This window comes from Pseudomonas sp. NPDC077451, assembly GCF_044543345.1.
GTDB lineage: Bacteria > Pseudomonadota > Gammaproteobacteria > Pseudomonadales > Pseudomonadaceae > Stutzerimonas.
In genome coordinates this window covers 1-111,528 of the sequence record NZ_JBITVX010000009.1, presented here as the reverse complement: position 1 = coordinate 111,528, position 111,528 = coordinate 1, and the positions used below count along the sequence as shown (strand labels likewise).

General features: G+C 56.1%; 110 protein-coding genes and 11 pseudogenes (1 of these 121 only partly in view). 64 read left to right on the top strand and 57 right to left on the bottom strand.

Translation table 11 applies throughout. From position 1 onward, the window contains the following. On the top strand, positions 1-4 hold the 3' portion of the coding sequence (locus tag ACIGHL_RS15490; RefSeq protein ID WP_011914410.1) for a tyrosine-type recombinase/integrase. The gene continues 1,016 nt to the left of window position 1, outside the view; only the last 4 of its 1,020 coding nucleotides appear in the window; its start codon lies off the left edge, out of view; the stop codon is at positions 2-4. Beyond that, positions 1-2,166 carry a site-specific integrase gene (locus ACIGHL_RS15485; protein WP_011914409.1) on the top strand — a complete coding sequence of 722 codons (2,166 nt, stop codon included), beginning with the start codon at positions 1-3 and terminating at the stop codon, positions 2,164-2,166. The genes ACIGHL_RS15490 and ACIGHL_RS15485 overlap by 4 nt, the downstream gene beginning before the upstream one ends. 144 nt (positions 2,167-2,310) lie before the next feature. Here ACIGHL_RS15485 and ACIGHL_RS15480 read toward each other — a convergent pair whose 3' ends face one another. Together ACIGHL_RS15480 and ACIGHL_RS15475 are read right to left on the bottom strand one after the other, a co-directional pair. Next, the gene (locus tag ACIGHL_RS15480) at positions 2,311-2,814 is read right to left on the bottom strand and encodes a chlorite dismutase family protein (protein ID WP_011914408.1); all 504 of its coding nucleotides are present in this window, start codon (positions 2,812-2,814) and stop codon (positions 2,311-2,313) included. Between the two features lie 83 nt (positions 2,815-2,897). Further along, entirely contained in the window at positions 2,898-3,260 is a 363-nt protein-coding gene (locus ACIGHL_RS15475; RefSeq protein ID WP_071534424.1) for a cupin domain-containing protein, read from the bottom strand. A 506-nt stretch (positions 3,261-3,766) separates the two neighbouring features. On the opposite strand from ACIGHL_RS15475, the pseudogene ACIGHL_RS15470 reads away from it, so the two are divergent. The 3 genes and pseudogenes from ACIGHL_RS15470 to ACIGHL_RS15460 form a co-directional block, all read left to right on the top strand. Then, positions 3,767-4,819 (top strand): annotated as a pseudogene (locus ACIGHL_RS15470) (DinB/UmuC family translesion DNA polymerase); the annotation flags it as partial. A 290-nt stretch (positions 4,820-5,109) separates the two neighbouring features. Beyond that, a complete protein-coding gene (locus ACIGHL_RS15465; RefSeq protein ID WP_228208721.1) occupies positions 5,110-5,256 on the top strand; it encodes a hypothetical protein in 147 nt (48 codons plus the stop codon). A 46-nt stretch (positions 5,257-5,302) separates the two neighbouring features. Further along, positions 5,303-5,974: a helix-turn-helix domain-containing protein gene (locus ACIGHL_RS15460; RefSeq protein ID WP_228208722.1), complete on the top strand. Its 672-nt coding sequence runs from the start codon at positions 5,303-5,305 to the stop codon at positions 5,972-5,974. A 601-nt stretch (positions 5,975-6,575) separates the two neighbouring features. Here ACIGHL_RS15460 and acuI read toward each other — a convergent pair. The 6 genes from acuI to ACIGHL_RS15430 all read right to left on the bottom strand — a co-directional run bounded on the left by acuI (position 6,576) and on the right by ACIGHL_RS15430 (position 12,212). Then, on the bottom strand, positions 6,576-7,562 hold the full coding sequence (gene acuI, locus ACIGHL_RS15455) for an acrylyl-CoA reductase (NADPH) (protein ID WP_499176675.1): 987 nt from the start codon (positions 7,560-7,562) through the stop codon (positions 6,576-6,578). A 47-nt stretch (positions 7,563-7,609) separates the two neighbouring features. Next, a complete protein-coding gene (gene acuR, locus ACIGHL_RS15450) occupies positions 7,610-8,242 on the bottom strand; it encodes an acrylate utilization transcriptional regulator AcuR (RefSeq protein ID WP_078465107.1) in 633 nt (210 codons plus the stop codon). Between the two features lie 340 nt (positions 8,243-8,582). Further along, positions 8,583-9,602 (bottom strand): zinc-binding alcohol dehydrogenase family protein, encoded by a 1,020-nt coding sequence (locus tag ACIGHL_RS15445; RefSeq protein WP_003288728.1) that lies wholly within the window; start codon positions 9,600-9,602, stop codon positions 8,583-8,585. Positions 9,603-9,612: 10 nt separating this feature from the next. Continuing rightward, positions 9,613-9,906, bottom strand: coding sequence for a putative quinol monooxygenase (locus ACIGHL_RS15440; protein WP_033999984.1), 294 nt, complete (start codon positions 9,904-9,906; stop codon positions 9,613-9,615). 98 nt (positions 9,907-10,004) lie between these two features. Continuing rightward, entirely contained in the window at positions 10,005-10,994 is a 990-nt protein-coding gene (locus ACIGHL_RS15435) for a zinc-dependent alcohol dehydrogenase family protein (RefSeq protein ID WP_033999986.1), read from the bottom strand. 126 nt (positions 10,995-11,120) lie between these two features. Beyond that, the gene (locus tag ACIGHL_RS15430) at positions 11,121-12,212 is read right to left on the bottom strand and encodes an NADH:flavin oxidoreductase/NADH oxidase (RefSeq protein ID WP_013983157.1); all 1,092 of its coding nucleotides are present in this window, start codon (positions 12,210-12,212) and stop codon (positions 11,121-11,123) included. 83 nt (positions 12,213-12,295) lie between these two features. Here ACIGHL_RS15430 and ACIGHL_RS15425 point away from each other — a divergent pair, with 83 nt between their 5' ends. The 5 genes and pseudogenes from ACIGHL_RS15425 to ACIGHL_RS15405 all read left to right on the top strand — a co-directional run. Further along, complete coding sequence (locus tag ACIGHL_RS15425) at positions 12,296-12,598, top strand: ArsR/SmtB family transcription factor (protein ID WP_025297873.1); 303 nt, start codon at positions 12,296-12,298, stop codon at positions 12,596-12,598. Between the two features lie 130 nt (positions 12,599-12,728). Further along, a pseudogene (locus tag ACIGHL_RS15420) lies at positions 12,729-12,935 on the top strand (DUF4113 domain-containing protein); the annotation flags it as partial. Positions 12,936-13,146: 211 nt separating this feature from the next. Beyond that, positions 13,147-13,608 (top strand): hypothetical protein, encoded by a 462-nt coding sequence (locus tag ACIGHL_RS15415; RefSeq protein WP_032904189.1) that lies wholly within the window; start codon positions 13,147-13,149, stop codon positions 13,606-13,608. Between the two features lie 35 nt (positions 13,609-13,643). Then, the gene (locus ACIGHL_RS15410; RefSeq protein WP_032904188.1) at positions 13,644-14,051 is read left to right on the top strand and encodes a hypothetical protein; all 408 of its coding nucleotides are present in this window, start codon (positions 13,644-13,646) and stop codon (positions 14,049-14,051) included. A 286-nt stretch (positions 14,052-14,337) separates the two neighbouring features. Continuing rightward, positions 14,338-14,658: pseudogene (locus ACIGHL_RS15405) on the top strand (recombinase family protein); the annotation flags it as partial. Here the strand turns inward: ACIGHL_RS15405 and ACIGHL_RS15400 are convergent. Continuing rightward, a pseudogene (locus tag ACIGHL_RS15400) lies at positions 14,652-15,292 on the bottom strand (transposase); the annotation flags it as partial. The pseudogenes ACIGHL_RS15405 and ACIGHL_RS15400 overlap by 7 nt on opposite strands. Before the next feature lie 262 nt (positions 15,293-15,554). Between ACIGHL_RS15400 and ACIGHL_RS15395 the strand changes: the two are divergent. Beyond that, positions 15,555-16,694: a glutathione-independent formaldehyde dehydrogenase gene (locus ACIGHL_RS15395; RefSeq protein ID WP_033999988.1), complete on the top strand. Its 1,140-nt coding sequence runs from the start codon at positions 15,555-15,557 to the stop codon at positions 16,692-16,694. Continuing rightward, positions 16,661-17,377, top strand: coding sequence for a transposase (locus ACIGHL_RS15390; protein ID WP_196740286.1), 717 nt, complete (start codon positions 16,661-16,663; stop codon positions 17,375-17,377). The genes ACIGHL_RS15395 and ACIGHL_RS15390 overlap by 34 nt, the downstream gene beginning before the upstream one ends. 100 nt (positions 17,378-17,477) lie before the next feature. Here the strand turns inward: ACIGHL_RS15390 and ACIGHL_RS15385 are convergent, their stop codons facing one another. Then, the gene (locus ACIGHL_RS15385) at positions 17,478-17,783 is read right to left on the bottom strand and encodes an EthD domain-containing protein (RefSeq protein ID WP_033999990.1); all 306 of its coding nucleotides are present in this window, start codon (positions 17,781-17,783) and stop codon (positions 17,478-17,480) included. A 648-nt stretch (positions 17,784-18,431) separates the two neighbouring features. Between ACIGHL_RS15385 and ACIGHL_RS15380 the strand changes: the two genes are divergently transcribed. The 5 genes and pseudogenes from ACIGHL_RS15380 to mobH form a co-directional block, all read left to right on the top strand. Continuing rightward, positions 18,432-19,556, top strand: coding sequence for an alkene reductase (locus ACIGHL_RS15380; protein ID WP_034000002.1), 1,125 nt, complete (start codon positions 18,432-18,434; stop codon positions 19,554-19,556). A gap of 66 nt (positions 19,557-19,622) precedes the next feature. Continuing rightward, a complete protein-coding gene (locus ACIGHL_RS15375) occupies positions 19,623-20,606 on the top strand; it encodes an LLM class oxidoreductase (RefSeq protein WP_003291626.1) in 984 nt (327 codons plus the stop codon). Positions 20,607-20,744: 138 nt separating this feature from the next. Further along, the gene (locus ACIGHL_RS15370; protein ID WP_012464920.1) at positions 20,745-21,050 is read left to right on the top strand and encodes an ArsR/SmtB family transcription factor; all 306 of its coding nucleotides are present in this window, start codon (positions 20,745-20,747) and stop codon (positions 21,048-21,050) included. Positions 21,051-21,317: 267 nt separating this feature from the next. Then, positions 21,318-21,651 (top strand): annotated as a pseudogene (locus ACIGHL_RS15365) (IS66 family transposase); the annotation flags it as partial. Beyond that, a pseudogene (mobH, locus tag ACIGHL_RS15360) lies at positions 21,649-23,097 on the top strand (MobH family relaxase); the annotation flags it as partial. The pseudogenes ACIGHL_RS15365 and mobH, both read left to right, overlap by 3 nt. A gap of 79 nt (positions 23,098-23,176) precedes the next feature. On the opposite strand, the gene ACIGHL_RS15355 reads toward mobH, so the two are convergent. The 3 genes from ACIGHL_RS15355 to ACIGHL_RS15345 all read right to left on the bottom strand — a co-directional run bounded on the left by ACIGHL_RS15355 (position 23,177) and on the right by ACIGHL_RS15345 (position 29,082). After that, positions 23,177-25,828, bottom strand: a complete 2,652-nt coding sequence (locus ACIGHL_RS15355; protein ID WP_499176678.1) for an excinuclease ABC subunit UvrA — start codon at positions 25,826-25,828, stop codon at positions 23,177-23,179. Positions 25,829-25,853: 25 nt separating this feature from the next. Then, positions 25,854-27,719 (bottom strand): Na+/H+ antiporter NhaA, encoded by a 1,866-nt coding sequence (gene nhaA, locus ACIGHL_RS15350; protein ID WP_296827998.1) that lies wholly within the window; start codon positions 27,717-27,719, stop codon positions 25,854-25,856. Between the two features lie 373 nt (positions 27,720-28,092). Continuing rightward, entirely contained in the window at positions 28,093-29,082 is a 990-nt protein-coding gene (locus ACIGHL_RS15345) for a zinc-dependent alcohol dehydrogenase family protein (RefSeq protein ID WP_042927614.1), read from the bottom strand. 140 nt (positions 29,083-29,222) lie between these two features. Between ACIGHL_RS15345 and ACIGHL_RS15340 the strand changes: the two genes are divergently transcribed. Continuing rightward, positions 29,223-30,119: a LysR family transcriptional regulator gene (locus ACIGHL_RS15340; protein ID WP_499176681.1), complete on the top strand. Its 897-nt coding sequence runs from the start codon at positions 29,223-29,225 to the stop codon at positions 30,117-30,119. Positions 30,120-30,295: 176 nt separating this feature from the next. Further along, positions 30,296-30,493, top strand: coding sequence for a hypothetical protein (locus ACIGHL_RS15335; protein WP_499176683.1), 198 nt, complete (start codon positions 30,296-30,298; stop codon positions 30,491-30,493). A gap of 620 nt (positions 30,494-31,113) precedes the next feature. Here ACIGHL_RS15335 and ACIGHL_RS15330 read toward each other — a convergent pair. Then, positions 31,114-31,416, bottom strand: coding sequence for a putative quinol monooxygenase (locus ACIGHL_RS15330; protein ID WP_007182542.1), 303 nt, complete (start codon positions 31,414-31,416; stop codon positions 31,114-31,116). A gap of 63 nt (positions 31,417-31,479) precedes the next feature. Between ACIGHL_RS15330 and ACIGHL_RS15325 the strand changes: the two are divergent. From ACIGHL_RS15325 to ACIGHL_RS15315, 3 genes and pseudogenes are all read left to right on the top strand, one after another. Beyond that, a pseudogene (locus ACIGHL_RS15325) lies at positions 31,480-32,061 on the top strand (DJ-1/PfpI family protein); the annotation flags it as partial. A 123-nt stretch (positions 32,062-32,184) separates the two neighbouring features. Beyond that, on the top strand, positions 32,185-32,493 hold the full coding sequence (locus ACIGHL_RS15320) for a helix-turn-helix domain-containing protein (RefSeq protein ID WP_371935787.1): 309 nt from the start codon (positions 32,185-32,187) through the stop codon (positions 32,491-32,493). 204 nt (positions 32,494-32,697) lie between these two features. Then, positions 32,698-32,892: pseudogene (locus tag ACIGHL_RS15315) on the top strand (transposase); the annotation flags it as partial. A gap of 103 nt (positions 32,893-32,995) precedes the next feature. Here ACIGHL_RS15315 and ACIGHL_RS15310 read toward each other — a convergent pair. The 5 genes from ACIGHL_RS15310 to ACIGHL_RS15290 form a co-directional block, all read right to left on the bottom strand. Continuing rightward, complete coding sequence (locus ACIGHL_RS15310; protein WP_042927609.1) at positions 32,996-34,330, bottom strand: DUF3422 family protein; 1,335 nt, start codon at positions 34,328-34,330, stop codon at positions 32,996-32,998. Between the two features lie 185 nt (positions 34,331-34,515). Next, positions 34,516-34,914 (bottom strand): VOC family protein, encoded by a 399-nt coding sequence (locus tag ACIGHL_RS15305; protein WP_003291554.1) that lies wholly within the window; start codon positions 34,912-34,914, stop codon positions 34,516-34,518. Positions 34,915-34,957: 43 nt separating this feature from the next. Further along, the gene (locus ACIGHL_RS15300) at positions 34,958-36,067 is read right to left on the bottom strand and encodes an S-(hydroxymethyl)glutathione dehydrogenase/class III alcohol dehydrogenase (protein WP_003291553.1); all 1,110 of its coding nucleotides are present in this window, start codon (positions 36,065-36,067) and stop codon (positions 34,958-34,960) included. 59 nt (positions 36,068-36,126) lie between these two features. Continuing rightward, a complete protein-coding gene (locus tag ACIGHL_RS15295) occupies positions 36,127-36,291 on the bottom strand; it encodes a metal-sensing transcriptional repressor (RefSeq protein WP_231098875.1) in 165 nt (54 codons plus the stop codon). Positions 36,292-36,411: 120 nt separating this feature from the next. Next, the gene (locus ACIGHL_RS15290; RefSeq protein WP_031633346.1) at positions 36,412-37,155 is read right to left on the bottom strand and encodes an SDR family oxidoreductase; all 744 of its coding nucleotides are present in this window, start codon (positions 37,153-37,155) and stop codon (positions 36,412-36,414) included. Positions 37,156-37,301: 146 nt separating this feature from the next. Between ACIGHL_RS15290 and ACIGHL_RS15285 the strand changes: the two genes are divergently transcribed. Continuing rightward, a complete protein-coding gene (locus ACIGHL_RS15285; protein WP_169918103.1) occupies positions 37,302-38,216 on the top strand; it encodes a LysR family transcriptional regulator in 915 nt (304 codons plus the stop codon). Positions 38,217-38,443: 227 nt separating this feature from the next. On the opposite strand, the gene ACIGHL_RS15280 is transcribed toward ACIGHL_RS15285, so the two are convergent. Genes ACIGHL_RS15280 through ACIGHL_RS15270 form a run of 3 tightly spaced genes read right to left on the bottom strand, consistent with a single transcriptional unit; the run spans position 38,444 to position 41,622 of the window. Then, a complete protein-coding gene (locus ACIGHL_RS15280) occupies positions 38,444-39,415 on the bottom strand; it encodes an ExeA family protein (RefSeq protein ID WP_020303030.1) in 972 nt (323 codons plus the stop codon). After that, entirely contained in the window at positions 39,405-41,042 is a 1,638-nt protein-coding gene (locus ACIGHL_RS15275) for a DDE-type integrase/transposase/recombinase (protein WP_218125441.1), read from the bottom strand. The genes ACIGHL_RS15280 and ACIGHL_RS15275 overlap by 11 nt, the downstream gene beginning before the upstream one ends. Before the next feature lie 4 nt (positions 41,043-41,046). Further along, on the bottom strand, positions 41,047-41,622 hold the full coding sequence (locus ACIGHL_RS15270; RefSeq protein ID WP_032905003.1) for a recombinase family protein: 576 nt from the start codon (positions 41,620-41,622) through the stop codon (positions 41,047-41,049). 219 nt (positions 41,623-41,841) lie between these two features. Here ACIGHL_RS15270 and ACIGHL_RS15265 point away from each other — a divergent pair, with 219 nt between their 5' ends. The 3 genes from ACIGHL_RS15265 (at position 41,842) to ACIGHL_RS15255 (ending at position 42,874) form a co-directional block, all read left to right on the top strand. Then, positions 41,842-42,105, top strand: coding sequence for a type II toxin-antitoxin system RelB/DinJ family antitoxin (locus tag ACIGHL_RS15265; protein ID WP_020303033.1), 264 nt, complete (start codon positions 41,842-41,844; stop codon positions 42,103-42,105). After that, positions 42,092-42,373 (top strand): type II toxin-antitoxin system YafQ family toxin, encoded by a 282-nt coding sequence (locus ACIGHL_RS15260; RefSeq protein ID WP_011282522.1) that lies wholly within the window; start codon positions 42,092-42,094, stop codon positions 42,371-42,373. The genes ACIGHL_RS15265 and ACIGHL_RS15260 overlap by 14 nt, the downstream gene beginning before the upstream one ends. A gap of 225 nt (positions 42,374-42,598) precedes the next feature. Further along, a complete protein-coding gene (locus tag ACIGHL_RS15255) occupies positions 42,599-42,874 on the top strand; it encodes a hypothetical protein (protein ID WP_020301383.1) in 276 nt (91 codons plus the stop codon). Positions 42,875-42,929: 55 nt separating this feature from the next. Here the strand turns inward: ACIGHL_RS15255 and ACIGHL_RS15250 are convergent, their stop codons facing one another. The 12 genes and pseudogenes from ACIGHL_RS15250 to ACIGHL_RS15195 form a co-directional block, all read right to left on the bottom strand. Further along, on the bottom strand, positions 42,930-44,555 hold the full coding sequence (locus tag ACIGHL_RS15250) for a methyl-accepting chemotaxis protein (protein ID WP_020301382.1): 1,626 nt from the start codon (positions 44,553-44,555) through the stop codon (positions 42,930-42,932). A gap of 1,014 nt (positions 44,556-45,569) precedes the next feature. After that, positions 45,570-46,442 (bottom strand): annotated as a pseudogene (locus ACIGHL_RS15245) (transposase); the annotation flags it as partial. Further along, the gene (locus ACIGHL_RS15240; RefSeq protein ID WP_212626168.1) at positions 46,439-47,293 is read right to left on the bottom strand and encodes a TnsA endonuclease N-terminal domain-containing protein; all 855 of its coding nucleotides are present in this window, start codon (positions 47,291-47,293) and stop codon (positions 46,439-46,441) included. The pseudogene ACIGHL_RS15245 and the gene ACIGHL_RS15240, both read right to left, overlap by 4 nt. Before the next feature lie 303 nt (positions 47,294-47,596). Continuing rightward, positions 47,597-47,875 (bottom strand): hypothetical protein, encoded by a 279-nt coding sequence (locus ACIGHL_RS15235; RefSeq protein WP_312937572.1) that lies wholly within the window; start codon positions 47,873-47,875, stop codon positions 47,597-47,599. 335 nt (positions 47,876-48,210) lie between these two features. Then, positions 48,211-48,459 carry a hypothetical protein gene (locus tag ACIGHL_RS15230; protein ID WP_483475365.1) on the bottom strand — a complete coding sequence of 83 codons (249 nt, stop codon included), beginning with the start codon at positions 48,457-48,459 and terminating at the stop codon, positions 48,211-48,213. Between the two features lie 79 nt (positions 48,460-48,538). Then, on the bottom strand, positions 48,539-48,982 hold the full coding sequence (locus ACIGHL_RS15225) for a hypothetical protein (protein WP_499176502.1): 444 nt from the start codon (positions 48,980-48,982) through the stop codon (positions 48,539-48,541). 87 nt (positions 48,983-49,069) lie between these two features. Beyond that, positions 49,070-49,489, bottom strand: a complete 420-nt coding sequence (locus tag ACIGHL_RS15220; protein WP_499176504.1) for a hypothetical protein — start codon at positions 49,487-49,489, stop codon at positions 49,070-49,072. 39 nt (positions 49,490-49,528) lie between these two features. Beyond that, positions 49,529-49,789: a hypothetical protein gene (locus tag ACIGHL_RS15215; RefSeq protein ID WP_499176506.1), complete on the bottom strand. Its 261-nt coding sequence runs from the start codon at positions 49,787-49,789 to the stop codon at positions 49,529-49,531. Positions 49,790-50,079: 290 nt separating this feature from the next. Further along, positions 50,080-55,086 carry a helicase-like domain-containing protein gene (locus tag ACIGHL_RS15210; RefSeq protein ID WP_312937499.1) on the bottom strand — a complete coding sequence of 1,669 codons (5,007 nt, stop codon included), beginning with the start codon at positions 55,084-55,086 and terminating at the stop codon, positions 50,080-50,082. A gap of 95 nt (positions 55,087-55,181) precedes the next feature. Beyond that, a complete protein-coding gene (locus ACIGHL_RS15205) occupies positions 55,182-55,487 on the bottom strand; it encodes a hypothetical protein (RefSeq protein ID WP_499176508.1) in 306 nt (101 codons plus the stop codon). Between the two features lie 282 nt (positions 55,488-55,769). Further along, a complete protein-coding gene (locus ACIGHL_RS15200; protein ID WP_312937501.1) occupies positions 55,770-56,000 on the bottom strand; it encodes a hypothetical protein in 231 nt (76 codons plus the stop codon). Positions 56,001-56,267: 267 nt separating this feature from the next. Continuing rightward, positions 56,268-56,450: a TrfB-related DNA-binding protein gene (locus ACIGHL_RS15195; protein ID WP_500137055.1), complete on the bottom strand. Its 183-nt coding sequence runs from the start codon at positions 56,448-56,450 to the stop codon at positions 56,268-56,270. 882 nt (positions 56,451-57,332) lie between these two features. Here ACIGHL_RS15195 and ACIGHL_RS15190 point away from each other — a divergent pair. Further along, positions 57,333-57,614: a hypothetical protein gene (locus ACIGHL_RS15190; RefSeq protein ID WP_312937503.1), complete on the top strand. Its 282-nt coding sequence runs from the start codon at positions 57,333-57,335 to the stop codon at positions 57,612-57,614. After that, positions 57,611-58,513 carry an ATPase gene (locus ACIGHL_RS15185; protein WP_312937504.1) on the top strand — a complete coding sequence of 301 codons (903 nt, stop codon included), beginning with the start codon at positions 57,611-57,613 and terminating at the stop codon, positions 58,511-58,513. Before ACIGHL_RS15190 ends, ACIGHL_RS15185 begins: the two co-directional genes overlap by 4 nt. Before the next feature lie 282 nt (positions 58,514-58,795). Here ACIGHL_RS15185 and ACIGHL_RS15180 read toward each other — a convergent pair whose 3' ends face one another. Further along, positions 58,796-59,185, bottom strand: coding sequence for a hypothetical protein (locus ACIGHL_RS15180; RefSeq protein ID WP_499176512.1), 390 nt, complete (start codon positions 59,183-59,185; stop codon positions 58,796-58,798). A gap of 7 nt (positions 59,186-59,192) precedes the next feature. Then, positions 59,193-59,567 (bottom strand): hypothetical protein, encoded by a 375-nt coding sequence (locus ACIGHL_RS15175; protein WP_499176513.1) that lies wholly within the window; start codon positions 59,565-59,567, stop codon positions 59,193-59,195. A gap of 126 nt (positions 59,568-59,693) precedes the next feature. On the opposite strand from ACIGHL_RS15175, the gene ACIGHL_RS15170 reads away from it, so the two are divergent. From ACIGHL_RS15170 to ACIGHL_RS15135, 8 genes are read left to right on the top strand one after another with little or no spacing between them, the layout of a single operon-like run. Next, positions 59,694-60,092, top strand: coding sequence for a lytic transglycosylase domain-containing protein (locus ACIGHL_RS15170; RefSeq protein ID WP_312937507.1), 399 nt, complete (start codon positions 59,694-59,696; stop codon positions 60,090-60,092). Between the two features lie 7 nt (positions 60,093-60,099). Then, the gene (locus ACIGHL_RS15165; RefSeq protein ID WP_312937508.1) at positions 60,100-61,212 is read left to right on the top strand and encodes a secretion/conjugation apparatus DotM-related subunit; all 1,113 of its coding nucleotides are present in this window, start codon (positions 60,100-60,102) and stop codon (positions 61,210-61,212) included. A 19-nt stretch (positions 61,213-61,231) separates the two neighbouring features. Next, positions 61,232-62,194, top strand: a complete 963-nt coding sequence (locus ACIGHL_RS15160; protein WP_312937509.1) for a DsbC family protein — start codon at positions 61,232-61,234, stop codon at positions 62,192-62,194. Positions 62,195-62,203: 9 nt separating this feature from the next. Continuing rightward, a complete protein-coding gene (dnaG, locus tag ACIGHL_RS15155) occupies positions 62,204-63,505 on the top strand; it encodes a DNA primase (RefSeq protein ID WP_499176517.1) in 1,302 nt (433 codons plus the stop codon). Next, on the top strand, positions 63,489-65,705 hold the full coding sequence (locus tag ACIGHL_RS15150; protein WP_312937511.1) for a hypothetical protein: 2,217 nt from the start codon (positions 63,489-63,491) through the stop codon (positions 65,703-65,705). The genes dnaG and ACIGHL_RS15150 overlap by 17 nt, the downstream gene beginning before the upstream one ends. 8 nt (positions 65,706-65,713) lie before the next feature. Beyond that, positions 65,714-67,090 (top strand): helicase HerA domain-containing protein, encoded by a 1,377-nt coding sequence (locus ACIGHL_RS15145; protein WP_499176519.1) that lies wholly within the window; start codon positions 65,714-65,716, stop codon positions 67,088-67,090. A gap of 56 nt (positions 67,091-67,146) precedes the next feature. After that, positions 67,147-67,800 carry an SOS response-associated peptidase gene (locus tag ACIGHL_RS15140; protein WP_499176521.1) on the top strand — a complete coding sequence of 218 codons (654 nt, stop codon included), beginning with the start codon at positions 67,147-67,149 and terminating at the stop codon, positions 67,798-67,800. A 38-nt stretch (positions 67,801-67,838) separates the two neighbouring features. After that, positions 67,839-68,321, top strand: coding sequence for a hypothetical protein (locus tag ACIGHL_RS15135; protein ID WP_499176523.1), 483 nt, complete (start codon positions 67,839-67,841; stop codon positions 68,319-68,321). A 74-nt stretch (positions 68,322-68,395) separates the two neighbouring features. Here ACIGHL_RS15135 and ACIGHL_RS15130 read toward each other — a convergent pair whose 3' ends face one another. Both ACIGHL_RS15130 and ACIGHL_RS15125 read right to left on the bottom strand, forming a co-directional pair. Next, positions 68,396-69,073, bottom strand: a complete 678-nt coding sequence (locus ACIGHL_RS15130; protein ID WP_499176525.1) for a hypothetical protein — start codon at positions 69,071-69,073, stop codon at positions 68,396-68,398. Next, positions 69,066-69,449 carry a hypothetical protein gene (locus ACIGHL_RS15125; protein ID WP_312937516.1) on the bottom strand — a complete coding sequence of 128 codons (384 nt, stop codon included), beginning with the start codon at positions 69,447-69,449 and terminating at the stop codon, positions 69,066-69,068. Before ACIGHL_RS15125 ends, ACIGHL_RS15130 begins: the two co-directional genes overlap by 8 nt. Positions 69,450-69,798: 349 nt before the next feature. Between ACIGHL_RS15125 and ACIGHL_RS15120 the strand changes: the two genes are divergently transcribed. Genes ACIGHL_RS15120 through ACIGHL_RS15110 form a run of 3 tightly spaced genes read left to right on the top strand, consistent with a single transcriptional unit; the run spans position 69,799 to position 72,503 of the window. Then, entirely contained in the window at positions 69,799-71,607 is a 1,809-nt protein-coding gene (locus tag ACIGHL_RS15120) for an LPD7 domain-containing protein (protein WP_312937517.1), read from the top strand. Positions 71,608-71,645: 38 nt separating this feature from the next. Further along, complete coding sequence (locus ACIGHL_RS15115) at positions 71,646-72,182, top strand: hypothetical protein (protein WP_312937518.1); 537 nt, start codon at positions 71,646-71,648, stop codon at positions 72,180-72,182. Between the two features lie 36 nt (positions 72,183-72,218). Next, positions 72,219-72,503: a hypothetical protein gene (locus tag ACIGHL_RS15110; protein WP_312937519.1), complete on the top strand. Its 285-nt coding sequence runs from the start codon at positions 72,219-72,221 to the stop codon at positions 72,501-72,503. Positions 72,504-72,536: 33 nt separating this feature from the next. On the opposite strand, the gene icmT is transcribed toward ACIGHL_RS15110, so the two are convergent. The 6 genes from icmT to mobA all read right to left on the bottom strand — a co-directional run bounded on the left by icmT (position 72,537) and on the right by mobA (position 77,971). After that, the gene (gene icmT / locus ACIGHL_RS15105; protein WP_312937520.1) at positions 72,537-72,806 is read right to left on the bottom strand and encodes an IcmT/TraK family protein; all 270 of its coding nucleotides are present in this window, start codon (positions 72,804-72,806) and stop codon (positions 72,537-72,539) included. Then, complete coding sequence (gene traJ / locus ACIGHL_RS15100) at positions 72,803-73,972, bottom strand: plasmid transfer ATPase TraJ (protein ID WP_499176528.1); 1,170 nt, start codon at positions 73,970-73,972, stop codon at positions 72,803-72,805. The genes icmT and traJ overlap by 4 nt, the downstream gene beginning before the upstream one ends. Further along, on the bottom strand, positions 73,969-74,838 hold the full coding sequence (locus ACIGHL_RS15095) for a type IV secretory system conjugative DNA transfer family protein (protein ID WP_499176531.1): 870 nt from the start codon (positions 74,836-74,838) through the stop codon (positions 73,969-73,971). Before ACIGHL_RS15095 ends, traJ begins: the two co-directional genes overlap by 4 nt. Positions 74,839-74,848: 10 nt before the next feature. Beyond that, positions 74,849-75,307 carry a DotD/TraH family lipoprotein gene (locus ACIGHL_RS15090; RefSeq protein ID WP_499176533.1) on the bottom strand — a complete coding sequence of 153 codons (459 nt, stop codon included), beginning with the start codon at positions 75,305-75,307 and terminating at the stop codon, positions 74,849-74,851. Between the two features lie 74 nt (positions 75,308-75,381). Beyond that, positions 75,382-77,667: a TraI/MobA(P) family conjugative relaxase gene (gene traI, locus ACIGHL_RS15085; protein ID WP_499176535.1), complete on the bottom strand. Its 2,286-nt coding sequence runs from the start codon at positions 77,665-77,667 to the stop codon at positions 75,382-75,384. A gap of 1 nt (position 77,668) precedes the next feature. Further along, entirely contained in the window at positions 77,669-77,971 is a 303-nt protein-coding gene (mobA, locus tag ACIGHL_RS15080) for a plasmid mobilization protein MobA (RefSeq protein ID WP_499176537.1), read from the bottom strand. 310 nt (positions 77,972-78,281) lie between these two features. Between mobA and ACIGHL_RS15075 the strand changes: the two genes are divergently transcribed. Genes ACIGHL_RS15075 through ACIGHL_RS15065 form a run of 3 tightly spaced genes read left to right on the top strand, consistent with a single transcriptional unit; the run spans position 78,282 to position 80,133 of the window. Then, positions 78,282-78,791 (top strand): hypothetical protein, encoded by a 510-nt coding sequence (locus tag ACIGHL_RS15075; RefSeq protein WP_499176539.1) that lies wholly within the window; start codon positions 78,282-78,284, stop codon positions 78,789-78,791. Positions 78,792-78,800: 9 nt separating this feature from the next. Then, positions 78,801-79,484: a nucleotide-binding protein gene (locus tag ACIGHL_RS15070; RefSeq protein WP_499176541.1), complete on the top strand. Its 684-nt coding sequence runs from the start codon at positions 78,801-78,803 to the stop codon at positions 79,482-79,484. Next, complete coding sequence (locus ACIGHL_RS15065) at positions 79,477-80,133, top strand: hypothetical protein (RefSeq protein WP_499176543.1); 657 nt, start codon at positions 79,477-79,479, stop codon at positions 80,131-80,133. The genes ACIGHL_RS15070 and ACIGHL_RS15065 overlap by 8 nt, the downstream gene beginning before the upstream one ends. A 379-nt stretch (positions 80,134-80,512) precedes the next feature. Here ACIGHL_RS15065 and ACIGHL_RS15060 read toward each other — a convergent pair whose 3' ends face one another. From ACIGHL_RS15060 to ACIGHL_RS15040, 5 genes are all read right to left on the bottom strand, one after another. Further along, the gene (locus ACIGHL_RS15060) at positions 80,513-80,884 is read right to left on the bottom strand and encodes a hypothetical protein (protein ID WP_499176545.1); all 372 of its coding nucleotides are present in this window, start codon (positions 80,882-80,884) and stop codon (positions 80,513-80,515) included. A gap of 90 nt (positions 80,885-80,974) precedes the next feature. Then, positions 80,975-81,193: a hypothetical protein gene (locus ACIGHL_RS15055; protein ID WP_499176547.1), complete on the bottom strand. Its 219-nt coding sequence runs from the start codon at positions 81,191-81,193 to the stop codon at positions 80,975-80,977. Between the two features lie 216 nt (positions 81,194-81,409). After that, the gene (locus tag ACIGHL_RS15050; RefSeq protein ID WP_499176549.1) at positions 81,410-81,694 is read right to left on the bottom strand and encodes a TrfB-related DNA-binding protein; all 285 of its coding nucleotides are present in this window, start codon (positions 81,692-81,694) and stop codon (positions 81,410-81,412) included. A gap of 43 nt (positions 81,695-81,737) precedes the next feature. Next, positions 81,738-82,166 (bottom strand): hypothetical protein, encoded by a 429-nt coding sequence (locus ACIGHL_RS15045; RefSeq protein ID WP_499176551.1) that lies wholly within the window; start codon positions 82,164-82,166, stop codon positions 81,738-81,740. Between the two features lie 207 nt (positions 82,167-82,373). Then, positions 82,374-83,474, bottom strand: coding sequence for a DNA cytosine methyltransferase (locus ACIGHL_RS15040; RefSeq protein WP_499176553.1), 1,101 nt, complete (start codon positions 83,472-83,474; stop codon positions 82,374-82,376). A gap of 276 nt (positions 83,475-83,750) precedes the next feature. Here ACIGHL_RS15040 and radC point away from each other — a divergent pair, with 276 nt between their 5' ends. Further along, complete coding sequence (gene radC / locus ACIGHL_RS15035; protein WP_499176555.1) at positions 83,751-84,197, top strand: RadC family protein; 447 nt, start codon at positions 83,751-83,753, stop codon at positions 84,195-84,197. 50 nt (positions 84,198-84,247) lie between these two features. Beyond that, entirely contained in the window at positions 84,248-84,532 is a 285-nt protein-coding gene (locus ACIGHL_RS15030; RefSeq protein WP_499176557.1) for a helix-turn-helix domain-containing protein, read from the top strand. 484 nt (positions 84,533-85,016) lie between these two features. On the opposite strand, the gene ACIGHL_RS15025 is transcribed toward ACIGHL_RS15030, so the two are convergent. From ACIGHL_RS15025 to ACIGHL_RS15005, 5 genes are all read right to left on the bottom strand, one after another. Beyond that, positions 85,017-85,322: a hypothetical protein gene (locus ACIGHL_RS15025; protein WP_312937535.1), complete on the bottom strand. Its 306-nt coding sequence runs from the start codon at positions 85,320-85,322 to the stop codon at positions 85,017-85,019. After that, positions 85,319-85,957 (bottom strand): AAA family ATPase, encoded by a 639-nt coding sequence (locus ACIGHL_RS15020; protein WP_312937536.1) that lies wholly within the window; start codon positions 85,955-85,957, stop codon positions 85,319-85,321. Before ACIGHL_RS15020 ends, ACIGHL_RS15025 begins: the two co-directional genes overlap by 4 nt. Positions 85,958-86,218: 261 nt before the next feature. Then, a complete protein-coding gene (locus tag ACIGHL_RS15015) occupies positions 86,219-86,677 on the bottom strand; it encodes a hypothetical protein (protein WP_499176560.1) in 459 nt (152 codons plus the stop codon). A 485-nt stretch (positions 86,678-87,162) separates the two neighbouring features. Beyond that, positions 87,163-88,053 carry a replication initiator protein A gene (locus tag ACIGHL_RS15010; protein ID WP_312937538.1) on the bottom strand — a complete coding sequence of 297 codons (891 nt, stop codon included), beginning with the start codon at positions 88,051-88,053 and terminating at the stop codon, positions 87,163-87,165. A gap of 248 nt (positions 88,054-88,301) precedes the next feature. Then, complete coding sequence (locus ACIGHL_RS15005; RefSeq protein ID WP_312937539.1) at positions 88,302-89,069, bottom strand: hypothetical protein; 768 nt, start codon at positions 89,067-89,069, stop codon at positions 88,302-88,304. 663 nt (positions 89,070-89,732) lie between these two features. Here ACIGHL_RS15005 and ACIGHL_RS15000 point away from each other — a divergent pair. The 13 genes from ACIGHL_RS15000 to ACIGHL_RS14940 all read left to right on the top strand — a co-directional run bounded on the left by ACIGHL_RS15000 (position 89,733) and on the right by ACIGHL_RS14940 (position 104,009). Further along, positions 89,733-90,482, top strand: coding sequence for a DotI/IcmL/TraM family protein (locus ACIGHL_RS15000; RefSeq protein ID WP_499176562.1), 750 nt, complete (start codon positions 89,733-89,735; stop codon positions 90,480-90,482). Positions 90,483-90,496: 14 nt separating this feature from the next. After that, a complete protein-coding gene (locus ACIGHL_RS14995) occupies positions 90,497-91,597 on the top strand; it encodes a DotH/IcmK family type IV secretion protein (protein ID WP_499176564.1) in 1,101 nt (366 codons plus the stop codon). 10 nt (positions 91,598-91,607) lie between these two features. After that, positions 91,608-92,942: a conjugal transfer protein TraO gene (traO, locus tag ACIGHL_RS14990; protein WP_499176566.1), complete on the top strand. Its 1,335-nt coding sequence runs from the start codon at positions 91,608-91,610 to the stop codon at positions 92,940-92,942. A 17-nt stretch (positions 92,943-92,959) separates the two neighbouring features. Beyond that, on the top strand, positions 92,960-93,673 hold the full coding sequence (locus ACIGHL_RS14985; RefSeq protein ID WP_499176568.1) for a hypothetical protein: 714 nt from the start codon (positions 92,960-92,962) through the stop codon (positions 93,671-93,673). A 4-nt stretch (positions 93,674-93,677) separates the two neighbouring features. Next, positions 93,678-94,211, top strand: coding sequence for a conjugal transfer protein TraQ (traQ, locus tag ACIGHL_RS14980; protein WP_499176570.1), 534 nt, complete (start codon positions 93,678-93,680; stop codon positions 94,209-94,211). A gap of 28 nt (positions 94,212-94,239) precedes the next feature. Then, positions 94,240-94,701 (top strand): DUF6750 family protein, encoded by a 462-nt coding sequence (locus ACIGHL_RS14975; RefSeq protein WP_499176572.1) that lies wholly within the window; start codon positions 94,240-94,242, stop codon positions 94,699-94,701. Positions 94,702-94,735: 34 nt separating this feature from the next. After that, positions 94,736-95,479 (top strand): hypothetical protein, encoded by a 744-nt coding sequence (locus ACIGHL_RS14970; RefSeq protein WP_499176574.1) that lies wholly within the window; start codon positions 94,736-94,738, stop codon positions 95,477-95,479. A 9-nt stretch (positions 95,480-95,488) separates the two neighbouring features. Then, the gene (locus ACIGHL_RS14965; protein ID WP_499176576.1) at positions 95,489-98,554 is read left to right on the top strand and encodes a putative type IV secretion/conjugal transfer ATPase; all 3,066 of its coding nucleotides are present in this window, start codon (positions 95,489-95,491) and stop codon (positions 98,552-98,554) included. A 5-nt stretch (positions 98,555-98,559) separates the two neighbouring features. Then, entirely contained in the window at positions 98,560-99,810 is a 1,251-nt protein-coding gene (gene traW / locus ACIGHL_RS14960) for a conjugal transfer protein TraW (RefSeq protein ID WP_312937548.1), read from the top strand. Continuing rightward, complete coding sequence (locus ACIGHL_RS14955) at positions 99,810-100,406, top strand: hypothetical protein (protein WP_312937549.1); 597 nt, start codon at positions 99,810-99,812, stop codon at positions 100,404-100,406. Before traW ends, ACIGHL_RS14955 begins: the two co-directional genes overlap by 1 nt. Continuing rightward, the gene (locus ACIGHL_RS14950; RefSeq protein WP_312937550.1) at positions 100,396-102,600 is read left to right on the top strand and encodes a DotA/TraY family protein; all 2,205 of its coding nucleotides are present in this window, start codon (positions 100,396-100,398) and stop codon (positions 102,598-102,600) included. The genes ACIGHL_RS14955 and ACIGHL_RS14950 overlap by 11 nt, the downstream gene beginning before the upstream one ends. 118 nt (positions 102,601-102,718) lie before the next feature. Then, a complete protein-coding gene (locus ACIGHL_RS14945) occupies positions 102,719-103,225 on the top strand; it encodes a hypothetical protein (RefSeq protein WP_312937551.1) in 507 nt (168 codons plus the stop codon). Between the two features lie 13 nt (positions 103,226-103,238). Continuing rightward, a complete protein-coding gene (locus ACIGHL_RS14940; protein WP_312937552.1) occupies positions 103,239-104,009 on the top strand; it encodes a hypothetical protein in 771 nt (256 codons plus the stop codon). Positions 104,010-104,057: 48 nt separating this feature from the next. Here ACIGHL_RS14940 and ACIGHL_RS14935 read toward each other — a convergent pair whose 3' ends face one another. After that, positions 104,058-104,330, bottom strand: a complete 273-nt coding sequence (locus ACIGHL_RS14935) for a hypothetical protein (RefSeq protein WP_312937553.1) — start codon at positions 104,328-104,330, stop codon at positions 104,058-104,060. A gap of 81 nt (positions 104,331-104,411) precedes the next feature. After that, positions 104,412-105,239: a 3'-5' exonuclease gene (locus ACIGHL_RS14930; RefSeq protein WP_499176579.1), complete on the bottom strand. Its 828-nt coding sequence runs from the start codon at positions 105,237-105,239 to the stop codon at positions 104,412-104,414. A gap of 312 nt (positions 105,240-105,551) precedes the next feature. Here ACIGHL_RS14930 and ACIGHL_RS14925 point away from each other — a divergent pair, with 312 nt between their 5' ends. The 3 genes from ACIGHL_RS14925 to ACIGHL_RS14915 all read left to right on the top strand — a co-directional run bounded on the left by ACIGHL_RS14925 (position 105,552) and on the right by ACIGHL_RS14915 (position 108,998). Then, complete coding sequence (locus ACIGHL_RS14925; protein WP_312937554.1) at positions 105,552-106,055, top strand: DUF192 domain-containing protein; 504 nt, start codon at positions 105,552-105,554, stop codon at positions 106,053-106,055. Between the two features lie 125 nt (positions 106,056-106,180). Then, a complete protein-coding gene (locus tag ACIGHL_RS14920; RefSeq protein WP_499176582.1) occupies positions 106,181-106,885 on the top strand; it encodes a CPBP family intramembrane glutamic endopeptidase in 705 nt (234 codons plus the stop codon). Between the two features lie 820 nt (positions 106,886-107,705). Continuing rightward, positions 107,706-108,998: a tyrosine-type recombinase/integrase gene (locus ACIGHL_RS14915; RefSeq protein ID WP_376780088.1), complete on the top strand. Its 1,293-nt coding sequence runs from the start codon at positions 107,706-107,708 to the stop codon at positions 108,996-108,998. A gap of 973 nt (positions 108,999-109,971) precedes the next feature. Here the strand turns inward: ACIGHL_RS14915 and ACIGHL_RS14910 are convergent. Further along, positions 109,972-110,166 (bottom strand): annotated as a pseudogene (locus tag ACIGHL_RS14910) (Tn3 family transposase); the annotation flags it as partial. Positions 110,167-110,270: 104 nt separating this feature from the next. On the opposite strand from ACIGHL_RS14910, the gene ACIGHL_RS14905 reads away from it, so the two are divergent. The 4 genes and pseudogenes from ACIGHL_RS14905 to ACIGHL_RS14890 form a co-directional block, all read left to right on the top strand. Beyond that, positions 110,271-110,648 (top strand): type II toxin-antitoxin system RelE/ParE family toxin, encoded by a 378-nt coding sequence (locus tag ACIGHL_RS14905; protein ID WP_042933781.1) that lies wholly within the window; start codon positions 110,271-110,273, stop codon positions 110,646-110,648. Beyond that, positions 110,629-110,964: a helix-turn-helix domain-containing protein gene (locus tag ACIGHL_RS14900; RefSeq protein WP_001172026.1), complete on the top strand. Its 336-nt coding sequence runs from the start codon at positions 110,629-110,631 to the stop codon at positions 110,962-110,964. The genes ACIGHL_RS14905 and ACIGHL_RS14900 overlap by 20 nt, the downstream gene beginning before the upstream one ends. A gap of 14 nt (positions 110,965-110,978) precedes the next feature. Next, positions 110,979-111,314, top strand: a complete 336-nt coding sequence (locus ACIGHL_RS14895; RefSeq protein ID WP_000741275.1) for a hypothetical protein — start codon at positions 110,979-110,981, stop codon at positions 111,312-111,314. A gap of 23 nt (positions 111,315-111,337) precedes the next feature. Further along, positions 111,338-111,528 (top strand): annotated as a pseudogene (locus ACIGHL_RS14890) (hypothetical protein); the annotation flags it as partial.

The window sequence follows — 111,528 nt, the reverse complement described above, 5'->3', positions numbered from 1 at the left end:
ATGAGCACCCCCTCAGTCACCCCTTATGTTCCGTTCGACGCGAGCAAGTACGTACGTCAGAGCGATCTATCGAAAATCGAGCTGAGCATACTTTCGAATCGCTCTCACCGTTCAGACTGGGGCTACCTCCAATCAGAGATACCTGAGCTCATGAGGCCGCTAGCTGATATAGCGGCGCACAGCGGCGTTTCTCAGCGATTAGCCATTTCATCAGTGGCAGTCATTCTCTGGAATGTCAGCAAAACCGGTAAACCCTACTGGTGTTGGTCTGAGTCGCAGTGGTTGACCTTGCTCAGTAATCGAGCAGGATCACGACCATATCTCGCTTCCGTTGCTTACCATCTCGGCGATTTTCGAACCCCGCAGCGTATCGCCAAATTCCGGCAGCCGGCGATATATGCTTCTTTTATCTTCGGCCATGCCGTGTTCAGACATGAGCACGTTCGCTTGAGCCAAGCGTTGAGATCGCTGGGCTACGCTGCTCGCCATCTTGAGCAGTTCCTTTCCAACGTGCTGGGTGCCTTGATGCTGGAAAACGGCGATCCGCGGTTGGAGACATTCACCGAGGAACTGCTACTGAAGGGCCAACAGCATCGAAGCGAAGGTGTCGCGAGATCGGTCGGAAAGGTATCTCACGGCCTCGCTGCCATGGGGATTTTGGCGAAACCTTTACGCATGCGAGGCTATACCTGTTGGCGGGCGAAAAGCATCGAAGGCATCGATCCGACTTGGGCAATGTGGTGCCGTCGATGGCGAGACACTTCCACCTTGCGTCCACGCACACGTGAAAGCAATTACAGTTTTATCTTGAGGACCGGTGTCTGGCTAGCGCGCGAGCAATCAGGAATGGCGGCGCCTACCGATTGGAGCATGTCCACTTGCGCTGCATTTATTGCTGCCGTCGACCGGATGACGGTCGGTGAGTGGGCTTTGGAGTCAGCGAAGGGAACACAGCTAAAGGGGCTTGGTCAGCCTATCGCTGCCAACTCGAAGCGCGGCTTTCTACATGCCTTGCGACGATTTTTTACAGACTTTGAACTCTGGGGATGGGGTCGTTTGAAGTTCAGCCCCCGGCATCACCTCGCCACCCCGCGATCCGTGACATTCAACTCGGGTATCAACCCGCGGGTAATTGATGACTCGACCTGGCTCAAGCTGATTTGGGCGAGTCTAAATCTTGAGCGTAGTGATCTGCTTTCGGAGATTCACTATCCGCTGTCGATGGTTCAAGCCATTGCTGTAGTGTGGACGCACGCTGGTTTGCGCAGCAATGAAATCATGCGCTTGGATAAAAGATGCGCGCATCCTCAGACCAATGATGTGGTACACGAGGATGGGACCATCGTTCCAGCAAAAACTTTATGCTATCTCGATATTCCTGCCAGCAAGACGTTCAAAGCTTTCGTCAAACCTGTAGCGGTGGTCGTGAAGGAGCGCATTGACGCCTGGCTGGAGGACAGGCCTGCTAACCAGGCCGCTTTGCTGGATGAGCGAACCGGGGAAAAAGTTAGCTACCTATTTCAGTTTCGAGGCAAGCGCATAGGCTCCAGTGTCATTAATGGCACCATCATTCCAATGCTATGCGCCAAGGCGGGTGTGCCACTGGAGGACAGTCGCGGGCGAATCACCAGCCACCGGGGACGTGCCTCCGCAGTGACGGCGCTCGCCAGCGTCCCTCAGGGCATGTCGCTGATCGAGCTAATGCAGTGGTCGGGACATAGCTCGCCGAATTCGACTTTGCATTACATTCGAATTCGGCCTACCAAGCTGGCAGCATCCTTCGTTAAAGCCGATCAAATGGCCCATATGGTCTCCGTTTTGATCGATCATGACGTAATTGTTCGCCATTCAGATGCCCCCTACACCTTCTATGACTTGGGCGACTCGTATTGTTCAAATCCCTTCTGGAGCAGCTGCCCACATCGCATGGCCTGTGCGGGGTGTGACTTCAACTTGCCGAAAGCCAGCGCAAGGGCCCAAGCATTGGAAAGCAAATCGTCTATCGGACGGTACTTGGAGGCCGTGCCTTTAACTCCCGACGAGCGAGCCATTGCCGAGGGCGACTTGGAAAAGCTGGAGAGCCTCATTCGAAAGCTGGACAATGTGCCGGCTCTAGACGGCAGGATGCCGAGGAGATCGATGAGAGAAAGAGGAGGCTATAAGTAGAAAAGTTCTTAAGCGACTAGTGGCTCGCTAGACATACCTGTCGCGTTACTCCTAAGTTATGCGACACACTAGATTTTTCGGGGTTTTGCTGGGCTGCGGGTGTCGCAGGAGTGTGCCGCACGTAGATCGAAGTTAAACCTGATGCTAGGCCGGCTCATGCACTAGCCGGATGTCGATTTCTCTGTCGACATACTGCCACTCCACCGAGGCTCGGAGTTCGGCCAGAAGCCTGTTAAAGGCCGTCTCATCAGACGGGGAATATTCGAACCAAGTCAAGAAGTCGAAGGGTTCGTTCTCGCCCAGGTCCCGACAATGGTGGAGGCGGCGGGCCACAGCAGGGAGATATTGGAGCCCGATGTGAATGTGACGGGACTGTTCCTCAAAAATCTTCCGGCGTTCGTCTTGAGACAGTCCCCACCATGAGGGGTTTTTCCGGATAGGGATCAGGGCGGCGCAGGTAGCCTCTGCTCGACCCAAGCTTGGCTGCTTCGCCACGAGACGATCCTTCTCTTCACGCACGACATAGCGCTCGTTACTCGTTATCCCGCGAAGGAGCCATTTGGTGCCCGGAGGCTGCGGCGAAACAGAGCCAGCGGCTACGTTGAGCCGTGGGATTCCAGGGAGAGGGGCTCCTGCCACGGCATTCATCGCAACAACGCGCCAAACCCCCGTTTCTCCACCAGCGAACGTAAATACTCGTGTATTCATCAGGTTCCTCTCAGGCCTTTCGCCTATTTCTCAGATAACGCAAAACCTGCACTGCCCGGCGCAACCACGGAGACAAATATGAAAGGTCCTGGACCAGAGTTCACGGCACCATGTACTTGCCCAGGTTTTGCAATGGCAATATCTCCAGCTTTAAGATGAATTTCTACGCCGTTGCCTTGATAATACTTGGCCTCACCTGAGATAACCGTCCAAGTATCTTGGCCGTGAGGATGGACATGGGCAGCTATTTCCTGCCTAGGGTAGGCGTGCCAAACTACAACGACAGAATCGTTGGTCTCCAGAACAACTGAACGGATCGGTTCGCCGTTAGACGGACGGACATATTCGTCCACCGAAAAAATCCGCGATTCCGTTTCTGCTTTCATGTTCACACTCCATTCCTGCACCGCAAGGTGACGTGCATCTGGCACTAACACCAAGACGAAGCCTTGATCTTGATGGGGGCGGAGAAGCTCGACACGCCGAACGGCATCATGAAGAGCACTTTCATGCGGCACCAACCATTTCTTTTAACGACACGAGGCTCGTATGCACATGACGATATGTACTTGAGCGCCTTTCGGAAAAGCTATGTTATAGGACGGAGACCGTCAATACTCCGTCGTGGGTAGGCATGACAGAACGGTAGGATAACGGCGACGTTTTGGTCATATGTACATGGGAGGGCGGTTCACCGCTCGGCAGGGGTGTTGTCGATGGACAGGTGTCCGCCTTCGATGTAACAGATCAGCTTTGACCGGTTACTAACAGGATGACCGGATGATCCGGTGAGCGACGGCGATCTCCTCAGAAGCTACAGCCATACCGGTTGGGTATGAGAAGCTCCAAGGGCGAGCATGGCCCGGTTCTTATTGACTTTCTATTACACATAAACGGGGACATGAGCGAGCGAGTGATGACGGTCATCGAAAGTCTGGTGCCGGCTGTAGAGGTCTACTCAATCGACGAGTCATTTGCGGATCTGACCGGTGTGCCGAACACGGAAGCGCTTGGCAGGCGAATCCGCGCCGATGTACTGCGCTGCACGGGCATCCCGGTTGGAGTGGGGATAGCCGGAACGAAAACACTCGCCAAGTTGGCTAACCATTCCGCAAAGCGGTGGCAGAAACAGACCGGCGGGGTTGTAGAGCTGCTCGACCCAGTGCGCCGCGATAAGGTGCTGCGGGTGACCAACGTTAGCGACGTGTGGGGCGTTGGGCGTCGGATGACTGAACACCTGAACAAGATGGGCATTCGCACAGCCTGGGACCTGGCCAGCGCGGATGCATGGACTCTGCGCAAGCAGTTCAGCGTAATGATTGAGAAGACTGCCCGTGAGCTGCGCGGCACGCCGTGCCTTGATCCGGAGGAAATGGAGGAAATGGAGGAGATGGAGGCTCCCAAACAGGAGATTTGCTGCTCGAGAATGTTCGGGAAGCGTCTGCGCGAGCTAGAGCCGATTAAGGAGGCGGTCGCGGCGTACGCCGCCAGGGCCAGCGAGAAACTGCGGAAGCAGCAATCGATGTGCAAGCGCGTACGAGTGAGCATCCGCACCGGCATGTTCAATCCCGACGAGCCCAAGTTCGCAAAAGGGGTAGTGTGCGAGCTGCCGTATCCCACTGATGACACCCGGCACATCACTCGGGCGGCTATTGCAGGTCTGGAACACGTTTATCGGGACGGCTTCTCTTTCAGCAAGGCCGAGGTCCTTTTGATGGACCTCCGCCAGCGCGGCGAATATACCGCTGACCTCTTCACCGAAACCCAGCCTGCCGCCTCGGAGCGCGTCATGGGCGTGCTCGATGCGATCAATGCCAAGTGGGGCCGCAATACCCTGAGACCAGGCCGAATAACTACGACGCCGGATTGGGGAATGCGACGGGACATGATGAGCCAGAGTTTCACGACCAGGCTGGATCAGCTATGGGTGGTTCGCTGCAACTAGGGGAGCGGATGTGACACTTCCCAACTGTCGGAGGGATGACGGGGAAAGTTAGTTCGATATGGGGTTCAGCAATGGCTGCTCTCGGCCAAAAGCGGTCACTTATAAAACACACACTTGTAGTCGGAGAAGCCTAACCTCTGGCCTGTATCAAGAGCGGGTTTCGGCTTGCGCAAAACCCCACGATGTTGAAATATCACGAATTATCACGGTTCATCACTAAACGATCAGTGGTGGTGTTTTTTCCAACTGGTAGGCTGAGCTCTCTACTCACAGAGGTAAGGAGCATCAACATGACCAAGCAGCACAATGACAAGGCAAACGCCCACAATCGTAACTCTGGCACCAATGGTACCAACAAGACCTGGGATAAAAACCACGGCCATACTGGCTGGCAAAAGAACCCTGAGAACCCACTGAATCAGGTGAAAAAGCCTTAACGTGTTAGGGGAGCTTTGCTCCCCTTATTATCTGAGCAGGAGAGACATGGAATATCAGGCTGATACAAGCAAAGGGAAAAATACTAAGAAGAAGCCTTTCAAACTGACGCGACAGCTGATTCGTCTAGCGCTAAATGATGGCTGGACGCAGAGAGAAATCGCAGAAAAATGTCGAGTTCAACAGTCTATCGTCAGTGCTTGGAGCAAGGGCGGCAAGTACGCGACTGAAGCGCAGTTAATGCCGCTACTTGAGATCTATGGTCATAAGTTACGAAGAAATACATTTCGTGTGTATTGGTCGTTCGACTCGACCACGCAGGCCAAGACATTCTTTCGGGTAGAAGGGAAGATTATTCTTTCCGAGGTTATGTTTAAGTTGACTGATGTTGCCGGCAGGCCGGAAAAAAAATCACCAACCATGAAACTGATTATCCACCACCAAGGGGCGGATAAATTCAGGGCTGTAATTCAGAGCAAATTAGAGCTTAAACCTCCTTTAAAGTATGCTTTGGACAGCGATCAGGATGCACTTTGGTCTGCCGAAATAGCAGATCAGAAAAGTAGTGCTGAACTAATTAGCTGGTTAGATAAACTCTCCACAGAATTAAATAGCGAAAGCCCTCACACAGGTCTTTCGTTGCCGTTTTTGCTACGGCAGGCATTGATGAATCATGGATTCTCAGTGGACGGTGTTGTTGAGTACCCAGCCGTCTGGTAGTTTGATCAAACCCCAAACGGAACGAGGGCACCTTAAGCCCTTACTGCGGCATATCCGCGTTGACCTGTACACCCTTAGGGGTTAGCCCCGTGAAAAGCCATTCGCTTCCACGGCGCGATTCAGGTCGTTTTTGGAAGGTTGATTGCGGCCTTTGCAGGCTAGGCGAAAGGGAAACTGATTAGCCGAAACGCCATCAGCCTAAAGGGTATGGGGTGGGACGAAACCCAAGCCGCCAGTCTCTGGCCGCTTGGGTTTTTTTAGGCCTATTAGGTACTTATAAGCCAATTAATCGCCCTGAGTTCGCGAGTGCTCACTGGCTGCGTTAGGCCAATCTGAGCCAGTCGCATCAGGCAGTAGTCGGCCAATAGCGGTCGTTTACAATGGTTTAACAGTGTGATGGGCCAGTGAAGCCAAGGCTTGTCGCGAAATACCATCCGTACAGGGCTGGTTGGCGAGTGTTAAGGCTCGATAAAATCGACATTCCTGAAGGGCTCGTCAGGCCGGTTAGCAACGGCTTCAAGTGCCAACCGACCTAGATCAGGCGGCCTGGGTCAGGTCAGGGGAGCCGAACCCAGGAAGGGCTTTGTTAAAAGCAGGGGTATCAGTAACGGTTGACATCAACCACAACGCGCCCTCGGACTTTGCCATTGAGCAGATCATGGGCCATGTCAATGGCCTCGCTGAGCGCGATCTCCCGAGTCATTTCATCCAGTAGCGCCAAGCCCAATTCTGAGGACAGGCGCTGCCAAGCCGTTACCCGTTCCTCATAGGGGCGGGTCACACTGTTGATTCCCAGCAAGCTGACCCCGCGCAGGATAAAGGGGGCGACAGTGGCTGGGAAATCCATGCCCTGGGCCAGGCCGCATGCCGCAACGGCGCCATCTGCACGTGTGCTGGCGCAGGCATTGGCCAGAGTATAGCTACCCACCGAGTCGATTACTGCTGCCCAGCGCTCTGCTGCCAGGGGGCGCCCTGGGCCACCCAGCTCGGCTCGATCGATGATTGTGCTAGCACCCAGGTGCTTCAGATAGTCAGCTTCGGCCGGACGACCGGTTGAAGCGGTTACCGAATAACCGCGCTTGGCTAGCAGTGCGATGGCAAAGCTACCAACCCCACCATTGGCACCTGTGACCAGCACTTCACCACTCTCTGGTGACAAGCCGTGACGCTCCAGTGCGATCAGGCTCAGCATGGCGGTATAACCGGCAGTACCGATTGCCATGGCCTGCCGTGCGCTCAGTTGAGCGGGCTGGGGAATCAGCCAGTCACCTTTAAGCCTGGCTTTTTGAGCAAGGCCCCCCCAGTGCGTCTCACCAACGCCCCAACCATTGAGTAACACCCGGTCGCCAACCTTGTAACGAGCATGATCGCTGGCTTCGACAACGCCTGCCAGGTCAATGCCAGGAACCATGGGGAACCGCCGTACCACCGGACTACGTCCGCTGATGGCGAGACCATCCTTGTAGTTGAGCGTGCTGTACTCGACGCGCACGGTAACGTCGCCCTCAGGCAGCTGCGAGTCATCAAGCTCGGTCAGCCGCGTCTGATAGTTGTCGTCGTTTTTCTCGATGAGTAATGCGTGGAACATGGTCTCTCCTTATTTAGACTGATCGTCTTTAAATGGTCGAAAAAACACTACCTCGCGGCACCGGCCAGAAAGCCCTTGGCAAAGGTGTCTAGTGGTTGGGCGTTCTGCGCCAGCTTGGCGCGTAGTACTGCGCCTTCCCAGCCAATCCAGAAATAAGCGGCAAGCGCATCGCAATCGCTGTCGGGCTCCAGCTGCCCGTGGTTGACTGCCTGAACCAGGCAATTGGCCAGCCGGTCTTGCCAGTCGAGGAGGACATCCTCCAGTGCTTGGCGAAAACTGGCGGGTAGTGCCGTGATCTCCTGACCAAGGTTGCCGACCAGACAACCTCGGCGAAACTCATGCTTGGCCATGCCGGCTTTGGCATCATCGACGAAATTGCTCAGGCGTTGCAGGGGCGGTACCTGATCGTCCAGCAGCCAGCGATCCAGTTTGCGCGCGAAATAAGCGGCATAGCGCTGCAGCACCTCTTGGACGAAGGCTTCCTTACTGTCGAAGTAGTGATAGAACGAACCCTTTGGTACGCGCACGCGCTTCAGGACGGCATCTATGCCGGTGGCGGCAAAACCCTGTTCGGTCAGCACTTCCATGCCGCAACACAGTAATGCCTCGCGAGTGTCGTCAAAGCCTCTCGCGACTTTGGGTGGTCGGCCACGGCGGGCTTGGGGCTTTGAAGTAGTCATGGGAATACATTAGACCGACTGTCTACAATGTCAACATTCTGTCTGCTTGTCGTAAATGCGGTTTGGGATTCAGTGCTTTATGCATGGCCAAACGTCTGCTCTGCCGTTTCCAAAGCGTCATCTACCTCGATCCCGAGATATCGACGGCATAGCCGGTAGCGTTGTTCATATGGGGTTCCTATTAGTTGGACGTTTCGGATGAAGTCGTTGACGGCTGGGTGATGGTCTTGCGAGACGATCTCAATAGGAGGCATTTCAAGGCGCTCACTGAATCGCTCATGGGCGCTACTCTTGAATCCAGCATTGGCTACCTACCGCATGAGCCGGTAGCCAGATACCGTCAGAAGCCCTCCAGAACGATCTTGCCCTTTGCCTTGCCGCTCTCCAGCAAGGCATGGGCGCGACGTAGGTTTTCGGCGCTGATACGCCCGTAGTTTTCGCCAACGGTGGTGCGCAACACACCCGCATCGATCTGGCGGGCCACTTCATTGAGGATGTTGTGCTGCTCCTGCATGTCCTCGGTCTCGTACAGCGAGCGCGTGTACATCAGCTCCCAGTGCAGCGACAGGCTCTTGCGTTTGAGCGGTACGACGTCCAGCGTGGCCGGGTCATCGATCAGGCCCAACCTGCCCTGTGGCTTCAGTGACTCGATGATCTGCTCGTAATGCCGATCGGTCTGCGTCAGGCTTGCGACGTAGCTGACCTGCGGAAGGCCGATGCGCTTGAGCTCTTCGCTCAGTGGTTTGGTGTGATCGATCACGTAATGGGCGCCGAGTTCGGTGACCCAGGCCTGGGTTTCAGGGCGCGAAGCCGTACCAATGACGGTCAGGCCGGTCAACTGACGCGCCAGCTGAGTCATGATTGAACCCACCCCGCCTGCAGCGCCAATGATCAGCAGCGTTTCGCCACGGTCGGTGGTGTCGCGCGCTACGCCGAGGCGATCAAATAGCAATTCCCAAGCGGTCAGAGACGTCAGGGGAAGCGCCGCGGCCTGGGCGAACTCCAGCGACTGTGGCATCGATCCGACAATGCGCTCGTCTACCAGCTGCAACTCACTGTTGCTGCCCGGGCGGATCAGCGACCCGGCGTACCACACCTTGTCACCGGGCTTGAACAGCGTTACGTCGGAACCGACCGACTTGACCACGCCGGCAGCGTCCCAACCGAGGATGCGCGGCTGTGTTTCGTCTGTATGCGGCACGTAGCCCTGGCGGACTTTGGTATCGACCGGGTTGACCGATACGGCCTTGACTTCTACCAGCAGGTCGCGCGGCCCCGGCACTGGCTCGGGTAGATCGATCTCCACGAGGGCGTCAGGGTTCTCAACAGGCAGGCATTTGAAGTGTGCAATCGCTTTCATTCGGAGCTCCTCAGGAGACGCGGTACATTTTCATGACGGAGAATTTTTCGGCGGCGCGCTCGATAACCGGCAGCGCTGCCTGGAAATGCGGGGTGGCCTCGTGCGCAGTCAGCGCCGCTTCGTCTCGCCACTGCTCAACCATATGGAAGGTGCGAGGCTGTTCTGCATCTTTATGAAAGTCGTATTGGATGCAGTCCGCTTCGGCGCGACTTGGGCCTTGCAGATCCTGCAGCGTCTGCTGGAGCTCATCTTCGGAGCCGGCCTTGGCGACCAATGTGGCAACCAGTGTGAGTGGGGTGGTCATCGAACCTCCTGTCTGTGCATGTGTGAAAGACGCATCGAACTGGCATGGGCTTACCGAAGGTGACCCTACCGGCCATGCCGCGAAGACCTGAACGTGGTTTACAGCGTTACAACAATCTTGCCCACCTGGGCATTCGATTCCATGTACCGGTGAGCCTCGGCCATCTCGTCGAAGCTGAATGTACGGTCGATCACCGGACGCAGCTGTCCAGAGGCGAGCCCTTCATTGATGAAGTGCTTGGCCCGTTCGAGTTTTTCTCGATTCTGGGTGATCTCGAACAGCTGATAACCGCGCAGCGTCAGATGCTTGCCGAGCAGGTCCATGACCGACACAGGGATATCCCGAGTGTCCAAAGCGCCGTACTGGAAGAAGATGCCGTGGTTCGCTAGCGCCTTGAGCACCAAGGCCACTTCGGGTCCGCCAACGGGATCGAAGGCCATGCGAGCGCCTTTGCCATGAGTCACCGTCATGACCTCAGCCACCATGTCCTGCTCCTGGGTCGCGATGACTGCCGCCGCCCCCGCTTGAAGCAAGGCTTCGCGCTTGTCGCTGGTGCGGGTCAGCGCCACAGGAACGGCGCCCACCATGTTCGCAATCTGGATAGCGGCAAGCCCCACGCTGCTGGACGCCGCACGGATTAGCACCGTCTCGCCGGCCTGCAGCCCACCAAGCTCGATCAATGCGCCATAGGCGGTGACAAACTTCATCCAGGTCGCTGCTGCCTCCGTGAAAGAGAGCACTTCCGGGTGTTTGACCACCGCGTGAGCCGGCGCGTTGACCAATTCACCGTACAAGCCGTATTCGTCAAAGGAGAACGCGGGCACTACGCTGACCGCATCGCCAACAGCGAAGCCGACCACACCGGGACCCACTGCAGATACGGTCCCAGCCGCTTCATAGCCCAGCATGGCGGGAAACGTCGGTTCGATGACGTACTGGCCTGTGCGGTACATCACTTCAGCCCGGTTGATGCCGAGCGCCCTGACGTTGATTTGAACCTCGTTCGCGCCGGGAGCCGGCACGTCGATCTCGTCGATCTGGAGAACCTCCGGTCCACCGGTGCGATGAAAGCGTATGACGCGAGACATAGCGTAATCCTCAGCTATCTATCGGAAGGGCCGAGCCATGAGCGGCCCAGCCAGGTAGCCACCAGCGCACATCGGCGCTGAGGCAGCGGGCGATTAGGCCATGACGGCCGTCTTCGCCCCGACGGATCACTTGTAGCGTTCAAGCCAGTGGGCATAGGGAGCCGGCAAGGTCCAGGACGCACGCTCTACGCCCAGCTCTTGGGCGGCAAGATAGGACCAATTTGGATTGGCCAGATGTGCTCGCCCAATCATCGCCAAGTCCAGCTGACCGCTCTTGACCGCTTCTTCGGCAACGCTTGGCGTGCCGAAGCCCCATGCCGAAGCCACTGGTATCCCCGCCTCACGCTTCACGCGCTGGGCAACTTCGCCCATGAAGCCAGGCGCCCAGGGAATGTTGGTTTCAGCGATGGTGAAACCAATGCTGACGCTCAGCAGATCCAGGCCACCATCTTTGAAGCGACGTGTCAGTTCGATAGCCTCGGTCAGCGTCTGTTCGTCCCGGCCGTCGTATTCGATAACCCCTAGACGAGCGGTTAGCGGCAGGTGCTCCGGCCAAACCTCACGAACAGCCGCCAGCGTTTCAAGCAGGAAGCGGCTACGGTTGTCGAAACTGCCGCCGTAGGCGTCATCGCGATGGTTGGAGTGTTCGGAAAGGAACGACTGGGCCAGATAACCATGGGCGAAATGCAGCTCCAGCCACTCGAAGCCAGCGTCACGCGCACGGCGAGCGGCTGCGACGAAATCCTCACGCACACGGGCAATGTCTTCCAGCGTCATGGCTTGCGGCTGCTTGGCCAGGTGACCGCCAAAAGCTATGGCCGATGGAGCGATGGTCTGCCAGCCACGGGCGTCATCTTCAGCGATGTGGTCATCGCCTTCCCATGGACGGTTTGCGCTTGCCTTGCGACCGGCGTGGGCGATCTGCAGGCCGGGGACCGAGCCGGCTGCCTTGATCGACTGCACCACCGGTACGAAGGCCTGGGCCAGCTCATCGTTCCAAATACCCGCACAGCCAGGAGTGATCCGCCCTTCTGGCGCTACAGCGGTTGCTTCGACAATCACCAACCCCGCCCCGCCACGCGCAAGGGAGGCGTAGTGAACACTGTGCCACTCGTTGATCAGGCCATCGTTTGACGAGTACATGCACATAGGGGGAATCGCAATACGGTTGCGAAGCGTGACGTCTTTAAGCGTGAAGGGTTGGAACAGCGCAGACATTGGTTTCTCCGAGGGTTGTCTATTACGTTAATTCGATAGTATTCGAACTATGGAGATAGAGCAAACCCGTGTATGCTTCGTTCATGCGCCCCTACAAACACCCTCCCGTCACTGAATTCGTCCTCGAGCGTCTGCTATACGCCTTGAGCGATCCTGTGCGCCTGGAGATCGTCCGACGCCTTGCCGAACTGGGCGAAGCCAGCTGTGGCGAATTGGACGGTGGCCGACCAAAGTCCACCATGTCCCATCACTTCAGGGTGCTGCGAGATGCCGGGTTGGTCCAAACCCAAACCATCGGCACGACCCATATGAACTCGTTGCGCAGGGATGATTTGAACAATCGATTTCCTGGTTTGCTCGAGACGATCTTATCTCAGCGCGGCTAAGGCTGGCTTGAGAGTCAATTCATCGAGGAAGACGCTGAAGACGGCCTGCTTCGAAACCCTGGGCTCCAGTGAGCTCAGGGACTACCTCGCCGCTGACTGCGGAAGCATGACTAGTCCCGACGTAAACGCCTTCACCGACGACCTGTTCGCCTCCAGTCAGCCAGCTAATTCGGAGAAGGTGATGGCCGTGCTTGATTCGATCAACGCCAAATGGGGACGGGGAACGTTGCGACCTGGTGTGGTACCAGCAGCCCCCGCCTGGAGCATGCGTCGCGAGCTGATGAGCCAGAGTTTCACGACGCGAGTAGATCAATTGTGGCGGGTATCCGCGCGGTAGCCGGCATCGCGCGCCTGCTGTGCTGCTTCTCCTGGAAGGGAAAGGGCCTGGCTGCGGTAATGGATTGCTGATCCGGGCCGTGCTTGTGCCCCTCTACGCACCCGAGCTTGCAATAGATGATCCGTCTCCAAGGCGGTATGCGATCTTACCCATGCCTTGGGTTATTTGGGGTTCAGGAGATGCTGAAACCAACTAAACCGAGGAGCTAGCCATGAACCTGTTTACGCACATTGCCAATCTCATCACCTCTGTCGTCCGGCCAGAAAAAGCGGCATTCACCACGGTCATCTATCCCAGCCAGGGAAAAGCGGTCGTGGTGCATGACGGCCTTGGTATTCGCCAGGAACGTTGGTGGTATCAGGTCGATTCGCTGGAAGATGGGGACACGAGTACGTCGTTCGACAGCATCCTGCAGGATCACACTAACTGGGCTGATTCATTTGACCCGGTAGGCCAGACCCAAGCCGAGGATACTTTCTCAGCTTTCTCATCGACCCACTTCGAACCCATGGAAACCTTCTGGCTCAATCCCGCCAACGGAATGCCCATGCTCGACAGCTGTTTCGATGTCATGGGTAACGCATTCGGCACGGACACGATGACTGACAGCCTGTCGTTTGATCACGGCATAAGCAGCTTCGGAGACAGTTTTTCGTCCTTCGGTTTCGACTAACGGGCAGTCGCCACAGCACTCAGAGGAGTTTGATCATGTCGCCACTTGCACTGGTTGTTAGCTTCATCCTCACATTCGCCATCGGAATTTCCTGGCTGGCCCTGACCCTCGACGCACGCATTGGGCGCAGCAGGCTCGTCCGGCAGATTCCATTGCCACTGGACGTCCCAGCTTCTGGCTATCGTCACAATCCACAATCCCGACTCCGACCAGTATTGGCGGTAACAGGCTGCATGCTGCTACTTCTTTCCGGAATGAGTGCCGCCATCCTCGGCAGACTGGCCACCATGCAACCGGCAGAAGCGGCAGCGGTGTTCTTCGCTTATCCGCTGCTGAAAAGCCTCTGGGGGCAAATCGTGGGCGTGGGGCCAATCGTCTGCGTCGTCATGGCCGTACCCGGAACCTACTGCATCTGTTTCGGGCTCAGGAGCGACAAACGGTGAAGCTACCGTTGCCGTTTGACCTCCACTGCGGCAACAGGCTCATGCTCGAGATGGCGTTAACTTCCAAAATCACCGTCGCGTTGCCAACGGACCTCCGCTACGGCAACGACTCCGGCCCATCGCAGACCAAAAAGTAATCAATCTACGCTAGCGTTTTTAGAGGTATGCCTCAACTGATACGGAAAAGGCGCGGCAGATTCGTCCTTGCCGCTCTATAACTAACACCCAAACTGTAACGATGTTTCTGCAACGCCCAAATTGAAACAGCACGCATAGGGATCAAGAAATGTTTGTCCGTGCCTACCTTCGGGCCTCTACTGCCGAACAAGACGCTGCCCGAGCCCGTTCCGTCCTGGAGGAGTTTGCTGCCGATCATGGCAAGGCCATTGCCGCGCAATACATTGAGAACGCATCTGGTACTCGTGCTGATCGCCCCGAGTTGGTGCGCCTGCTGGCCGATTCCCACCCGGGGGATGTACTGCTGGTGGAATCTATCGACCGACTGTCCCGCCTGCCGGCTGAAGACTGGTCGAAGCTCAAGGCCGCCATCGACGGAAAAGGGCTGCGAATCGTGGCTCTAGATCTCCCAACCAGCCACCAAAGCATGGGAATGTCAGGCCGCTCAACAGTGGCGTTTTTGTACGCATGAGAACCTGGCTGCTTACTGATCAAACCCTGCTCCTTCATCAGGCCCCTGACCTTGAAGCGACCTACTTTGACGCCCTCATCCTTGAGCATGGCAACGATACTGCGGCTGCCAGCTGAACTACGGCTTTGACTGAAAAGTTCGCTAATACGGCTGCGTAAACCCACCCGCCGAACATCAATGCGACGGCGCCGAGCCATATGGGCGTAGTAACAGGAACGAGGCAGTTCAAACACTGAACACAGCAGTTGAACTGGGTAGCGTGCTGCTAACTGCCGAATCGACTTCAACGTCTGCGCCCGTGCTCCTCGGCCATCAAGAGCGCAGTGGCCTCCTTTAAGATTTTCTTCTCAAGCTCCAGCCGGTTGATGCGGGCTTGAAGCTCCTGAATAGTCTGCTGCTCAGGCGTAAGCGCTTTGGCTGTGGGGGTGATGCCACCGCGCTCCAACTGCAACTGGTTGACCCAGCGCCGCAGTGCGGTCTCACCTACATCAAGGGATTTGGCTGCCTCAGGACAGCTGTAACCCTGGTCGAGCACTAGACTGGCTGCTTCGCGCTTAAACTCGGGGGTGAAAGTACGTCGTTGTCTGCTCATCGAACACCTCTGAATGGCGAGCATTCTCGCCCTAAAAGGGTGTCCAGGATTAGTAGACCACTACACGTAGCCATATTCCTTCTATGGCGTTCAACTGTCTAAGTTCGTCACGAGCTGCAAATTCAAGGGCCGCCACGCGCGGGCGACGGCATCACCACTCGTCTGGTCATAGCTCGATTTGTGGAACATACGTTCGTAGATCTAAACAGATATCTCGTAAGCAGACGAAACCACCTCATCGTCGCTTGAACGGGAGAGTCTAATGAAAGCCATCGTTTACAACGGGCCACGCGACGTCAGCGTGCAAAATGTCCCAGACGCCAAGATCGAAAAACCTACCGACGCCGTAGTGCGCATCACCACTACCAATATCTGCGGCTCTGACCTGCACATGTACGAGGGCCGCACCTCGATGGAGACGGGACGTGTTTTCGGTCACGAGAACCTCGGGGAAGTCATCGAAGTCGGCGCCGGCGTAGATCGCATCAAGGTAGGTGATCGCGTCTGTTTGCCATTTAATATCGGCTGCGGTTTCTGCGAAAACTGTGAAAAAGGTTTGACCGGTTTCTGCCTCACGGCCAACCCCGGCAGTGCTGGTGCTGCTTACGGGTTTGCCGATATGGGCTCATACCAGGGTGGTCAAGCAGAACTGCTGCGTGTGCCATATGCGGACTTCAATTGCCTGGTGCTGCCAGAGGATGCGCAAGAGAAAGAAAACGACTACGTCATGCTGTCAGACATATTCCCCACCGGATGGCATGCCACTGAACTGGCTGGCCTGATGCCGGGTGAAAGCATCGCCATTTACGGTGCAGGGCCAGTGGGCCTGATGGCAGCTCATGCCGCGATGATCAAAGGCGCCTCGCAAGTGTTCGTGGTCGACAACCATCCGGATCGATTGAAATTGGCCGCGCAGATGGGGGCCACGCCAATCAACTCCCTGGAGAAAGAGGCGGTTGATCAGATCCTCAACCTGACTCACGGCAAAGGCACTGATCGAGGTTGTGAGTGTGTGGGGTACCAGTGCTGTGACAATCACGGCCATGAGGCCAATCACCTGACGATGAACAACCTGGTAGCTTCCACCAAGGCCACGGGTGGCATCGGCGTCGTCGGGGTGTTTGTTCCTCAGGATCCGGGCGCGAAAAATGAACTGGCGAAGGAAGGCAAAATGGCCTTCGATTTCGGCGCGTTCTGGTTCAAGGGCCAGCAGATACGCACCGGGCAAGCCAACGTCAAAGCCTATAACCGCAGGCTTGCGGAGCTGATCCATCACGACCGCGCCAAGCCTTCGCAGATCATCTCTCACAGCCTGAAATTGGCGGAAGGGCCCGATGCGTACAAGCATTTCGATGCGCGAGATGAGGGTTGGACAAAGGTCATTCTGAAGCCGGCAGCCTGATCGAACGGCTGTATGGATCTGACGCCCTGACGATATCGCCGGGCGTCAGCCCAAAGACCCGCCTACTCGCGCTTACAGTATGGCCGCTATGTATTTACCGACCACATACCACCTGTCGTCCGCTCGAAATGCGAGCGCGGTTGTTGCGCAAGATGATCAAGGGAAAAATGGTAAGCGTACTGACTTCGATGGTCGACCCGCTGCGCTTTCCGGGTGGGGAGATCGTCGACCTTTACAGTCAACGCTGGGAAATCGAGCTGGGCTATCGGGCGATCAAGCAGAGACTGCTGGGCGGCGAATATACCCTGAGAAGCAAGACGCCAGAGATGATCGCTCAAGAGCTATGGGGTGTGCTGCTGGGCTACAACCTTTTGCGCTACCAGATGGTACTGATGTCCAGGCAGTGTCCCGGTGTGTACCCCTGCGAAATGAGTTTCACTGCCTGCAGTTGGGCCATCTTGGGGTTGCTGCATGGCACGTCACTGAACCATCCCGGCAACTTGCCAGGATTTCTGAGAGATTTGCAGGCATCAGCCGCTCGATATGTTTTACCCCATCGGCGACCTGATCGATGGTTCCCACGCGCAGTCGTTGGACACGCTGTCAAATCGACACATAGACGGCACCTCGTGCGAATTGAGACTCGCACGGGTCCCCATGTTCATTGGGGAATCTGCCAGTGATTTACGTTAAATCAATAACCAGGGGTTCACTCGTAGATGAAAGCCCCTCCAGAATGAATGGAGGGGTGGCCTGATCGGAGATAACCGCTTCGAGCAGCTTTCAAACAAGTGTTTCAGTGACGAAGGGCTTGAGCTGGCCAATGAACGTTTTACCATGTTCGAACCAGGCTTTGCGCACTGCCGACTCGATATATCGTTGGTAGTCCTCCGGGCTTTGGAACCAGCATTCGCCAATCGCGTGAACCGGCCCTACATCCAGGTATGGCACATGGGTATCGGCAGGGTTTTCAGCCACCAACCTAACCTCATATTTAAACAGGCCAGGGATACCCTCACTCATCTGATAGTGACGCAAACATTCCTGGCGGAACATAGGCTTTACCAACAAGTAGACAATTCGGATCATCGCGAACATTCCTTATACATGCGTCTGAGGAGAAGAAGGTTGAAGTGCGGGCGTAGCGTCAACTTCGCTGTCATCCAGATCGTCAAGGTGAATACCTTTGTTGTCGGGCAATAGCATCAACGCAATCACGGCAATGGCATACCTGATGCAGCCAGCCTCCATGATGAAAAGCTCAAGGGAGCTGACTGCATAGGCAACCCTAGCGCGAAGCACGGCGCGCTCCCAGCTGATCCAGAAGTGAGCTGCAAGGGCGTGGAACCATGCGTACGTGCCGGAAGCGATATTAATATATTGACATATATGAATATCGAGAATAGCCTACCCATAACCGCGCTAGAAACCTCAGGAGGTACTCCCATGAAAGATTCCAGCGATACCCGTCCGAATCACCTTCCCGACAGCAGCTACGGCCTGTTTATTGACAACCAATGAGTTTCGGACGAATACGGTGAAGCCCTCGACATTATCAACCCCGCCAACGGAAAAATTCTCACCAACATCCCAACGCCACAGCTGCCGACGTCGCCCGCGCGGTGCAGGGCGCACAGCGCGCCTTCGTGACCTGCACCGCTCGGACTCTTCAGACCTCGTTGATCCATGTTTTTTCGACCTACGACATCGAATATTTCAGATATGCAGGTAAGCAAAATGACACAATCAGAACTTTTCAAAACGACTCAGCTGGGCCCATACACCCTCAAGAACCGTATCGTTCTGCCGCCACTGACGCGTTCGCGCAGCTCCCAACCCGGCAATATTGCGAACGACCTAATGGCCACATATTACCGTCAGCGCAGCGGTGCTGGCTTCATGGTGACCGAGGGCACACAGATCGAACCCCGAGGACAGGGTTATGCCTGGACACCTGGCATTCATAGCCCGGAACAGATACAAGGCTGGCGTAAGGTCACCGACGCTGTTCACGCCGAAGGGGGGGTGATCTTTGCTCAACTTTGGCATGTGGGCCGCGTGTCGCACACATCGCTGCAACCCGGTGGTGAAGCGCCCGTCGCGCCATCAGCCATCCGCGCGGACAACGTCAAGGTGTTCATCGAAACTGGCCCCGGCACGGGTACACTGGCCGACCCTTCGACCCCACGAGCCCTGTCCACCAAGGAGGTAAAGGAACTGGTTGAGCTCTACGCCCAAGCAGCCCGAAATGCTTTGGACGCAGGTTTTGACGGGGTGGAGCTTCACTGCGCGAACGGGTACCTGGTAAACCAGTTCATTTCGGCCCATACCAACCAGCGTGATGATGAATATGGCGGTTCGCTGCAGAACCGTCTTCGCTTCCTGCGCGAAATCACCCTCGCTGTTGCTGGTGTGGTCGGCAAGGAGCGCGTTGGCGTTCGCTTCGCCCCGCTGTTCGCGACCACAGACGAAGACCGCGTCTACCTTGGTCTGGTCGAAGAAGATCCTCATCAAACCTACATCGAGGCAGTGAAGATCCTCGAGGAAGTGGGCATTGCCTACCTGTCGCTCGCCGAAGCCGATTGGGAAAACGCACCCGAGCTGCCTGAGACGTTCCGGGAAGCTGTTCGTAAGACATTCAGCGGCAAGATTATCTATGCCGGCAAGTACACCGCTGAACGAGGAAATCGCGTGATAAAAGCTGGCTGGGGCGATCTGATCGCTTTTGGCCGCCCCTTCATTGCGAACCCCGACCTGCCCGCTCGTATCGCCAACAACTGGCCGCTTAACCCAGTTGATCCAAGCACCATGTACGGCGGTACCGATAAGGGCTACACCGACTACCCGACTTACAAATCCTAAACGCTCAATGCCACGCCCCATAACTCAGGGGCGTGGCTCAGCGATTGTTGACCGAGGAAGTTAAGCATGTACCAACCGAGCACGATCCCCTACCAAGAGCATAGGGGATTCAAACGAACCTTCAGGCAGGGTCATCTAAGCCTTGGGCTGTTCTTTCCCCTGGAGGCTTTCGAAGGTGATACACCGAGCATGCTAGATCAGGTCGCGCTGGCCAAACGTGCAGAGGCACTTGGTTTTTCGGCGCTCTGGTTTCGCGACGTCCCACTCAGGGACCCAAGCTTCGGCGATGTCGGCCAGGTTTTCGACCCTTGGGTGTATCTGGGCTACATGGCAGCCCATACAACAAAAATCGCACTAGGCACCGCCTCCATCGCCCTTACTCTGCGTAATCCCTTGCACACGGCAAAGGCCGCAGCGAGCATTGATCAGTTGAGCGGAGGTCGCTTGCTCCTGGGAGTAGCCTCTGGCGATCGTCCCGTGGAGTTTCCCGCATTCAGCATTGATCCAGAACAGCGTGGCGAGACCTTTCAAGAAAACCTCAATGTGATACGCCAAGCCCATCGAACACACTTCGAGCCCATTCGCTGGAGTCACGGCGAGTTACTGGGGGCCGATCTCGTTCCCAAACCTACGACTCGGGAAATACCGCTATTCGTAACCGGACACAGCCGCCAGCCGCTCGATTGGATCGCGCGTGAAAGCCATGGATGGATCAACTATCCACGTCCGCCAAAAATGCAGCGACTCATCGTGGAAGATTGGCGACAGGAAACGGCTAAACAATGTGGCACTATCTACAAGCCGTTCTTGCAATCGCTGTATATCGACCTGGACGAACACCCATCCACGCCACCCTCGCCTATCCATCTAGGATTCCGACTGGGACGTAACCACCTGCGGGCCTTGCTGGATACACTTCAGGAAATCGGTGTAGATCACGTCATCCTGAACCTCAAGTATGGTAAACGCCCCGCAGCAGAGGTTATCGAGGAACTTGGCAAACATATCGTCCCGCAATTCGGCGCACAGGTGCCCGATAGTCCTACCTGACAGGGCAATAGGATTCCAGTCCAAACCAGCCCGTCATTGCGACGGGCAGGCGCGAAGAGATCATGGCGAAGCCTTCCAATTTGATGCGCGAATCAGGAAGATATTTAGATATCGAAAAAAACAGGTCTCAAAAAATTCATGACTATTGACGTCAACGAAGCCCTGAAAGCATTGGCGAACCCGACGCGCCTTGCCATCCTCAATTGGCTCAAGGATCCCAGGACAGTCTTTCCCGAGCAGGAAGTCGACCCAGAAACGGTAGGCGTGTGCGTCAGTATCATCCAAGAGCGCACGGGCCTCTCGCAGTCAACGACATCGCTTTATCTCGCAGCTCTACAGCGCGCGCAATTGGTGACATCGCAGCGGATCGGCCCCTGGACCTACTACAAACGCCACGATGAGAATATCGATGCCTTCTTCAAGGCGCTGCAAGAAAGAATCTAGGGCTGCACACCCTTGTATTTCTGACTGATTTCAGTCTTTGCCGATGTCAAAAACAGCAATCTGACCAAATAACGATCAGATCATCCGAAGCTTCGAGTGATCGAATAGCATTACCAGTGATGCGGTGCGCGGAAAAAACGCTCCTATAGCAAAACTGCCACTTGACAACGCTGAAACCAGGGGCTGTACACGCAAAAGACAGCACACTCCAGAGAGGGACGCGAAGCCCTTCAAGTGCTCTTCTACGGCCAACCTTCTTTAGGGGGCAGCCGCCACGGCGTCGACATCCCACGCCAGCCCCTGGCGCGTTGGGTGATCCAAAGTGGCGAGCAACTGCAACCGTTGCTCAACCTGATGCGCGACAAGCTGCTGGACTACCCCGTGTTGCACTGCGACGAAACGCGCTTGCAGGTGCTGCATGAACCGGGACGCGACCCCTCGGCACAATCCTGGATGTGGGTGCAAAGCGGTGGGCCGCCGGACAAGCCGGTGATCCTTTTCGACTACACAGCCAGCCGCGCCGAGGTGCCGCTACGCCTGCTCGATGGCTACCGCGGCTACCTGATGACCGACGACTACGCCGGTTACAACGCCGTGGCTGCACGACATCGGCAAGGTGGCCGTCGATCTGCTGGTCGAGCTGGCAGACGGCTCGCTGTGGCATCCCTGGCACGGCCCGCTGCACCAGTCGTACCGCTTCCGCTACCGCGAAGACCGCGAGTACCGGTTGCACAGCGCCGCAACAGGGCTGCTCTACCGCCAATTGCTCGATGGTCCGCTCCTAGACTGGCTCAGCGGCTATCCGTCTCTGTGGGCACCATTGCTCTACGTCTTGGCCGGGCAGTACGAGCACGCCGGCGTGCTGGGTGAACTGGTCGTGCAGGCTGATCGCGCTTCTGTGGCACAGGAACTGGGCGGCGATCCCGCGCGCGCCATGGCCGCGCCCAGGCACGCGCTGCAACGCAAGCTGCTGGACGGGCTGCGCTTCCTGCTCAAGGAACAGTTGAAGCTGAATCAGCCGGAAGCCTCCGATGGCTGGCTCACTGAGGATGGGCTGTGGCTGGTGAGCAAGACTGTCTCGGACAAGCTGCGCGCGCACCTGCTGTCTCAGGGGATCGACGGCATTCCTGCGAACAACACCGCCGTCTTCAACGTGCTGCAGGACCACGGCATGCTCCAGCCTACCTCAGACGGCAAGGCGGTCTGGCGCGCGACCGTGACCAGTGCGACCGGCTGGTCCTACTCGTTCACCCTGTTGCGCCTCGCGCCCGCGCTGATCTGGGAATCCGGCGAGCGGCCAGCGCTTTTCGCAGGCACGGTGGCGATCGACACGACGCCAGCGGAAATCAACGGCAGTGCACCAGGCACACCGCCCGCGGTCGTGGGGCAGCCAGCACCCGAAGGTCAGGAGACTCCCCCTTGGGAATGCCCTCGCAGCGATACCGCCTTGCCGACTGCGGCCCCGCCCGTGCCCGACGTCATGGAGGACATGCTGCCGATGGTTGGATTGGATGGCACGGCCGACATGGGGAAGAGTGAAGAGCCAGTGGAGAAAGTCCCTGCCCAGCCTGACGTTCCTGCCCCAACCACAGCCGCAGCGTCTCCCTTGCCACTTACCCCTGCGCCTGGACCTGCATCAACTCCAATAGTCGCGATACCATCCGGGGAGCATTTCATGACGTGGCTGCAACAGGGAGTCGCCGCGCGGCGACTCATCATCAACGACGCCAAGGCGCTCGTGCATACGGTGAGCGACACCGCCTACCTGGTCAGTCCCGGTGTGTTCCATCGCTATGCGCAGGAACATCCCCAGGTGGATGCGCTAGCCAGGCAGGACAAGCAACAGGATTGGCAGTGGGTGCAAAAGCGCTTTGAGAAACTGCAGCTACACCGCAAGCACTCAAATGGCCTGAACATTTGGACCTGTGAAGTCACGGGCCCGAGGAAGTCCCGCCGACTGCATGGCTACCTCCTCGAAAATGGGTCCTTGGTATTCGCCGAAATACCGCCCAACAATCCCTATCTTGCTCTGACTCAGGAAGGATGACGCGACTCGGGCAGCGACCGTCACCACCGTGTGGCGACGATCAATGCCCCGCGAAGCTGGCAACATTTGGCGAACTAAGCTACTCGACCCGCGCCAACTCCCGTGCAAGGAACGGAGCGGTTCGGCTGCCAGACTTTCGGGCCACCTGCTGAGGGGAACCCGCCACCACGATGCTGCCGCCGGCAGCGCCCGCGCCTGGCCCTACGTCGATCACCCAGTCGGCTTGGGCCACCGCACGCATGTCGTGCTCGATCATCACTACGGTATTGCTGGCATCGACCAGGCGCTGCAACTGCACCAGCAGCCGGTCGGCATCCGACGCGTGCAGCCCGGTGGTCGGCTCGTCGAGCACGTACAGGCTTCGGCCGCGCTGGCTGCGCTGAAGCTCGGTCGCCAGCTTGATGCGCTGCGCCTCGCCACCGGAAAGCTCAGTGGCCGGTTGCCCCAGGCGCAGATAGCCCAGTCCGATGTCGCGCAGCAGTTGCAGGGGCCTTGCCACCGCGTCTTCACCCGCGAAGAATTCGCTGGCATCGTCCACGGTCATCTGCAGCACCTCGGCGATGTTGCGCCCGTTCCACTGGACCTTCAGCGTGGCCTCGTTGTAGCGCGCGCCATGGCAGGTCGGGCACGGCGCGTACACGCTGGGCATGAACAGCAGTTCCACGCTAACGAAACCCTCGCCCTCGCAAGTCTCGCAGCGCCCCTTGGCGACGTTGAACGAGAACCGTCCGGCATCATAGCGGCGGCGTCGAGCATCGGGCGTGGCGGCGAACAGCTTGCGCACATGGTCGAACAGACCCGTGTAGGTAGCCAGGTTCGACCGCGGCGTGCGCCCGATCGGCTTCTGGTCCACCTGCACCAGGCGCTGTATGGCGTCCACGTCGCCCGCCAGATGGCCGCCGGTCGCTTCGACCACTGCCGGCCCTTCGCTGGTGGCGCTTTCGGCGGCATCGTCTTCAGGCTCGTGGCCCAGGTGCAGCAGCACCAATTCCGGCAGGGCCTGCGCGACGAGGCTGGATTTGCCGGAGCCAGAGATGCCGGTAACGGCTGTCAGCACGCCCAGCGGAATGCGTGCATCCACGCCATGCAGGTTGTGGCGGTGGATGCCCTGCAGTTCCAGCCAGCCGGTCGCTTCGCGTGCCCGGCTTCCCGGCGCGGGGATCTCCTCGAACAGATAGCGGGCGGTGCGCGATTCGGCAATCTTGCGCAGGCCATCCGGCTCGCCGCTGTAGAGCACGCGGCCGCCACGCTCCCCAGCATCCGGCCCGACATCCACGAGCCATTGCGCGCGGCGCATCAGGTCCAAGTCGTGCTCCACCACGAACACCGAGTTGCCGGCGTCGCGCAGCCGGTCGAGTGCGTCGTACAGGGCCTGGCTATCGGAGGGGTGCAGGCCCGCGGAGGGCTCGTCGAGCACGTACACGACACCGAACAGCAGGGAACTCAATTGCGTGGCCAGCCGCAGGCGCTGCAACTCGCCGGCCGAAAGCGTCGGCGTGGCCCGGTCCAGCGTCAGGTAGCCCAGGCCTAGCTCGCGCAGTTGGCGCAGGCGCGCCATCACGCCTCCAGCCAGGCGCTGCGCGGCGAGGCGCTTTTCTTCCGATAGCGCCGAGGTGCGGCGCACGTCGGGCGATACCGCATGGACGGCGCGACCGGAGGCCGCGCGTTCGGCACGGTCGCGTCGGGTCGCTTCCTTGTCCGTAGCCGCCCCCGCTGCATGGGCGCGGAAATCGCCCTGGGCGATGGGTTCGAGCAAGGCCGCCAACTGGTCCAGCGGCATCTGCATGAACGCGCCGATGTCCACGCCGGCGAAGGTGACCGACAGCGCCTCGGGCTTGAGCCGCTTGCCGTGGCAGGTGGGGCACGGTTTGCCCTCCATGAACCGGGACACGCGCTTTCTCATCAGCGCGCTCTGGGTGTTGGCAAAGGTGTGCATCACATACCGCCGGGCGCCGGTGAAGGTGCCCATGTAGCTCGGCTCCATCTTGCGCTTGAGCGCGGCGCGGGTTTCGGCGGGCGTGAAGCCGGCGTACACCGGCACCGTCGGTGTTTCCTCGGTAAACAGAATCCAGTCGCGATCCTTCTTCGGCAGGTCCTTCCACGGTCGGTCAACGTCGTAGCCCATGCTGACCAGGATGTCGCGCAGGTTCTGGCCTTGCCAGGCGGGGGGCCAGGAGGCGATCGCCCGCTCGCGGATGCTCAGGGAGGGATCGGGCACCATGATGGCCTCAGTCACCTCGTACACATGGCCCAGGCCGTGGCAGGTCGGGCACGCTCCCTGCGGCGTGTTGGGCGAAAAATCCTCGGCGTACAGCATGGGCTGGTTGGCTGGGTAGGCGCCGGCGCGCGAATACATCATCCGCACCAGGCTGGACAAGGTGGTCACACTGCCCACAGAGGAACGCGCGTTGCTGGAGCCCCGCTGCTGTTGCAGCGCCACCGCCGGCGGCAGGCCGTCGATCGCATCGACGTCCGGTACGCCGGCCTGGTCGATCAGTCGCCGCGCATAGGGGGCCACCGAGTCGAAGTAGCGCCGCTGGGCCTCGGCATAGATGGTGCCAAAGGCCAGCGAGGACTTACCGGAGCCGGAGACACCCGAGAACACCACCAGCGCGTTACGCGGGATGGAGACGTCCACCTCCTTGAGGTTGTTCTCGCGCGCGCCACGCACCTGCACGAGGCCGCTGGCCGCAGCGGTACAAGAGGATTCACCGAAAGAATTGTTTGGCATGTTCTTATCCTGTAGTTCGTCCCGCTCAGGACGGGACTTCCTGAGTCCGGGGGCCGCGGCGACTGGCTTCGAGCGCTGCGGTGACAGTGCGGGCGTCGTAGCTACCGCGCAGGCGGCGACCCTCGACGAAGAACGTCGGCGTGACATGCGCACCGCTGGCGACCGCACTGGCGAGGTCGCGCTCGACACGCTCGATCACCGCAGAGCTGTCGAGATCCGCGATGAACCGATCGACGTCGAGCCCAAGCTCTACGGCGTAGCCGATCAGATCCTCGCGCTCCAGCGCGTGCTGACGGGTAAACACGAAGTCCAGCCACGGCCAGAACATCCCCTGATTCGATGCCGCCTCGGACGCACGCGCGGCGATCGGCCCATGCGGGTGGTGCGGCAAATGGCGCACCACATACCGCAGGTCGTCCCCGAAGTGGGCGCGCAGATCCTCCCAAGAACCGGTAGCGTGCGCACAGTACGCGCACTCGAAGTCCACGTACTCCACCAGCGTGAGCTGCGCGTCCTCTGGCCCGCGGATGTGATCGACCTCGGGATCGACCGGCGGCTCAAGCACCATCGGCAGATCGGCGGTCTCCTCACCCCACCTGCGTGCGGCAACCTTGAAGATGAGCCACCCGAGCAACGTGGCGAGCATCATCGACACGAGCACGCCGACCGTCGCCTGGCGGCCCAGGTCGGAGGTCGTGCCGAACGCGAGTCCGATGATGAGCAGCGACACGGTGAACCCGATCCCGGACAGTGCCGCACCACCGAACACGCTCCCCATTCCGACACCCGCCGGCAGGCGCCCCAAGCCGAGGCGGACCGCGGCGAGAGTGATGAGCCCGATGCCCAGGAGCTTGCCGAGCACGAGCCCCGCGATGACGCCCCAGGTCACGGGCGAGCCGAAGGCCTCCGCGAGCAGCCCACCACGCAGGTCCACCCCGGCGTTCGCCAAGGCGAACACCGGCACGATCAGCAGCGCTGTCGGCAGCCGCAGGAACTCGTGCAGCCGCTCATTCACCGAGATACCCTGGGACAGCCCGCAGTCCACTGCGCGAGCCGATGCGGCACTCGGAGACTGCCAGAAGTCACGGAACAACTGTCTTGCCGCGACGACCTTGTGACGTTGCGTTGCGTAGGCGGGGATCAGGAGCCCCGCGGCCATCCCGGCGAGGGAGGCATGAATGCCGGAGTACACGGTCGCGAGCCACAGCACGATCACGATCAGCACATACGGCGTTGCCCGCCACTGGCGGGTGCGCCCCAGCAACCACAACCCGAAGAGACTGGCGAGGGCGATCAGCAACGGGACGACGCGGATCTCCTCGCTATAGACGATGCCGATGATGGACACGGCGAGGAAGTCATCGACCACGGTCAGGGTGAGCAGGAACACGCGCAACTGACCGGATAGCCGCGGGCCGACGATCGCCAGGGTGCCCAGCATGAACGCCGTATCGGTACCGACCACCGCCCCCCACCCGCGCAGGCCCTCACTTCCTGCCAGCCCCACGATCAGGACATACAGCAGCGCGGGCAGCACGACACCCGCGACCCCCGCGATCAGAGCGAGACGGGCACGGCTGCGGTCCCTGAGCGACCCGTGGGCGAATTCCTGACGCACCTCCAGGCCGATCAGGAAGAAGAAGACGACCATCAGGCCGTCGTTGACCCAGTGATGTAGATCCATGTGCAGGCCCAATGGCCCAAAGTTGAACCCGACGTCCAGGTGCCACAACTCGAAATAGGCATCGGATAGCGGCGAGTTCGCCCACGCCAGCGCCACAACCGTGACGATCACCAGCAGCACCGCAGCCCCAGACTCAGTGCGTAGATAGCGGGCAACTCGTCTCCGTCTGATATTCGCAGAGGATTCACCGAGAGAAGCGTCTGGCATGTTCTTATCCTGTAGTTCGTGAGGTAGCGATGGGCCGATTTCGGGGGGATGTCGGTCAAGCGTCCGGGCTTGGCGGCGTCGCGTCATCGAGCGAGCGCAGCCAAGTAAGCCTTTCTCCCAGCCTTCGCTCGACGCCCCTGTCCGTTGGCTGGTACCAGCCCGGCCGCGCCACGCCCTCGGGAAAATAGGTTTGCCCAGCGGCATAAAAGGCTAGAAATGGTGTCCACTTAAATCAGGTGGACACCATCGCCTTTGGCGTCGGGGCCAAGAAGGTGTGTTGGCCGGACGGATACACAGAATCGGCCAAAAGCGGTCATCAGGGCTGGCTTGAATCGGGGCCGAAGGATTACGCTCTCAGCCCCATAATTGCTGGTCAGACAGTTACCACGATCTTGCCGATCTGCTGATTGGCTTCAAGGAAACGATGGGCATCCTGGATGTCGCTAAGTGTGAATGTCTTTGCGATGATCGGGCGCAACGCACCGGACTCCAACCCTTGCAGAATAAAAGCCTTTGCTCTCTCTAGGGCTTCAGGGTCGGCCACAATCTCTGCGTAGAGATAGCCCTTCAAAGTCAGGCTTTTGCCCAGCACGGTAAACAGTGGGAATGGTGTCGGTTCAGAGCTAAGTGCGCCGTACTCCAGCAAAATTCCGCCCCGCGCCATGCTCTGCGTGAGAGGTTCCAAGGACGGCCCGCCTACAGGATCGAATACAACGCGAGCGCCTTGACCGGCAGTTATCGTCATAACACGCTCGACGATATCCTCTTCATCGCTGACGATGACATGCGCAGCGCCTGCATCAAGTAGGGCTTGCTTCTTCGCGTGAGTTCGAGTGATCGCAATCGATGTGGCGCCGACCATACGAGCCATTTGGAAGGCGGCCAAGCCAACACTGCTTGACGCGGCGGTAACGATGACAAAATCGCCCTGACGTAGCTTCGCCTGTTCAATCAATCCCCCCCAGGCGGTGACGTACTGCATCCAAGACGCCGCAGCCTCTTCAAAGGACAAGTTCTCAGGGCTCTTTACCACCAGGTGGGCCGGTACATTGGCCAACTCGCCGTAGGTGCCCCAGCGAGCAATATCCAGAGGTGGGATCAGAGCGACCGAGTCACCAATCGTGATCTCGGTTACGTCGCTCCCAACTGCCGTTACGATGCCTGCGGCCTCGTAGCCTAAGCGGCTGGGGAACTCCGCTTCTTGTAGGTATGCGTGATTGCGGAACATCACTTCGGCTCGGTTCAAGCCAAAAGCTTTAACACTAATTTGCACCTCGTTTGCTGCTGGTGCCGATACTTCCAGATCTTCCAGCTTCAGAACGCTGGCGTCACCGTATTCATGAATTCTGACAATGCGTGCCATCATAAATACCTCGTTTATCAATGGGCCTCGACGTACATCCGGAAGGTATCCGGGCACTCGAAAGGTGACAAAAATTTAGTCATTGGTTGGCGCTAGATAAATGCCTACGATGGCGTATTACTAGAAACAGAGTGTTTATAATGGATCGCCTGACCCAGATGGCCACGTTCGTCAAAACAGTTGAGCTGGGTTCATTCAGCGCCGCTGCGGACGACCTGAATCTGTCCCCTCAATTGGTAGGGAAACAGGTGAAAATGCTCGAACAACATCTGGGTGTTTCCCTGCTGCACCGGACTACGCGCAGGCAAAGCCTCACCGACTTCGGCAGGGCGTTCTACCCGCGAGCAAAACTGATCCTTGCAGACATGCAGTCTGCCGAGAGCCTGGCTGCCCTCACTCGGGGCACACCAAGCGGCCGCCTTCGCATCAACGCGCCGGTCACGTTCGGAATCCGCACGCTTTCGCCACGCCTGCTGGAATACATGGTTCGGTATCCTCAGGTGTCTGTTGACCTAACGTTATCGAACGAACTGGTCGATATCGTTGATGATGGTTACGACGTGGTATTTCGCATCGGCGAGCTGGAGAGCAGTGGGTTGAAGGCATTGCCACTGGAGCCCTATCAGATGGTTTTATGCGCTGCGCCGTCCTATCTTGCACGTCGCCCTCCCATCATCAATCCGTGGGATCTACAGCAGCAGGAATGTCTGGGGTTTACCTATTCTGATGGCCGCTCACACTGGAGCTTCGACAGCCCGGAGGGGCGTATAGATGTTCCTATTACAAGCAAATTAACGATCAATCAAGGTGATCCACTGCTGGCAGCGGCTGTAGCTGGTCTAGGCGTGGTTCTACAGCCGATAGAGTTGGTTAGCGATGCACTGCGCGATGGGACACTGGTGCGTCTGTTGCCGCAGTACCCGGTGCCGAATACCGCAATGCACATCCTCTATGCCCCTGACCGAAGAATGACTCCAAAGCTGCGCAGCTTCTTGGAGTTTGCGCGTGAGGCTTTTGGGCAGCGAGGCCCTCTCTAACGCACGAAAATCAATGTCTGCGCTATCCGGTATTCGTAAAGGACGACGATTACCGTGGCTCACCGGATATGACCAAGCACCCCTTGCTGAGGAAGTACCTGCTGTAGCACTTCGCGGCGGAAGTCGAAGAACTGAAAGATGCCATGTTCGTTGGCTTGGGGCCGTAGGTCCAGAGCGTGCTGGACCGCCTGATCCAGGAGCGGGTTCTGAATCCCGACCGGGTGATTGCCGGCATGCTGCACCCCTCCGGAAACTGCACCTACCGGATCAACGACCTCATCGGCGACAGAAGCGCGCTGGTCCCGCACGCCACCAGCCCTGTGCCTTACGACCAGGTCCGGCGAGCATTTCGGGAGCGGTTCGTCACCGCCTGATCGAACGTCGGATGAGTGGATGCTGACGCGGGTTCAATTCCCAAACGGGAATAGAACTGGCGCCCTGTCTGATGCGCTCGGTTGGTGACCCGACCAGGGCAGAACTGGTAGGATTGCGGGCATCAAGGTCCGGATTCCGCACCTTTCCACAGGAGTTTGCAGCGGTCGCAAGGCGCTGAGTTACATAGGTTTGGCGCAGGGTTCCACCCCACCGAGCCCCTGCAGGAGTTCGAATCGTTACGCCCCCCCCAGAAACCCTCACTAGCCCGAACGGCCCGATGCTAGGTCGTTGATTTTCAACAAATCGCTCGATCGATCCGCGCTTGCGGACTGCGGACTTCCAATGGGCCGGAAATCTGGCTCGCCCAGACGGCTCTCGATACCGACACGTTGCAAACAGTCGGTACTTCTCGATAACTACCCGACGAATCGGAACATCACAGCCAGCCCTGATGTTGCCCCTGCTTGCTGACGCAGCTTGGAAGTTCTGGCTGCAATATTGCCCCCCGTCGCTGTGGAAGGTAGCTCCCTGGGCAAGTGCAATCGAGGGGGGGGGACGCTGCGTAGAGCTTGTGCCCCCCCATCCTGCAGCGCGACCTGATTGGGTCAAGGCCGGGTTGTCATGCAGGCAGTTTGGCTGCAAGCAGTTCGACCTTCTCGATATTGGGCGGAGAACTGAGCAAGGTCGCGGCGTTGGCCATCAAGGCCGCGGCGATCTGGCCGTTCAGATGTGCTTGGCGACCTGCCTCATCGGCAAAGGCATCGAACACACCGAACGTCGAAGGGCCAAACTTCAATGCGAACCAGGCAGTGGTGCCGGACTCGGCGTTGGCGAGCGGCAGTGCGCTGGCCAGGAAGTCGGCAAGCGCAGCCTCCTGGCCGGGTTTGGCTTCGAGGCGAACAAACAGGGCGAGCTTGGTCATACTGTAATCCTTTGGGTAACTGGGTTAGATGAATGGATCGACGAGCCTGCAGTCTAAGTCTTCATGACAGCCATCTCCATAGACAATAATGACAACATTGATATCATTGTTGCCATGAAAATCCACATCCTTGTTTGTGATGGCGTGTTTGATCTGGGGCTTGCGGCGCTCACCGACACAGTGGGCTTGGCCAATGCGATGTCGGGCTCGCTGCCACAGGCTCCCGCGCACATAGAGCTCACGCTGGTGGGCGTGCGGCGTCGCATCCGAACTGCGCAAGGCTTGACGGTCCCCGTGGTCACTGCGCGTGGTGTGCCGGAACCAGACGTCGTGCTCGTGCCCGCGTTTGGTGAAAAGATGCCTGACACGCTCTCGGCTCGGCTCACACGCCCCGACGTGCCCGATGCGGTCGCCGTGCTACAGCAGTGGTCCACCGCTGGCGCGCACCTTGGTGCCGCCTGCTCCGGTAGTTTCTTGCTTGCAGAGAGTGGCCTGCTTGATGGGCATCGTGCGACGACGTCATGGTGGCTGGGGCCGATGTTTCGGCAGCGCTATCCGAACGTCACGCTTGACGAGTCACGCATGATCGTGAACTCGACACACTTCACTACCGCGGGTGCCGCTTTGGCCCACGTCGACTTGGCCTTGCGCATCATCCGGGGGCGCAGTCCGGCGCTGGCGGCCCTAGTAGCACGCTATCTGCTGGTCGAGGCACGCAGTTCGCAAGCCGAGTTCGTGATTCCCGACCACCTTGCGCATGCCGACCCGATGGTGGAGCGCTTCGAGTGCTGGGCCAGAAGTCGGCTCGCGAAGGGGTTCTCGCTCGCCGAGGCGGCCAGCGCCGCGGGCACAAGCGAGCGCACCTTGGCGCGGCGGCTGCAAAGCGTTTTGGGCAAGACACCGCTGTCGTATTTCCAGGACCTGCGCGTGGAGCATGCCGTCCATCTCTTGCGCACCGGAAACGCGAGCGTCGACCAAGTCGCCGCACAGGTCGGGTACTCGGATGGGGTGACCCTGCGGGCCCTGTTGCGCCGCAAGCTGGGCCGGGGTGTCAGGGAGTTGCGACGCGGTGGATGACCAGAGGCGTTTGGTGTATGTACAGCTGGAGACCGCCGGGAAACTGACGCAGGCCAAACGGCGCATTTGGACCTGATAAAACTACTGCGCCACGTTATTTGAACTGGTTTGCTAGGGTCTGTTGCCATTTCGCGCTAACCCATTGATCTATAAGAGCAAGCCCGTATCGTTGAAGCTCTGACCCAACATCGATACGAGCTTGCAATGCCCCGATTACTGCTCAGCGATGAGCATTGGTCGAAGCTGCGGGAAATTCTGCTGCACAAGGCCATCTACAACAAGCGTGATCTACGAATGACCGTGGAGGGCATGCTGTACCGCATGCGCACGGGATGTCCCTGGAGAGACCTGCCCAAGGCGTTTGGCTACTGGAATAAGGTCTACAAACGCTTCAATGCAGGCCGCAGCGGTACAAGAGGATTCACCGAAAGAATTGCTTGGCATGTTGTTCTCCTCTGTTCAAACGGACGGCGCAGCTATCGCGCGCCAGGACGGCAGCTCGTCAGGAAGATTTCTCTTCCGCCGCCGTGTCGCTGTGGGCGTGTCTTATCCTGCGGACGATCCACCAGATCGTCAGCATCACCGCAGGTACCAGAACCGCCATCACCGGCGCCACGCTGTCGTGAACGATCGGAATGCCCTTGAGCAGGTAGCCGAGAAGACTCACGACGTAATAAGAAATTGCCGCGACCGACAGGCCTTCGACGGTTTGCTGAAGGCGCAATTGCAACTTGGCCCGGTTGTTCATCGAAGCCAGCAGATCGCGGTTCTGGCGTTCAAGTTCGACGTCGATCCACGAACGCAGCAACGCGATGGCTCGGGTCAGTTTGTCGGAGAGCTTGGCCTGGCGCTCCTTTACGGATTGGCACTCCCGCATGGCTGGAGCGATGCGACGCTGCAGGAAATCCGCCCAGGTGCTGTATCCGGATACGGCCACTTCTGAAAGCGCAGCCAGCCTTTCCTCGACGATCTCGTAGTAGGCACGGCTGGCGCCGAAGCGATAGAGATTTGCCGCGACGCCAGCTTCCAGTTCGGCGGCCAGACCGGTCAATTCGGAAAGCAGCACGTCGCTATCGCGGCGTTCTACCAAATTCGTACACATCTCGTCAGTGATCGCAGCAAGGCGCGACTCCATGTGTCGCAGCTCCGACGTCATCGATCGCGTCAACGGCAGAGACAGCAACGCCAAGGTACGGTACGTCTCGATCTCCAATAGAAGTTGAGCCAGCGCACCTGCCCGCGCCGGGGTCAAATCACGAGCAAGGATGAGGATCTGCGTCAGGCCATCCTCATCCTGTCGGAAGTCGGTCAAGATGGCGGCAGAGCCGTTCTCTACCAACGAGTAGCACAGGCTGGCAGGATCGAAGCGATCAGCCTCCTTCTCCGTTTCTGGTATCCACGGAAGAAGTCTCAAGCGGATGCCGGATATGACCGGGCCCGGAGGAACAAATCCATGTTTGAAGGGATTTTCTCCGCAAGGCTCTCCCGTCTTGGAATCCAGCGAAGCGCACCAGAGATACGTAGAGAACTCGGTGTGCTTTTCACAGTGAAGGTCTCCCTCATCCCATGTCATGCCGTGTAGCGGCGTAGCGTGGTCGGGCTCGGCAACGCCGAAGCGATGAGACAACTCGCTCATCGCCATCTGATCCCTGGTCTGGTCACCTTCGGTCATGAAAGCGAGCTGCAATATACCGCGGGGGGCCTCAAGCAACAGATGCGGGCGCGCATGCACTTCACCCACGGCTGCAGCACGATCGGCATAAGCCGGCATGCCGTACACGGTGGCGGTTGGGGTGGGTTGTACGGTCGTCGTATTGATATTGGCCGGCTCTTTCATAACGACCTCATTTCTCATTGGTTGAAAAGCACGCTTCAAAACAAATGCCCGCAGCCATGCGTTTCACACATGGCTGCGGGCCGATCTTCATGAGCATGCACCGCGTTACGCAGTCCGTCTAACAGGCTCGCCGTATAATAGAGGCTTGTGCTGACCCTGTCAGAACGCTCTCAGCTTCCTTGCTTTCAGACGAAGGTGTACGAGCAGACCTTGTTGCCCGCCGGATCACGCAGGTAGGCAGCATAGGCACCCGGCAGGTGACCACGTGCGCCAGGTTGGCCCTCGTCAGTGCCGCCTGCGGCAAGGCCGGCGGCGTGGAAGGCATCCACTTCAGCGGGAGTGGCGGCCGCAAAGCCGATCGTCACGCCGTTGCTGGAAGGCGCTTCACCATTGCCCGGGCGGGCGATGATGAAAGCCGGCTTTTCGCGACCGAAAAGTACCCATCCGTTGTTGAAAGGACCGAGGTTCTTGATGCCAAGAGCACCCAGAGCGGCGGCGTAGAACGCGACCGACTTCTGAAGGTCGGCAGCGCCGATAAAGATGTGCGAAAAGATGCCATCGCCAGAAATGACAGGAGTGGACATGATTAATTTCCTTGGTGGTTGGCGTTGAATGGGTAGTGGGCGATCAGTAGTGGATCACCGTGCGAATCGACTTGCCTTCATGCATCAGGTCGAAGGCCTTGTTGATGTCGTCGAGGCCCATGGTGTGGGTGACGAACGGGGCGAGATCGATCTCGCCTTTCATTGCGTCCTCCACCATGCCGGGAAGTTGAGTGCGGCCCTTGACCCCGCCGAAAGCCGAGCCCTTCCAGGTGCGACCGGTGATCAACTGGAACGGGCGCGTCGAAATTTCCTTGCCTGCACCAGCCACGCCGATGACGATCGACTGGCCCCAGCCACGATGTGCTGCTTCCAGTGCCGAGCGCATCACGTTGACGTTGCCGATGCACTCGAAGGTGTGATCGACACCCCAACCGGTCATCTCGATGAGAACCTCGTGAATCGGCTTGTCGAAGTCCTTCGGGTTGAGGCATTCGGTCGCGCCGAAGGTACGAGCCAGCTCGAACTTCGCTGGATTGGTGTCGATGGCGATGATGCGACCCGCCTTGGCCTGGCGTGCCCCCTGAATCGCAGCGAGCCCGATGCCGCCGAGGCCGAAGATGGCCACAGAGTCACCCGGCTGAACCTTGGCCGTGTTGTGAACAGCGCCGATGCCGGTGGTCACACCGCAACCCAGCAGGCAGACATGCTCGGGATTGGCGTCCGGGTTGATCTTGGCCAGCGAGACTTCGGCCACCACCGTGTATTCGCTGAAGGTCGAGCAGCCCATGTAGTGGTAGATCGGCTGGCCGTTGTAGCTGAAGCGGGTGGTGCCATCGGGCATCACGCCCTTGCCCTGGGTGGCGCGCACCGCCACGCACAGGTTGGTCTTGCCGCTCTTGCAGAACAGGCACTCACCGCACTCGGCGGTGTACAGCGGGATCACGTGGTCACCCGGCTTGACCGAGGTCACGCCCTCGCCGACCTCGACCACGATGCCGGCGCCCTCATGGCCCAGCACCGCCGGGAACACGCCTTCCGGGTCCTCGCCCGACAGGGTGAAGGCGTCGGTATGGCAAACGCCGGTATTCGTGATCCTGACAAGCACCTCGCCCTTGCGCGGCGGCTCGACGTCGATCTCGACGATTTCCAGTGGCTTTCCAGGCCCGAAGGCAACTGCTGCACGTGATTTCATGATGTCGCTTCCTTTACTAGCTAACTAAATTTTCCCTCACCGAGGGCACCCTGGTGCCTCTACCGCAGGTAGGAGCGGACGATGGAGATGGTCTCGTCAATGGACTTGTTCTGCGAATCGCTCCTGATTTCGCTACTGGGAAACTCTTCCCGTAGATAGCTCTCCATAACCGTTGCCATCAATCCGTTGTCAGCCCCACGAACAGCTGCAAGCTGCTGAAGAATTGCAGGGCATTCAGCACCTGCATCGAGCGCTTGCTTCTTTTCTTCCGGGCCATGTGGCACTCACCGCTTTTCACTCCAGATAAGCGGGGCCTGACGCCGAAGAGACAGGCCCTCAACTCATTAGAATTCCTGCACGGTTGGGCGCAGAACGATCTCGTTAATATCCACGTCAGCAGGCTGCTCAATTGCGAAGGCGATAGCTCGAGCGACCGATTCGGCGGGAATTGCATGCTTGTAGAAGTCCACCACGAAATCGCGGCTCTGTTGGTGGGTGCTGCCGAATTTCAGTTCGGAGTCCACGGCGCCCGGTTCGATAGTCGTGGTGCGGATGCTGCCACCGACTTCGTGACGCAGTCCTTCGGAGATAGCCCGCACAGCAAACTTGGTGCCGCTGTACACGGTGCCACCTGGGCTGAACACCTTCAGGCCTGCAACCGATGCGATGTTGATGAAGTGACCACTGTTTTGTTTCTGGAAGACTGGCAATGCAGCCGCGACTCCGTACAGCAGACCCTTGATGTTGATATCGATCATGCGATCCCACTCGTCAGTGCGAGTATCGCTGAGCGGTGCAATCGCCATCAGTCCGGCATTGTTGATCAGTACATCAATGCGACCGTAGGTGTCCACGGCACCTTGAATGAGCGTTTTGACCTCTTCCTGAGAGGTAACATCGGTCTGATACGCGATTGCCTGACCACCTGCATTGGTCAGCTCAGCCACCAATGCGTCGAGTTTATCTTTGCGACGTGCAGCCAGCACTACGCGAGCGCCAAGCGCAGCAAGGTGGCGTGCAGTAACCTCACCCAGGCCGCTACTGGCACCGGTGATAACGACAACTTTTCCAGAAATGTTATTGCTCATGCTGAGAACCTCATCGGCGGGTTTGTACTTCGCCATGGCTGGTTAACCTGGCAGTGCGCAAACTTTAGACCCATGATTGATCTCAATAAATGGAAATGATTGGATTATACTATTCCTGAAAATGGAATAAATGGGGGGGGGGCAACATGCTTAACCGCATGGAGATGGTTAGGATTTTTTGCACAGCAGCAGAGGCAGGTAGCTTCCGCGAAGCGGCAACTCGATTAGGCATCTCCCCACAAGGGGTGACTCGAGCCATTCAAGCCCTGGAAACTGAGCTTGGCGAATCACTGTTCCACCGCAATACCCGCCAGGTGAGCATCACTGCTTTCGGTCAGGATTACGCCAAAGATGCCAGGTCAGCTCTGGATCATTTCGATACGCTATTCCGGTCGCACAGGACGGAGCCTGAGCTGTCAGGTAAGGTGGGGATTACGGCTCCACATGCTATTGGCAGGCGCTTCCTAATACCGTTTCTTCAGCCCCTGGCCGCTGCACATCCTGACCTGCAATTCGATCTCCGCTTGGAAGATCAGATGACTGATGCCGTTGAAGCGCATATCGATATTGGTATCCGGGTGGGGGTTATTCGCGACCGGCGCTACGTTGCACGTGCCTTAGCTCCCGTGCCGTTTTACGTTGTCGCGTGCCCGTCTCTCATAGGCCAAAAGACACCACCTAAATCTTTGGATGCCTTAGCTAAGCTGCCACTTTCAGTCCTGATCGACCGGAAAAATGGCCGCCCTTGGCCTTGGCTATTTGCCGACGGGCAAACGTTCGCGCCCAGGCAGCCAGCGCTTATCTGTGATGATCCAGATACGGAATTGGAAGCCACCCTGGCAGGCATGTGTTTTGGCCAAATTCCTGCCTATCTGGCTGAGCCTCATCTGCGGTCAGGAACGCTGGTTGCCGTTTTGGCTGATCACGCTCCAGCACCATGGGATCTGTTCATATACCGCCCGCAGCAGGGTCCTGTATCGAAGCGGGTGCGATTGGTGTACGACCACCTTAAGCAGGCTTTCTCAAACCCCAAGCTATTTCCCCAGGGCCTGGGGACATAGCTTGAATACCTGCCAGCAATCGTCCGCTTTTGGCCGGTTAGCTGTAACGGCTTGCAATCGAAAACAGCCGTGCTCGCAATCAGCGCAATTTCCGGCTCAGATTAACTGCGACTGACGGAGCCCTCTGGCTCACATTAGCTGCGAGCGAGCTTGCATTCAGCCGCGTCTGCTTGCATTCCATTTCCGCTGGCTCACATTAACTGCAACTAGCCGGTCTTCGCCCCGCGTTAAATCGGCAGCCCTGCTGCCAGCATCTTGTCGCGCAGCTCAGCGGCGCGGGCCGGATCGAGCGCGTTGCTGAACAGTGCCTTGATCTCGGTGGGCCTGGCGTCGAACTGCTCGACTAGATCCTTGATGCGGTAGCCATGGCGCGTCAGGGTCGGCTCCAGATCATCCAGTTGCCGCGACAGCACGGATTCCACCAGCTCCGCCGATACGGGTTTCTCGCCGGTCAGGTAGCCAGCTTCCAGGGCCAGGCTGAGGTGCAGTTGAATTTGCAGCGGCGTGCGTAGCTTGGTGGCTAGTAGATCAACCGCTTCCTCGGTCAAAATCGATTCAGCCTCGACCTGGCCCTCCGTGCAGGTTTCCAGCAGCCAGTGGATGTACTCACGCTGGCTGCCGGCGATGCCGTCGAGCGAGAAGATATCGGTGCGGTAGCCGATTTCCTCCATCGTCGGCCGGCGCAGGTCGTTGCGCAGTTTGGGATGCCCGGCCAGTACCACCGACAATCGACCGTCGCCGTCCTCGACCAGCTCCATCAGGCGCTTAAGCCCTGTCAGGGTATGACCGTTGAGGTCGTGGGCCTCATCCACGAACAAGGCCACGGGGCGCTTGTTCTTCCTCACCAGTTCGCGCAAGTCACGCTCACGCTTTTCGCCCTGGGTCGGAATGCGCACCTGCTTTTCGGTGGACAAGTCGTAGTAGAGCGCAGCGATGAAGGTGGCCAGCTTGATGCTGTGCTTCTCGATGGCGAGGGACTTGGAGACGGTGATTTTCTTCTCAGCCTCCATTACCTGCTGAAGCCGTCGCAGCATCACGGTTTTGCCGCTGCCGATGACGCCACAGAGTGCAATCAGACGGCCTTCGAAGATCGCGCCCTTGATGTCTTTGATCAGTTGCTGGTGGTGGCTGGTCTCAAAGTACCCGGCTTGGTTCAGCGGCAACGTCAATCCGTAGTGCTGCATCACTTCAACCCGCATGTTCTTCTCCTGTTTTCTTGTGGCGGAAGTAGCCCCTGACGCGCTCCAAGACAACCCGTCGAATCAAGGTCTCGCTCAGTACCTGGTGGATAAATGCTTGATCCTCGACCGAGAGCTTGGCCAACGGTTGTGCCAGTTCGTTGGCAATGGCCAGCTTGCCGGCGATAACGCTGGGAAAGTGGTACTCGTGCGCTTCGGCATCGAAGGGCTGGCGTGGCAGCTCCATTGGAACGGCGGGCGGCGTCAGCCGTACATCGTCACCGGCCAACGCGGCGATGGGCAGCCCAAGCTGATCGGCCAGCGAACGAATGCGCTCGGATCGTTCATCGACCTTGCCACGCTTGAACGCCCGGTATCGATGCAGCGGAATCGGCCCGGATACCGGGTAGTAAGGGCCGAAACGCTCGCCATCGAACTCGGCATAGAGTTCATTATCGAACAGCCCCCAGAGCAGCATCACGGTTTCGCCCGCCATGTCGGGCTCCACCTCGTAGGCCGTACCCTCGATGGTGATTCGCGCATCGACGCCGACCTTGCGCCGTTCGGGTTCGCGGGCAAAGCGACAGAACTGCTCCCAGGTGCACATCTCGCGCAGGCCCTCGGCGGGCAGGTTGCCCAGCCAGTCCTCGATCCGCGAATGCGGCTCGCAACGATGGCGTTGCACATTGTAGGTGCGCACCAGGTAACGCATCAGCCATTCGTTGGCCTGTGCTTCGGTTTCCGGCTTGTGGAAGTGGTACAGCGTCTCGTGGGCTTCCTTCACGGTGCGAAATGGCCGCTCAACCTTGCCCTTTGAGCGGGCCGTGGTGCGCGTGCCATCCTTGCCGGCCGGTATGTGCGTCTGCCACTCGATGCCCAGCGCCTGCATGACGTTCTGGAAGACGCGGCGCTTGGCCACCGGGCCGTTGTCCAGGTAGATCATCTTGGGTCGGCCTTGGAACGGAAAGCTTGGGTCAGCTTTTGGTGCCATGGCGTTGAACAGAAATCGCAGTGCCGATTCCGCGTCCTCACCGTATACGCAGTGGTATTCCTGGTAGGCCACGCCGCTACGGTCGTCTACCACGCTAAACAGCATCAGCGTCGGTTCGCCTCTGGCCGGGTCGATCCATTCAGGCTTGTCGATGTGCTTGAGGTCGGAAGGCGACAGGTCGAACTGCCAACAGTCGTTGCTGTGCTCAGCCTGAAACCGCGCGGCGGGCGGTTGCCGCGACAGCCGCGGCTGATCCAGTCGCCACAAGGACAAGTAGCGGTTGATGGTCGGGCGGCTCAGCACCCCCTTCGGCGCTTTGACCAAGCCTTGAGCGGTCTCCACGCCGTAGTCCTCCAGCAGCTCGATCGCACGATTGGTGGAAAGGTGCCGGCCCTGCTTATTCGTCGTGCGCAGTTTCAACGCCGCAATCAGCTCGCAGTAGCGCTCCAGCTCGGCCTGCTGCAATACGCGCGGCTTACCGTGATCGGCGCGGTGGGCCGCATGGGGTTTATGGATGAGGTTCAGCGCCCGGTACACGGTGCTGGAAGACACGCCGTACAGCTCCGCTATCGCGGCCACCTGGGTAGCCCGTTCCGGACTTTTCTTCGGCAAACGGTCGAGCCGCTGTCGCAATTGCATCAGCGAATCATAAGGGATGACGCTATGCCGCCCGCTGGGCATTGCGTTCGGCCTCGGTCAGATAGTTGTAGAGAGTCGAACGACCGATGCCCATCAGGCGGCAGATCTCTGCCACGGTGTGTTTTCGCTCGTGGTACAGGCGCAGGGCCAGTTCTTGCTTGGCGGGATCGAGCCGCTTCTTGCGCCCGCCCTTGCGTCCACGCGCTCGTGCTGCTGACAACCCCGCCTGGGTACGCTCGCGGATCAAGTTGCGCTCGAACTCGGCCAGGGCACCAAACAGGTGGAACACTAGGCGTCCGCCAATCGAGGCGGTGTCGATGCTTTCCTGCAAGCTGCGCAAGCCGACGCCGGCGGCGTCCAACTGCTCGACCAGACGAATCAGATCCTTCAGCGAGCGGCCAAGACGATCCAGCCGCCAAATCACCACGGTGTCGCCCCGGCGTAGTGTGGCCAGCAAGGCAGTCAAGCCGACTCGCTCGGCCTTGGCACCGCTGGCGGTGTCTTCGAACACGCGCTCGCAACCCGCTTTCTCCAACGCATCGCGTTGCAGATCGAGGAGCTGGTCATCAGTTGAGACTCGGGCATATCCAATCAGCATGGTTTCGTCCAGATATTCAACGAACATCCAGTGTAGTCGGATATTGAAAAGTGGAAACTGTTGCTGGATGCAGACGATGCGGTTTTGGCGCAGGGCGACCGCACTCCCGCCTGCCGTCCAACAAACCTACGTTTGATAGACGCCTCTGGCGAGGTGTGCTGGGTGCACTCCTGGAAGGATTGAGCTACAATGTAGCTCATCAATCTGGAGGATCAAACCATGTCCGCAAATGCTGTAGTCCGTGCCCGTATCGACGAGCACATCAAGGAAGAGGCGACCGTCGTGCTGGCAGCGATGGGACTCACCGTGTCTGACGCCTTCCGCATCATGTTGACCCGAGTCGCCCGCGAGAAAGCCTTGCCGTTCGAGCCGCTGATTCCGAACGCCACCACCATCGAGGCGATGAAGGAAGCGCGCCGTGGCGGCTTGAAGTCGTTCGCTTCCGTCGAGGATCTGATGGCGGATCTGAATGCGGACGATTGAACAGACCAGCCGGTTCAAACGCGATTATAAACGCGAAGCCAAAGGCCCGCATCGTCAGACGCTGGCGAGCGATTTCATTGCCGTCGTCACAGCCCTGGCGAATAACCAGCCTCTGGCCGAGAAGCACCGTGACCACGCCCTCACCGGCGACTGGAAAGACCACCGGGACTGTCACATCAAGCCCGACCTGGTGTTGATTTACCGCAAGCCGGATGACGCCGTGCTGCAACTCGTGCGTCTCGGATCGCATAGCGAGCTTGGCCTGTAACGCCGGGGTCTGCCCAGGACAAGGAAAGAAGCTACATGACAATCAGCATCACCGACGACGATTGGAACGAACTGACTCCCGAGAGTTTCGATACCACCGCACTGCTGCGGGCAGTCGATGCCGTGGACGAGCTGCGCGGCGATTGAGTGACAACGCAGACGGCGGGCCTCCGCAACTGCGCACCGACCTGTTGAAGCTGCATCAACTGGCGATGAGGTGATCCAGGTGCGGATTCGAGAGCACGTCATCGCCACCAATGACATGCGTCTGTTCGGTCTGCACCTACTGGGGCAGGCGTCGCTGCGCATGGAGCAAGCGCTGTGGCCAGAAGAATATGAGCGGATGACCCGCGAGGTCGAAGAAGCTCTCCGTGAGGCCGACGACCCCAACGCCAAGTCGTACACCCACGAGAAGTCATGCAGGCGATGCAGGAACGAATCGACCAAGCACGAGACAAGCCATGTTGATCGGCCCTGCCCCAACTCCCTCGAACTCGGATGAGTCGGACCTAGCAACGTGGTGACACCGATCATCTAGGGCCGGAGCAGAGCCTGTGTCAGCCCGCGAGGCGGTGCGTCACTTCGCTGAGCTGGGCCGACAGCGTATGCAGGTTCTGGCTGGCTGCCTCGGTACGCTCGACATTGTCCTGGTTGGTGGTGGCGATGGCGGTAATTTCGGTCAGATTGCGCGAGATATCTTCCGCCACGGACGTCTGCTCTTCGGCAGCGGTAGCGATCTGACGGTTCATGTCGCGGATCGCTTCGACTTCTTGGGTGATGCGCTGAAGCATGCTGCCCGCTTCCGTAACCTGTTCGACACCTTCGTTGCTGCGGGTTTGTCCATTTTCAATCGCACGCACCGCATCCACCGCGCCGGTCTGCACCGTGTCGATAATCTGATGAATTTCAGCGGTGGAGTCGGCGGTGCGCCTGGCCAGCGTGCGCACCTCGTCGGCAACGACGGCAAACCCGCGTCCGGCATCGCCCGCGCGGGCGGCTTCGATGGCTGCGTTTAGCGCCAGCAGATTGGTCTGGTCGGCGATGCCGCGAATAACTTCCAGCACCTTGCCAATGCGACCGCTATCGGTCTCCAGACGGCGTATTACCTCGGCGGTGTTGCTGATCTCGCCGCGCATGTGGGTAATGGTCTGGATAGTCGAACGCATCATGGTCTCACCCTGCTGCGCCGAATGATCGGCCGCATCCGCTGCACGCGCGGCTTCGGCGGCGTGACGGGCGACTTCCTGCGCCGTAGCGGACATTTCATGCATGGCGGTAGCGACCTGATCGGTGCGCGAGAACTGCTCGCGAGTGCCTTGGCCCATCAGTGCGGCGATGGCGCTCAATTCACCACTGGCGCTGTCCAGGTCCGAGGTGTTGCGTTGCAGGAGGGTGAACGTATCGGCAAGGAAGTCACGCAGGATATTCGCGGCAACTGCCAGACGTCCCAATTCGTCAGCACGGGACGCATCGACGCGCTGTGCAAAGTCGCCCTGGCTGAGCTTGGCGATGTGGTCGATCAGGTGACGGATGGGGGCGATCAGATTGCGGTTTACCAACCATAGGCTGAGCAAGGCGATGAAAACGCCAGCGGCTAGCATTACCAACGAGCCGACGACTATTTTACGATCTGCGGCTTCGCTGATGGTTTCCGAACGATGCAGCGCCGAATCGCGCTGCTGGATGACCAAACCACTGAGCTGTTCGCTGGTGGCACGGTCGATGCCTTGAACCGCCTCGTCGCCGGCGAATGGATCGTTTCCGCCGGCGATGTAGGCCGCACGGCCCGCGCGGTAGGCGGCGCCGAGGCGCCGGTGCTCCTCGTGCAGGTCGCGGAGCTGCTTTGACAGGGCAGGGTTGTGCTCGCTTCGCTCAACGAGTCTGCCCAGGATGTCCTGGACCTTTCGTTCCTGGTTCTCGAAGCTTTGCCAGTACTTGCTCAAGGCTTCAGGTGATTTGCCACGCAGCAAGACGTTCTTCCACTCCTGCACCTGCACTTTGAATTCCACGTTGGCTTCGTCGATCAGGCGCGACGTTTCGATCGGACCCTTGAGTAGTTGTTGATACTTGGAAATGTCATCCGACAAGAAGGAAAAACTGGCGAAGGCGATCAGCAATATCACCAACAGGCTGCCGCCGATCAGTGTGAGCAGCTGAGCGCGCAGGGATTTTTTCAAGAGCATCTGGGCGGTCTCGTATCGAAAGGGGGGCGCTTGAGTCATACGCAAGATTGAGCGAGCGGTCAGCCAAATGACCGTTCGTTCGCCCCCTTATGTCGGCGTACCGCTGCGATACTTGAACGCTTTCAGACCAGACGCAGATGGTTGTCCCAGAGCCCTGCCGGCAATTGCAGCGCGGTGCTGACGAAGCCCCCGCTGGCGGGGTCGACCGTTAGGACAAGATGTCCGATCCGCGCTCATCGAAGCCTCCGCGCCTGGCCGGGGCACTTCTACCCGTGTGTTCGCGCAGTTGCGACAGCCAACCCGCAGGGAGTTTTTGCGGTTCATCCGCGTGGCTTGAGGAGACCAAGTTTCCGTCGCGGTCAAATAAGCTCATGCGCTTGAAAACCGGGTCCTCGGCGAGCATTCGCGCGGCTCGTCTCTGGTTTGGCCTTAAGCTACCGGCGCCCCTATCTGCCTGGTCTGCACTCTTTACTATACCGAACGACGAATGTCAGATCGAGCGCTCGGCGATCGGGAATATTTTTCGCCAAGCAAGGGCTACGCATGTCGCGAGATTCCAGCGCCTACGACTGGTGTTTAGAGTCGGCCAATACTCCTGTCCGGCCGGTCAGCCATGCGTCCTTGAGTCGTCGTGAATCCTGGCGGGATCGGACCTGGGCCCACAACCGTTCCCACCGAACATTTTCCCCGCCGGCGAGCGGCTTTCTCGCGCAACAAATTGTTCGGAGCTCAAGGTCCTTCTCTACGTTTCGGCTGCATTGGCAGTGCGTTCGGCCCTCACCCGCCGATCGGCTCACAACAAGGACGCGATGGGCGCGACCATGAATCCGAAAGGAGAACACCATGGCCATCATCGGCATCTTTACCACCTCTAAAGACGGGGCTAGTTGCAGTTAATGTGAGTAGGGAACGATGGAATGCAAGCCGGCGCGGCTGAATGCAAGCTCGCTCGCAAATAATCTGAGCCAGACGGCTCCGTCAGTCGCAGTTAATCTGAGCCGGAAATTGCGCTGATTGCGAGCACGGCCGTTTTCGATTGCAAGCCGGTACAGATAATGGGCGGCAATCCTTTAGCCACTTCGTCACGCCCTTACGTCCACGATCAGTTTCGATGTCATCGAAAAATTGCTTTCCCCAGTAATCAAACTGGTTGAATGTCGGAATTTCAGATTGAGGAAGCAATCGAACTTTACTTTCGGGATTTTTGGAAAGCTGCTTCTCGGAATAGTATTTCTCAAGCATTTTGTCGTAAGCGCTGATAATGGTCGCTTTCTTGTTCTTAGCGTAAAGCGCGTAAGACACCCGGATACACCGCTTGTCAATATCGCTTAGTAATTTGGCAGGTGAGACTAGCAACCCTTGATATTTAGGTTTTCGTCCCGGCCGTTTATCAGCAGAGTAGTTACGATTCCCAACACCAACAGCAGAATAATTTTTAAGAAGCGCATTTCTTACTTGGCCGTAAAACCAGTATCGATACAACAAACGATATAGCGTCTTACGCTGCACGCCCACTTCAGCGGCGCGATCACCTACCAACCGGCCCATCTCACCATGAACGAATATTTGCCCTGGATAGGCCGGATCCAAAAATGGCGCAATCAAAGCCCATTTTTGATCCCTATCGCGCCTCGCGCTCTCATCGAGATCTTCTTCCAAAACCAATAGAAATTTTGGTACTGCCATCACTACAGGCTTTGTATCGCCCGATACCAAAGAACTCCTGAATTCCTCCAGGCCAATCGAATAGGGCTTCTTGGGAGGTTCCGTCAGATCCATGACAACCAGCGCGTCGCTCTTCTCGTCGAGGTGAATTGCTCTCGCCATAGTAGATAGCACGGAGAGTTCTGTGACAGGCTCAAAGACATCATTAACTGAAATTTTCATGATGACTTCTCGTTCAGTGTGAACATTTCAGTGGGATAAACAACACTGAAATCTGGAAGTGGTGATTTGAGATATAAAGGCGCGCTCGCTAAGTCGAGCCTTATGACTTTGCGCCAGATCAAATTAAGGAAAATGTCACGAGCATCGCTATAAGGTATAGACAGCCGGTGACCAATTTTTCTCAAACTCTCTGAAGTTGACCATGGGCAAACCTTTATCGACTCGAGAATCTCGATAAAATCCGCATGCAGCGACACATCCATCAGGGCGCGAGGCAATTTGGCGTATTTGCGAAGAAATACGAGATTCAGGATCAAATTAGGCGTAAACAGCTCCTCTGTTACGATGCTCCAATCTACGCCTTGGCTCATCCAGAACCGTCGCTCGACCTCTAGCTTCTCCAAGGTGCGAGCACAGCCGTTGCCTTCAAGGTCTTGCTGATATTTGATCGTCCTGGCAACGGACTTGAGGTCCCCGTTTGGCTGCTTAACGGTGAGCAGAAAGTCAGTGGTCATTACGAGCGGAACAGAATTGTTTTTGTACCTTGGATACCGAACACCGAAAGCTCTGGCAATTGCCTGGGTGCTGTCCAATGGCAGAAGGGGATACTGCTCGCGAATGTCTACTACGTCCTCTGAAAACTCACAGAGTAAAAAGTACGCCCGTTCAAGATCGGATAAGAGGTGATGAATTCGATCAATCTTAACTCCTTGGATTTTCCAGGAACGCCCCATCGAAGGGACATCCTGAACACGTAACCAAGGCACGTACTCAGCTCCGGCGCCTGCTCCAAAACCATTGGCGATGTGCCGTTCAATATCCTGATTTGAAGCAAACCTACGACCTCGCACCCTTCCTCCTCAGTCCGTCCGGACCGCTCCCTTCATTCGGCGAGAAAATAGTTCTAGGAAAACACGGGCTACCAAGCACTCGTGTCGAAGGGCTCTCCAGACTACTCCTGAAAAAAACCGAGGCGGCAGCGCCTGACAAACGGCTTAGCCAAAAACACGAAACCTCTTTATCTACAGGGGGTTACGTGTTGTGTCAAACTATAATAGGTTGTGTCAAACTTTAATCTTTTGTGTCAATCTTTATTCCGTGCAGCCATCTGTTCGTTGGGCGAAGCCGGCTGGGGTTACGCCGTTTCGGTTTTCCTACAATCCAAAGGGCAATTCGTAAACCCCAAAATGTTGGTAATCTGCCGCGACTGCACCGGCTGGATGGCCCGCACGCCATGTCTTGAGCTGGTCGTGATAATCGACCCATGCTTCATCACTATCCCCGGTAGGTTGTTCAGGCGGGTTAATGTGATAGTCGATGAGTTTGTCCCGCCAACCCTCAGCCTCCGCGCAGTCTTCAAAAACACGCAGCGGTATAGGCTGCTTATGGGCATAGACCCTGGCTGTCGCCATTACCAAAAAAACGGTAGCCATTGTTTTCCTACTTTGGTTGAAGACGGGCTTTGATGAACTCAACCAAGGTGCAGGAGCCGTCGAAACCTGCTGCTTTGCACGCCTCCGGCACTTGGCCCAACGTGTCTTTCCTCTACCACCACGCCATTACGAAGGACCCTGGAAAAAAAAGCTCGACACCTAGCAGCACAGCAAGTGCTGACGCCAAACCTATCGTCACTTCGCGTGCCATGTAAGTTTTCCCTTAACTGGTGGCTTTTTGGCGGACTGCCGGTAACGCTCTTGAAGCGATTCAATTGTAGGAACAACACTATCAGCCCCTTTGGCTCCCATCGCTTTTGCAGATCAGGGGGCGATCAGCTACTAGCAGGTAGCCAGCGGACAGGCTGACCGTCCGGCCCGAACAGTTTGCAAGTAGCAACCTCGCGGTGCTCGCCTTTGGTAACTTGGCCAATAAACCCGCGAGGGAGGCGATTCTTTTCACCTAAATCGCTCAGTCGAAGCGCCCATGCGTCCTTCCAGCCCAATCCCAACTGTCTTTCAGCAAGATGGATGGTGAGGTTGTCGAAGAACTCGGTTTCACCCTTCGCAATTTGTTTATTCATGGGGCTTTCCGTAGCTTGGTCGCAACCTTGGTCAACTCGGCTTCGTTCATCGTCTCAAAATTCCAATATCAAATGGCGGTTATGCCGCTACCACTGGTACTTCGTCCGGATCTAGAACAACAAAGCCGTGGTTGCTGGCCTTTTCATTCACGGCTATGTACTCGAATATCTCGTCGTCGACCAATGTCTGATCCTCCGTATCCATGTAACGGACGAACCTTTCACCTAGATCAGCGCGAGCCGCGAAGAAAGCCCTCACTCTGGCCTTAATGATTTCCTCTTCCGTTCCCGTGGTGCCAGTCTTGTTAAATCGATCTTGCTCCTGGCTCGATGCGAGATAGAAGCGCTCAACGAACGTCATGTTCGCAGCAAGATCCAGAACAGACTCTCGGAATGTTTTATCCTTTGAATGCACAACGCGAAGGTATTTGCGCGCGGCTTCTTCTTCATTTCCTGCGAGCACCGCCCGCGGGTGAAAGTCCGCAACCGACTCGTCGGCAGAGCATATAAGGTAGCGTTTCATTGGCCTCTCCTAATGAGTTTTCAGGTTCCTATCGTCTCTGCGAAAGCCCAAAAAAGATGGCGGGCCCGCTAATGACTACTACCGCTATTACGGCTGATGCCGTTCGAGATAGGCCATCGTTCCGAAAAATAGAGTCACAACTGACGGTATTAGCCAAGTCAACGCCAAGCCCGCGACAGTAAGCATCTCCTCGGCACGACTCGATAGCCGCGTGAAATCGCCTAGCCCGACGATAAATACATACGCTACGCCGAACGCGAAAGCGCCCAGATATTTCGCCTTCGGGCGCAGCGGCTTGACTACCCGCAGGAGCGTTACGCATATCGCCAAGCAAGCGGTGTAGTAGAAAACTCCGGCAGCTGAGATGCCCAGCAATACCAAGCCATCAGAGAAAAACTGCCACGCCAACGCCGTTGCAAGTGCGGCTCCCGCAACAAATGCAAGGATATAGATCGTGGTCATTATCTGGCGGGTTGCCGCAGCAACGCCGAGTGCTGGATGCTTCATATCACCTCCAAATATTTGCCTATCGCCCTGGGAAAGCTGCTATCCCTGCTTGTTGGTGTCTGCTGACAGAACGTTGTGTTGAATAGACGCTTTGATATCGACGCAAGCATTATCGTTAATGACCCATACGGGCAGCTCCATCAATGCCTGCAGGCCGCTGGCAGACTCTTTGGCCCACACGAGAACATCATCCACGGTCTTCAGGTGCCCGCCTTCAATGGCCATTTGTAAATCGCACGCCTCGTACATGCGCCCTGCCATTTCGCGTTTGTCGTCCGGCTCCGGCTTTCGCACTTTCATCGTCACGTTCCTTAAGCTGTCTGGTGCATGCCGACTCGGCTGCTCTTCACGGCGGCATGCTTTCTTCGATGGCCGTCGCACTTAAATGGGCGGAAAGTTCAAGCCCAGCCACACCCCGATTCCTGTTCCAACGATGACCAAAGACCATGTTTTGATGAGGCCCATCACAATTTCCTCCAAGTTCCCGAAAGAGGGGCATGTGCATGATTCGGCTAATGTACGCCCCTAGAGGCGTACACGCAACACCGGCCGCTAAGTTCTTGCTGACGTCAGATCGATGGTAACTACCACTAGCTAGCGGCTTTAGCCCTGTACCGGCTCTGGTCATTTTGTTGCTGGCTACTAGGTTTCCATGTGGACACGTACTCCGGATCGCCTTGCATAATTTTCAACTCGGACATGACGTCGCGCACGTCCTGACGCAGAGCTTCCAGGCGCGCCTGTTGAGAGAACGGCTTGGCTTTCTCAGCCACGGCTTTCTGGAGCTCTTCTTTCTCGCGGTGTCGCCCGTGCTCCGCTGCGGCACGCCACGCTTCGAATTTATCTAGGAAATTGTCCATCCGATTGATAAATCCGTTGAGGCTAAAGCTGTCGTCCTTGGAGTAGCGCATATTGTCCGGCTCGTAACTGTCATGGCCAAAGACGGTGAACCGTGCGGTATCTAAATGCACCGACACTTGCACCTTAAAGCCGCGGTACTCTCCGACGTCTACAAGCCGGGGCGCTTCCCAAGGTGACGCCGTCTTCATCTGATGCGCCTCTTTCATCACTGAGGCAAATCGGTTTACTAGCGCCGGCTTGTCGTCGCTTCCATAGGTCCGCCCTCCCGCCACGAACTTAAAGTCGGGTGTCGCTGCCGCATTCCGCCGGTCGATTTCTTTGGTCCAGCGCTGAACAGCCTTGTCTGCTCGCTCGTCAGCCGAGGATAGCCACTCTATCCGCCGTTCAAGGGAATGGAGGTTCCGCTTATGGTTGGAATACAAAGCCTCGAGCTTCTTGAGGTCGGAGGACAGCTGGACCTGCAAGAAGATCAGAGGGTTGCCGGTTGCTGCTGCCTTCATCTCGGCCGCATTTGCAGCTTCTCCGGCCACATCCTCAATCACCCTTTGAAGGCTGTCGCCTTTGCGAAACTGTTCAATCCCCGCCGCCTTGTACTCAATGGTCTGCCACATCCTGCTGTCATACGTTTGCTTAGTCGCGTACCGAAGTACCTCAATCTGAAAGTTGTCCGGATCACGCTCATACAGGGCGTTACCTTGCCGCAGGATGCGCCCCTCCCGCTGCTCAAGGTCGCTAGGCCTCCAAGGCGCATCGAGGTGGTGTAGGGCCACCAACCGGCGCTGGACGTTGGTGCCTGCCCCCATCTTGGCTGTTGAGCCGAGCAGAATCCGCACGTCGCCCCGGTTCATCTCGTCGAAGAGCTTCGATTTCTGCAGATCGGTAGTCGCGTCATGGATGAAGCGCACTTCGCTTTCGGGAATGCCTCTCGCTAGTAGCTTCGCTTTGATATCGTCGTACACGCTGAATTTAGCGCTTCCGGCCAAGATCTCATCCATTGAAAGCGCCGGAACGTCGTCACCATCTTCAGCCGCACCGCTGGGCGTTAGAGACGTTTGCTTCTTAGCTTTTGGTGTCGATAAGTCGCAGAAGACGAGTTGAGTGCCGCGATCGGTGCTCCACTCGTAATAGAGCCTAAGAATGTTCTCGATCGCCACATTGATCTTAGTCTGGGGCTCGTCCGCTGCCTCCGGATCGATAAGCCTGAAATCCAAACCGGCCTTACGAGCATCGTTGGTGATTTTCAGCGGGTTATCGATCCTCGGATCATCCGGCAAGTTCTCCATCCGGTGGATGATTGAGCCGGCGTTCCACTGTCGGATTGGCATTCCGTCGGGCCGGATGACTGGCTGGCCCTGATCGTCTGCGACAAGGGTTTGAACACCCATATAGGTTGCCTGCGCCTCTGTTCGATCAACGATGATGTTTTGTGGCTTGCCATCCTTCATTTTTGGAACTGGAAAACGTGTTCCACGCTCTTCTGCCTGACGATCAAGGTCAGCCTTGGTGATTACGTCCGCGAACGTGCGATACATCGAGGTAAGCTCAGGGACGTTTTGAAACTTTGAGAAACGGCTATTTAGTTTGTAGTTTACGCCGGTAGCATCAAGCTCCCATCCGGTCACTACTTGCCCGAACGTACTGGCCCATGCATCGAAATGCACTATGCCTCTCGCCTTCAATTCGTCGTACTGAAGATATCGCTGCATGGTGTAAAGCTCAGCGATAGTATTGCTTAGTGGCGTTCCGGTCGCGAAGAAGACGCCGCGCCCGTCATTGTTCTTCTGTAGATAGCGGCACTTAACGAAAAGATCGAACGCTTTTTCAGAACCGGACAAATTGCCCAGTCCCGAGATTCGGCTAAGACTTGTGGTGATGAAAAGATTCTTGAACTCTTGGGCTTCGTCGACGAACAACGCATCAACACCAAGTTGGCTAAAGTCGACTGCTTTGTCCTTCGCGCCGGTATCCGCCTTGCGCTCAAGCCTCTCCTTCATGCGCTCCTTCGCTTTTTCCATTTCCTTAATCGTGATGCGGTCGCCTCTCTCAGCTTTCAACTCAGAGATGGCGCGAGTCAGGTCGCTTATCTGCTCCGAGAGAATCTCATTTAACGTATCGGCTGGCATTCCAATCTTTTTGAAAGAACTATGTGCGACGACCACTGCATCCCAATCGCCAGTCGCAATGCGCGCGAATAGGCGCTCACGATTCTCCTTCTTGAAGTCCGTTTTCTCTGCCACGAGAACATTCGCGTGCGGGTATAGCGAATAGAAAGCGTCCTTCCATTGCAGTAACAAATGGTTCGGAACCACAAGCATGGGCTTGTTCATCAGGCCCATGCGTTTACTTTCCATAATTGTCCCGATGCAGGTGTAGGTTTTGCCTGCGCCTACGACGTGATCGAATAGTGCTGTGCCGTCTTGAATGCCTCTCCAGATACCGTCCTTCTGGTTCGGTCGCAAACTGATCCCAAGCGACGCGCCCGGAAGCTCGAGATGGGACCCGTCGTAACGAGCTGGAACATTCGTGTTGAATCGGCTGTTGTAGATGTCGGCAAGGTGTTCTCGCCGGCTTTTGTCTTCCCACACCCAATCCAAGAACGCCTGCTTGATTTCGTCGGCCTTCTGGTTCGCTGCCGCGGTCTTTGCATCATCGATCTTGTAGATCGGACGGTTCTGCTCGTCGCGCCCAATCTCAATTTTTACCTGAATAGGCCGGTTGGTCAGGATTGCTTCGATAAGCTCAGGCGCCCGATACGAGTCAGTTCCCCAAGTGACGGAATTCGTCGTATGGTCACCACCGGTGATTTTGACAATCCATTTCCCCAGCGCCTCCTGGTAGGACACGGATTGAGTCACGTCTCCCAACGTGTGCCGAATGAAATCTTCGACGTAACGCGCAGGTACCCAACTTGAGCCCAGCTGAACCGAGATGTCGACGGGCTCGATGTCCTGGGGCTGAACCGACCGCAGCGCTTCGACGTTAGCGTTGAGGTTCGGGTTGTGCTCAGCAGCCGCTTCCGCCTCCTGCAGCTTCCGCTTCACGTTGCCGGTGAGGTATTGATCGGATGTCTCCCATCGCTGCCCCTGGGGATTGAAATAGATCAAACCCTGCAGCTCGGCCACAAGGTCAGCTTCTGCTTTTGACGTCAGTCGCATCATCCGCCCGAGGTCAACGCGACCGGCTTCATTCATCGAAACCACGAGCGCTTCTTTCGCAGTATCAACACGCTCTACCGACACGCGAGGCGACATAACCCGTTTTACAAATATCGCCGCCTTCTCGGCAGATGGCGGTCGCGCCTCTACGCCATGCTTGCGCGCAACGTCACGGGAGATACCCTTATCGTAGTTGCTCTCCAGAGCGTTGAGCAGTGGGTACTCGGGGTCTTCAGCCATTACCAGCTTGTTAGCTTGGCTGCTAACGTGGCCATGCCGAGATACAAAACGATCGTAGACGTGATTTAAGGTAAGGCGCGCCCGGTCTATGTCTGCGCCGGCCGCAGTGGGAGATTGCTCGGCCCGCATCAACTCAGTCAGAGCGTTGCGGACCTCAATCATGCCCTTGATCCGCGCCGCCGACCGCTCATTTTTCGGGACCACAATCTGGTAGTCGGGCTGGTCCAGAAGATCAGGGAGCCGCCTCGCTATCTGTCTATCCGGCGTGACGAACAGCGAGCCGATCTTCAAGTGCGGGTCCAGACTGAGCGTCGGTTTCACATCTTGGGGAGGCTCTTCCGCATGGCTGGCACTGTAGCGTGGCGCAATCGAAGCTAAGCGCGTCGTGATTGCGCTACGAAGGTCAGTGCCGGGAGGTGCGATGCAGTCCGCAGCATCGCGGTGCATGCGATGCTGAATCGCCATGTGTCCGATCATCTGCTGCGGATTTTCGGCAAAATACCGATTGATCGATATTGCCTCTCCACTCTCTCTGTCTCGTACTTCGCCGACATCGAGCCATGTTCTATCGGCGGCCTTGCTGCCAGCCTCTAGTTTTTGGAAGAAAACGATGTCAGTAGTGACTTCTGTTAAAGCGTTGCGTTTGAAGGCACTGTTGGGGAGCCGCACCGCGCATAAAAGCTCCGCCTGCTCCGCAATGATTTCGCGCGCCGTCGGATTAGCGGAGTCCATAAAGTAACGGCTGACGACCACCCCCATGACTCCCCCTGGCCGCAGCTTGTCGAGCGACTTGGCGATGAAGTAGTTATGGATTGAGAGGCTGCTCAGGTCGCGGTGGTGGGGGTCATAGAGCGACTGGTTGCCGAAAGGTGGGTTGCCGATAACCGCGTCAAAATAGCCTTTCGGAATCGAAACGTCTTGGAACCCCTTGTTGATGTGCGAGACGGAGGGATACAGATGCCGCGCTATCTCGGAGGTCAGTGGGTCTAGCTCGATGGCGGTTACCGCACTCGCGCTACGCATCGGCTCTGGCATTAGGCCTACAAAATTGCCGATCCCCGACGACGGCTCAAGAATTTTACCGCCCCGAAATCCCGCTCTTTCTAGGCCTTCGTATATGCCTGCAATCACCGTCTCGGACGTGTAGTGGGCGTCCTGCGTAGACCTCCGTGCCCGCTCGTATTCCTCTGGTCCTAGCAGCTGGACGAGCTGCGCGTACTCTTTAGTCCAATCAGCATTTCGCGGATCGAATGCCTGCGGCAAACCGCCCCAACCGACGTAACGAACCAATACGGCTTGCTCGTCCGGCGTCGCGTGTCGATTCTCATCGCGCAGCTGCATCAACGTTTCGAGCGCGCTTACGTTCGCCTTAAATTTCGCCTTGGCGCCGCCCTCCCCCAGCTGATCTGCTGCTGAAATTATGTAGTCATGCGGAGCTACAGCTCGGTGTGGATCTCGCACATCTCCAAGATCTCGTGCTCTGTCATGCCGTTCTGCAGCTGGTGGGTCGAGTCCATCAGCGCTTGATGCTCGACTGCTTGCTGGTCTAGCAACCGACTCATCAGCACGATCTCCCCCTGGGCCTCCAGCTGGGCCAGCATTTCGGGGCTGTTGAACGCCCAACGATCCAGTATCTTCCATGCTTGAAGGTGGAATTCGGGAAGTTTTCTGATCGTTTGGATCATCTGCGGGCTGAGTATCTTGGCCGCGATTGACAGCGGCTGGTGTGGGTGCGCTTGCATGAATGGATGCCCCGTCGTCATCAGTGGTCAGCTCGTGCTCGAGCAATTCAATGGTGTCTACTGCTTCTTGGAATGCGAAGTCGAAAGCGAGTTGATCGCTACCCGCGGCGCGGTGCCGTTTCTTGGCCATGCGCTAACCCTCCGTTTTAGTCTGTATTGCAGACATTATACGGAATGCGTCAGGCCTGCCACCCTCCAGCCGCTGAAGATCCGCTGCAGCGCCCTCTTTGGATAGCTAAGAAACGTTGCCGGGATACGTCACCAAGTATCGCCACGACGATCTCATTGGCCTAGCTCGCGGCTTAGCAGCTCTTCCAAAGCCCACTCATACGCGGCATTCACCCATCCAAGCGACTCACTGAGATCATCGTTGCTGATTATGCTCTGCTCCCGAGCGCGCTTCGCGCGCAGGGTGAGTTCGCCAGCGTAACCTTCAGGATCGCTGAGTAAAGCGTCCTTATCACCTAGAGCCTTCTGCCAGTCTGCTAAAAACTTAGCGCGATCATTACTCATCTCTTCCGCCACTTAGTAAGCCTCCCCTTTTCTGAGGGCTGAACCCAGCACCTGGGCACCCACTATCCAGACGCAGATCAGCAGCCCCCCGGCAATGCCAGTCGCGACGATCTCAGAGGCTACGAGAGAACCATGCCAGAAAAGCTTCCATCCAATCACGGCGGCTATGGACAACAGCCACCACAAACCAGCATCGACAAACCTCATAACTACCCCTTAGCGTTCGGCAACCCACATATACGCCCCTAGAGGCGTACGCACAAGACTTCACCTCCCTTGTATCTTATAGGCGTGTCGAATCAATCTATCTGCCTCCTCATAGCGCGCCACCGCATCGCTCACGGTTGAGCGGGTCACGCCAGTTTCCCGCATTGCTTCAGCTTGCGAGATTCCGTCAACTAGCACTCGCCTCGCCGCTCGATTCGCAGCGCTACCCGGACTCCCGCGCATGAGTTTTACTAACGCGTCGTACTCCGCGCCGCTCAGAAGCATCAGTATCTACTCGCCATATTGAAGGGATCTCGACAGAGCGCCCCGACCTTTCGACCGTAGCGCAACAAACCATGACAACCTACGTCCCTAGGCACGAACACGCAACGATTTAGCCGCGGTTAGAGGCGCCATTGGTGCTTCGGGCGCAGGCATTTCTAAGGGATACGCGGCTTCAAATCCATCCAAAGAGTGGCACCGAGGCGGATTGACACCACTTGTCAGTACTGTTAATCAGAACTATCGCAGCTAGCAGCCAATTTGATAAGAGATAGACATGACTAGCTATTCAGAATGGGAAGAGGCCGTAACTTCAAAGATCGCCGCGGAGCTCACCGTGTCTAATTCCGACGCTGCCGCGCTAGTTGAGGGCCAAGCTTTCAAAGTGCAGCAGTCCTGGGGCCTAGGTCTAACAGCCGACAACACGGCGGCGCAGATTCTCGCGGCAGCTACGCCGTCCGGTCGAGCCACGCCGTCGAAACCTCGACGCCCGCGAATGTAGAGGTTCCGCATTGCTGTGTTTGTCGCGCCGCGAGCAATCCAATGAGCCCTGGAGGCCAACATGAAGCATGCCAAGCCAGCTGCCAAGAAAAGGCCACCCTTGCGTGTCATTTCTCATCCCTAATGCTCTTTTCGTTAGCGCTAGTTGGCTACGCCCTGTCCTATCTCACCCTGCCGTCTTCACCTTATTCCCCAGCCAACGCGCTACAAGATGAGCGGCTATTCTTCATGGCTACCGCGGTGTTTGCCGCATTCGCTCTTATTTTCAATGGCTGGCGAGCTGCGCGACGTGGCCGACAAAGGGGGGATTCATGGCGGTAGTTGGCAGAACGGGGAAGCGGTATGATCGAATTGCCATACACCTTTGAGGGCAAGCAAATGCGCAAGTCATTGATTGAGACAATTGGTCGTGACCGTGCCCATCGGCTGATGAGCGATGCGGTGATGAAAGCGATTGCGGAAAATGAGGCGCTCGGGTTATCGAAGCGTTCCCAGCTTACGCGTGTGGAGGAGAGCCTCTGCATTGTTTCTGGCGATCAGGTGGAGCCACTCATTGACCTCCGAGACCTCCAGTCCGGCTCCCAAGCCCGTTCGAGGTTGAAAAAGCGCATCCGCATCGCATGATTGAAGAATTCCCCCGAATGGTCGTTCTTGCAGGCCCGAACGGGTCGGGCAAAAGCACGGTGACCAGTGGCCTAATACAAGCCGAAGAATTTCCTACTCTCTACATAAATGCAGACGACATTTCGCGCGTCGAATTGGCGCATATCACCGATCCGTTTGCTCGAAACTTAGAGGCCGCAAATCTTGCCGAGGCCCGCCGCCGATCCGCGCTCGAGGCCGGTCGTGCCTTTGCGTTCGAAACCGTTTTGTCCACGCCGGGGAAGCTCGCCTTGTTCGATGAGGCCAGAGCCAACAATTTCTCCGTCGAATTGATCTTCGTGACAACATCCGACCCATCGATAAACCAGCATCGCGTGAGGCTGAGAGTCGCTAAGGGCGGGCACGATGTAGATCCGGCAAAGATTGCCGAGCGATACGAGCGCGCAATGCGTCTTCTCCCCTCGGCCGTTAGCAAGGCCGACTACGCCGAAGTATTTGATAACAGTTCAAGCTATGGGCCACCCGTATTAGTGGCTCTAAAGGTTGGAGATAATCTGGACTACGATGACAACGGCCTTCCCTGGGTACGAGCGCGGATGGTTGAACCGTTCCTTGCGCGCGCAGCGTCGCGAGACACGTTGAACGCGCAGCTAGCCGAACTAGCGCCGGAGGCCTCAGCTACTGACGCAAGCATGGCCTTCGGTCGTCTGTATGAAGGAGTGATCGTCGGCGTAACCGACCACCACGTATTGCAGGCTGTCGACTCTGATCGCTACGTATTGCACGACCGAAGCCTCTGCCCTCCCGATCAGAGCTTCACGGTAGGCCACGCCACGAAAATCTCCTATGCCTTTGGGCCTGACGGGAAGCACGCCATGCCGGAACCCTCAATTCCTCGTCCACGCCTGCGCCCACGTTAGTTTAAGCCTGAGGCAACTCAGAGGGCGAACACGCTCCTGTGTGCAAGTATGCCTTCGGCTCCGTCGAAGGACGCTTGCGCGCTAGCTAGGTATCATAGCCGCGCCTCGACACAGCCGTTCTGGCTTGCCAGATCAGGCAAGCGGAAACAACTATGTCAACTACTCCAATCATCGCGCCTCGATACGATACTTCCGCCCCTTGGTAATACTGCCCCGCAAATACAAACAGCAACAATAGGCCAAACCCCATGCCTAAGACTCCAACAAGAACCGAATACTTCTTCATTGAGCTTCCCTCACTTCATGCGTCCACGCCATGCCATGTTTAACTAGGTCGACGTCATAGCGGGCATTGACGTACCGCATCATCGCCTCTGCAATATCGGGACTATCGCAAAGCAAAAGTAGGATTGCCGTCCCAGCCCTCGCCGCGCCCGCCAAATACTTTCCCCCGAGCAACTCAATATCAGCGAGTCTGCGAATTCGGCCATGGGCAACCCCTTCGAGCTTGGTTATTCTTGAGGCCAGCTCAATGGAATTCATTACAGCCGGAACAAGAACGCTCTTGCGAGCCGTGTCCTCAAGGTAAATACTGACGATAAGCGGCACATAATGCCCTTCAACCCGAACTCGGAAAGCCGGAACAGCAGACAGCTGACTTTTACCCAACATATTTCACCTATGGTCGGTTTCGGTCTATAGCTAGAAATGGAGTGTTAGTCCCAATCCTCGCATCAATAGAGCCAAACGCAGCGATGTTTGCCGCGCGTTGTTTTAGCCATTTGTCAATAAGCCCACGCGCTTCTGCGTCCTCGAGCTGTACAAGAGAGCCGTTCTCCGAAAAAAACACTGGCATCCGAAACGTCTTATCTCCATCAACGGATATAGCAAGCTCGAGCCATCGATCCCCAGCATCCGTCATTTCGTAAAAGGTCGCCTGGAAACCCTGAACGACCTTGCCGCTGGCTTGTTCGCCAGCGGAGGGCGGCTCGCTTTCGCTGTTGCAGCCCGCCAGTACAAGCGCGCACAGCAGCGCGCACACACTCTTGTTCATTCTGCGACCCTCGAAGATGGCTTGCTCTGCCGCCCGCCGGTTCGGGCGCCTTAGGTTGTTGCGCGTTTTCCGTAGTGTAGCTATTATACGGAACAAAGCACAACCGATAGGACAAGGTATCAACGAATGATCCCCACCCCCGAAGCGGTCCAAAACGTCCCGGTCTGTATGGTCCAAGCCGCACACGAGTATTCATTGCCGGTGAGAGGTCTGGTCTCGATATGGCTCACCGAGGGTGGACGAATTGGAACGGAAAGCCGGAACACAAACGGCACGACCGACCACGGGCCTTTTCAAATTAATACCGTCTGGGTGAATAAGCTTTCGGCAGAGTTTGGCGTCACTCAGGAAATGCTTACATCCGATTTCTGCATGTCTGCCCGCGCTGCGGCCTACATACTTCGTTATGAGATAAACCAGGCAAACGGCAGCTTTTGGGATGGCGTGGGTCACTATCACTCTAGAACGCCGAAGCATAAATACCGTTATATATCGAAAGTTTATCAAAACTCCCTAACGTTCTGAGGCTGCCATGCCCAATAGCAACCAAAAGCACGACGATATGGGTTTAGTCTGGATAGGCTTGATCCTGATGATGGGCGGCGCAGCATGGGGGTTTTGGTATTTTTCCCACGCCAAGATTAGTTATAGCCTATTAAAGTGGTCTTGGGATTTGTTGAGCCTATTTGACCACGCATATACGCCTGCTTTCATAAGCTCGTGGAAGGCGGAGATTGCGGTACTGGCGGCGCAACCAAGTCGAATTACCTTTGAACAGCTTGTGAAAGTTACCAACACTGTTGGTTATCTCTTCGTATGGATTCCAGTTGCGATCACCCTCGTTGCGATATGGATAGCGCGAAAACATAGAGCTAACTTTACGCGGCGACAGGTTACGGTGTCGACTCTGCCATGGATCATGTCGCACCACTCCCCCGCAATAATACCATCTCTATACTATGGGGACGCCGAAACGCTCCTTTTAAATGTCGACCCGCCTGAGCACCGAAGTGCAATGTCGCCGGAAGAATGGGCTGCTGAGAACCAGCTCATCATTAACGGGAAACTTGACCGCAACAAGGCTCGCCGCCTGCTCCAAGAAGACTTGGGTGCTCCAATATCCACCATTGACGACTTGAGTCCCATTGAGCGCGCCTTGTTTGCCGTCTTCGCATCAAGGTTGTTTGGTCGCAAAGTACAGCAAGATCGATCGCTGCACCTGCTAAATGAGTTAAATCGATCCTGCCATACACACACCTTTAACGGGGCGCGCGGCTACCCTGATTTGTCAGTAACTGACAGTGAGTTCAGCAGGTGGAAACAACACGAGGAGGTGCAGGAGTGGTTAGTTAAGCACCCCTACCCCCGCACGTTGCTCCACGCCATGCATAAGGCTGCCATTGATGGAATAGGAAAACTTCCATCCTCATATTTTATATGGCTCAAGGGCATGGACCGAAAGTTGTGGTATGCACTTAATACCACCGGCCGAAAAGGTCCTTTCATCGAGTCTAGTGCTGTTTTCACCCAAACGCTTTGGGAGGATTACGCAGCCGATACTGGGTACCGGCTAACTGAGCCGTTTGTCGACGACGCAATAGACGGTCTGGAGCATTATTTAAAGAAGATCGGGCTGGTTAACTAACACTTTACTTGGAGCGCGCATGAAAATGAACGACAGAATTAAAAGCGGCGGCGGTTCGATTCTAATTCACTTCGGAGCCACCGGCGAGGCCCAAAGATTGACCCAGCTTCCTTTGACCGGTGCCCTGTCTGTCTGGAAAACCGAGAGAGCGATCTTTGCTTCGATAACTGGGCGCGAGGAAGACGCGATTCAAATCGAATCATTTAGTAGCGATCAATTAGCAGCGTCTGCATTTACCCAATTCAAATCGAAGCTTGATGCCCATTTTAAGCGCAGGGCTGTCAGTCGGGTGGCTAAGAACATAGTCAAATGGGCGGTGCTTCCAGCAATCGCGGTGTTTGTCGCGTTGGCCCTGAACGTTGCCGTTACGAAGGGCGTGCAAGCCCCGATCCCCGGCGCCGCAGCCACAGGGGCACCGCCTGCCTCAGTAGCGGTAAGCCCCCCCTACGCACAACCACAGCAATTACCATCCGTGCCACCCGTAATGCCAGACCTGCCAAAAGAAGCTGACCCGGCACGCGTCAGCAAAGCAATAGCAACGGGACTGCAGTCCGGCAAGTATTCAATCCAAAGATCACCATCCGGTAAAACGCCACTCTATGTCTTTTCGGACCCGTCTTGCCCGTACTGCCAGCGCCTGGAGAGCGAGCTCGAGAAGCTCGAGTCCGATTACTCGATTCACATATTTCCCGTAAGCATCATCGGCGGCGAAGCCTCTGCCAAGAAAGTTGTCCCGGTCCTGTGCGGTGACAGCGGCGAACAACCCGATCTATGGGCCAAGGCAACCGCCGGCCTTCCCGTACAGGGTGAGGCGTGCGAGGCAGGCGAAGCTAGCCTGTCCGCCAACAACCAGATATTCCGTGGCCTGGAGTTTCTCGGCACCCCAACGCTGATCAATGCGAAGGGCGAGCAGCTTCCGCTGACCGTGCCCATGGATGCCTCAGGCATCGCGCAATGGCTCGACTCGTCTTCGAAGGGCTGAGCTACCGATATGTCAGCGCCTAACCAGTTCACTACTGACTTCCTCGACCGACTGCGCGATCGGATTAACATCGTGGAGCTTATAAGCACTGACATATCACTCAAGCGCGCCGGCCATAGCTATGTTGCCTGCTGCCCATTCCATAAGGAAAAGACTCCATCGTTTAGCGTTAGCGATTCTCGCGGCCGGTACCGCTGCTTTGGGTGCCACGCGAATGGAGATGTCATTTCTTGGATGATGGCGTTTCATCACTTCTCGTTCCGTGACGCCGTGGAGCATCTTGCGCGCAAGGCAGGCATCGAGGTCCCTAGACAGGACAAACCTACTGACGAAGACGGCCGGCGAGGAAGGCACCACGCGCTCCATCAGGCATTGGACAAAGCCCTCTATCTCTACAGAAAGGGCCTAGCCAAGAATGAACGCGCGTCCTTGTATGCAAGGGTAGACAGGCAACTCAACGAGCAGACCATTGCTCTTTTTGAGATCGGGGCCGTCTCCAGCGGGGTGGCTCCGTTCCTGCAAAAAAGCATAAGCGACGAAGACCTTATCAGCGCTGGTGTAGCGGCAAGAAGGGAGAACGGCTCACTCTATGACCGGCTTCGGTACAGGTTGATTTTCCCAATTAGGAATGAGCGTGGGAGCCTCATCGGTTTTGCTGGACGCGAGCTAACGGACAGCGCCGGAAAGTACCCGAAGTATATGAACTCGCCTGAAACAGAGATCTTCAGAAAAGGGAACGAGCTGTTCGGGTTGTTCCTGGCAAAAACGGCACTACGAACGCATCGTATCGCCATTGTGGTCGAGGGCTACTTCGATGTCGTTGTACTGCGTCAGCAAGGAGAAGCCCGCGCCGTCGCGCCGATGGGCACCGCGATAACGGCTCGCCAACTTGAGAAACTGTACAGAACCGTTGATACCGTCGCATTTGTGTTCGACGGCGATCGCGCTGGACGAAAGGCGGCACTCTCGGCCGCGGCACAGGTCCTCGAGGTAATGACCGACGACCACTCCGCAACTTTCGCCCTTTTGCCCGCAGGGCATGACCCTGACACGTATGTACGCGAATACGGAATTGAATCTTGGCGCGCCCTAGTTGATGGCGCTGAGCCGCTTAGCGTCTTTCTCGTCAACTGCCTCACCCGACGATACGACCTCACAGTCGCCGAATCCCAAGTACAAGCTGCTAGGAAAGGCGCCGCCATGCTGGCACGCATAAAGCGCGCCCCCATGTTCCGTAAAGCATTGCAACTCAGCCTAGAAAAAGCCATTGGTCTAACTTTAGAAGGGGTAAGCGATGGCGTTGAATCCTAATCATCAAATTGATCCAGGCAGGCTAACTCAAGATACCCGGTCAGCTTGGTTCAAGTTTGTTACGGCGCTGTACCGACCAACAACGTTCATAACGGTTCTCATTCTGTCGATCCCGCTACAGCTATATCTAGCTGGCCTTTGGCCGGTTTGGACCGCTGTAAACTTGGTGCTGCTCGTTGGGTTTACCGATCAAAAGTTTAGGATGCCCCTTCGCATACCCAAGGATATTGGCGGCACCGATCCTACCGACTACCAAGAGACGCTTCTCGAGTCGAAGATGCTGTTTGGGCTTTTTCGTGGCTCGAGAATCTTGCGCAAGCACATGGCTGCAGGCGGGATTCTTTACCTTGGTTACCTTCGTACGCCGGATTTTGCCAATGCAGGCCGAGAACTCTGGCTGAATGATTCAGACGCGCGGACCCACCTGTTTCTTCCAGGCACCACCGGCAGTGGTAAAAGCGAGACGCTGATAGGCCTTTATTACAATGCTATCTGCTGGGGGTCTGGGATTTGTTATGGCGACGGAAAAGGTAGCGTGGCACTTCCGTTTTCCCTTTGGTCACTCGCCCGCCGCCACCAGCGCGAAGATGACTTCCTCATCCTCAACTATCTAACAGGGGGCTCCGATCCATTCGATGACCTCACCTCCTTTGAGGGAGGCTCCGCTCAGCCCCAGTCCAACTCCATGAACCCATGGGCTGAGGGCTCGGCCGACTTTCTACTGCAATTAACAGCCTCTCTGCTTACACGCGCCAAAGGTGACGGCGCACAGTGGCAAGAGAAAGCCCTAAATATGATCGACGCGCTATTCAGAGCGCTGAGCTACAAGCGCGCAAAAGGAGAGCTCGATATTTCAATCGGAATAATTCGACACTATCTAGCGCTTCAAAACCTCGTTCAACTTTACATTGAAGGCAAAAACGGGAGCCTCCCCGAGCTTGCCTACTTACCGATCAAGTCATACTTTGAAACCGGCCTCCCTGGCTTTAACCCCGCCCTAGCGCATGAGCCCGATAAGTGGGACCCTGAAGTTTTCAACCAACACGGCTATTTGACGGGGCAGTTCGCACGTATTCTTTCAATGATGATGGATACTTACGGGTTCATTTTCGGAGACAAGTATCCGGAAATCGATATGCAGGACGTATCGCTTAACAACCGGCTACTGGTCGCCCTGATCCCGCCGCTTGAGAAGTCCGCCTCGGAAGCGGCAGCCCTAGGAAAATTGTACCTGTCATCAATACGTCTAATGATGGCCAAGAACCTTGGGTTTGTTCTTGAGGGAAGTAAGCAAGACATTCTGGATTCGCGACCCACCACCGCGCCTAATCCAAATATCATCATCAGCGATGAACTCTCTTACTATTTCGCCGAGGGCATTGCCGTTATGTTCGCGCAAGCGCGCGAGCTCGGTTACATGATGGTTGCTGCGGTACAGGACGTGCAGGGGCTCAAGCGAGGCGAGGCGGGTGACGAGGCAGCCTCGATGATAGCTAACACTAGGATCAAGTGGGCGTTAGCCCTGGAAGACCCTGAGGACACGTATGACCTGATTCGCAAGGCAGGCGGCGACGCGTACTACAGTGTTTTATCGGGTCATGAGGTATCGACGGGTACCTTCACGACAACGCAGAAAGCACAACTTGTATCAGGCGTCGAACGCCGCGACAAAATTCCTCTTAACGACCTGAAAGAACTGAGCGCGGGTGAGGGATTGGTGATCTTTAAAAACTCAGTGGTCCCAAGTACAAGCTTCTATATTCCCAATGATCAAAAACAGTCATCTCGCCTAGCACCACGAATAAACCGATTTCTACAGGTTGAGCGCCCTGCGTTCGGCCGTTTACCAAAGAGTGCGAAGCCAATATTCTCATTCGATACATATTCGGTTGACCATATCGCCGCCCAGCTAGTTCGCGGCGAAAAGTTTTTCTATCCCGAGATCCAAGACCCTGTACTTGACTCAGTTAGGAAAGCCGCCGATCAGCTGGCTGCAATCAGTCGATTCGAAGTTTCCCCCGTCGAACAGAGCATTGTCTTATTTGAGGCGGCGCTAAGAGGGATAGAACAGGCTCAGGCAGAAGGGCTTATGTTTCCGTTTCACCGAGCCGCCGAAACAACCTATGACTTCGACGAAGACGAAAGCGAGGTTGAGCGCGACGATGCGCACGCAGAGCCTGATGAAGTAGCCGACAGTTAAGGGGCCGCATGAATACCGAAATACTTATTGGCAAGGATTATTGGAAGCACGAAAGAGAGCAAGTTGACCTACCGGTATATTGGAAAGCTAGCGAGGTCTCAAACCACCACGTGGGGGTTGCCGGGACGACAGGCGCGGGGAAAACCCATTGGATTCGCACGTTCGTGGGAGGTATGCCGGAGGAGGTCGAAGTCGACATCTTCGACTATCACGGCGACATAGAGATCCCCGGAGCGCATGAGGTGCTCTTCAGCGAAGCAACCCGTTACGGCTATAACCCACTCGTATTGAACACCGACCCGCATTACGGGGGCGTCCGGCGCGCAGTAGCAGACGTTATTGAGACGATTAATAGCACCTCTCGCAAGCTAGGCGGCAATCAAGAGAGCGTTCTCCGGAATCTGCTGATCGATGCGTATGCGGCCCGCGGCATCCTGGCGGATGACCCGAGCAGCTGGCACCGGCGAGAAGCCGATGACGATGAGATTCGGGAAATAATCGCCCGGCATGACTGGGACAGCCTTCGGCAAGTCTACCCGACGCTGACGGACGTCATTCGACTAGGCAAGCGAAAGCTCAAAGCTCTTTGGATGGGGATCGACGACGGCGAGCCCGGAAAGCGTTCTCTCAGCGCTTTCGACGAGTATTGCCGAACCATGCAGCAACTTAACAAGACGCGCTCGAGGCTCAATGCCACAAGCAGCAGAATGGACGAGGAGGAAGTCGCGCGGCTTGAAAAAAGATTGGTCGCTATGCGGGACAAAGCGAAAGAGGCGCACAGCTTGTTCTTAGACGAAATGTCGACGGGCATGGAATTCGAAGAGGCCATCAAATACAACAGCAAGGATGTCATGCTGTCAGTGATCACTCGCCTCGAGAACCTGAAATCGTTGGGACTGTTCACTCCGAACCCGCCCCCTTTTGGGCAAGCACGGATTAGACGCTACAACATCAAGCCGCTCGCACAATCTGAGGATGAGTTGAAGATGTTTGTCAGGTTCCGGCTCCGTTCGATCATCCGCGAGATGATGCAGCGTGGCGACTCGGGAGGTAAGCTGCGGCGGCTGGTCGTTCTAGATGAGTCCAAAATGTTCAATGATGAAGAGCGGACGAACCCTATCAACCGGATTGTTAACGAGATGCGGAAGTTCGGCTTGGCTATCCTGCTCGCAGGCCAATCACCAACGCACTTTAGCAGCGACTTCATCGCGAACGCAGGCACGCTGTTGCTTTTGAACTTAGCAACTTCGGATTGGGACGACGCTGCTCGCAAGCTTAAGATCGATCAGAAGAAGCTACGTTATCTTCGGCCACAAATGTCAGGAGCCGTTCGAATGCTAGAGAAAGGCAAAACAGCTGACTTTCGAACCGTGTCATTTGCATAGCGTTCCACGTTCTGGCATACCAGTTCGACCAGACCTAATTGCTTGCGAGGCCGCCAATGTGTAGCCATTACGAGGCACCCTCCCCTAGTCGCCTACGTAACGCGTTTGGGCTGACTTTCGACTCGCAGGAGAAAATCGACCTATGGCCCGGCTACGTTGGGCCATTCATTCGGAAGCCAACGGGAATCGATCCACACGACGAAGCTGCACCGAATCTCGAAGCGTTACCAGGGGTCTTCGGCCTGCTTCCTTTTTGGGCCAAGGACACGAAACTGGCGCGATCAACCTACAACGCGAGATCCGAGACAGCGGCGACCAAGCCCTCGTATCGAGCTGCTTGGAAGGAAGCAAAACACTGCCTCATACCAGCAGTAGCCATCTATGAACCTGACTGGCGAACAGGGAAGCCGATTCCGACCCGCATAACACGGAAGGATGGAGAGTTGTTAGGAATTGCGGGGCTTTGGGAAACGTGGAAAGGTCCAGTAGGGGAGATCGTGCACAGCTACAGCATGTTGACCATCAACGCCGACGACCACGATATGATGCGAAACTTCCATCGACCCGATGACGAGAAAAGGATGGTCGTCGTACTCCCTCAGGGCCGCTATGCCGACTGGCTAACCGCAACTCCCAATGAAAGCCAGGACTTTATGAGGCAGTACCCGGCAGACCGCCTTTACGCAGAGGCGCGCCCCAAAATATCCTAGATTAGCCGCCTCTGCGTGTTATCCGGGAAAAGCACCGATTGGCCAACCATTTTCCTTCTGCGCGAGCAACCAAAGCCTTGGAAACCAACGTTTATAATTTCTCTGAAGTCCTTTTTGGATTCTTTGGCTTAATTGTTGCGGTGCTTGCGGTTTATATTCCGTATCGCCTACATAAAGAGAAGTACAAGATCGTAATGAGTGTCTCCGTTAGTAAGGGAACATACTCGCCCGTAAGCCAGGCCTTTCTCACAAAACTTACGCTCAAAAATGCTGGTGAGATTCCGGTCCGCGTTAAAGTAAAATACATCGGGACTCTAACGTTTCATTGCGGCTCAATACATCAGGTGAGCACGCCTGACTACGAATGTGTAGTCGATAGCGGGGCATCATCTCAGATGGACATTCCGTTGATTACAGGAGGGCTAAAAGGCAAAGCCAACTTGATTGTGCAATACGCCGCCTCTAACACCGGCGGCAAAGAGTCAATATTTACGAAGAGGGTAGATGAATTTAACGTTTAGGGTGCCCGTCAATATTGACGTTATTGCCGCTCTAAATTGGCTGGTCCGATCCTTGGCCTTCCCTGGCCTAGGACTCAGTTATTTCTCGGTTTCGACGTAACAGGCCGATCGACCGGACTGTCGCGCGAGGGCGCTGCTGCAGGCGACGGATGATCGAGCCGGATGAACACCTCAGGATTTAGTCGGCAGGTAGCTTCAGCAATTGATCCCCAATGGCTGAAAGGTATTGCGCCTACCGCAAGCGGCTTTGGGCTCATCTGTACCTTCGACGGGTAGGCAGCGACCTTAAGGTGCTCCCAACCAGGGGACTGCAATAACGGTGATATTAATTCGGGATACTGCATGAGCAATTGCTGCGGTTTGGAAGCCTTGTCAGTGAGGCCTAGCTGCTCCGCATGCGGTCGAATGATCGCGCCAATTTCCTCAGCCATTGATTTTGACAATCGCTGAAAAGAGATAAAGTCATGGGACGCCAATTCGTCGGGCTTCATCGTTAGCGGATTTTGCTTCTCGTCTAGCTTTACTAGGAAATCAATGACGGTAAACCGGAGACGGTTCTCGTTGGCGTATGCTCGCGCCGCCATGAATCCGTCTTGCTTACTTTGATATCCATACAATGCTAAGAAAGTGTCCGGCACGTTTCGCTCAGTCGATAGGGAACAGTCTTTCAAAGCAATGGAGCTAGGCAGCGTGCCTTCGTAAAAGTAGACGCTCGATAACTCAATGAATCGTGAGTCAGGCTTATCACTCATGCTCACCTGGGCCACCCTGCTTAGTCCATCCATTAATGAGGACTTTGTCTACCTGCTGCCGGTCCCCTACTGTACTGACCACGTCGGCCATAACTTTAAGGCTCTTCTTAGGCGTCAATTTAAGTCTTTTAATTGCCTCGATCCATCTCATCACCGGCCGTCCCGGCTTTCCATTGTGTAGCAGCAGCCGGTAAACGGAGGGCGGCGATCGGCCGATAAGTGTCGCAAACGTATCACGGTCTTGCGGTGAGTCCTGCATACCAAGGAATTCGTAGAACTCTTGTACGTCGGGCGGCAACGTCACCGGAGAAGACTCAGGATAAGCCAAATAGATCTGGAGCAGCATCGCGATCACAGGGTCGGCGATCTGCTGCATTGAGTTATCCGAGCTAGTCAGCTCTTCCCATTTGCTTTTCTGCAAGCCGAAACAGTCTGCCGCTGCAACCTTGGACAGGCCGTTCTCAATTCTCCAGCGCTCTAGGTCCGTACCGCAGAGTGGAGGGTTTGGTTCATTCCCCATAAGACCTCTCGCTAGCAATGAATGATATCAAAATACCACACCCGCCCTAATCAGTGGTAAACGTTGCAAGCTCCGTTTTTTTGAATAATATACACAATACGGAATTTTTAAAGATGGGCGGGTCTTCTCTTTTTGAATGGCTGCAATCCGCTCCGCTTAACGATACGGCGCATCCGAGCCGTGCATCTGACCCCCTGGAGGGAGTATGAACGCACCTGTCATCGATCCCATGCAAGAGTTTCGCCTTTCCGTATACGAGCGCATGGCTGCCGCAGGCACCGGCGCCGAGATAGACCCGGTGGCAGCGATGGAAAAGCGTTCGGCGAGCTTTCAACGGCTCCTCTCGGATTCAACTGCAGAGCAGCTCATTCTTCCTCCGACACTGTTACGTCATTGGATTGCTGCAGATTTGACCGATTTTAAGGATCTTGATTCGAAGGTGCAGGACAAAGGCGCCGCGATTCTACAGCGGAATGAGGCGGCATACGCCGCCTACGCTGAGGCACGGCGCGGAATCGACGAGCCTTTCTATACCGACCTGCGTCCTTCGCCCAAGAGGATCGACTGGGCCGAGGACGGTTTTGCTCCTTCCTCAGCCCCAACTGGCGAGCCGGTAAAGCCAGTGCCGAAACTAACGGAGCTGCTAGATAACGTCAGCTATCGCGCGCAAAAGGACGGGAGCGTCCTTTACCTCATCAATGACCAAGCTGCGTTTACAGACTTCGGGCACCAGATATTGATGGCCAAGGGCAAGGAGAACAGCGATGAGGCTGTACTGGCGGCCATGATGCTTGCAAAGGAAAAATTTGGCGGAAAGTTTGATGTCACCGGGTCTGACGAATTCAAACGATATGCGATCACGCTCATGCTCCAGAATGGTCTTTCCGTCGAACTGAATAGCCCCGCACAGAACGCTCTGCGCGATGAGATAGCGGCGCAGCTAAAACTGAACGTGAGCGCGCCAAGCCAAACCAATTCCAGCTCCCAAACCAACGTAACCGACACGCCAACGAAACCCGGACCGACAGCTCCAAGCGAGCAGCCATCGGCCGGACCATCCTCCCCGATAGCTCAGCCAACGCCAATCGACCGCCACACCGGCACGGTGGTCGACTTTGGATCGGCGCCTTACGAGCACAACGAGCGGAACTCTAAAAGCTTTTTTATAAAGCTCGAAAATTCTGATGGCAATACTTCTACTACCTGGGGCGTCGACCTCTCGCGCGTGGTGGAGGAGCAAAAGATTGGCCGCGGCGACTCCGTGACACTCAACAACCTAGGGCGGCAGCCAGTCACGGTTAACGAAAATGTCCTTGATGATAACGGCAAGGTTATAGGGACCAGGGAGGTTGAGACACATCGCAACGCTTGGGAAGCGACTCTGTTGAGCCGCGCCCCGTCTCCAATCGTCGAAGCAGACCGTGTGTGGCTCAGCAACATCGGCGTACCCGAGCAGCAACTTATGGCCATACCTGAATACGCCGCTTTACGCGCGCAGGATCACGCTCCACGAATTCTCTTCGGCGGTGACGAGACAGAAGAAGGGAAACGGCACGTTAGCTCGCTACTTGCGAACCACGATTACCGGGCCTCGTTCAGCGCGACAATCGACAGCGAGTTCGAGCGACTCAGCAAAGCACTACAGCGAGAAGCGCAAGAATCAGGCTTCCTAGAGGCCGCGTACAAGCTCCTTTCTGACGCTGAGCATAAGTACGGACCTATCCAACAATCCGCAGCCTCTGTTGAAAGCGTGAAGCCCGCTCCGAGCGGGCCAATCGACGTTCCTGGGGCGATTGCCATAATTGAGCAAGTTGACCGGGCTTTTATCGCCGCCAAAGGGGATACCGCGACGGCGGCGGCATCGCTCACTGCGAGTGGTAACGCGACGGCGACCCTAGCAACGCCCCCCTCCGCCGCTGCTGAGCCTTCGCTTAATGCCGAGAACGCAGCCGAGCCAACCGCTTCACCGTCTTCCAGCCAGCACCCCAGCACCCGACCTCGCATGAAGCACTAGGCAACCCGTGTATGCACGCTAACCACAGAGACCAACCGATGAAAAAGCACACCACAGCCTGCTTACTCTTCATATGCCTAATGTCCGCTTCAGCTGTTCAGGCTGCTACGTGCCGGAGCGCCGAGGCGGCTTCCAGGGGGGCCGAAGTTGGCTATGAGCGGGACCAGCAAGCGGCGCAGGAGACAGAGGAGCAAACCCTGACGATCTCGGACATGCTGGGCAAGTGTGTAGGCGGAATTACTGGGATCGGTGGAATGACCACCTTTCCGTCCTTCGGGGACATTTGGGCACAGATCAAGAACCGCATTTGCGCGGTAGTACGCAACCAGATTACTGGAGTCGTCAACCAAGCCAACTCTGAAATCAACGGTGTGGTGTACGAGGTGAACAGCGAGATTCGCGAGCAGATCCGAAATACGGGAGTGAATAACACCGGTGCCGGGACTATCGTCGGCTCGAGCGACGTACCGAGAGTCAACGCTCCGAACGTAGGCAGGACTTACGGAACCAGCAGCCTAGGAACCGACTCCGAAACTTCACAGTCCAGCGAGTTCTGGAACAACATCTGGCGCTGAGGGCCGGGAGCCGGCACCCAGCTGGAGGTGCCGGCTATGCATCTTGAACTGAGTTTCACCAACGACGTCCAGACTTGCGTGTCTGTAGTAGTCGATCCGGGCACGATCCTCGAAATATTCGGCGACCCGAGCAATGCTTCATATGAATGGCGAGTCATTGAGGCGGGGCGGCTTGTGAAGTATTCCGACGCGGGGTACTCCGCCGTACCCCTCGCCCTTCGAGACGGCTTGTGTTTCTACTACGGCCCGCCCAGCCCTGAACTAGTAGATGACGCCGATCAGCTGCGCTACGCCCTAATGCCGGAAGCCGGTTGTGCGTGAACGACCGACCTCGCAAGCGTATTGCTTCAAAGCCTAGTCATAGAAATTGAACCGGTTGCGGTACCACCAGCCACGCGAATAGATCTTGCTGCCTCTAAGCAAATGCAGAAACTTCCCCCATAAAACGCGGAGGGTTAGACCGAACTTGGCGAGGATGGCAAAGACGACGATAACAGCGACGGCCGTATAGAGCGTCCACCATCGCATGTGAAATAGCCACCCGAACAGGGGAAGATAGGCGAGACAGGGTATACCGAACAACGTGAGACCCCGTGAGGCGTCGCGCCAAATTGACACGCTCATAATACGCTCTCCTCATTGATTCGCCGGTGAAACGCCTTCGCCCCGGCAAGCTCCACAAATTCGGGTTTTGCTATGCGCCCCTGTTTAAGCAGGGCCCACGCCTTGTCCTCCATGGTTTGTTTCTCTCCCTCCAGCTTCCGCCGTATGAACGGTGCCCATTTCTCGTAGCTCATTTCCTCAAGTTGATTCCGGAGGTCGCGGTCGAAAACGACATACTCTCGAATGGCAACCCGCTTGCCATCGGTGGTTTTGAGGAGCCTCTGCACGACCACTACCCGGAGGCAACCCAGTAGCCGCGATGCCACGGCGGCCTGCTGCGCAGGGGGGTACTGCTGGATCATTCGGTTGATAGTCTCTGCGCACGATTCCGTGTGGAGTGTCGCGAAACAAAGGTGTCCGGAGAGAGCAACGTCGATGACGGCGTCAACCGTCGGGAGATCGCGGGCCTCGCCAATACCGATGATGCTTGGCTTCCGGCGCATTGCGAGCCTGATGCCCTCAGAGAAGCTCTTAACGTCCCGAACTAATTGCGATTGGGCGGGCTGTGGCCCAAGCCAGTGCTTGCCTCCTAGAACGTACTCAATCGGGTCTTCGTAGGTGATGACTTTCCGATCTGGCAGGACCGACCCGGCGTAGGCATAAATTCCCGCTAAAAGTGTCGTCTTGCCGCTGCCTGTCGGCCCGCAGATCAGGATCATGCCTTTGCCTGGGTAGAGCTCTTCGAACAAGTCTTGCTCGAGCCCCATTTTCTGGATATCCGGCAAGTCGGAGGGTATAACACGCAGGGTGATCGAGTATGCCTCGTCAATCCGTGCAACTCGCGCCTGGATAAAGTTACACCGAAAGCGTAAATATTCCCCGCGAGCGATTCCGTAGCTTTCGCCGGATATCTCTAGGGGGCGATCAGCTCCCTCCCCCGCCCTCATCTGCGTCTCAACTTCTGACTTCCAAACCGAGGCTATCAAGCTCGGCAGCTGCCCTTGCCTGATCGTTGTCAGCGCCGCCTTACGCTGCCTTCCCTGTACCTCGACCCATGGATAGTCACCGCCCTGGATCAGGATGTCGGATGCGCCATGGTCCGCACAGTACTTCAGGAATCGCTTGAATTCTTCGCCAGTCAGCTCGCCCCGAAAATCGTAAGGCGGGAACTCGATCAGGTCGCTCATGGGGCTGCGACCTTGGGCGCGTCGTTCGGTTTTCTAACAGGTTCCTTGGTGACCGTCGGTCTCCACCTTTTTGGATCGGATACGAACTCAGCGCGCTTCGTAACGCGCTTAAGTTTGTCACCCAGCATCAACTGCTGCCCGTCACCGGTTACGGTCTGCTGAGACTCAGCAACCTGAGTTTTCCCGATCATGTCTTTCTGAAGCAGCGTCGAATAAAGCAACATCCCCCTATAGTCACGAGTGAGTCGATTGAAGTTTGCTTCGAGTATCTGGACAGCTTGGTTTTGGCCGGCCTCCCAACCTTCAGCAACCGCTGCCTGCCAGATAGCCTCTTCTTCGCTCGTCTGCGGGCGGGCCGCAAAGTCTGGTAGCTCAACCTTCCCCGAAGCCGGCAGGCCGACATAAAGATAGTCTCGCCAAGTCGGGGGAACGCTCACGAAACGCTCAGCACGGGTAATTTTGTAGACCCTATCCGCCGTGCGTATCTGGTCCGGCGAGAAGGCTGCGACGTCGCGCGCCTCGACAATGACTGGCGGAATGGTTCCGCTAGTGGTGATTAGCGGGGAAAACTGGAACATCTTGTCGAGCTCGTCGGAGCGCCGCCCAAGCGCACCATGGAGCAAGTGGGCCTTGGCCGCCATGCCCCCTCGAAAGCCCACCGTTTTCCCGGCCTCGAGCAGCATTTGCCTCCGTAGGTCCGGCACACCTGTTGATTCTTCGCTGCTTGGGTTTTGGAGAGACTCAAGCGTCGGGGGCACATCAAGTGCTTGTTCGGTGGCCTTGCCGTCATCAACCAGTGCGCCTGGATTGGCGCTGACAACAAATGAGATAAACAACGGCAAACAGCCTAAGGCAAAGCGATTCATAGGCGCTCCTTTATGGCTGGGGTTTGTTGTACTGCAGGACCAACTTGTCGCTGGTTTGGATGATCGTTGCGCGGTAGCCAATCTGCGCTCGTAGCATCGTTAGGAAGCTGTCATAGGGCATACCCTGTACGGACACATCCAAAGGCAAGGGCATTTGGACCCCTATAAGGGAAAACTTGAGCCCTCGATCACGCGCCACCTGATTCAGCAGCTGCACAGCATCACCCTGCCAATTGGTTGTCACGTGGTCCTTGTCGTTTAATAGGGACACTGGACGGCGGGTGACTCGGCTGTTTAAGGCTGCCGCCTGGTATAGGTCCGCTTGGGCGACTTGAATGGTTTGGGCTGCGTCCAATATCTGCCGATCGACGATCGACTGAGAGTCGTCGCTCTGCGGCTTGGAAGCGCAGCCGCCAAGCGCGACAAGGCTCGAGGCGACTGCTATGCAGGATAGAAAGCGACGACTCATATGAAACCCTCCGTTTTGTATTACCGGTACTATACGGAATTATAAGAACCAATCAAGCGCGCTGTTTAAAGCCCTCAAAGTCTCGGTGCCCGCGGCTTTCCAGCCTTATCGTGCTGCTCGGTGCGCTCTGCAAGACGCCGCCGCTGTGCTTCGTCGCTGAGCTCGACCGCGAGACGCCTCTGCGCTGCCACTTCCAGCACGGCATCAATGAAATCGGGACTACCTTCGATGCGCACAGCTCCGGCGCTCTTACCGGCGGCGTGAAGCAACATCGCGTTTAGGGTCTGGTCCCTAGGGACGTCATTTCCGTCAATCACCAGTTTTTGCCCAATGTCGAGAAACTCGTCTCCCAGGCGGGTAGATCGGTAAATCACATTACCGTCGCGCCGAACGCTAAATTTATGGCCAGGGAGATCGGGTCGCGCCCGCGGTTCGCATAGCTCAGCCAACCTAATGCCGTTCTGATTCCTGTCTTCCAATTGCCGTTGGAGATCAGTGGCGTGGCGCTTCTCCGCGTAGGCAAAGCCCCTCATTTGGGAGATCGCTGCGGGGTCACCAAGCGCTGCCTGCTTCTCCACCCAGCTGCGGAAGGAAAGCACCCTGTTGCTGGGGTCGGCCCGCAGGGCTTCCCGCTCGCGCCGCAGCGATGCCTTTAGGCGCTCCTTAGCTTTGAGCGTTTCGAAAGCGATGATGCTGTACATCGCCCGACGTTGTGCAGCGGTCCTTACCGTCTGCCGCACCTGGGCTCGCTGACGCCTTGCATCGTCTCGAATGGCGCCATAGCGAGCCTTGACCGTAGCCGCACTAAGCTTCCTTTGAACAAACCCCGCCTTATACGCCGCGTACCGCTTTCGCAATCCCCGGCGCGCTTCGGCGCGCTCTGCTCGCCGGATCTCTCTGTCGACCGGGTTTCGCTTGGAACCTCGATCTTTGTCGTAAGCGCTGACCGGAGATATACCCTCCAGCAATTCTGTCGCAGGTGCTTTTTGTTCACCGCCTGCTCCGTCTTGGTCCAAGCTGCTTCCCGCGTCTTCCAATTTCGGCGGGTGGATACGTGGCTCAAATTCACCAAGTCTTTTAACTAGGCGGCTGTGTGACAACTCTTCATGCATATCGCTCGCTTTGATCGGAGTGACGTCGTCGTCATCTGAAATGACGTATACAGCCAAACCCCTCCCCTTCCGGCGAAGCTCCAGACCATAAGCTGCCATTCGCTCGTGCAGCTGCGCCCAACTGAGACCTGGACGTGCCAGCAGTTCAGCAATCGCTTTACGTGGCATTCCACGAGCGTAGCTGAATAGGCTCTCCTGCAACCCGAGCTGCTCCATGTCCGCCGCCGCAGAAGGCATCTTTCCCTTGGTTTGGGGCTTGCTTTGCGCCCAATCCACAACCGGTATTCCATTCCTCACATGGACTGCGTACGGACCATTATCGTGGGAAAAGCCAAAGCGGAGTTCCAGCTCCCGCATTGCGCGATCCAGCTTGTAGAAATCACGGTCGGGATAAACCGCTTTAAGCGTGTCCGGATTCACGCGGTTAACCGCCATATGCAGATGAACGTTGTCCGTATCCCGGTGGATCGCGAAGACGTATTGATGGCCGGCCATGCCGACCGCTTCCATGGCATAAACCCCTGACTCAAACGCTTGAGCATCAGTTGGTTTCTCCGAAGCTGGCCAGGAGATAATGACGTGATACATCGGGTCCTTGACGCGCGGGTTCGCCTCAGCGACCGCAAGCATCTCGAAGGGGGCCGTTTCCAGGGCCAGACAGTTATGCTGGCAGGACACCCCGCCCCTAGATTTCCGCCTTTGGACATCGCCTAAGAGCGCGACCTCTTCGATATCGTCGAATCCATCTGATTGATCTTCTCTCGAAGTGGCTTCAGCATGGATCGCAATACTGGTTCTACGGGCTTGTACTCGGTCGTAAAAATCTCGTTTAAAGTCCGCAAGCGTTCCGAGATAGCTTCCTGCTGTTCCAAGATCGTCCGCAATGCGGGCAAGGCTTCTTTGATGTCGATCGCCATCGCCTAGTCCTCCATCAATGCCGTCAAGTTGTTGTTCATCGCTATCACCTGCATCTGCACCGGTGAAAGTAAACCAGCGAGAATTTTCAATACGGGATCTGAGGGCATTTGCATCAATTGAATAAGCTCGTCTAACAAAGAGCAAATCATCTTCTGCTCCGCTGAGATTGTCTCTAATAGCGCTAAGAATTCGGTCGTGCTTTCTTCGGTCGCTTGGATCGAGCTCATCGGTCAATTTCTCCTCGTCGTCATCTCTGTTAATGATGTACTCAACTAACTTCGCAAAACTTGATCGCCCGTCCTGCCGAGGCCTCGCCACTTTAGCCAGCATGTCATTTCCCTAAGCGGGCAATCGCAGCCCGGATTTCAACAAGGATTGACGAATACTCTCTCGATAAAACACCGCCCCCCTCTGTGAACAAGTGCTTCTGCAAGCCGCCTAGCCGCCGAAGCTCATTCAATATCTTCTTGTCTACTTTGCTCTTCGTTCTGCGCTGTAGCGCAGCGGCCAGCATGAATTGGCCGACGCTCATTCCACAGTCAGAAGCCTTCTCGCGAACCGCTTCTTCTTCGTCCTCGAAGCATCGGATAGAGGGCAATAGGCCCGTCCTCCGGCGCTTTTCACTATCACTCATAGAACCTCCAGGCGGCATCAAGGGGTCTCGGGGCTTGCCCTGAGCATGGGTGGTAGGCGTGGCGGAGGGAGTGAAACGACTGGAGCCACGCCGGTTGTGCCTACGCCGTTTACGGCGGTAGCACAAACCCTACCCTGTCCTCACACTTACAGTGTGCAGACCGTAGCATAAGTGCAGAATCCAAACCGCGCAAAAAGCAAAGCCGTCATTCTGACGAATGACGGCTGCAGCCCTTGCGCTGTCTGCAAAAATGAGCGAAAACGTGAACTGAAAGTTTTTCACATTACGTCTTTAATACGGAAACGCCAGTATGGGAAACAACAGCCGGTACAAGCTGGGCGACCTCGAGTCAATTAACGACGCGCTTCAGGAAATGCCCCCAGCTGACCCTCGCGAGAAGAAAGTCTCAAAAACCGAGGCGATCAACGTGCTTCTTCCGGGCATAAAAGCCCTCGATGAAAAAGGCTATAGCCTCGCCACCGTGGTTGAAATTCTGAAAGGACATGGCGTTGAAACCAGCGAGACATCGCTGGGAAAGCTGCTTAAAAGCAGGTCTCGAAAAGGTCAGGTTTCGAAGTCCACGCGAAGGTCTTCATCGCCCGATAGTCCGCGTGCGGGCCGAGCGCTTGAGGGCGAGGGGGTGAAGCCCATTCACAAAGCAATTGGTGCCGCAAAATCGCAGCATAAAGGAACCGCCAAGGAACCTAATGCGGCGACAAATAAAGCGACCGAGATCCAACAGAACTTGCCGCCAAAACTGGGCGACCTAACCGAACGCGCAGGCGGGTTCACGCCTCGCCCCGATAGTAATGAAATCTGAGGATCAATCATGGCGAAAGAAATGTATGTAGTGGGTGGAAGCAAAGGTGGCGTTGGAAAGTCTTTCGTATCGACTGGCCTAATCGACACACTCATTTACAGGAACGAAAACGTTCTACTGATCGAGTCCGACACATCGAACCCTGATGTCTGGAAAATGTACAAGGACAGCGTTCGTGCGGAGCTTATTGATCTCGACACCGCTGATGGGTGGATCGACCTCGTAAACGTCTGCGATTCCGAGCCCGAAAGCGTGGTTGTCGTGAACACTGCCGCCCGTAACAATCGGGGCGTAGTCACCTACGGAGCAACTCTAAGCAGCACCCTGGAAGAGATGCAGCGTACGTTGCGAACTTTGTGGGTTATTAACCGGCAAAGGGACAGCCTTGAACTGCTCAAAGAGTACTTAGACGCTCTACCATCAACCGTTGTCCACGTTGTTCGGAACGGTTATTTCGGCGACGAACGAAAATTTGAGCTCTATAACAGCTCGAAGATCCGTAAAACGATTGAGGCGGCAGACGGAAAATCTCTAACGTTTCCCGATCTCGCGGATCGAGTTAGTGACGACCTCTACAGCAACAGAATGTCGATCAGCAAAGCGTTGGCTGAGCTGCCGATCGGCAATCGAGCGGAGCTGACTCGATGGCGCAATCAAATGCACAAAGTGCTGGGGGAAGTAATCGATGGATGACATCGAAGCAGCCTTTGCCACGCTGCTTGGCCGCCAGCCATCTGAGCGCGAAGTTCAAGATCTCTACCGGGTGAAAAACGCGCTGAACATCCGTGATAACGACGCGCTGTGGCTTGTACTAATGGCGCTGGAATCTTACGACACGCTTTATCGCAAATACCCTGAAATGGTTGCGTCATCCGTGTCGAAGGTGATCGGCGAGCAGCGCACTGTAATCGCCGCGATAGCCGACGCTGAAACCAAACGCGCGCTTGGTACGCTCGCCGAGGCTGTCGCCCGGTCTAGCCAAGAAATTGCGGCCCAAACGGCTCATTCAACCAGAATCCAATCAGTTGGCTGGATGATGTTTTGCGCTGTGGCGTTCGGTGCTCTGTGTCTGGTTGTCGGCTTCATTCTTGGCAGCGGCCAGCTCCCATACTGGGCCATTCCTTCGGGAGAGAACTCCCCTGCCCGTCTAGTTCTGAGCGCGATCGCAACAGCGCCCACCGGCTGGCTGTTACCTATCATCGCACTAGCGACAACGCTCTGGTCTTTGTGGTTAGAGCGCCATGCCGTCATGAGTGGCCGCCGATTAGGGCTTGTTGCCACCGCGATCGGGTTTGGTTTCGTATCAATCTGGCTAGCAGCGTCAACCGGGTGGGTTCATTGAGACGCGGCGTGGAAGTGGGGTGGGATGCCCCCCACTTTCTCAGCTCCTAAGCCAAAGCACTGTTGGCTTCAACATTGGAAGCTAACGAGCCGCTACTGCTTTTTCGGCGACAGTGTGCCGCCGCATTCAGCAAATCATCATTCGGCGTTGACGGATAGATCGCAGCCGCGGCCTCGTAGAACTCCGCAGCTGCCAGCCATCTAAAGCATCTTTCAGCCTCATGGGCAGCGCAAAGCAACGCCCTCGCGGTGCGCTCTACTTTACTAACAGACCGATCGTCACCTAAGCGATAAGGATCAGCCAAAGGCATACCGGGACAAAAGTACATATCAGCCTCGAGGGAGGTTGCGGCCCCTTAAAGGCCGCAACCGTGTTGCGACTAGTTTGTTTGTTTTCCAAGGCTCTCCCAAAGCGTCCGTTCGGCCCGCTCAGCTGCCAGTAGCGCCGCTTGGCCTACCTGAATGCCCCGCGCCCGCAATGCCGCGTCAAATGCGGGAAGGTCTTCCGGATGCAACCGGCTGACGCTGCGACGTTCGCAACGCAGTTCCCTCAACAGGCGTGCATCGCGCAGCACTTCGTGCTCCTTCTGTGTTAGGCCGAGGGCAAGGGTGTATTCCATGGTTGAGTTGGCGTTCCGCCGCCGGATCTCAGCGACCGCCTCGCTAGCATCGTACGGATCAGGCTTTGGCTTTCGGTTGGCCAGTGCCAGTAGATCCCGAGGTGTCATCCAGTTCATCGTCTGTGTGGTCATTTCGATCTCCTTCGCATATTCCCCTGGAGCGGTTGCCGCCGCGTGTCTAGGGGGACTGGAGCCTAACGCTCCGGTTTGAGGTGAGCCGTCTTACTCGCCAATGAACCGCTCGCAGATTGCATCGACTAGTACGCGCCTTTCTGCGGGCTTGGCCATGCGATTCACTACGTCATTTAGCAGTCCCGCACTGCTGCGCGAGGACTGTTCATCGATATCGATCAGGTCCAATTCGTCGCCGAGCAGATCGAGTAGATGATTTAGGTCGATGGTTTGATTGGGCTCATATGGGTGCTGAATTGGTGTGCTCATAACTGGAACTCCTTCGCAGTATCTCGGAGCGGTTGCCGCCGCAATCCCGAGGCATCGAGGCGTTATTGCTTCGACGGTTTATTATCGGACGCTGACCCCGCCTCGTCAACTGTCCGTCAACTATTAGTTGACCGTCTGTCCGATCTCTTTCGGGTGCCGTGCGATTTTTTTTGGGCGAAAAAAAACCCGGCGTACCGGGCTTTTTGCAGCGATCGATCACTCATATTTCGCGGCCAATTTCTTCACCTTCTCCGCCTCATCTGCAGGTAGCCAAACCAAAACGGGTACCAGCCCCTTTGCTTGCTTCTCTTCAAGCTTCGCTCGAACTCGCTTCAACGCCGCATGGATCTGCTGCCTGCTCTCACCCCGCTCCGTAGCAATGTCGATCGGGCGATGCCCATCTACGAACACCGCTCGTGCAATCTCGAGCGTACTAACAGAAAGGCTTTTTAGGGCCGGATAATAGGTATCCCATTCTTGCGGGGTATAACGGTGCTGCATTGAAACGTCTCCAAAAGAAACCGCTTGCGCTCGCACAGCGACACTACGAGGCATTTGCGTGCAACGCGTGCAACGCAATGCGCCGAATGATCACCTGATGCGGCAGGGTAGCTAGACCGATAAAGGTCCAATAGCGTCCACCCCAGCGCACGAATATTCGTACTAGATTACCCTGCTCTACGCTCGCTAGCTTGTAGGAATCCCCAGCCGCGTCTTGATTCACTTGCAGAATTCGTTGCTGTAACCGGGTCCGCTCATAGCGCGTCCGGGTGATGACCTCTGGGTTAGTAGCGAACGCGCGAGCTTGGTCTCGCGCAAACGAGACCTCATCGCCAAGCACTGCACCTGGGTGATCGACTTGAATCTCGACAAGCATCTGACCCGAGTGCTGCGCGACCCAAGCACCCGGAACTATTTCTCGAGCGTAGTCGATGAACGAATCATGGCCGGGTACGTAAAATAGCTTACACATCGCACAACTCCTTCGCAGAGTCCCTGTAGCGGTTGCCGCCGCCATCTTCAGGGGCCAAAGCAGAAGCGCTTCGGTGTTACTAGTGTCGCGCCTGCACGCCTCTCGGTCAACTCTCGGTCAACTATGAGTTGACCGTTCATCCATTAGCTCGTTTGCGGATCAGCGATAGCTTCGGGCGGACTCCCGCCCCAAGCTATGCGAGTTTAGTTAAAGCCACATCGCGACTTGGCCGCTGGGCTCTTGAAATGAATGCAGCGGCCGGCCTCTGCTTGCCAGCTCGAGGCGCAACGTGTTCTCCGCCGCCGCGTCGTCCAGCTCGAAGTAGTAGTAATCCTCCACGAGCTCGTCGATCTCGCTTGGTCGTAAGCCTGCCGCTACTGACTCTGCAATGAGGCGAGAGCACAGGCGGTCGTACTTCGCCGCAACGGCCAGTGAAGGATGATCCTCCGCGTTATTGGCCATGAAAAAGCCGTACGCGAACCCTTCTGGAGTCGCGCTGCGCGCGTTCTTAGTCGCTTGGCTTTTGCCTCCGTAACGGGTGTGCATCTTGGAACCTTCCGAAGGCCATACGGGTGCAATTGGCAGATCAGCGTTGAACCTGCCCCAAATCAATGTTTTCTTCGTGTAGGCATCACCCAAATGGAAGGGATCAAACGAAAGCCTCCAAGGCGGCAACCCCCCAAGCTTTTCAATCCGTCCGACGGGATTCTCGACTGCCCATATCGCAGGGCGGAAATACTCGATGACACGGAGGGTTTGGTGTACGAGCTCTACTGCGGCGACTGTTCTTCCGTCTGCGTCCTTCGCCGCGAAATGGCGAGCACCCGACCCCGCAAACTCTGTGCATGGGCATGCGGCCAGCACCGCGTAGATATCCATCCCATCAAAGTCGCTAAACCAGTCGGAGAAGAACTCGACGCTGAACGCATTGACGTCACCCATCTCCGGGTCGCTTTGGATATCAAAGCGATATACCTGATATCCCGCATCGACCCAAGGCTGCGACCAAGCACCTGTATAGTCGAATAATGACAACACTACTTTGTCAGCATTGCTCCCCCCGGCGCCCTGCTTCGCGGCATGGGCATGCCACTGACAAATTTCGGCCCGCGCTTCCCTCTCCGTCATCCACCCGTTGTGCTTCTGGTAAATGGCTACCTTATCCGCCAGACGAACAATCTCGTCCTGCCGAGGCGCATCAAATAGATGGTGAATTTGGGCCTCTCCTTGCATAGCCTTTTGCGCCATCGCAAAGCGCTGCACTATCGCTCGCAACTCTGCCTCACGGCTGACTTCGTTCTCGTTCATTGCCTTATCCTTCGCAGCATCTCGGAGCGGTTGCCGCCGCTTTATCCGGGCCAAGACACATCGTCTCGACATGACAATTATCGCAAAATCAGGTACAGCCGTAAACTATCCGTAAACGTTTAATTGACGGATGGCTACAAAAGGCAGGCCGAGAAGGGGAGGAATTTAGCGACAGACGGTCAACTTATATTTGACCTATAGTTGACCATTAGGGCGCAGCGCCCTATAATTACCTCGAAGGCCGGGAAAACTCTCAGGTCACTTGGAGGAAATCAGATGAACGAAGATGAAAAGGCAGTCGTCCAGCAGGCTCTTGCGATTCTTGATCGCCACATGCGGGACAAGAGCGTCACGCTTGAAAGCCCGGAAGCGGCCCGCGCCTTTCTCCGCCTGCAACTGGAGCGTCGTGAGTCCGAGGTTTTTGCTCTGGTTCTTTTGGATGCTAAGCATCGCCTGATCGCTTACCGCGAGCTGTTCTTCGGGACCATAGACGGCGCGTCCGTTTACCCTCGTGAAGTGGTCAAGGTTGCTCTGGCTGACAATGCTGCAGCTTGCTTCTTGGTTCACAACCACCCCAGCGGTCAATCACACCCCTCCCAAGCCGATCGCGTGCTGACTCAGCGTCTCAAGGATGCTTTGGCACTGATCGATGTGCGCGTGCTTGATCACTTCGTCGTGGGACAATCTGAAATCACCTCCCTTGCAGAATTGGGCTGGATGTAGAAGCCCCGCCCCCTCTTCCGAGGGGGCATTACTCACATAAGGATACTGATATGGAAACTCGCGCAGCCTATGGCGTCCAGGGTGTACAGATTCGTCCGGAAACGCTTACACCGAGACGCAACCCCAAAGAGTGGCCAGTCCCAACGGGTGATGAAATCCGCGCAGCGCTTGCGATCGCCGGGTGGAGCCAGACCGAGTTTGCCCGCAGGATCGGTGTCGATGATCGAACTGTTCGCCGCTGGGTTTTAGAGGAAGAAGGAAAAACGATCCCCTTCCTCGCTTGGTCGTTCCTTATCGCGAGGGGTGGCTTGGCTCAGATGTGGAACGTCGACTGACTAAATTACGCTCGGATGAAGCGGCGGCAACCGCTCCGAGATACTGCGAAGGAGAATCCGCTATGGCTACTTTGACGATTGAGGAACATATCGAGCAACTTAAGGCTCACGCCCGCACCCTATCGACACCGCAGATTGCTCACGCAGTTAGGACCTTCGGTGGTTGCGCCCTCCCCCCGGCTGAGACATCGGTGCGCGCCGCTCTTATTGACATCATTGCGGAGCGCGCTGGGGATACCGCTGCAGATCTACTTATGAATGAGATAGGGTTGTAAGCGAAGCGTACAGTGTGGCAGACAGGACGAAACTAGCGTCGGCTTTGCGAGGCCGCCATGAATCCCCAATCTGTTTGTCTCACGCTCAAATGTTAGTGAGATTGCGGGCGCAGGCCAGATGCTCCCTTGCTATCTTCGAGCCCTCAGCGGTCACAGTACAGAATCTCTCGGCTCAAGTTAATTACGTACGCACGTAAGTATGTAAGTAATTACTTTCGCCGAGCGAAGTGCCGTTCAAGCGCTTCGTCGATGATGTCTGACTCGGTCACCCTCCGGCCTTCTTTCTTCGATCGTTCGTGGGCTTCATCTTTCAGCATCTCATCAAACTTGATGCGTAGCCGGATGGTCTTGTTAGCGCGTTGGTTGTTTGCTGGCTCGCTAGCCTTCGACGCAGTTGGAGTCGATTCCTTGGGTGCAGGCTTGGACGCTGCCTTCTGCTTGGTCTCAGAGGCAACCGCGATCTCCGGATCTGCGCTTCGAAAACTGTCGATATCTAAATTAGGCTTTGCTTTCACTTCACAACCTCCTCATAAAACTGCGCCATTTCAAAGATGGCTTTCTTGTCGTCCCTGGTCTCTTCGACAACACGCCCCGCTTCAATCGACCGCCGGAAAGCAATTCGTTCAGCAATCTTTGCATCAAGCACGTCTAAATCTAGGCTCTTGAGGTACTCATACATTTTGCCAAAGTCCTTCGTCCGAGGATCGATGCGAGACAGCAGCATCTTGATCTCTAACTTTCGGTTATAGGTTTTAGCTAGGTTAACCACCTGAAGCAGGTCATCTAAAGCCGCGCCGTCAAGGCCAGAGGCCCCGATCGGCACGATCGCAACATCAGCTAGCAAAAGTGCGTTTCGCAATCCCGGTGCGTCGCGGCCACCAGCATCTACAACGACGTTGTCGTAGCCTTTCGCGATCTCTTGCCCCTCATCGAAGATAGCGTTTCCCCTGAGCCGAATTGTCACGGGCGACGGGCTTTCCTCGCTAAGTTCTAACTCTCGTCTCCATGCAGCCCAAGCTGCCGCGCTCTCCTGGGGATCGCCGTCGACCAGCAATGCCTTCCCCTTTCCAGCAAGATGCACAGCAAGGTGAGCGGCGGTCGTTGACTTCGACACGCCACCCTTGGTGTTCAACAATGCGTAAACGGCCATGTCAGGCCTCCCGATTGAATACATATGTACTTACGTAAGTATATTGGTGTATGAGAAAGAAAGGAACACCTTCTGTAATTATTTCATTACATACCTATTTGAATACGTACGTACATACGTACATACATAGATACGCAGCACGGCGCCGATTTCTCTGTATCTACGCACAACCGACACGAACCCCTAAGGAATAGGTAACGTACATACATACGTATGTCACAGCGTAATTGCGTACATACGTATGTATGTTACCTCTAGCGTCTACTCGCTGAGTATGTCTGTTAGATGCTGACGCAGCAGCGAAATCGTGTCCATTAGGTTGCTGATAACGTTGGCAGGAAAGGGCGATAGGCCGCTCGCGGCCCTCATCTCTAGATGCTGGATATGCTCGACGGTGAAGCCAAGCTGCTCCAGGGCGATCGGCTGGCGTGATTGAAACGCTCGGTTCACCTCGTTCATCGTGCGCAGGGATTTTTCAAGCTGCTCGATCTCACTCCTAACCGCTTGAGCTTTAAGCGCGGTAGGTGGGGGTAATTCGCTTCGCATGATGCCGCTCCTAGACTCTTCAACGATGCTTCCTCTGGTAGCCGCCAGAGTGCTCCTATCCTCTACAGGATTGGATACAAGAGCAAGGGTAACGTACTTACGTACGTACGTAAATAAATCATCGCTAACCGTTGAAATTGGGGTGCGCAGCTGTGGTAGTCCGTTGTAGCTCATTCTTAAGCCCTTTGGTTACTTACGTACGTAACTATTTAGTCAACAAACCTTTGGCCAGATCCCAACCCAATGATGGGATCGTGCCCGAGACAGAATGTTGACTATAACGGGAAACCCCGCCGGGAAAATGACCTGCACCCAACAGTGAGGGCTAGATGGCAACCGTTCGTCAGTTAACCGGAACGATTCTCGAACAGACGCCATTTACTCGCTATGGATGACAGGAAATATCTCCTGCCATGAGTTGCGGGCGGCTCGGTAGTGGCTGTTCGCCGCGCGAGTATTAGGCGGGTAATGAAGGATGCAAAATGGAAAATACGACCGGCTGCGATGAGTTTTACTCATGCTAGTGAGTCCGCTTGGTTAATGAGCGCGGAGACCAATGCTAACTCCAAAAGAGGGGAGGGGAGGGCGAGTGCGCGGGTTTGGCATACCTCCCAAACCAGTGGTTGAAGCAATAACACGCTCGAGCGCAGGTCGAAGGGCTACCGCTCGAGCCCTTCGAACCAGCCAAAGGCGTCGTTCTTCGAGAGCCAATCAGACAGCTCCTTGTTTGACTTTGTATAAAACACGACACGCTGAGGCTTAGATTGTGTGTCTAGAGCAACGCGAAATTCTGGCAGGCGATCACGCTCGATGATCGCCCTAACTTCGGCGCGGAATTTTCTCAGGTCTTGGACACTTCCGCTTTTTTGTCTAAGGATCTCGATGTCACATTTCCACAAAGCTTTGGCACCGGCGTGCTTGCGAGCTAACTCGTATAGCCGCCGCTCCAGGGATTGGCTCAATTCGAAATACTTTCGATCGATCGTCAAAACTTCATAGTGCAGAAGAGCGTTATAAAGCCACTCAGAAATCGTGACACTAACTTCAAGGATGCCTTTCCCGCTTTTGCTTGTTCTAGTGATTTCGTAATCGTCGATCCAGCCGAACCCGCGGGTCTGCTCCACACCCCCTGTCACAATGTTGGTCTCGATGATTGTTCCTTTTAGTCGCCGAAGCATATCGAGAATGTTCTCGTAGGCTTTCCCGCCTGTTTCGCGGCATGTCCCGGTCAGAAATTTGTACGTATCGATCTTAATATTCTTCGAGATCGGTAATCCTGATTTACGCGCTTCGATCAGCTGGGAACCGACAAAAAGCAGCAGATCCTTGTCGAAGACAGTAGCCGCCCCGAGGACGGACGGTGTTACGCGAACCCGTTTTTTGCTCGTAGGGTTGACGTACTCTCGAACGGTAATATCGGCATTCTTCGAGAGAGCGAACAGGGGAAATTCCATACTCGCCAAGTCGTCTTTGACTGGCCACTCGACTAGATTCGCCGCGAAGAGGTCAGTCTGGCTGACGATCTGATCCTTAGCTTCTTTTTTGCTCATCGTGCAGCCCTCCATGACGCTTCTCGACCCGTCTGTGGTCCAAGGGGCTGCCGTTGGTCGACCGAGCCGAGTTCGGCACCGAAAAACCCAAAAATGACGATGCGTATGCGCGTACTCAGCTTGAGGTGAATAAGCGCAGAGTCTATGATTTCCAAGCCAGTTTGCTCCTAGACGAGTCGGTCTGGTAGAAGCCCGGAGCGGTAGCCGCCGTCCGGGCTTCGTCATTTAGGGCATAAAACATATTGAGTTCAACGGCGATCGTCTATGAATTTGTGTAGCGAGTCGAGGACACATACTGTGCCGTTGACCTTGACGGTAAGCCCCCGCAGATCTCCACGCTCTCTTTCTTCAGCATCCATCTGCTTAATCAACTGACCGTAGGTGTGGGATAGATTCCTCGCACAAGGCGTAGGGGAGAGTGCCCAAGCGTTTGCTTCGTCGTAGTCCGTTCCGGAGAGGGTGGATGTGACAACGAAGCGGCGACCACGACACGTAACAACCGGCACGTTTAGTACCTTGTCAGGTTCGGTTGCTAGCTTATCGCCACAGTACCCATCCCTCCAAATTTCCGAAGGGAGTCGTATTTCACCGACGTCATCAAGGTAGCTAGTTGCAAAAAAACTGTGCTTGCTGGCTGACGTTTCTAAGGTGGCGAACCACTCACGATGCCTTCTAACCTGAGTCAGCACCGCTGAACCGATCGTAGAGTCGAAAATACCGATCATCGTCAGCTGGGGGAGCCTCCTAACCTTGATTACTCGCTTTTGATCTTTTGTCTCTGGGATCGATGAGGCTAGTTCAAGAGCGTCCGTTATCCAAGATTCATCAATTTCGATCCTGGCTTTGCTGTCGTTCTGCGCAGAGGTACTGATGCTGAAAAGGCTGCCTAGGAAATGACGCAGCTTTTCTGCGTCTGAGCTACTCATGCTAACGCATGGGGTATCAGTGAGTGCGCGTCTTTCCGGCTTTTCGATAAGTGATGAGCACTCGAATAGGTCCATCGTTAAATTCTGCATGACTGGTCCTCGGCGAATAGCCCGTTGTGAAACATGGGACCACTATAACCATATTACGTAATTACGCAACTACGTAACGTGTGACGTTTTCAGCTGATCTTCGTCCGGATTCCCTGGTTAAAGAGAAAGACTTGTTAAAAGAGTTAAACGCGCGCGCGTGTTAGGGCTGTGACATTCGCCTTAAAAGCAAAGCAAATCAAAGGGATAGAAAGCCGCCGCGTCCGCGATATACGAAGTAAAGCGTCGGTGAAATACGAGGATTTGTCGGCGATGTACGACCCAAGGGGTCGGCGATATACGAGCCTATCCACAGGCGACCGCCCGTAGAAGTCCTCTAAAAGTGATTGTCGGCGATATACGAGTGGTATCGCTGGCCGGTCTAGCAAGCCGGTTCTGCCCTTGACCGCCAAAAAACCCCGTATTTCGGGGCTTTCCGATACTGCAACGACCCTAAACGGCGTCGGCGAAATACGAAAGGGCACCAAAAGTGTCGGTGAAATACGACACATCGAGCGCGTTAGATCGGGATCGCCAATTTCGTATTGTGGATATGCCTCAATGAGACCGTTCGTCATAACGTAAAGGTGTGCCCAGCAAACAAGGGTCACGGAGGGGTTGACGAATTTCGCATCGTAGCCATAATACGGAAAACGGAGGGACGAAATGAACGCCTTACTAGATTCCGAACCGGTTGTGCAAACAGAGAGCGAAACGGCCGACGTGCACCAGACCCGTATGGCTGAGGCGGATCTGGATGAGATTGTTAGGCGTTTGGCTCAAACCCGCGACGCGGTAGAGGCGCCCGTGCGCCTGGAGAAGAACCGCCGTTACCTCAACCGTGTCGCCGGGTCGTCCGTCAAGCTGAACTTTGTTCTATCGGTGGGACTGGTGATGTCAATTGGGCTCAACTGCGCGTTGGGCTACTTCGCTGTCCATCCGGACCGTCAATACTTTGCGACGGACAATGGCCGGATGTTTCCGATGATTCCTATGTCCCAGCCGTATCGTAAGACTGCAGACGTTATCCAGTATGCCGCCGATACATTGAATCGGTCATTTACGCTGAACTTTCAGGATTACCGGCAGCAGCTGGAAGACAATCGGGCTAGATGGACTAAGGCTGGATTTAAATCTTTCCTCGACAACTTGCAGTCGTCCGGCGTACTCGCTTCGGTGAAGCAGCGCCGAATGAATATGTCGATGACGGCCGGCACTGGAGTGTTAGTGAAAGAGGCGATCCAAGACGGTGTCTACTTCTGGGTGGTTCAGATGCCAATTGAGGTAAAACTGGTTGGCCAGACTAACGAGCTACCACCGCAGCGATACCTTGCAACGGTAAAGGTTGAGCGAGTTTCAACGCTCGACTCAATTGAAGGAATCGGGCTCTCGCAGCTCATTACCCGACCGCTGTGAAGAAGGAGATCGTTATGAATGGCTTGAAGAAGCGAGCTGCGTTAGTTCTGGGTTTCAGCCTCGTATCGCATATACCTCTAGCTGTATCGCAGGAGGCAGTCGACGCCGCGCAGAAACGCCCACAGTGGATTAACGCTAACACCAGCCAATCTACAGATATTTCTACCCAGTCAGCGGCCCAACAAATCCAAGAGGCGTTTCCGGAAAGTAACTTTGGCGCTGACAGCTATGCGACTAACGCAACGGCACCAACGGCACCAACGGCACCAACGGCGTCGAGCGTCGCTTCTGAGGACGGCGTCGCGCCGATGCCCCCACTCACGCCGCCCTCAAATTATGAGGAGGCTAAACAGCAGCTCGCACCGTTCACCAGCAGCGAAGTGCGGGGATTGCGCGATTCGGTTGAAGGGATGCGACAGGACAAGGCATACAAGCCTGTTCGCACGATTCCGCGGATCAGTAGTGAAACATTGGATTTATCGCCTGGAGCGGCGATTCCCGTTCTACGTACAGCAGTCGGGGAGATGTCGACGATGTTGTTCGTCGACTCTACCGGCGCCCCTTGGCCTTTGGCGGCCGCTCCGCGCAATTCTTCCAGCAGGTTCTTCGACGTTGAGTGGCTAGAGGGCACGCCTTCAGTAATCGTTTCCGCTCTGAGCGCATATGAAACAGGGAACGTGACCGTCTTCCTAGAAGGGCTCGCCACGCCTGTTGTCGTCAAGCTCGTGACTGGGGAAACCGACACCAAAGCGCTGACGCGCGTGATTGATGTGCGGAAAGACCTAAGGGTGCCTGGGCGAGGACCTAACGCCAAGGCAAGCCTAATGGGGCCCGGCAAGATCGCTTTATATGACGATGTAATGCAAGCGTTTTTAGATGGAGTCCCTCCGCAGGATGCAGAACTGGTTAAAGCTGCTGGGGATATTCCCGCCCGTACAAGGGTGTGGCAGTTCAATCAGGCACTTTATGTCCGGACTCAGCAGGAAATTCAGAGCGCATTTGAGCAAAGCATGGCTGCCGGTGATGGAACTAAGGTTTACCGCCTGCCTATTACGCCATACGTCACTCTTTCAGACATGGGGCGCTCAGTGACCCTCCAGCTTGATATTAAGTGAGGCTATGACTATGCCACCTGAAACTATGGCACAGCCAGAAATTGGCAGGCACTACAAGGTGATTCTTGGCGGCATTGTTCTGCTAGTAATCGCTGGAGGGTACATCGCCTACACATACATGGCGGATACGCGCCAACCGATTAGTTCTGTTGCCCGAGTGAACACTAAAGCCACCGGGATCTCGGCTGAAGAAAGCGAAGCGTATAACCGTATATTGGATCGCTACAATAATTCAAACGCCACGAAAGCCGAGCTGACAGGGAGTTCATATATGTCAGTGCTGTCGACTCGTGACGGATCGGCGGGGGAGGGGGAGTCGGAAGTTCCGGAATCAGCCAGCGTGCAACCCGCGCAACCGAAAACGTTTCCCCGCGCTAAGCAAGTATCTCAGCCAAAAAGGGGTGACGACAAAGAAGCAAAACAACGTTCAGATATGTTGGCCAAACAACTTAAGGCATTGGTCGAGGATTGGGAAGCGGCAGGACATGCAACTGCGCGTGTATCGTCGGATGTTGAAGGATATGCGACGTCCATCCGCACAGCGCAGAACCGTCAAAGTTCGAATGAGGCCCTGGCAGCCGAGGCACAAGCGGACACGAAAATTATCCAAGATTTCGCGTTGGTACCTGCCCTTCTCAAAACCGATATTGATACTGACGAAACGTCTTGGGTGAGAGCGGTTGTTCCTGCAGGAAAATATGCCGGAGCTGAAGTTTACGCAAAGGGGTACACCCGCATTACTAACACCGTCGACATGACGTTTTCTTATATGAAATACAAGGGCCGCTCCTACAAAATCACCGCTAAGGCAGTTGACCAAGACTCTATGAGAACGACGCTGTCGGGCGAGGTAAACAACCGCTACTTCCAAAGAATAATTCTTCCAGCAATAGCGATGGGTATTGGAAAAGCCGGTCAGCTATATGAGCGAGCGAACGCGCAGAACATCATTACTCCGCAGGGTGGAATCATTCAAACGAATCCCAGTACTCCAAACGGCGAAGCTGTCGCAGGGACCATTATTGGGGGTATGGGACAGCAGGCGGGTCGCGTGCTTGCGAGTGATGCGGCAAAGATGCCGGAAAAGCAGGTGCTGATACCGAAAGAGACAACGATAGGCGTTCAGTTTATCGGTCCTGTCTTGGCTAGCGATGACATTGCAGGCAAAGCAGACAAAGACGTCGGCCTAGATTTAGCTGAGACGCCGCGCCCCAACTCGTCTCCGCAATCGAGCTACGGGTACAAGCCTGCTGCGCCCTTAGGAATACCACCACCTTATAACCCTGGTTATTCGGTAGATCCGGCCCAGCAATTATACGGTCAGCCCGTATATCCACAGTATTAAGTTATCTGGTGGGAACAATGAGCGAACAATCCATAGATGTGTTTCAAGAGCGAAAGCCAAAAGCTACAAGCGATGATCCTATCGCTGCTGACTCCCGCGACAAAGGGCAGGACGGAACGGCGAACAAGAGCCGCGCCCCGAGTACAAAACTTGTGGTTGGCGTTCTGGTTGTCGTAGCTATCACTTGGGCTCTCTGGCCGATGTTCGCTTCATCGACAACGGAAAATACTCAACGCCAGCAGATGTTGAACCCGGCAGAAAGCATGATTCCTCATCCGCAGCCGGTACCGCGCCAAAGCGATGAGATCGCACAAAAGTTATTGCAGGCTTTTGAAAAGACCGAGAGCAAATTGATTGCCACGTCAAAACAGTTAAATGGCTTACGTGAAGAGAATCAGGCTGTTGTGGCAGCTATGCGAGAACTTCAAGCTAAAACTGCCTTGCTTGAACAGCGGTTGACCGTACAAGAACCGCCGCGAAAAGCGGAAAAACCGAAGAAGGCTCCCCGGCCTGCCGCTAGCGCAACCGTAATTAACACAAAGGGTTCGGACTCACGCCCTGGGAAGTCGGCGGATTTCACAATAAACACCATTTATAGCGATCAAGTATGGCTGGAAGGCAAGGATCGAACCTATATCGTTCAGGTTGGCGACGTTATTGATGGGTTAAAAGTTCTCCGGATAAACGCAGCCGACAGAACAGTATTAACCACTGCTGGTTTGATTAGGTAGCCGTATGGATCTCGCACAGATGGTAATAAACGCAGCGGCTGAACTCACTGGGCCGATGTGGCGGCTTCTGTGGGTGATCGCGAGTTTGACCGGTCTGTTGTACGTAGGTAACTCGTTAATTAAGTTGGTGCGGGCTTCAAGCAACCCCGCAATGCCTCCAGTCGGTGTTGGCGATATTTTGCCAATTCTGTTGATCGGCGGTCTGCTGTGGAATCTTTCGGAGTTCATTAGCCAAACGTGGCAAACCTTTGGGCAAGGCGCAGTTACGTACGGGGCAATCTCCTATGAAGGAGGCGCGGACTTCGGCAGATTCAAAGATGCGATAGATGCTGTTTTGACGATAGCTAGCATCGGAGGTGGATTTTTATTCTGGAAAGGCCTTGTGCTTCTCAAAAAGGCAAGCATCAACGGTCAAGCTTCAAATGGTTCAGAGGATTTTGTATGGCGTGCGCTTACCCATATGTTTGGTGGCGCCATGCTTGTACAAATACCGAACGTGATCGAGGCGTTTCGCCAAACGTTCGGGCTTTACTGGTAATACACACACTTCTCAAAGGAGTCACCAAATGAAAAACCTCGTTCTCCGTCCTTTCGAGTCGATTGCCGATGTTGGCCGTAAAGCGCATATCGCTTTGATTGCCAAAACAACGGAAATTGCGAAGTGCCCTCAGCAGAAGGCAATCATGATGGCATCCGCCTCGGTTACTACTTTGGTTTTGACAGTCGGTTCAACTACGGCCCGAGCGCAAGGCTGGGGTGCCATGGCTGAGACTGGTGCTGAGCAAGGCGACTCGATCAAGGAATCGGTCGGCCGTGTCTTTGCTGCCGTCGGGTTCATTCTAGCCGGCCTGGGTGGCTACAACTTGTGGCGCAAAGGTAAAGAGGGCGAGCAGACCCGCATCACGGGGCAGCAGGTACTCATCCCTCTTCTTGGCGGCGCGGCGCTTGGAGCGACTGGTTATGTGCTCACTACCTCCGGTGAAACCGTAGGCATCGAGGCCGCGGCTCAAGGCCAAATTCCCCAGTAACACGATCGTCACGCAGGATCGCGAGAGGCAAGGTATGAATAACGGCAAAGCAGCTTCAACCGATCCTGCGGATGTTCAACCATCGGACGTTTCGCCCCAGTCAATATTGGGGCAAAACTTTGATACCAAGGTTTTAGCGACGCTTCGTTTCGGGACCCAGAGCGAGATTTACGGCTGCCGTACCGAATCGCATTGGGGGCCGAACGCGGCCCTTACTCCGGCCAATAACGTTGCGTTGAAGAGAGATAATGGCATCTGCCAATACTGCGGTTTTAAGTACGGCGGAAATGGCGTTCATCATATAAATAACAATCACACGGATGAAACAGAAGGCAACTTGGCGACAATATGTTGTGTTTGCCATGCATCCCTTCATCTGGGTCAAATTCCTGAAGGTTCCGGGTATGTTTGTTATCTTCCGGGGCTCTCTCGTAAAACGGTTAGTTTACTTCAAAAGGCGGTTGGAGTGGCGTTGAGGTCAGGTGACGAAACAATGCGCGCCCAAGCGAAAAAAATCCTCAACTGGTTAGCTTCCCACAAGTTGTATGTTGAGGAGGCGTGCGGTACGTCGGAGCCCAAGGCGTTTGCTTTGGCTTTGACCAAGACCGGTGAACAGGGCGAGCTTAAGCAAGACCACGTTTTTGAAGGGCTACATTTGGCGATTGATCCCGCCGAGCTAGAAGCGGAAGCAGATCAATGGGGAGTTGGCCCCTACGGAAAAACCAAGGCGCACAATTGGGCGCTGGTCTATTACAACATCCTGAACGCCCCAGGTTAAGAGGTCGAAATGACAATACTAGAGAAGGTACTCGACGGAGTAGAAAGCACAATTGCCTACATTTCGCGGTATATGGTAGGTAAAGATCTAGTTAGTTATTGTGAGCTTGCTTCCGCAGTCGGCCTAACTGATGAAGACGTTCGTCGTCACCCAAACCTGTCTGCGCCTTATATTCTTGTTGGTGAAGATAATACCCTTATTACCGTATTTGAGTGCCAGGGGACCTATCAAATTCTCTCCGACCCCGACTTCATGGAGATGATAGAAAACCTTCGGATTAGCATGAACGGTTACATGCGTCGTTATGGGCACTCACTTACGTTTAGCTTTGAACGTGATCCAGATAGGGCATTGGACGAACTGATGCGTCTTGCAGAACCCCAGCTGATTGCAGCTCGGCGAATGGGGCTTGCTTCTGAGGACATCATTCTTGACAGGGTTCGGCGTAACGCACCGCTATGTGCATGGGAGCAGAGCCTGCTGGTTGTCTACACCCATCTTTCGGTGATGGACCCCAACGAGCAGAAACGTGAGCTCAAAGAACGTGCAAAGCAGGCCGCGAATCACAAGGTGCCTAATATGGAGTTTGGCCAGAGCCCAGCCGCTGTGCTTATGGCAATGAAGTACCGTCACGACACAATGATTGATCGCATCAAAAAGGACTTCGAACGTTCAGGCACTGCAGGGCGCCCTGGCATCATGCTGAGCGCGCTCACTGCTCACGAGGCGGTCAAGCGTGTGCGGATAATGGTTAATCGCGAGCGGACGTCTCAGAAGTTTCGCCCCGTAGTGATTGGTGATCGGATCATTCCGAGAGGTCCTGAGCGCGAGAATGATTACTCGGACCTCGCTCTACCCAAGCTGTCGTACCAGATATGCACGGATGACATCTGCCTGACCGACCAGCTTGTCGTCACCGACAGCCTTTGGCATGGCAACTTGTCTATGGATCTAGGCCCGCAAGAGCCTCAGCCTTTTTCGTCTCTATTCGCTAGTGTCGACCGCGAAATTCCGTGGCGTGTTCGAATTGATTTGAGGCCTGGAGGCCTCGACGCGATGCGGGGCAGGCGCATGCTTGCTTCATTCACGGGCATGTTTCCGAGCAATCAAGGGATTAGACAGTCATTCCTCGACCTCGAGCAGCGCGTCAAGCACGATGCGATATGCCAGATGCAGTTTACCGCGTCGACGTGGTCGAACTCCAAGGTGGAAACAATGCGTCGCATGGCGGCATTGGAGAAGGCCATCCAAGGTTGGGGAATTGCCGGAGTTACTACGACACAAGGTGATCCAGTCGCAGCGTGGGCTTCTACTATCCCCGCGTTTACGACAAAGAACCTCGCGAATTTGTTGGTTCCGCCTCTCACCGAGGCACTGTCCATTATGCCGCTTCAGCGTCCTGCCACTCCTTGGGCACAAAATGGCTCGCTCATAGTTCGTACGCCAGACGGTAAGATTTACCCGATCCAGCTTGGGAGCCGCTTGCAGGACACGTGGATTGAGCTTATCTCCGCCCCGCCTGGGTCGGGAAAGTCTGTTTTGCTCAACACGATGAACAACGCGACGATCCACCGCGCCGGTAACGTCCGGCTTCCCCTCATGACCATCATCGACGTTGGGCCTTCATCTTCCGGTCTGATCAGTCTCATCCGTGAATCGCTACCAAGCCAGCGCAAGCACGAGGCCGTCTATCTTCGGCTCCAAAATAGCAAAGCCTACGCGGTCAACCCTTTCGATACCCAGCTAGGGTGCCGCTTCCCTACTTCACGAGAGAAAGAGTTCCTCGTTGATCTGTTGACCCTGTTTTGCACCGACCCTGCTGATCGAGTTCCTCCCTCGCCCGAGTGTGCAAGGGTAAACGAGATGCTCGTCGAGATTGCTTACCGCGACCGAAGCGAGGGCTCACCCATTCCTTATGAAACAACTCTCGAACCCGAGATCGATGAGTTGCTCGTTAAAAGCGGGTTGAAGGATCGTTACGACGACAACTGGTGGTCAGAGGCTAACTGGTGGGAAGTAACTGACATGCTTTTTGAAGGAGGCTACGTTACTGAGGCCGCAATCGCGCAGCGCTATGCTGTGCCAATCCTTCCTGATTTCGCGGCGTATCTTAATAACGAGAGTATCCAGTCAATGTTCGGAAGTGTTCCAACAAAGACCGGAGAACCCCTATTAAAGTTTATGACTCGCTGCTTTACCCTTGCGACGAACACCTACGAGGTCTTTTCAGGCCGGACTCGGTTTGAATTGAACTCCAATACGCGCGTAATTTCGCTCGACCTAAACGACGTGATCGGTGCGAAGACTGCAGAGGGTAGCCTTCGTACTGCGATCATGTATATGTTCGCGCGGCAGCTCGCAGCCAAGAACTACTTCTTGCGCGAAGAGGTTCTTATTCCGCTGCTCCCTGCGCTGTATGTCGATTACCACACGAAGCGTATCGCTGATGTTCAAGATGAGCAGAAGACCATTGCATACGACGAAGTACACAACACAAAGGGACAAACAGCGTTCATCGCTTCAATGATCAAGGACGGGCGTGAGGGGCGAAAATGGGGTGTTCGAATAGTCGGTGCTTCACAGTATTTAGAAGATTACCCGGAAGAGCTTTTAAATGCAGCGACGGCTGCCTATGTAATGCGCGGCGGATCGCAAACTGACGAAGCGCTCTTGCAAAAGTATTTTGATGTTTCTGACGCTGCGATCGAAAGGCTACAGCGCGAGGCTAAGGGGCCGAGCGCAGAGGGCGGTAATTTCCTAGCGGTATTTAAAACGAAAGTTGGCACCGTTATCCAGATGCTAACCAACACGGCCGGTCCAATAGAGATGTGGGCTTTCTCTACAACGCAAGAGGATGTCGCCCTTAGAAACCGTCTCTACAAAAAGATCGGTCCCTACTCTGCGCGCAAGATACTTGCCGAGCACTTTCCGCTCGGGAGCGCAATGGAAACGATAGAGATGATGCGTAATAACGCCCAAGAGCACGAGGCGCTGTCTGTTGTTGAGATCCTGGCCGAGCGGCTTTACAGGAAGTTTCTGCGGGGGCGGCAAGCGGCACTGGAGGTAACAGAATGAAGGGTATGAACATCAAGCCCCTCGGGTCGCTTTTGCTAATTGCCGGGGCTGGGCTAGCTAATCCGGCATATGCCGTGTGTGACGGGTGCGTCGTAGGGGCCGTCCAGGCCGCAAATATGTCGATAACAATGGCCGTTAATACTGTTAACGGGTCCGTTACTGGTGTGAATGCTTCTGTTCAAGCTATGAATCAGAGCGTCAGCCAACTGCTATATCAAGTTGGCACCGCCATTAATGAGAATGGCGAGCGGGTTGCTAATACTGTTGAGACCGCTGCTAAAACGGGGCGGGAGTTCGATGCCTCGCAGGAGAAGTACCGTCGGCGCGAGGATGCTCGTCAGCGTTACCACGTCCCTCAGATGATTTGCAGCGAGGCAGCTTCTGGCGGTGCCGGACAGGTGATACAGGCGGCGACGGCAGCCAAAAGTAGCGTGAAAGCCGGTACTGCGATCATATCCAATGCGCGTATCAGGGCCGCTGTTAACTCACCGTCGCAGCCTGCGGAAATTGATGCGATGCGCGCTGCAAGCATTCACGCGCAGTATTGTGACCCAAAGGACTTCGCAGCCTACGGCGGATCTCCGTCTTGCCCTGCGCCCTCAGCCGAAATGCCTGGAGCTGATAAGCGGTTGGACTCCGTGCTTCACGGTGCTGGTCCGGATGGCAAGGTGGCAGATCTCACGTTCTCGCAAGCGCAGACGGATGCAGCGCAGATGTATATCCAGAACTCGATTCGGCGTTCCATCGGCCCCGACCTAAAAAAGGGTGAGGCTGAAACGCCTGCGGGCGTCTCGTACATCGGCCTACTGACTCAGTTTCTGGCTGCGCTTAGCGCAGCATCGGAGCCGCAAGAGCAGCGCCTAGCGAACAGCCAGCCGAACCCAGCGACAGCAGAGCTACTAGCAGAAGCCAAACAATCAACCTCTGCCGCTTCTTATTTCAACCGCACCGCGTCCGAGCAGGCTAAAGCGACAGGACAGATGTCAGCGCGCGAATTCGAGTCGTTCGAAGTGGGCCGTAGGTACGCCAACACGGAATATCAGGCCGACCTTCAGAATATGAGCGGAGACAATTTGATGCGCGAGCAAATTAGAGTCGCATCGTTGCAGAATTGGCTGTTGCTTGGTTTAAAGGATGAGGTTGAGAAAAGTAACATCATTAGCGGAGTGAATCTTGCCAGCGAACTTCGTCAAGAATATCAGCCACTTTTGATGAGTAAGTATCGCTCAATAGACGGCGCGATGGGAGGCAACTAATGTCGGACGATAAAACATCGAAGACTAGGAGCGCAGTTGGCGTGATCTCGCGGGTTGTCTTGCCGTTTCGTGCTATTGGTGACTCGGTTCGATTAACCAAGCGTGAAATCGAGCGCAACAGGGCCTCATTAGGCAGATTGCGCGAGCTTAAGGACGACGCTAGCGAAACCATCCGCAAAGGCTTTGGGAAAGGGGAGTACCGCGACGAATCGTTTGAAGAGGCGATGGCACGCCGGTCTCAAGATGCGTTAGACATTCTCGAGTTGCGCCGTTACTTCTTGGGTCGGAAGCGTGCATCCGTTTTCGCCGGGCTTGTTTTCGCTATTTTTGGGCTGATTGGGTTAATAGGCGGCCTTATCGCGGGCGATGTGAAGGGCTCGGTCCTGGGACTCGTATCCATCTTAGCGAGTCAACCGTTGTGCTTTCTCTTCGCGCTGTCCGCCCAACTACGGCTTTGGCAGTTAAAAACCAAGCGCCTTTCTTCAACCGAAGGTGGAGGACTCGCAGATTTCGTCCGGAGCGAGCCGCGCTGGTGGTTGGTCACGATTGATCCGGAGATCAGCACGGACAAAGGAGGAGCGCACCATGGCGAGTGACAATGTTCGTGGCTCCATGCTCTTGATCGTTGCAGCCGCCACTCTCAGTAGCCAGATTCAAGCTCAAGAAGCCCCGAACGGCACGACGCTGGGAGAAATTACAGCCGCGGCTCAGCGATCCACCGACAGCTCACGCGAGGCGCTGGTCGCCATCTATGGGAATGTCGTGAACAACCCTTTGGCGACCGGAGGAGCTGGCGGCGGTGATACGATCCTCGCGAGTGTTTTTCAGGTTACTAACGGTGCGCTTCTGGTCATAGGGGCAATTTTTGCCTGCTATGTGATGTTCCGGAAGATAACGCAGACTGCCCACGATGGAACGATCTTCGATCGCGAGAAGCACACCTTGTGGGGGCCAATGCGGCTCGTGTGGGGTCTTGCGTCACTAGTCCCAACCGCAAACGGATGGTCTCTGGCGCAATTGCTAATGCTGTGGGCCGCTTCCCTTATGGGCGTAGGCATCGCAAACATGGGTGTGGACGCGTCGGTTGAGGCGTTTAGCGATGGGAAATCGATGGTGGTTCAGCCGGTGATGCCTAGTACGCTCAACTTAGCCCATGCCGTATTCGAGATGAATCTGTGCATGCACGGCATTAACGCCGGGATCGCGCAAGCACAAGCGAGCGGGGCCACCGCCCTTACAGCCGGTTATGTGCAGCAGTCGCCGACTGCCTCCGGGTTTGTGCTTAAGAATGCAAGCTTCACGTGCGGCGGCGCCGACATTAATAACGGCCTAGAGCTCGATGTCACGCCTTCTAACACCGGCTTTTTTTCCGGGTGGATCGATTACGCTGACTTGCGGCAGGCGCACCTTCAAGGGCTCCAGGCTATGCAGCGATCCCTCACGGTTGGAGCGCAGAACTTCGTCAACGCCACAGTGGTTAGACAGAACGGAGGAGCGCCGATCCCTGACGCCGAGATCGCTATCCAATCCGCTGCCCAGCAGTACGAGAACACCATCAGCGCTCGGGCTTCAACCAAGCAAGGGAATATTGAGGCGCTCGCAGCTAAAGTTAGCGCCTCGATCAAGGAAAAGGGCTGGTGGACTTTGGGGGCCTGGTACCAAACATTCGCGCAGGCCAACACCAAGCTATCCGATGCGGTAGCTGCCAAGGCGTCGACCTATGGCATGTCATCCGACGGCGATCCAGCAATCGTTCAGGTATATCAGTCCGCGATGACCGCGTACAAATCACAGCGCGCAAATTCAACCTATACACCCGCGCTCGGCACGACCAGCTCTGGTGACTATAGCCGCGGCGCTGCAGGGGCGGACGCAGCGAACGTCATCGGAAGTTTTTTCCAAGCGCCTGGACAGCGACTAGTTAACTACATGGCGGACATCAATTTCGGCGGCGAGGGGCGCGGTCAGGTAAACCCTCTGATCAAGATGAAGAACCTTGGTGACTACACTTTGGTTATGGCGGAAACAGGCTTGGGGGCTTATGTAGTCGCTAAGTCTATTGCGCAAGTCAAAGATGGGTGGTCCGTTGGTGGCATGTTTGCGAAGGTAGCAAACGCTATAACTTCAATCGGCGACGCGCTACAAGGTGTCCTAGATGCTATGTCGCCCTTTATCGTTATGATCTTGATTGCGTTGTTCTTGCTGGGCGGTACGCTTTCTACCTATCTTCCGATGGTTCCTTTCATCATCTGGTTCGCTGCGGCAGTAAACTGGCTCGTCGTAGTGGGTGAGGCGATAATCGCCGCCCCGTTATGGGCGATTACGCACCTAGGCGGGGAAGGGGACGGCCTAGGCCACCGAACGGCGCATGGGTATATATACCTGTTAAACGTCATGGTCCGTCCGATCCTAATGGTCATTGGGTTCTTGCTAGGCGGCGCGGGCGTTATAGCGGGAGGCACGCTTCTTAATCAGCTATTCGGTATTGCAATTGCGAACGCGCAGTTCGACTCGGTGACTGGCATCGCAAGCATAATATTTTTCTTGGCAATCTACGCATCTATGTGCCTCAACCTCGTACATACCTGTTTCAACTTGATCTTTATCGTTCCTGACCGCGTTATTAACTGGGTGGGTGGGCACGCCGCAGCTGTGTCTGGTCAAGACGAAAATGACAAAGTGAGGTCGGCACTGAATGTATTCTCGAACAAGCTAGAGCATATGACGCCTCGCTCGGCGGGTGGCCCCCGCGCAAGGTCGAATGGCTCTGGGCCTGGATTTAAAGCCTAACCTCCAGTCGCACAGCCAGCTGTTGAGCTGGCTGTGTTGCCTAACCTATGCTAGCTTTAAACCATGACTCTATTCCGTAGAGCATGCCGGATACGAAATACCTGCCGAGAGGTGCCTTATGAACGTTTTATGGTATGCGTTCCGCTCTTTGTACTTTTTTGGGCTGATATTCGTCTTACCCATCGCCCTCATTGCTTACTTCAACTTGGACCGGGATCTTTCCGTTTCGATACCTGTACTCGTTTGCTCTGTCGGATATCTTATTCTTGGGTACTTGGTTTGTTCGTGGATGCCTGCTCGCTTGGCAAGTCGGCTCGAGCGTCGTGTCGCTATGCATCGAGACAAAGGTTTTAATCCCGACAAAGAGATCATGTCGGTCCTATATAATCGATATGTCGGCTTCGATTCCCATCAGAAGGTCGCCTTGTACATTGATGTCAATGATGGAACCGAGCGCCAGATCCCCTTCGAACAGATTGACGCCTGGGAGCTTGACGAGGAGCGTAATCGGCCCGCGCTTATGCGCTTAATTACTCGTACCCCGCAACTTCCAGTGATTGGTCTGCGTATCGACCGTGCGAAGTCCGGGGAGTGGAAATCTAATCTTGGGGTCATCTTTGGCTAAGGGTTGCGACGCGATGGATTTGAAGCCGTTTGGGGTCGTTCTAACGTGTATGTTCGCGGTAGCAGGCTGTGGGGAAGACGATGTAGCGGTTCGGGCGACGCCTCAAACTCAGGTTGCGCCAGAATCCTTGGTACAGAACGTGACAACGCAAGGCGCTCAGCAGAAGGGTGACAGCTCCGTTCCTTGGGACGAGTATATTGATCTCAACGGTTTGCCTCACGGTCAGCTTCTTTCGTATCTGCTGGTTGCTAAGTCAAAGCAGAGCTTTTCAGACGAGCAAAAGCTTGAGTCGCTATCTCTCGCGTATATGTCGGAGCCAGATACGTTTGAAAAGCAGCATCTCGCCAAGGCAGAATTACCTAGGATTCAACGAGAACTGGACAACTTCCGTCGGCATGATTACTACAGTGTCCCGGTATCCACTTACGCAGAGTACCCACTGAACCTGTCTAACATACTGATTGGTCCATATAGCGTTTCCGAAAGCAGTTTCCCAGTGACTAGTTATGGGCAGTATTGCTGGCAGGCGCCGCTTCGTAACCGACAGGGCGTCTCGTTACTAATTCAGCCTTCCAGCACCCCCTGTGCCTTGCGAGTAGAAGACGAGAGTATGGCGAGGACTATCGAAAGTGCGAGAGCAACCGGTGCGCTGGCGGTGAAGGGAAGAGCTTATCTATACGTCCCAGGGGTTGCGAACGGGCAACTCGAAGCTCAAGTGATGGGTGTCCATCTCGAGCTGATCAATAGCCAGACGCAGACGACCATTGCATCAGTGGAACTGTGAGCTGGTTGAAGGCCAGCCGGAAAAGCATCCGGCTGGTGGACTATTGGTTTAACTGGCAACAGCGCGAACTACTTCTTTGAGGCTCGCCTGTGCCTGCTTCGTCACGACGATGACTGGTATAGGGAGTGTCTGTTCGTCGAAGACGATCAGTGCTTTCCGCTGAGTGATGCATCCGAGTCCGATTCCTTTTTTGCTAGCGATCGACTGGATAGATGACTGCACGGACTGAACCGTCATGTCGTTGCACGCGATCATTAGACTTTCGCCGGGCTGTAAGGCAAGCAGCGCATCGGTCTTTTTCGCAGGGAAGACAATGTTCATTAGTTCGCTCCTAGACGTTGATGTGGGATGCGAATAAAGATTCATCCGTACAAATAAAGTCTCATTCTTTGAAATAGAGTTTCATCCTAAAACAGGGGGCAAAGCCTCCTGCGGGACGGTGGCCACTTTCGGCCCAGCCGGTCGCCGTCCGTTCGTGCGGCGCTGCAAGTATCGCAGCACACCCAGCGTCATGCGGGCGTCGGCAAGGGCGCGGTGTGCGCCGTCTTCTGCCACGCCGCAGTCGGTCGCAGCCTCGATCAGCTTCAACCATCGCCAGCGGTCGCGGCTCCGGTCGTACTCTCCATGCCACTCGGCATACATCAGCATCGCGCAAGCGGTCGTCAACACTGGCGCGGTGAGTCCGTGTATCTGGTAGGTCTGCCGCAGCAAGCGCGCATCAAAAGCGACGTTGTAGGCAACGACGGTTCGGCCAGCAACGGCGGCGGCGTACTGCTCGGCCACCTCGGGCCAGCTCGGCGCACTGGCCACCATGGCGTCGGTGATTTTGTGAATCGCTGTCGCCTCGACCGGGATTGGCCGGGTCGGGCGTACCAGCGTGTCGAGGATCGGTGCGCCGGTCACGTCGAGTATGGTTATCTCGCAAATCTCGGCGTCATCACCGAGGCCGGTGGTTTCGGTGTCCAGCGTGAGGCAATCGCCGCCAATCAGATATTGGGCGCGCCTGGCAACAGACTGGCGACGGAGCTGGGCAGGGCCAGGCTCCCAGCGCCACGGCACGCACTCGGCCGGGTTATACACATAGTAAGCGCCCTGACCTTGCCAGACGCTGCCAGCGGGGCGGGTATTCAGTCCCGGCATGAGGCGGTGGCGCTCCTTGAGGTGTTTGCAGCAAAGCAGCCCCTTGGCCTCTGCTTCGGCCGGGGTGAGGTGATTCCGGGTTTTGGGCATACGCCCTCCTTGTTGGTGTCTCAGGCCCGGCGGTAGTGGGCGACGATTCAGACGCTCGAAAGTATGAGACTTTATTTTCACGATTCAGGCCGCGCCCAATGCCACGCGATCCTTTCAGAATGACACTTTGCCCGCCTGCCAAGCCTGAGTCTTTCAAAACAGTCCAGAAAATTGGCGTAGCTTAGGATGCGACTTTATTTGCATCCCACAGTTGAATCGGTAGCCGCCGATTTTATGCGTACGTAGGTAATTACGTACGTAAGTAGTATAGTCGGCGCTAGCTGATTTCATGTCAATGTAGGAGTGACGAACGTGAAAGCGCCTGTTCTGCTAGCCGGATCTTTGAGCCTGTTTTTTGCCCTCGCAGGGTGCAACCGTGAGCCCTTTTTTAACGAGATGTGCGACATCCACTTCGATAACGGCGAGTTTGTACGGGTGCCGGTTGCTAGGACCAACGAACAGATAATGTGGGGGCTTCAGAAGCGTGCGGACCCCAGGCCGGGCATGCTCTTCATATGGGACGCGCCCGCCAAACGTTACCTCTGGATGAAGAACACTCCCTCGCCGCTTTCGGCAGCTTGGATCGGCGCAGAAGGACTCGTGCTCGAGGTACTCGATTTGACGCCGGGAAGCTTGGAGAAGAGGGGGGTTGATGAGGTTTCCGTTGCGGCTCTGGAGGTTCCGGCTGGGTACTTTGGCCAGAAGGGAGTTCACAAAGGCTCGATCGTGACCCGCGCTGACTGCATCGCCAGTTTGGCGCAACGCAGCACGCAGCCACTGAATATGAGTGCCAAGGGCGATGGAAATGTCGAATAAGGGCGTCAAAGGCGAAACCCGCATCGCGGCAACGCTGCGGGTCTCTGATTGGCTCTGCGAAGGAGCAACCGTTGTCAGTATAGGGCGCATGGCGGGGCCGCTGCAAATGACGAACCCGGAGGCGTGTGCAAGACCGTCTTCAAAGCTACCCAAGGGTATCTATGACAGTTTCTAAGCGGCGGTACGGAGAATCATGGAGAGGTGCAGCCTTCTGTCTGGTTGCGTTCTCGGTTTGGGTCATCGTCCCCGCGCTGGTTTCGCTTCAGGTCGGCGCAATGAGCACTTCGGCGCGCCTCGCCGCGCAGCACATAACCGGCATCCTGATCCTGGGCCCACTATATTTGCTACAAAGTAGATACTTCCAAGGCTTAGGGGGGCGAGGCGCTATTTCGCGCCGGGCGTACGTGACTGGGCTTACCGCCGTCGCCGCGCTATACGCAATAAGCGAGATCATCGAGTGGGTCCAGGGTATTCCGCTTGAGCCGTGGCTTTCCTTTGTAACCAACGCCGACCTCTCGCAGCTGATTTTCATCGCGCTACTTGCGATAGTCGTAGCACCTATCTCCGAGGAGCTGGCATTCAGGCATTTCTTGTTGGCGGCTCTGCCGTTCAAGCGCAACCGGTTTTACACGGTTTCTGCCGTCCTCGTCGGCGCCACGGTGTTCATGCTCATGCACAGCTATGAGTTTTGGGTGACGAATGTGCTTATGTTTTTGCTTGCGGTCGTGTTCGCAGTCGCGAGGATAAAGACAGGCGGGTTGCTGCTCCCGATCCTACTGCACGGAGCTGCAGGCGCGCTCGGGATGACCATAATTCTGATTAGGAGTTGATTTTGGCTAGCCGGAAGGGGTCACCATGACATTCAATCAGGCCGGTTTACTCGCCACGCTTGTTATTGCCGTTCTACTTGTCGGCTTGCTTGTCACCGGCTGCATTTACAGGCAGAAACTGTTCAGAGACGCCGATCCAGCCCGCCGGGAGCGCGGCGGGGAGGAAAATCCAGGGCGCCCTCGCGGTCTTAGAGAGCCTAGTGAGAGTCATCACACGAATCTTCGTAACGTAGAACAAGGTCTTTGGCTCGCAGTAACCCTGCTAGGAGTAGACCTCATGGTCGCAGCGTACATACTGCTTTAATGGGTCGCACCGCTCTAGGCTTCTCCATAGTCATCGACCCTAATTTCTGTAGTGTCTATAGTGGTTCTGTTTATCAGTACCTCGCTGGAGCGCTGCGTTGGAGTTCCCCATTAACAAGCATGGCGTCCCTCAGTACCCGAAAGGGCATGCGGGCCGTCTACTAGCAGTGCTCGCCGCCATCGATAAACTGACTCCAGCTACTGCAACAACAGTGGCCGAGCTGACTGGCTTGAGCAAGGGCAATATCGATACGTACGTAGCCTCCCTAAATGCAGAATTTGGCACGCACATATCTAAAAGCGGTGCCGAATATCGTATCCACTCCTGGGGTGACGTGTTGAAGAAATCCGGCGTTCGGAAAGCGTTGACGGCTCTGTTTAACAGAACCAGCACGGACTCAACGAGATGAAAGATGCAGATACGATCTTTGCTGCGCAACGCGCAGCCGGCGACAGCAGCGTTACGGCTCTGTCCGGTGCAAACTTCTTGTCCAAACTGGTTATGCAGTAGCGATTGATGAAGATCCCCGGACCAACGCCTCTATTCGATACGTACAGCAGATTTCTTGATCTTAACGCTTTAGACCTGACTGGCGAGAATCAAGCCGTAAAGCAGTTCCTAGCGCGATGCTCCCATGATCTTCGCCCGGTTGAAGGGTACATGGCTGTACGCGCTTTCTTAAAGTCCTACGCGGGTAATGAGGCGACATTCAATTCGTACCGCACGCATGTCGAGCGGCTGCTGCTGTGGTCACTATTGGTCCAGCAAATACCTCTACTGACCCTTCGCCGCAAGGACGCCGAGTCGTTTATGGAGTTCTGTCTGGCCCCGCCGAAGAGCTGGGTTGGGCCGATCGTGAAATCACGATTTGTGCGGGTGGGTGGCCGCAAGATACAAGCGTCTGATCCATACGTCGTGAACGAGAGCTGGCGTCCATTCAATGTCACCGCCCCGAAAAGAGAACGATCGGTAGAGCAACCGCCGATTGGTGGCCACGGTACCGCATATACAATGTCGCAAGGCTCGGTTGCGCAGGTTTTCGCTGTGTGTGGCAGCTTCTACCAGTACGCCATCGACGAGTCCCTAACGGAGGTCAATCCGTTCCGAGCTATAAAACAAAAATCGGTCTACAAGCAGCGGAACAGAAGCGACAGCGCCGCCCGCTCTCTTACCCAGCTACAGTGGAGCTATGTGCTCGAAACGGCTGAGATCATGGCCGCCGAGGACGCTCGACACGAGCGGACGCTTTTCATCATCGCGACCATGTTCTCCATGTATCTACGAGTATCGGATCTCGTCGGCAGAGCCAATTGGACGCCCACGATGGGCGACATCCGTCGCGACACGGCAGGTAACTGGTGGTTCTATGTAGTGGGCAAGGGAAACAAGGCCGCAAAGGTCAGCATAAGGGATGATTACATCCAAACATACCTAACCCGGTACCGCAGAGTGCTCGGGCTGTCAGACCTGCCGGGAGCGCACGAGAAGACCCCTCTGATCAGTACTCTGAACGGAAGGGGTGGGCTGTCCGACCGCCACGTTCGTTTACTCATCCAGATGGTCTTCGACAGGTCGCTCCAGAGAATGATCGGAGAAGGCTGGACTCCCGACGAAGTCGCGGAGCTGCGCTCAGCGTCGCTGCATTGGCTGCGCCATACATCGGCGACTTTCGATGCACCACTGCGAGATATGAAAGACCTGCAGGCAGATCTTCGCCACAGTAGCCTCGCGACGACGCAAAGTACCTATTACAACTCCCTGGACGAGCAGCGCGCCCATTCCGTAAAGCGACTCAAAGTGATTCGTTAGCGAGCATCCTAAGGGGTCCATCGAACGCCCGCCGCAGTAGCTCGGACTGCATGAGAGAGGAGCGCTCGCGCTACAGCGCGAACCGTATTTTCCGTGAACACCGCGCCGGGCCTGCTGATATGCTGATCAGGAGGCCCGCTGCCGACTCTCTCAGGATCGACCTCGATCCCCGTCCAATCCTGACAGAGAGCATTCCATGGCCACCGCCACTCGCCGCGCCGCATCCCTTCGCCCCGGTCAATTCCGCCACCTGATCCGCGTCGCATCGGTCACAGGACGTATGACCGAGCGTGACGTGATGCTGCTGTACCTCACTATTCCATAAGTTGGACCCATGGGTGGAGTCGCTTAACAAGAAGTGATTGACAGTTTTCGCAGAGATCTTCCTCCGTAACATGGATCGTTGACACATCGCATCTGAAAACCCGAGTGAGCGGCGATATAGCCTGAGTAGCAGATCGCCCGGATGGGGCTTGGCTGCTCGTCATCTCAAGCTCTTTGCGCATGACCGCGCTACCGGCTGCTTTGAGGTGGAGGGCTTCTACTGCGGCTTCAGTTGCAATGTCGCCTTCACGCCACTGCTGCGGTGAGGTTTCATAGCACCGACTTGGGATGCATCGTAAATGACTAATCGCTAGTCTCGACTCATCCAAGTTAAGGGTGAATCATGTCCTATCGAAATTCTCTGCACGAAGCGCGGCTAGTTCTTCTTCCGGCCTTTCGAAACGCATTCTCGAGCCTGTACGTCAGTGAAGTGCCCGGCGCAAAAAAAATTATGCTGGAAGGGAGCGCCTCTGAAAATTTATATCAGGTTGGTGAGGTTGGCGGAGATAACTACTCTGATTTATATAACTTCCCGTTTCTGCTGCATTCAAATGGAGATCCATGGAAAGAGGCTAACGATTATTTGCTGAGCCTAATGCGTGACAAAGCTCCAGTAAGGGGTTGTACGCCGGAATCCCAGAAATTTCCGTCAGCCCAGCTCCAGTCCCGCCACGAGCGCATCCAGGTCGATGAACTTGCCGTCAGTCTGGAAGGTGTAATGCCCGTTCAGCAGGATGTGCCGCCAGGCCGCTGGCGACATCTGCGTGATCAACGCCAGCGCCTTGGCATTGCCAGCTGCCTCGTACTTCGTCAGCAGCAGGGACAGGATCGCCGAGTTGTAGAAGGGGTGCCCGCAGAATTCGGAAAAAATCGTACGCTAATGTTTTACGACACCTCCTTGAGGTTGCCGCGTTTACATCATTACCTGAACAGGTATAAAATTCCGTCATGACAAACAAAGAAAAACCGCTCGAATGGATCGCGAGCAGCCACAAGGATTTGATGGCGTTGCCGTCCGACGTGCGTCGCCGTTTCGGTTACGCGCTCTCGTTGGCGCAGATAGGCGATCAGGATGACGCAGCAAAGGTGCTCAAGGGGTTCGGTGGTACCGGCGTGCTGGAGGTCGTCGAAGACGATGCCGGCGGCACCTATCGAGCGGTATACACGGTCAAGTTTGCGGAAGCGGTGTTCGTCCTGCACTGCTTCCAGAAGAAGAGCAAGAGCGGAATCGCCACGCCAAAGGCCGACATGGACATCATCCGCGCTCGGCTGAAGGTGGCCGAGGTATTGGCACAGGAGCTACGAAATGCAAAAACGAATCATTGAAGGCGTCGAGGTTCAGCGCAGCTCGGGCAACGTCTTTGCCGACCTTGGACTGCCTGACGCTGAAAAGCTCAAGATCAAGACCGGCCTGGTGGTCGAGATCAGGAGGGCCATGCGCGCCCTTGGGCTGACTCAACAAGCGGCGGCCAAACGCATGGGCATCCCGCAACCGAAGGTGTCGGGCATGATGCGCGGCGACTTCACCAATCTATCCGAACGCAAGCTGATGGATTGTCTGAATCGCCTCGGCTACGACATCGAAATCAAGGTACGGCCAGCAGCCGAGCCGATCGGGCATCTAACGCTCGCAACCGCTTAATCGGAGCTCTCCTGATGGCAGCCCGCATCACCGACGACGAATGGGACGAACTGACTCCCGAGAATTTCGATACCACGGCACTGCTGCGTGCAGTCGATGCCGTGGACGTGCTGCGCGGCGATTTGAATGACAGCGCAGACGGCGCACCTCCGCAACTGCGCACCGACCTGTTGAAGCTGCATCAACTGGCAATGGCCGCGTTCAACGAGGGATCACGCAGCCGAGTGGCTGAGCTATTTGATCTCGCCGTGGATCTTCAGGATCAGGTTGATCATCTGATGACCTCGCTGGAACAAGTGCAAGAAACCCTGTCCCGGTTGACGGCGCTCTACCCAGAAAGCCTGTCCTGAATGTTCTTGGAGACAACCACATCATGAGCCGCAGCCGCCGCAAAACGCCCATCGTTGGGCACACGACCTGCCGTAGCGAGCGCGAGGACAAGAAACTCTGGCATCAGCGCTGGCGAACCCACGAGCGCACCGCGCTGGCCAGCGCGTCGCCGGAAGCTCTATGCGCCCATCTGCCTCTACTGGAAAACCAGGTCAGCAACGTCTGGTCGATGGG

Coding starts and splice junctions, on each gene's coding strand:
- ACIGHL_RS15485 (WP_011914409.1), top strand. CDS start 1: ATGAGCACCCCCTCAGTCACCCCTTATGTTCCGTTCGACGCGAGCAAG.
- ACIGHL_RS15480 (WP_011914408.1), bottom strand. CDS start 2,814: ATGAATGCCGTGGCAGGAGCCCCTCTCCCTGGAATCCCACGGCTCAAC.
- ACIGHL_RS15475 (WP_071534424.1), bottom strand. CDS start 3,260: ATGAAAGCAGAAACGGAATCGCGGATTTTTTCGGTGGACGAATATGTC.
- ACIGHL_RS15465 (WP_228208721.1), top strand. CDS start 5,110: ATGACCAAGCAGCACAATGACAAGGCAAACGCCCACAATCGTAACTCT.
- ACIGHL_RS15460 (WP_228208722.1), top strand. CDS start 5,303: ATGGAATATCAGGCTGATACAAGCAAAGGGAAAAATACTAAGAAGAAG.
- acuI (WP_499176675.1), bottom strand. CDS start 7,562: ATGTTCCACGCATTACTCATCGAGAAAAACGACGACAACTATCAGACG.
- acuR (WP_078465107.1), bottom strand. CDS start 8,242: ATGACTACTTCAAAGCCCCAAGCCCGCCGTGGCCGACCACCCAAAGTC.
- ACIGHL_RS15445 (WP_003288728.1), bottom strand. CDS start 9,602: ATGAAAGCGATTGCACACTTCAAATGCCTGCCTGTTGAGAACCCTGAC.
- ACIGHL_RS15440 (WP_033999984.1), bottom strand. CDS start 9,906: ATGACCACCCCACTCACACTGGTTGCCACATTGGTCGCCAAGGCCGGC.
- ACIGHL_RS15435 (WP_033999986.1), bottom strand. CDS start 10,994: ATGTCTCGCGTCATACGCTTTCATCGCACCGGTGGACCGGAGGTTCTC.
- ACIGHL_RS15430 (WP_013983157.1), bottom strand. CDS start 12,212: ATGTCTGCGCTGTTCCAACCCTTCACGCTTAAAGACGTCACGCTTCGC.
- ACIGHL_RS15425 (WP_025297873.1), top strand. CDS start 12,296: ATGCGCCCCTACAAACACCCTCCCGTCACTGAATTCGTCCTCGAGCGT.
- ACIGHL_RS15415 (WP_032904189.1), top strand. CDS start 13,147: ATGAACCTGTTTACGCACATTGCCAATCTCATCACCTCTGTCGTCCGG.
- ACIGHL_RS15410 (WP_032904188.1), top strand. CDS start 13,644: ATGTCGCCACTTGCACTGGTTGTTAGCTTCATCCTCACATTCGCCATC.
- ACIGHL_RS15395 (WP_033999988.1), top strand. CDS start 15,555: ATGAAAGCCATCGTTTACAACGGGCCACGCGACGTCAGCGTGCAAAAT.
- ACIGHL_RS15385 (WP_033999990.1), bottom strand. CDS start 17,783: ATGATCCGAATTGTCTACTTGTTGGTAAAGCCTATGTTCCGCCAGGAA.
- ACIGHL_RS15380 (WP_034000002.1), top strand. CDS start 18,432: ATGACACAATCAGAACTTTTCAAAACGACTCAGCTGGGCCCATACACC.
- ACIGHL_RS15375 (WP_003291626.1), top strand. CDS start 19,623: ATGTACCAACCGAGCACGATCCCCTACCAAGAGCATAGGGGATTCAAA.
- ACIGHL_RS15370 (WP_012464920.1), top strand. CDS start 20,745: ATGACTATTGACGTCAACGAAGCCCTGAAAGCATTGGCGAACCCGACG.
- ACIGHL_RS15355 (WP_499176678.1), bottom strand. CDS start 25,828: ATGCCAAACAATTCTTTCGGTGAATCCTCTTGTACCGCTGCGGCCAGC.
- nhaA (WP_296827998.1), bottom strand. CDS start 27,719: ATGCCAGACGCTTCTCTCGGTGAATCCTCTGCGAATATCAGACGGAGA.
- ACIGHL_RS15345 (WP_042927614.1), bottom strand. CDS start 29,082: ATGGCACGCATTGTCAGAATTCATGAATACGGTGACGCCAGCGTTCTG.
- ACIGHL_RS15340 (WP_499176681.1), top strand. CDS start 29,223: ATGGATCGCCTGACCCAGATGGCCACGTTCGTCAAAACAGTTGAGCTG.
- ACIGHL_RS15330 (WP_007182542.1), bottom strand. CDS start 31,416: ATGACCAAGCTCGCCCTGTTTGTTCGCCTCGAAGCCAAACCCGGCCAG.
- ACIGHL_RS15320 (WP_371935787.1), top strand. CDS start 32,185: ATGGTGGAGCGCTTCGAGTGCTGGGCCAGAAGTCGGCTCGCGAAGGGG.
- ACIGHL_RS15310 (WP_042927609.1), bottom strand. CDS start 34,330: ATGAAAGAGCCGGCCAATATCAATACGACGACCGTACAACCCACCCCA.
- ACIGHL_RS15305 (WP_003291554.1), bottom strand. CDS start 34,914: ATGTCCACTCCTGTCATTTCTGGCGATGGCATCTTTTCGCACATCTTT.
- ACIGHL_RS15300 (WP_003291553.1), bottom strand. CDS start 36,067: ATGAAATCACGTGCAGCAGTTGCCTTCGGGCCTGGAAAGCCACTGGAA.
- ACIGHL_RS15290 (WP_031633346.1), bottom strand. CDS start 37,155: ATGAGCAATAACATTTCTGGAAAAGTTGTCGTTATCACCGGTGCCAGT.
- ACIGHL_RS15285 (WP_169918103.1), top strand. CDS start 37,302: ATGCTTAACCGCATGGAGATGGTTAGGATTTTTTGCACAGCAGCAGAG.
- ACIGHL_RS15280 (WP_020303030.1), bottom strand. CDS start 39,415: ATGCGGGTTGAAGTGATGCAGCACTACGGATTGACGTTGCCGCTGAAC.
- ACIGHL_RS15270 (WP_032905003.1), bottom strand. CDS start 41,622: ATGCTGATTGGATATGCCCGAGTCTCAACTGATGACCAGCTCCTCGAT.
- ACIGHL_RS15265 (WP_020303033.1), top strand. CDS start 41,842: ATGTCCGCAAATGCTGTAGTCCGTGCCCGTATCGACGAGCACATCAAG.
- ACIGHL_RS15260 (WP_011282522.1), top strand. CDS start 42,092: ATGCGGACGATTGAACAGACCAGCCGGTTCAAACGCGATTATAAACGC.
- ACIGHL_RS15250 (WP_020301382.1), bottom strand. CDS start 44,555: ATGCTCTTGAAAAAATCCCTGCGCGCTCAGCTGCTCACACTGATCGGC.
- ACIGHL_RS15235 (WP_312937572.1), bottom strand. CDS start 47,875: ATGGCTACCGTTTTTTTGGTAATGGCGACAGCCAGGGTCTATGCCCAT.
- ACIGHL_RS15230 (WP_483475365.1), bottom strand. CDS start 48,459: ATGAATAAACAAATTGCGAAGGGTGAAACCGAGTTCTTCGACAACCTC.
- ACIGHL_RS15225 (WP_499176502.1), bottom strand. CDS start 48,982: ATGAAACGCTACCTTATATGCTCTGCCGACGAGTCGGTTGCGGACTTT.
- ACIGHL_RS15220 (WP_499176504.1), bottom strand. CDS start 49,489: ATGAAGCATCCAGCACTCGGCGTTGCTGCGGCAACCCGCCAGATAATG.
- ACIGHL_RS15215 (WP_499176506.1), bottom strand. CDS start 49,789: ATGAAAGTGCGAAAGCCGGAGCCGGACGACAAACGCGAAATGGCAGGG.
- ACIGHL_RS15210 (WP_312937499.1), bottom strand. CDS start 55,086: ATGCAGCTGCGCGATGAGAATCGACACGCGACGCCGGACGAGCAAGCC.
- ACIGHL_RS15205 (WP_499176508.1), bottom strand. CDS start 55,487: ATGCAAGCGCACCCACACCAGCCGCTGTCAATCGCGGCCAAGATACTC.
- ACIGHL_RS15200 (WP_312937501.1), bottom strand. CDS start 56,000: ATGAGTAATGATCGCGCTAAGTTTTTAGCAGACTGGCAGAAGGCTCTA.
- ACIGHL_RS15195 (WP_500137055.1), bottom strand. CDS start 56,450: ATGCGCGGGAGTCCGGGTAGCGCTGCGAATCGAGCGGCGAGGCGAGTG.
- ACIGHL_RS15190 (WP_312937503.1), top strand. CDS start 57,333: ATGATCGAATTGCCATACACCTTTGAGGGCAAGCAAATGCGCAAGTCA.
- ACIGHL_RS15185 (WP_312937504.1), top strand. CDS start 57,611: ATGATTGAAGAATTCCCCCGAATGGTCGTTCTTGCAGGCCCGAACGGG.
- ACIGHL_RS15180 (WP_499176512.1), bottom strand. CDS start 59,185: ATGTTGGGTAAAAGTCAGCTGTCTGCTGTTCCGGCTTTCCGAGTTCGG.
- ACIGHL_RS15175 (WP_499176513.1), bottom strand. CDS start 59,567: ATGAACAAGAGTGTGTGCGCGCTGCTGTGCGCGCTTGTACTGGCGGGC.
- ACIGHL_RS15170 (WP_312937507.1), top strand. CDS start 59,694: ATGATCCCCACCCCCGAAGCGGTCCAAAACGTCCCGGTCTGTATGGTC.
- ACIGHL_RS15165 (WP_312937508.1), top strand. CDS start 60,100: ATGCCCAATAGCAACCAAAAGCACGACGATATGGGTTTAGTCTGGATA.
- ACIGHL_RS15160 (WP_312937509.1), top strand. CDS start 61,232: ATGAAAATGAACGACAGAATTAAAAGCGGCGGCGGTTCGATTCTAATT.
- dnaG (WP_499176517.1), top strand. CDS start 62,204: ATGTCAGCGCCTAACCAGTTCACTACTGACTTCCTCGACCGACTGCGC.
- ACIGHL_RS15150 (WP_312937511.1), top strand. CDS start 63,489: ATGGCGTTGAATCCTAATCATCAAATTGATCCAGGCAGGCTAACTCAA.
- ACIGHL_RS15145 (WP_499176519.1), top strand. CDS start 65,714: ATGAATACCGAAATACTTATTGGCAAGGATTATTGGAAGCACGAAAGA.
- ACIGHL_RS15140 (WP_499176521.1), top strand. CDS start 67,147: ATGTGTAGCCATTACGAGGCACCCTCCCCTAGTCGCCTACGTAACGCG.
- ACIGHL_RS15130 (WP_499176525.1), bottom strand. CDS start 69,073: ATGAGTGATAAGCCTGACTCACGATTCATTGAGTTATCGAGCGTCTAC.
- ACIGHL_RS15125 (WP_312937516.1), bottom strand. CDS start 69,449: ATGCAGCAGATCGCCGACCCTGTGATCGCGATGCTGCTCCAGATCTAT.
- ACIGHL_RS15120 (WP_312937517.1), top strand. CDS start 69,799: ATGAACGCACCTGTCATCGATCCCATGCAAGAGTTTCGCCTTTCCGTA.
- ACIGHL_RS15115 (WP_312937518.1), top strand. CDS start 71,646: ATGAAAAAGCACACCACAGCCTGCTTACTCTTCATATGCCTAATGTCC.
- ACIGHL_RS15110 (WP_312937519.1), top strand. CDS start 72,219: ATGCATCTTGAACTGAGTTTCACCAACGACGTCCAGACTTGCGTGTCT.
- icmT (WP_312937520.1), bottom strand. CDS start 72,806: ATGAGCGTGTCAATTTGGCGCGACGCCTCACGGGGTCTCACGTTGTTC.
- traJ (WP_499176528.1), bottom strand. CDS start 73,972: ATGAGCGACCTGATCGAGTTCCCGCCTTACGATTTTCGGGGCGAGCTG.
- ACIGHL_RS15095 (WP_499176531.1), bottom strand. CDS start 74,838: ATGAATCGCTTTGCCTTAGGCTGTTTGCCGTTGTTTATCTCATTTGTT.
- ACIGHL_RS15090 (WP_499176533.1), bottom strand. CDS start 75,307: ATGAGTCGTCGCTTTCTATCCTGCATAGCAGTCGCCTCGAGCCTTGTC.
- traI (WP_499176535.1), bottom strand. CDS start 77,667: ATGCTGGCTAAAGTGGCGAGGCCTCGGCAGGACGGGCGATCAAGTTTT.
- mobA (WP_499176537.1), bottom strand. CDS start 77,971: ATGAGTGATAGTGAAAAGCGCCGGAGGACGGGCCTATTGCCCTCTATC.
- ACIGHL_RS15075 (WP_499176539.1), top strand. CDS start 78,282: ATGGGAAACAACAGCCGGTACAAGCTGGGCGACCTCGAGTCAATTAAC.
- ACIGHL_RS15070 (WP_499176541.1), top strand. CDS start 78,801: ATGGCGAAAGAAATGTATGTAGTGGGTGGAAGCAAAGGTGGCGTTGGA.
- ACIGHL_RS15065 (WP_499176543.1), top strand. CDS start 79,477: ATGGATGACATCGAAGCAGCCTTTGCCACGCTGCTTGGCCGCCAGCCA.
- ACIGHL_RS15060 (WP_499176545.1), bottom strand. CDS start 80,884: ATGACCACACAGACGATGAACTGGATGACACCTCGGGATCTACTGGCA.
- ACIGHL_RS15055 (WP_499176547.1), bottom strand. CDS start 81,193: ATGAGCACACCAATTCAGCACCCATATGAGCCCAATCAAACCATCGAC.
- ACIGHL_RS15050 (WP_499176549.1), bottom strand. CDS start 81,694: ATGCAGCACCGTTATACCCCGCAAGAATGGGATACCTATTATCCGGCC.
- ACIGHL_RS15045 (WP_499176551.1), bottom strand. CDS start 82,166: ATGTGTAAGCTATTTTACGTACCCGGCCATGATTCGTTCATCGACTAC.
- ACIGHL_RS15040 (WP_499176553.1), bottom strand. CDS start 83,474: ATGAACGAGAACGAAGTCAGCCGTGAGGCAGAGTTGCGAGCGATAGTG.
- radC (WP_499176555.1), top strand. CDS start 83,751: ATGAACGAAGATGAAAAGGCAGTCGTCCAGCAGGCTCTTGCGATTCTT.
- ACIGHL_RS15030 (WP_499176557.1), top strand. CDS start 84,248: ATGGAAACTCGCGCAGCCTATGGCGTCCAGGGTGTACAGATTCGTCCG.
- ACIGHL_RS15020 (WP_312937536.1), bottom strand. CDS start 85,957: ATGGCCGTTTACGCATTGTTGAACACCAAGGGTGGCGTGTCGAAGTCA.
- ACIGHL_RS15015 (WP_499176560.1), bottom strand. CDS start 86,677: ATGAGCTACAACGGACTACCACAGCTGCGCACCCCAATTTCAACGGTT.
- ACIGHL_RS15010 (WP_312937538.1), bottom strand. CDS start 88,053: ATGAGCAAAAAAGAAGCTAAGGATCAGATCGTCAGCCAGACTGACCTC.
- ACIGHL_RS15005 (WP_312937539.1), bottom strand. CDS start 89,069: ATGCAGAATTTAACGATGGACCTATTCGAGTGCTCATCACTTATCGAA.
- ACIGHL_RS15000 (WP_499176562.1), top strand. CDS start 89,733: ATGAACGCCTTACTAGATTCCGAACCGGTTGTGCAAACAGAGAGCGAA.
- ACIGHL_RS14995 (WP_499176564.1), top strand. CDS start 90,497: ATGAATGGCTTGAAGAAGCGAGCTGCGTTAGTTCTGGGTTTCAGCCTC.
- traO (WP_499176566.1), top strand. CDS start 91,608: ATGCCACCTGAAACTATGGCACAGCCAGAAATTGGCAGGCACTACAAG.
- ACIGHL_RS14985 (WP_499176568.1), top strand. CDS start 92,960: ATGAGCGAACAATCCATAGATGTGTTTCAAGAGCGAAAGCCAAAAGCT.
- traQ (WP_499176570.1), top strand. CDS start 93,678: ATGGATCTCGCACAGATGGTAATAAACGCAGCGGCTGAACTCACTGGG.
- ACIGHL_RS14975 (WP_499176572.1), top strand. CDS start 94,240: ATGAAAAACCTCGTTCTCCGTCCTTTCGAGTCGATTGCCGATGTTGGC.
- ACIGHL_RS14970 (WP_499176574.1), top strand. CDS start 94,736: ATGAATAACGGCAAAGCAGCTTCAACCGATCCTGCGGATGTTCAACCA.
- ACIGHL_RS14965 (WP_499176576.1), top strand. CDS start 95,489: ATGACAATACTAGAGAAGGTACTCGACGGAGTAGAAAGCACAATTGCC.
- traW (WP_312937548.1), top strand. CDS start 98,560: ATGAACATCAAGCCCCTCGGGTCGCTTTTGCTAATTGCCGGGGCTGGG.
- ACIGHL_RS14955 (WP_312937549.1), top strand. CDS start 99,810: ATGTCGGACGATAAAACATCGAAGACTAGGAGCGCAGTTGGCGTGATC.
- ACIGHL_RS14950 (WP_312937550.1), top strand. CDS start 100,396: ATGGCGAGTGACAATGTTCGTGGCTCCATGCTCTTGATCGTTGCAGCC.
- ACIGHL_RS14945 (WP_312937551.1), top strand. CDS start 102,719: ATGAACGTTTTATGGTATGCGTTCCGCTCTTTGTACTTTTTTGGGCTG.
- ACIGHL_RS14940 (WP_312937552.1), top strand. CDS start 103,239: ATGGATTTGAAGCCGTTTGGGGTCGTTCTAACGTGTATGTTCGCGGTA.
- ACIGHL_RS14935 (WP_312937553.1), bottom strand. CDS start 104,330: ATGAACATTGTCTTCCCTGCGAAAAAGACCGATGCGCTGCTTGCCTTA.
- ACIGHL_RS14930 (WP_499176579.1), bottom strand. CDS start 105,239: ATGCCCAAAACCCGGAATCACCTCACCCCGGCCGAAGCAGAGGCCAAG.
- ACIGHL_RS14915 (WP_376780088.1), top strand. CDS start 107,706: ATGAAGATCCCCGGACCAACGCCTCTATTCGATACGTACAGCAGATTT.
- ACIGHL_RS14905 (WP_042933781.1), top strand. CDS start 110,271: ATGACAAACAAAGAAAAACCGCTCGAATGGATCGCGAGCAGCCACAAG.
- ACIGHL_RS14900 (WP_001172026.1), top strand. CDS start 110,629: ATGCAAAAACGAATCATTGAAGGCGTCGAGGTTCAGCGCAGCTCGGGC.
- ACIGHL_RS14895 (WP_000741275.1), top strand. CDS start 110,979: ATGGCAGCCCGCATCACCGACGACGAATGGGACGAACTGACTCCCGAG.